We start from the raw sequence: 113,157 nt of genomic DNA on the forward strand, positions 1-113,157 counted from the left end.
AGCCCGCGCTCACCGAGGGCGCCGAGGTGCCGGGTCTGGACGCCTCGACGAAGGCGCTCGTCGCCCGCTACCGGGAGCTGCGCGGCCGCGGCTGACCCACGGCGCGGGGCCGTCAGCCCACCGCGCTCAGGGTGTCCGCCAGGCGGCGGCGGGCCGCGCGGGCCGCGGGCAGGGCGGCGAGGGCGGCGGCGCCCAGGACGGCGCCCGCGCAGAGCAGGAGCAGCAGGCCGGGCGGCGGCGACTGGGCGATGCCCGCGCCGATGCCGCTGGAGTCGCCCTGGGCGTCGATCAGCCGGCGGGCCAGCGGCAGCCCCAGCGCCGTCGCGGCCACCGCCGCCGCCAGCGCCGTACAGGTCGTCGCCGTGACCGTGATCGCGGTGATCTGGCGCGGTGACATGCCGATGGCCCGCAGTGCCAGCACGTCCCGCTCGCCTTCGCGGACGCTGCCGCCGATCGCGGTGAGCAGCTCGACGAGCCCGATGAGGGCGAGCACGGCGATCAGCCCGGTGACGACCGCGCGCAGCGGGGACAGCCCGTCGGCCGGGTTCGTCACCGGGTGCACGTCCAGGTGCCCGCCGCCGGCCGCGGTGAGCGCGGCGGCCACCCGCCGCGGGTCGGCGCCCGGGCGGAGCCGCAGCTCGTAGAAGGCGGGGGACAGTGCCGGATCGTTCTCGCGGAGGGTGTCCAGGGACGTCGTCGCCACCCGGCCGGCGTTCTGCGGTTCGATGCTGCGGCCCACGATGTGCAGGATCTGCGGCTGCTGCGAGCCCACCGTGAGGCGCACCCAGTCGCCGACCCGCACGTGCATCAGGTCGAGCAGGCCCTGCCCGGCCACCGCCTCGTCCGGCCCGCGCGCCGTCCGGCCCTCGGCGAGGGCGCAGGGGTAGGGCCGGGCGTGGGTGCCGACGCCGCGCAGGGCGATCGTCCCGGTCTGGCCGGGGACCAGCGCGGCCAGCTCCACCCCCGGGTAGGCGTCGGCGACCCGAGGGTCAGCCGCCAGCAGGGACCGTACGCCGGAGTCGGTGAGCCCGCCGTCCGAGCGGACCGTGAGCGCGGCGGGCAGGCCCATCCGCGCGGGGCTGCCGTGGAAACGGTCGAGCGTCGTCCACGCGCTGAGCGCCACCACGATCAGCAGCAGCGGCAGCGTCAGCCGGGCCACCCCGGCCAGCGACCGGCCCCGGCCCGCGAACGCCTTGTGGCAGCCCAGCACCAGCGCGGCCGGCAGCCGCAGCCCCAGCGCCCGCCGGGCCACGCCGGTCAGCCGGGCGCCCCGCGCGGCCGACGGGCGCGCCACCGGCACGGGGGAGACCCGGCCGGCCCGCCAGGCGGCGAGCCCCGTCGTCAGGCCGATGAACAGCACCGCGCCCACGGGCACGGCGAGCAGCGCCGCGGTGTGCCCCGGCAGTCCCTGCCACACGCCCACCGCGTCCCCGAGCCGCCCCGGGACCCGGCTGCCCAGCCCCTCGGTCAGCGCGGCCGCGGCCACCGCCCCGAGCGCCGCGTAGGCGAGGTGCTGGAGCAGGAAGATGCGGACCACCTGGCCGGGGGTGAAGCCGATCGCCTTGAGCACCGACAGGTCCCGCAGGTGGCCGCGGATGCGGGTGCCGATCGCCCCGTGCACGGCCAGTGCCGCGGCCACCAGGGCGCCCAGGCCGAACAGCCCGAGCACCTGGCCGAGCAGCCGGTTCTCGCCCTGCGCCGCGGCCCTGCCCTGCTGCCAGGTGGAGACCTCCCCGACCGCGTCCGCGCCCAGCACGGTCACGGCACGCTGCACCGCGTAGTCCGTCTCGGCCGGGTCGCTCAGCCGCACCCCGGTCACCTGGCCGTTCGGGGCGCGCACGGCGGACGGCAGCGCCCAGACGAGCCCCGGCTGGGAGCCCGGACTGTAGCCGGGCTCGGCGCTGTCGGCGATGCCCTCGACGGTGAGGACGCGGGCGGTGCCGGGCAGGGTGAGGGTGTCGCCGGGCTCGGCCAGCAGGGCCCGGGCGAGCCGGCTCTCCAGGACCACGCCGCCGGGCTCCGCCGCGTCCAGCCAGCGCCCCGCGGTGAGCAGCGGTCGGCCGACCGAGGGCAGGTGCGGGGTGGCCCGCAGTTCGACGGCGGCGCGGGTGCCGCGGGAGGCGACGGTGGCGGACTCGGTCGGGTAGGGACCGGCGACGGACTCCACGCCGTCCAGCCGGGCGAGCTTGCGGGCGTCGGCGCCGGGGGCCGTGTGGATCCACACGTGCGCCCCGCGCTCCTGCGTGAAGATCCGCTGCCAGGGGTTGGTGGCGTAGCCGAAGAGGGCGGCGGCCAGCAGCAGCGAGACGACTATGCCCGCGGTGGCGAGCGTGATGAACAGGGCCTCGCCGCGGTGCGCGCGCAGATCGGAGTGGGCCCAGCGCAGGGTGGCTCGCATGCGCTCAGCCTCCCGTCGTCGGACGGTCGTACACCTTGATCAGTCCCTCAGCTTCAGCACGCCCGAGGTCCCGGGCCTCCGGGAGGGGGTGCCGTCCAGTGCGGCGTCGTCGGCTATGCGGCCGTCGAAGAAGCTGATCACCCGGTCCGCGGCGCTCGCCAGCCGGGCGTCGTGCGTGACGAGTACGATGCTCTGCCCGCGGCCGTGGAAGCGGGACAGCAGCCGCATCACCTCGCGGGTGCCCTTGCTGTCCAGGCTGCCGGCGGGCTCGTCCGCGAGCAGCAGCGGCGGATGGTTGACCAGGGCGCGGGCGAGCGCGACCCGCTGCTGTTCGCCGCCGGACAGCTCGCCCGGCATGCTGCGCTCCTTGCCCTCGAGACCCAGCTCGGCCAGCAGCTCCTCGCGCTCGGCGCGGGCCCGCCGCGGCGGGACTCCGGCGAGCAGGGCGGGCAGTTCGACGTTGTCGGCGACCGACAGGTTCGACACCAGGTTGAAGAACTGGAAGACGATGCCGATCGCCTTGCGGCGCTCCACAGCCCACCTGGCCTCGCTGAAGGAGTCCGTGCACCGGCCGTCCAGCCAGATGCTGCCCCCGTCCGGCCGCTGCAGCCCGCCGAGCAGGTGCAGCAGTGTGGACTTCCCGGCGCCGGACGGTCCGGTGACCGCCACGAACTCGCCGCGCGCCACGCTCAGGTCGACCCCGCGGACGGCACGCACGGGGGCGCCCTCGCCGTGGTGGGTCTTCACCAGGCCCTCGGCGCGCAGCACGGGAACAGCGGGGCCGTCGCTCACTCCAGCTCCTCCAGTTCCTCCTGGCACCGCTCCAGCCAGTCGAGGTCGGCCTGCAGGTGCAGCATGGCGCCCTCGATGAGCAGGTGGGCGATGCGGTTGTCCCGGTTCTCGGCCGCGGCCAGTTTCGACAGGTTGCGCATGGTGTTGAGGTACTGCCGGCGCTGCCTGTTGATGAGGGCGATCTGGTCGGTGAGACCGGTCTGCGGGGCGAGGGCGAGCTTCATGAAGAACTCGTCCCGGACCCGCGGCTCGTCCTCGGTCTCCTCGAACCAGGCGTGCAGCGCTTCCCGCCCGGCGTCGGTGAGGTGGTAGACCTTCTTGTTGGGCCGGCTCGACTGCTCGACGTCCTCGCCCTCGATCAGCCCCGACTTCTCGAGGCGGCCGAGGGTGACGTAGATCTGGCCGACGTTCGGCTGAGGGTACGCGGACCCCAGCAGTTGCTCAAGGTCCTGCTTCAGCTCGTAGCCGTGGGCGGGTCCGCGCGCGAGGAGTGCCAGGAGAGGCAGGCGCACTCGTGCTGTCCTCCTCCTGGTCTGCGAATGTGCTGCAGCCCCTAGTATCGCCCATACCTAACAGGTATACATGGCCTCTGATGCCGGCGAAGGCGCCAGTGTGCAAGGAGGAACCTATGCGGTGGATGCGCGCCGCGGGTAGGGGTCTCCTCGTACTCGTCGTGGTCATGACCGGGTACGTCGCCTCGGGTGCCCGGGCGGGCGAGGCGCGCGACGGTGGCCGCGGCCCGCTCACCCTGGCCACCGCCGGTGACCTCACCGGCTATCTCGGTCCGCTGCTGCGGGGCTGGAACCGCACGCACCCGGGCGAGAAGGTGACCCTCGTCGAGCTGCCGGACTCCGCCGACGAGACCCGCGCGCAGATGACCACCGACCTGCGCGGCGGCGACCGGGGCCGGTTCGACGTGCTGAACATCGACGTCAACTGGACCTCGGAGTTCGCAGCGGCCGGCTGGATCCGCCCGCTGCCCCGCGACCGCTTCCCGCTGAGAAGCTTCCTGCCGCCGGTCGTGGACACGGCCACCTACGACGACCGGCTGTACGCCGTCCCGTACGTCACCAACGCCGGGCTGCTGCTGTACCGCAAGGACGTCCTGGCCAAGGAGGGCGTACCGCCCCCGCGCACCTGGGCGGAGCTGGAGCACGACGCGAAGACCATCGCGCCGAAGTACGGCCTGGACGGCTACGCGGGCCAGTTCCTGCCCTACGAGGGCCTCACCGTCAACGCCGCCGAGGCCGTCTACTCGGCCGGCGGCTCCATCCTCGGCGGCGAGGGCACCCGCGTCACGGTCGACTCGGACGCCGCCCGCGAGGGCATCGGCTTCCTCGCCCGCGGCTTCCGCGAGGGCTGGATCCCCAAGGCGGCGCTGACGTACAAGGAGGAGGAGTCCAAGCAGGCGTTCCAGGACGGCCGGCTCCTGTTCCTGCGCAACTGGCCCTACGCCTACGCCCTCGCCTCCGCCAAGGGTTCCAAGGTGGCCGGGAAGGTGGGCGCCGTACCGCTGCCGGGGCCGCACGGGCCGGGCAGGAGCGTCCTCGGCGGCTCGAACCTGGCCGTCAACACCCACGCCCGGCACCCCGACTCCGCCGTGCGGCTCATCGCCTACCTCACGAGCGAGCGCGTCCAGCGCCAGGTGCTCACCCGCGGTGCGCTGCCTCCCGTGCGCGCCGCGCTCTACCAGGACCCCGCTCTGGTGCGGCGGTTCCCCTATCTGCCGACCCTGCGCACGGCCGTCGGGAAGGCCGCTCCGCGCCCCAAGAGCCCGCACTACGACCAGGTCAGCCTGGTGGTGCAGGCGGTCGTGCACGACGCGCTGACCGGTCACGAGACGCCCGCCGCGGCGGTCCGCCGGCTCGCCCGGGAACTCGACGCCGTCGCTCGCCGATAGGTCGCGCTAGTTACTTGTTAAGTAACGCGGACGTCTCAACTCGATTCATTGCGCACCGGTAAGTCCGTATTTGCGTACTCAACTCACCGGTAGCTTCGGTTCTTTTCATTGACACCCTCGTGACACGCCTACCTAACATGCATGCATAACTGCTGCCCTTCACAGAGACAGGCCACAGGGTTGAACAGGCATCATTGGTGGCGTGACGCGGTGATCTACCAGGTCTACGTCCGCAGCTTCCTCGACAGCACCGGCGACGGCGTCGGCGACCTGGCCGGCGTCCGGGCCGGGCTGCCGTACCTCAAGAAGCTCGGCGTCGACGGGATCTGGCTGAGCCCCTTCTACCCCTCGCCCCAGCACGACCACGGGTACGACGTGGCCGACTACTGCGACGTCGACCCGCTCTTCGGCGACCTGGCCGAGTTCGACCTGCTGATGGGGGCCGCCCGGCGGCTCGGCGTCAAGGTGCTCCTGGACATCGTCCCCAACCACTGCTCCAGTGAGCACCCCTGGTTCCGCGAGGCGCTCGAGAGCGCGCCCGGCGGCCCGGCCCGCGCCCGCTTCCACTTCGCCGACGGCCGCGGCGCGGACGGCGCCGAGCCGCCCAACAACTGGCACGCCATGTTCGGCGGCCCGGCCTGGACCCGGGTCACCGAGGCCGACGGCCGCCCCGGCCAGTGGTACCTGCACATGTTCACGCCAGAACAGCCCGACTGGAACTGGCGCAACCCCGAGGTCCCCGCCGAGTTCGACCGCGTCCTGAGGTTCTGGCTCGACCGGGGCGTCGACGGCTTCCGCATCGACGTCGCCGCCGGTCTGTTCAAGCACCCCGAACTGCCCGACTCCGACGACCCGGAGGCCGACGCCCGCACCCGCGACTCGGTCAACCCGCTCGCCTGGAACCAGCCCGAGGTGCACGGCGTGTGGCGCCGCTGGCGCTCCCTGTGCGAGGAGTACACCGGCCGCGACGGCCGCGAACGCCTCCTCGTCGGCGAGGTGTCCGTGCCCACCGCCCGCGAACACGCCCGGTACGTCCGCCCCGACGAACTCCACCAGGCGTTCTTCTTCGACCTGCTCGGCGCGCCCTGGGACCCGGACGCCTTCCGCAAGGTGATCTCCGAGGCCATGCAGGACATCGCCGGCACCGGCTCGACCGTCACCTGGGTCCTCAACAACCACGACCAGGTCCGCACCGTCACCCGCTACGGCGAGCCCACCCCGCAGGGCAGCGGCCTCGGCACCGCCCGCGCCCGCGCCGCCGCCCTGCTGATGCTGGCGCTGCCCGGAGCCGCGTACGTCTACCAGGGCGAGGAGCTGGGCCTGCCCGAGGTCGTCGACCTGCCCGACGACGTGCTCACCGACCCCATCTTCCGCCGCACCGGCAGCCGCGCCCGGATCCGCGACGGCTGCCGGGTGCCGCTGCCCTGGTCCGGGCAGGCCTCACCGTTCGGCTTCACCTCCGGCACGGAGGGGGTGCGGCCCTGGCTGCCGCAGCCCGAGTACTTCGCCGAGTACGCCACCGACCGGGCCCTCGCCGACACCCGCTCCTTCTGGCACCTCTACCGCGACGGCCTCCAGCTGCGCCGCTCCCTGCCCCAGCTGGGCGAGGGCACGCTGCGCTGGCTGGCCACCCCGCCCGGCGTCCTCGGCTTCGTCCGCGGCGACGGCCTGGTCTGCGCCGTCAACTTCGGTACGGCCCCCACCCCGGCGCCGGTCCCCGGCACCCCCCTGCTGTCCAGCGGGCCCTGCCCGGCCGGCGTGCTGCCCGGCTCCACGGCGGCCTGGTGGCTGACCGACCTCTGACACCCACCCGGTGAACTCCTCTTCCCCGAAGGGACATCGACGATGATGCGACGCACCACCCTGCTCACCAGCTGCACCGCCCTCGCCCTGGCGTTCGGCGCGACCGCCTGCGGCGGCGGCCCCGTCTCGGCCGGCGGCGGCAAGGCGCTCAGCGGTCAGACGGTCACCGTGGCCGGCGTCTGGACCGGCAGCGAACAGAAGAACTTCCAGAAGGTCCTGGACGCGTTCACCGCGAAGACCGGCGCCAAGACGCAGTTCATCTCCACCGGCGACAACGTCTCCACGGTCGTCGGCAGCAAGATCGAGGGCGGCAACGCGCCCGACGTCGTCATGGTCCCGCAGGTCGGCGTGCTCCAGCAGTTCGCGCAGAAGGGCTGGCTCAAGCCGCTGTCCGCCGCCACCGGGAAGTCCGTCGACGCGGGCTACGCGCCGGTGTGGAAGAAGTACGGCAGCGTCGGCGGCACCCTCTACGGCCTGTACTTCAAGGCCGCGCACAAGTCGACCGTCTGGTACAGCCCCGACGCGCTCGCCCAGGCCGGGGTCAAGCCCCCGAAGACGTACGACGAGATGCTGAAGGCCGGGCACACCGTCTCCGACTCCGGGCTCGCCGCCTTCTCCGTCGCCGGGCAGGACGGCTGGACCCTCACCGACTGGTTCGAGAACATCTACCTCTCCCAGGCCGGCCCCGCGAAGTACGACGCCCTCGCCGCGCACAAGCTGAAGTGGACCGACGCGAGCGTGGTGAAGGCGCTCGGCACGCTCGGCAAGCTGTTCAAGGACAGGCAGCTGATCGCGGGCGGCCAGAAGGAGGCCCTGAACACCGACTTCCCGGGCTCGGTGGAGAAGGTCTTCGGGCCCAAGCCCGCGGCCGGCATGGTCTACGAGGGCGACTTCGTCGCCGGGGTCGCGCACGACCAGTTCGGCAAGTCCATCGGCAAGGACGCGAACTTCTTCCCCTTCCCGCCGGTCGACGGCGGCAAGGCCCCGGTGGTCAGCGGCGGCGACGCGGCCGTCGTGCTGAAGGACGGCAAGAACACCAAGGCCGGCATGAAGCTCCTGGAGTACCTGGCCACCCCCGAGGCGGCGGCGGTGTGGGCGAAGGCGGGCGGCTTCCTGTCCCCGAACAGGAAGCTCGACCTCTCCTCCTACAGCGACGACGTGACGCGGGCGACGGCCAAGTCCCTCGTCGACGCGGGCGACTCGGTCCGCTTCGACATGTCCGACCAGGCCCCGGCGGCCTTCGGCGGCACCAAGGGCGCCGGCGAGTGGAAGCTCCTGCAGGACTTCCTGCGCGACCCCTCCGACCCCCAGGGCACCGCGGCGAAGCTCGAGGCCGCGGCCGCCAAGGCCTACCAGGACTGAGCGGAGCCATGACCGCCACCACACTCGTACGCAAGGAGGCGGGCGCCCGGGCCGCCGGCGTGGCGCGCGGGCGCCGCGGCCGGCGGCGCACCCGGCTCGTCGCGCTCCTCTTCGTCTTCCCCGCCCTGCTCCTGCTCGGCGCACTCGTCGTCTACCCGGTGCTGTTCTCCGTCGGCCGCAGCTTCTTCGACGCCTCCGGCACCCGGTTCGTCGGCGGTGACAACTACGCCGAGATGTTCCGCGACCCGGCCACCCTGAAGGCCATCCGCAACACCACGATCTGGGTGGTCGTCGCCCCGGCCCTGCTCACCGGCCTCGGCCTGATCCTGGCCGTCCTGGTGGAGAAGGTCCGCTGGGCCACCGCCTTCAAGCTGCTGCTGTTCATGCCGATGGCGGTGTCCTTCCTCGCCGCCGGCATCATCTTCCGGCTCGCCTACGACGAGGACCCGTCCAAGGGTGTCCTCAACGCCGCCGTGGTCTCCGTCCACGACGCCTTCACCGGGACCTCGTCGTACCCGACGGCACGGGCACGCGACGGGCAGGGACTGGAGCGGGGACGCGACGGCTCCTACCTCACCACCCGCACCGTGTCGCCGGGGGAGACGACGGCGCTCGGCCTGGTCGGCGTACTGCCCGGGGACCTGCCCAAGGACGCCTCGCCCGCCTACCCGGCGGCGGGACGGCGGGCCGGCGCCGGTGACCTGCGCGGCGTCGTCTACCTGGACTTCACGCCCGGCGGGGGAGGCAAGCAGGGCAAGGTCGACCCGAAGGAGAGCGGTCTGCCCGGCATGAAGGTCGAGGCCCTGCGCGACGGGCGGCCGGTCGCGAGCACCACCACCGCGTCCGACGGGTCCTTCCGCTTCACCGGGCTCGGCCGGGGCGCGTACACCGTGAAGCTGCCCGCCTCGAACTTCGCGCAGCCCTACCAGGGCGTCTCCTGGCTCGGCCCGGCCCTCGTCACCCCCGCGATCATCGGCGCCTACCTGTGGATCTGGACCGGCTTCGCGATGGTGCTGATCGGCGCGGGGCTCGCCACCCTGCCGCGGGACGCGCTGGAGGCGGCCCGGATGGACGGCGCGAACGAGTGGCAGATCTTCCGGCGGATCACCGTGCCGCTGCTGGCACCCGTGCTGACGGTCGTGTTCGTGACCCTGGTCATCAACGTGATGAAGGTCTTCGACCTCGTCTACATCATCGCGCCCGGCCCGGTGCAGGAGGACGCCACGGTCCTCGCGACCCAGATGTGGCTGGTGTCCTTCGGCGGCGGCAACAACCAGGGCCTCGGCAGCGCGCTCGGCGTGCTCCTGCTGCTGCTGGTGGTCCCCGCGATGGTCTTCAACGTCCGCCGTTTCCGAAGGAGCCAGCGATGAACGCCGTGCGGCGCTCTCTGAGCAACGGTCTCGTGCAGGCCTTCCTGGTGCTGACCGGCCTGGTCTGGCTGACCCCCCTGGCCGGCCTGTTCCTCTCCTCCCTGCGCTCCGCCCAGGACACCGCCAAGGGCGGCTGGTGGACGGCGCTGGCGAGCCCCGGACAGCTGTCCTTCGACAACTACACGGCGCTGCTGAAGAACGCGGGCATGACCCAGGCGTTCTGGAACACCGTGCTGATCTCCGTGCCGGCGACGCTGCTCGTCGTCGTCATCGCGGCCCTCGCCGGATACGCCTTCGCCTGGCTGGACTTCCCGCTCCGCGAGCCGCTGTTCCTGCTGGTGGTGGCCCTGCTGGTGGTGCCGGTGCAGATCGGTCTGCTGCCGGTGGCCAAACTCTTCGGCGCGCTGGGCCTGTTCGGCACGATCCCCGGTGTGGTCCTCTTCCACGTCGCCTACGGCCTGCCCTTCGCGGTGTTCCTGCTGCGGAACTACTTCGCGGAGATGCCGAAGGAGATGCTGGAGGCCGCCCGCATGGACGGCGGCAGCGAGTGGCGCATCTTCACCCGGCTGGTGCTGCCGGTGGGCCGCCCGGCCATCGCCTCGCTCGCCATCTTCCAGTTCCTGTGGGTCTGGAACGACATGCTGGTCGCCCTCCTCTTCGCCAACAGCTCCTCCCAGCCGCTGACCGTGCAACTCCAGTCCCAGATACGCCAGTTCGGCAGCAACATCGACGTCCTGGCTCCGGGCGCCTTCCTCTCCCTGATCGTCCCGGTGGTGGTCTTCTTCGCCTTCCAGCGGCACTTCGTGCAGGGGGTGATGGCGGGGTCGGTCAAGTGACCCCGCCCGAAAGGGACGACGGAGGCGGCCGGTGACCCGGCCGCCTCCGTGTCAGGCGTACGTCCAGCGCCAGGCGTTGGAGCTGTAGGCGCACCTGATCCAGGCACCGCTCGCGGTGGTGGTCACGGCTCCGTGGTCGCCGTTGCGGCAGAACTGGCCCGCCTGGTAGCAGTTCCCCGCGCTGGACACGATGGAGCACGTGCCGCCGCCGCTACTGCCGGCGCTGCCGGTGCGGGTGGTGCCGGACGCGGCGGAGACGCGCCTGGTCACCGTGACCGTGGGTCCCGGCTCGTGGACGGTCCTCGTCTTCGTGACCGTGGGCGCGGGCTCCGGTTCCGCGGTCACGGTGGCCGTCGCGGTGACGGTCGTGGTGACCGTCGGCCGGACCGCGTGCGACGCCGCGGTCTCCTCCTGCCCGGACTGCGAGCAGCCGACCGCGCCGGCCGCGAGCAGGGCCACCACGGCGGCGAACACACGTGCCCGCCGGCGCGGCGGCCGTATGCCGGCCGCCGGTTCCGCGTTCCTCACGTGACGCGCCCTCAGCCGTGGTAGGAGATGTAGCCGTTGCGGTCACCGTCGTCGTACTTGGTGTAGGCGTGGGTGTCCGCGTGGGCGCCGGAGGGCTTGTAGAGGCGGATCGTGTCCTTGTCGTTGTTCCAGAGGAAGTTGCAGTTCTGGCGGTAGACGACGTTGTTCGCGTCCGAGTCGGTGCCGTGGCCGCCGCGCAGCTTCACGTAGTCGCCGGGCTGGAGGTAGTGGTTGGACGCGAAGACGAACTTGTTGGTGCTGGTGGCGTCCCTGACCACGTAGCCCTTGAGGTTGACCGTCGCGGTGCGCGAGTAGTTCTTGATCGTCACGTACTCGCTCTTGCTGTTGCCCGTGGAGCAGTTGTTGGAGTCCGGCCCCGGGGCGTCGTACTGGACGCCCCTGATCTTCAGGGCGGAGGAGTACTCGGTGGCCTGGGCCGGGGCGGTGGCCAGAACGGCGAGCGTTCCGGCCGCGGCGGTGACGGCGAGTGCCGAGCGTATGCGCATGAGGTCCCCCCTCGGTGATGCGAGTGATGCGGCCTGGAGCTTACACAAAAGATGAGCGGTACATGGACGTACCGTGCAGAAAATGTGAAGTCCGGGCTGAGGGGGTGTCACCGACGCGACGGGGGCGGCAAGGGAATCCCTTGCCGCCCCCGTCCGTCAGGGTGGAGCCTGCGTCACGGTGACGCCGGCGGATACAGCGAGCGGGGCAACTGCGAGGCCGCCGCCGCGTCCAGCAGCCACAGCGTGCGCCGCCGGCCGTACGCCCCTGCCGCCGGTGCCTGGACCTCGCCCGCGCCCGACAGGGCCATCGCCGCGGCCCGGGCCTTGTCCTCACCGGCCGCGAGGAGCCAGACCTCGCGGGCCGAGCGGATCGCGGGCAGGGTGAGGGAGATGCGGGTCGGCGGCGGCTTCGGCGCGCCGTGCACGCCCACCACCGTCCGCTCCGTCTCGCGGACCGCGGGCAACTCCGGGAAGAGCGAGGCCACATGGGTGTCGGGGCCGACCCCCAGCATCAGCACGTCGAAGGAGGGCACCGCGCCGTGGTTCTCCGGCCCGGCCGCCTTCGCCAGCTCCGCCGCGTACGCTTCGGCCGCCGCCTCGACGTCCGCACCGTACGGGCCGTCGGAGGCGGGCATGGCGTGCACGCGCTCCGGGTCCAGCGGTACGGAGTCCAGCAGGGCCTCGCGGGCCTGCGTGACGTTGCGCTCCGGGTCGCCCTCGGGCAGGTACCGCTCGTCTCCCCACCACAGGTCGAGGCGGCCCCAGTCGACGGCGTCCCGGGCGGGCGCCTCCGCCAGCGCGGCCAGTAGCCCGTTGCCGTTGCGGCCGCCCGTGAGGACCACGGACGCGGTGCCCCGGGAGGCCTGCGCGTCCACGATCTTCGTGATCAGACGGGCCGCGGCGGCCCGCGCCATCAGCTCCTTGTCGCGGTGCACGACCAGCTGGGGAGTGCTCACTTCGCCGCCGCCTTCTTCGCCGGGGCCCTCTTGGCCGCCGCCTTCTTCGCGGGTGCCTTGGCCGCCTCCCGCTCCGGTTCCGGCTCGGCGGCCTGCGGGTTCAGCCGCTCCACCCCGTAGCGCAGCGCCGACGCGTAGGTGTCGTCCGGGTCGAGCCGGCGCAGCTCCTCCGCGATCAGCTCGGCGGTGTCCCGCCGCTTCAGCGCCACCGCGCGGGCCGGCTGACCCTCGATGGTCAGGGTGGCCAGCGAGCCGTCCGCCCGGTCCAGGACGATCGGGCCGCGGCTGGTCTCCATGCGCACGGCCGTCAGACCCGGCCCCGCGGACAGCGAACGCCGCACCGGCACGTCCAGCCGGTCCGCGAGCCACATCGCCAGCAGCTCGCAGCTCGGGTTGAACTCCTCGCCCTCCACCTCCACGGCCCGTACCGCGCAGTCCACCTGGTCCAGCGCCGCCGCCAGCATCGAGCGCCACGGCGTGATCCGGGTCCAGGACAGGTCGGTGTCCCCGGGCGTGTAGGCCGCGGCGCGGGCGGACAGCTCCCGCACCGGCTGCTCGGCGGCGTAGGTGTCCGTGACCCGGCGCTGGGCCAGCGCGCCGAGGGGGTCCTCGGCCGGGTCGAGCGGCGCGTTCACCGGCCACCACACGACCACCGGGGCGTCCGGCAGCAGCAGCGGCAGCACCACCGAGTCGGCGTGGTCGGACACCTCGCCGTACAGCCGGAGCACGACGGTCTCGCCCGTGCCGGCCTCCACGCCCACCCGCACCTCGGCGTCCATACGGGAGGACGTGCGGTCGCGCGGGGTGCGGGAGACCCGCTTGATGACCACGAGCGTGCGCGAGGGGTGCTCGCGCGAGGCGTCGTTGGCGGCCTTCAGAGCGTCGTAGGCGTTCTCCTCGTCGGTGACGATGACGAGGGTCAGGACCATGCCCACGGCCGGCGTGCCGATGGCCCGGCGGCCCTTCACCAGCGCCTTGTTGATCTCGCCGGCGGTGGTGTCGGTCAGGTCGATCTTCATGGCCTGCGCCAGCTCCGTCCGTCTCGTGCGAGCATCTCGTCCGCCTCGGCGGGGCCCCAGGTGCCCGACTTGTACTGCGCGGGCCTGCCGTGCTTGTCCCAGTACTGCTCGATCGGGTCGAGGATCCGCCAGGACAGCTCGACCTCCTCCGTGCGCGGGAAGAGGTTGGCGTCGCCCAGCATCACGTCCAGGATGAGGCGCTCGTACGCCTCCGGGCTGGACTCCGTGAACGACTCGCCGTAGGCGAAGTCCATGGACACGTCCCGGATCTCCATCGACGTGCCCGGCACCTTGGAGCCGAACCGGACCGTGATGCCCTCGTCGGGCTGGACCCGGATGACGACCGCGTTGGAGCCCAGCTCCTCCGTCGCCGTGTGGTCGAAGGGGGAGTGCGGGGCCCGCTGGAAGACGACCGCGATCTCGGTGACCCGGCGCCCCAGCCGCTTGCCGGTGCGCAGGTAGAACGGGACGCCCGCCCAGCGGCGGTTGTCGATCTCCAGTTTCACGGCCGCGTAGGTGTCGGTCTTCGACTTGGCGTCGATGCCCTCTTCCTCGAGGTAGCCGATGACCTTCTCGCCGCCCTGCCAGCCGGCCGCGTACTGCCCGCGGACCGTGCTGCGGCCCAGGTCCTTCGGCAGCCGTACGGCACCGAGCACCTTGGTCTTCTCCGCGGCCAGCGCGTCGGCGTCGAAGGAGGCGGGCTCCTCCATCGCGGTCAGCGCGAGCAGCTGCAGCAGGTGGTTCTGGATGACGTCCCGGGCGGCGCCGATGCCGTCGTAGTAGCCGGCGCGGCCGCCGATGCCGATGTCCTCGGCCATGGTGATCTGCACGTGGTCCACGAAGGACCGGTTCCAGATCGGCTCGAACATCGTGTTGGCGAACCGCAGCGCCAGGATGTTCTGGACGGTCTCCTTGCCGAGGTAGTGGTCGATCCGGAAGACCTGCTCCGGCTCGAACACCTCGTGCACGACCTTGTTCAGCTCCTCGGCCGACTTCAGGTCGTGGCCGAACGGCTTCTCGATGACCGCGCGCCGCCAGGAGCCGCCGGTCTGGTCGGCCAGCCCGTGCTTCTTGAGCTGCTGGATGACCACCGGGAAGGAGCGGGGCGGCACCGACAGGTAGAAGGCGAAGTTGCCGCCCGTGCCCTGGGCCTTGTCCAGCTCCTCGATGGTGCCGCGCAGCCGCTCGAAGGCGTCGTCGTCGTCGAAGGTGCCCTGGACGAAGCGCATCCCCTGGATGAGCTGCTGCCAGACCTCCTCGCGGAACGGCGTACGGGCGTGCGCCTTGACGGCGTCGTGGACCTCCTGGGCGAAGTCCTCGTTCTCCCACTCGCGGCGGGCGAAGCCCACCAGTGAGAAGCCCGGCGGGAGCAGACCCCGGTTGGCGAGGTCGTACACCGCGGGCATCAGCTTCTTGCGGGACAGGTCGCCCGTGACGCCGAAGATCACCAGGCCCGACGGCCCCGCGATGCGCGGGAGCCGTCGGTCGGCGGGATCACGAAGCGGGTTCGCTCCGGAACCGGAAAGGGGGGACAACTCAGCCCTCCGCGGGGGCGAGGCGCTCGAGCTCCGCCTGGGTCGACTTCAGCAGGTCGTTCCAGGACGCCTCGAACTTCTCGACGCCCTCCTCCTCGAGCACCCGTACGACGTCGTCGTACGAGATCCCGATCTTCTCCAGCGCGTCCAGGTCGGCGCGGGCCTGCTCGTAGGTGCCCCGGACGGCGTCGCCGCGGATCTCGCCGTGGTCGTCGGTCGCCTCGAGGGTGGCCTCCGGCATGGTGTTCACCGTGTTCGGCGCCACCAGCTCCTCGACGTACATGGTGTCCTTGTACGCCGGGTCCTTCACCCCGGTGGAGGCCCACAGCGGACGCTGCTTGTTGGCGCCCGCGTTCTCCAGCACGCTCCAGCGGTCGGAGGAGAAGACCTCCTCGTACGCCTGGTAGGCGAGGCGCGCGTTGGCCACGCCCGCCTTGCCGCGCAGCGCCTTGGCCTCGTCGGTGCCCATCTCGTCGATGCGCCGGTCGATCTCGGTGTCCACGCGGGACACGAAGAAGGACGCCACGGAGTGGATCGCGGAGAGGTCCAGACCCCGCTCCTTCGCCTTCTCCAGACCGGAGAGGTAGGCGTCCATGACCGCGCGGTAGCGCTCCAGGGAGAAGATCAGGGTCACGTTGACGCTGATGCCGAGGCCGATGACCTCGGTGATCGCCGGGATGCCCGCCATCGTGGCCGGGATCTTGATCAGTGTGTTGGGGCGGTCGACCAGCCAGGCCAGCTGCCGGGCCTCGGCGACCGTCGCCTTCTCGTCGTGCGCCAGGCGCGGGTCCACCTCGATGGACACCCGGCCGTCCTGGCCGTCGGTGGCGTCGTAGACCGGGCGCAGGATGTCGGCGGCGTCGCGGACGTCCGCCGTGGTGATCATGCGGATGGCCTCTTCGACGGTGACCTTGCGGGCGGCCAGGTCGGACAGCTGCTGGTCGTAGCCGTCGCCCTGCGAGATCGCCTTCTGGAAGATCGTCGGGTTGGTGGTGACGCCCACGACGTGCTGCTGGTCGATCAGCTCGGCGAGGTTGCCGGACGTGATCCGCTTGCGCGACAGGTCGTCCAGCCAGATCGCGACGCCCTCCTCGGAGAGGCGCTTGAGTGCGTCCGTCATGGAATTACATCTCCTACGTGTCGTGTATGAGCGTCAGCGCTGGGCGTCGGCGAGGGATTCCCGGGCCTTCGCGACCACGTTCTCGGCGGTGAAGCCGAACTCCCGGAAGAGCACCTTCGCGTCCGCGGAGGCGCCGAAGTGCTCCAGGGAGACGATGCGGCCGGCGTCCCCGACGTACTTGTGCCAGGTCAGGCCGATGCCCGCCTCCACGGCGACACGGGCCTTCACGGACGGAGGCAGCACGGAGTCCCGGTACCCCTGGTCCTGCTGCTCGAACCACTCGACCGACGGCATGGAGACGACCCGCGTCGGCACACCCTCGGCCTGCAGCCGCTCGCGCGCCTCGACGGCCACGTGCACCTCGGAACCGGTGGCGATCAGGATCACCTGCGCCTCGCCGCCGTCGGCCTCGGACATCACGTAGCCGCCGCGCGCGGCGTCCTCGTTCGGCTCGTAGACCGGCACGCCCTGGCGGGTGAGCGCGAGGCCGTGCGGCTGGCCCTTGCCGAACTCCTTGGTCCAGCGCCGGAGGATCTCGCGCCAGGCGATCGCGGTCTCGTTCGCGTCCGCCGGGCGGACGATGTTCAGGCCGGGGATGGCGCGCAGCGAGGCGAGGTGCTCGACGGGCTGGTGGGTGGGGCCGTCCTCGCCGAGGCCGATGGAGTCGTGCGTCCACACGTACGTCACCGGCAGGTGCATCAGGGCCGACAGGCGCACGGCGTTGCGCATGTAGTCGGAGAAGACGAGGAAGGTGCCGCCGTAGATCCGGGTGTTGCCGTGCAGGGCGATGCCGTTCATCTCGGCGCCCATGGAGTGCTCGCGGATGCCGAAGTGGACGGTGCGGCCGTACGGGTCGGCCTCCGGCAGCGGGTTGCCCGCGGGGAGGAAGGAGCTGTCCTTGTCGATGGTCGTGTTGTTCGACCCGGCGAGGTCGGCGGAACCGCCCCACAGCTCCGGGATGACCGCGCCGAGCGCCTGCAGCACCTTGCCGGAGGCGGCGCGCGTCGCGACGGCCTTGCCCGTCTCGAAGACCGGGAGCTTCTCCTCCCAGCCGGTGGGCAGCTCGCCCCGGCTGATCCGGTCGAAGTCGGCGGCACGCTCGGCCTCGCGGTCGCGCCAGAGCTGGAAGGACTTCTCCCACTCGGCCTTCGCCGCGGCACCCCGCTCCAGCGCCTTGCGGGTGTGGGCGATGACCTCGTCGGCGACCTCGAAGGTCTTCTCCGGGTCGAAGCCGAGGACCCGCTTGGTGGCCGCCACCTCCTCGTCGCCCAGGGCCGAGCCGTGGGCGGCCTCGGTGTTCTGCGCGTTCGGGGCGGGCCAGGCGATGATCGAGCGCATCGCGATGAAGGACGGCCGGTCGGTGACCTTCTTCGCGGCCTCGATGGCGTTGTAGATGGCGTGCGGGTCGAGGTCGCCGTCCGGCTTCGGGGCGACGCGCTGCACGTGCCAGCCGTAGGCCTCGTACCGCTTGACGGTGTCCTCGGAGACGGCCGTCTCGGTGTCGCCCTCGATCGAGATGTGGTTGTCGTCCCACAGCAGGACCAGGTTGCCGAGCTTCTGGTGGCCGGCCATCGAGGACGCCTCGGCGGAGATGCCCTCCTGGAGGCAGCCGTCACCGGCGATGCAGTAGACGAAGTGGTCGAAGGGCGACTCGCCGGCTGCGGCCTCCGGGTCGAACAGGCCGCGCTCGTAGCGGGCGGCCATCGCCATGCCGACGGCGTTGGCGACACCCTGGCCCAGCGGGCCGGTGGTCGTCTCGACACCCTTGGTGTGCCCGTACTCCGGGTGGCCGGGGGTCTTCGAACCCCAGGTGCGGAACGACTTCAGGTCGTCCAGCTCCAGCCCGAAGCCGGCCAGGTAGAGCTGCGTGTAGAGGGTCAGGGACGAGTGGCCGGCGGACAGCACGAAGCGGTCGCGGCCGGTCCACTCCGGGTCGGCCGGGTCGTGCCGCATCACCTTCTGGAAGAGGGTGTAGGCGGCCGGGGCCAGGCTCATCGCCGTACCGGGATGGCCGTTGCCGACCTTCTGTACGGCGTCGGCGGCCAGGACGCGGGCGGTGTCCACGGCCCGCTGGTCCAGCTCGGTCCAGTCAAGGTCTGTGGTGGTCGGCTTGGTGCTCACCCTGAGTCAGGGCTCCTCTCCACATGTCGGTCGCCGGTCGTCGGGGCACGTGCCCATTCCGGCCGGCCGGTGCACTTCTGCCACCGGCCGCTGTCGAGCCTACCCCCGTATTACGTGCGTTTTTTCGCGTCATTCCAGACTGCCGGGCCTCTTTCGGATCCGCCTCCCGATTGGCCGACAGCGCATTTGGCACATGAATACGGACTCGCTCATCTGACTGCTCAATCGAGTGGTGGCACACCTCTAATGGGCCCTCCGCCAACACGAACCCCCTACCCCGGCGAAGGCCGGGTATGGGCAACGTCTAAAGTGGCGTGGTACGCGCGAGCCCTTGCCGGCACCTCACACGGGAGGGCTCGCTGGGATGTCTCTGTCAGGGGTGTGCGTGACGGCCGTCGAATCCCGTCCAGCGGGTGTGCTCGGTGCGAGCCAGAGCCCGGTTCACCGGCCGTTCGGGGCCCGTGTCAAGGCGTTCGTGGCGCTGACCAAGCCGCGGATCATCGAGCTGCTGCTCATCACCACCGTTCCGGTGATGTTCCTCGCGCAGCGGGGTGTGCCCGACCTGACGCTGGTCCTGCTCACCTGCGTCGGCGGCTACCTCTCCGCGGGCGGCGCCAACGCGCTGAACATGTACATCGACCGGGACATCGACGCCCTGATGGACCGCACCTCGCAGCGGCCGCTGGTCACGGGCATGGTCAGCCCGCGCGAGTGCCTGGCCTTCGGCATCGCTCTCGCCGTCGTCTCGACGCTGCTGTTCGGGTTCGCCGTCAACTGGCTGAGCGCCTGGCTGTCCCTCGGCGCGCTCCTCTTCTACGTCGTCGTCTACACGATGCTGCTCAAGCGGCGCACCGCGCAGAACATCGTGTGGGGCGGCATCGCGGGCTGCATGCCCGTGCTGATCGGCTGGTCGGCCGTGACGGACTCGTTGTCCTGGGCGCCGCTGATCCTCTTCCTGGTGATCTTCTTCTGGACGCCGCCGCACTACTGGCCGCTGTCCATGAAGGTCAAGGACGACTACGCGCGCGTGGGCGTGCCCATGCTTCCGGTGATCGCGTCGAACAAGGTCGTCGCCCGGCAGATCGTGATCTACAGCTGGGTGATGGTCCTGGTCTCCCTGCTGCTCACCCCGCTCGGCTACACGGGCTGGTTCTACACGGCCGTCGCGCTGGCCGCGGGCGGCTGGTGGCTGTGGGAGGCGCACGCGCTGCAGAACCGGGCCAAGGCGGAGGCGACCGGCGGGAAGCTGAAGGAGATGCGGCTGTTCCACTGGTCGATCACCTACGTCTCGCTGCTGTTCGTCGCGATCGCCGTGGACCCCTTCCTGCGCTGAGCGCGGCCGCCGCCACCCGCCGGGCGTATGTCACAGCGGCCCGCACTCGCCCATCGATCTACCGGTGAGTAGCATCCTGGTCATGGCAGACACGCAGCAGGTTGACGCAAAGGCCGAGCGCACGGTGGCCAAGCTCGCCCGGCAGATCGGCGCCTTCGCCAAGGCGCACGGCGGAGCCGAGGGCCAGGTGGCCTACATCGGCGAGCGCGGTGCCCGCATCGTCCTCGTCGGCGAGGACGGCGGCTGGGGCGACCTGGTGGCCCCCAGCACGACGATCGCCGCGCAGGCCGCCGAGAAGGCCGGCATCACCGTCCACGAGGCCTTCGACGGCGAGCTCGCGGGCAAGGTGCGCACGGGCCCGTACGAGTGGAGCCGCATGGCGGGGATCCAGGTCGGCGGCCCGCGCAACTCCTGAGCAACACCTGACACCGGGTTCACCCGTTAGGACCGTGGGGGCCGTGCGCGGGCACGGTCCCGTCGGTCCCGTCAGGGGGAGTCCGGATGATCGACACGCCGTCCCTCGTGGACCAGTACTGCCACGGCGTACTGCGCACGGAACTGGGCCTCGGCACGTTCGAGGCCCAGCTGGCCCGCACCGAGGGGCCGCCCGCCCCGGGCACCACCCTCTTCGACACCCAGACGGGCTTCGCCGTACGCCGCTGGTGCCCGCCGCTCCTCGGCCTGGAGCCGCACTGCCCGCCCGCCCGCTACCTGGCCCGGCGCCGGGAACTGGGCGCCCTGGAGGCCGGCCGCAGGCTGCTGCGCGGCACCGGCATCACCACCTACCTGGTCGACACGGGCCTGCCCGGCGACCTCACCGGGCCCACCGAGATGGCCTGCGACGGGGCCGCCGAGGCACGTGAGATCGTCCGCCTCGAACTCCTCGCCGAGCAGGTCGCCGACACCTCCGGCACGGTGCGGTCCTTCCTGGCCAACCTCGCCGAATCCGTGCACGCGGCGGCCGCCCACGCGGTCGCCTTCACCTCCGTCGCGGGGCTCCGGCACGGCCTGGCCCTGACCCCCGAGCCCCCGGGGCCGGGCGAGGTGCGGGGCGCGGCGGGCCGCTGGCTGGCCGGACGCCGGGCCGGCGGGGAACTGGCCGACCCGGTCCTGCTGCGGCACGTGCTGTGGATCGCGGTCGCCTCAGGGCTGCCGCTCCAGCTGCACGCGGGGCTCGGCGAGGCGGGCTGCCGCATCGACCGCACGGACCCGGTGCTGCTCACCGGCTTCGTCCGGGCCACCGCCGGGCTCGGCACCGACCTGATCCTGCTGCACGGCTACCCGTACCACCGCCACGCGGCCCACCTGGCCGGTGTCTTCCCGCACGTCTACGCCGACTCGGGCGCCGCCCTGGTGCGCACCGGCGCCCGGGCGGCCACGGTCCTCGCCGAGATCCTGGAGCTGGCGCCCTTCGGCAAGATCCTCTTCTCCAGCGGCGCCCACGGTCTGCCCGAACTCCACGTGGTCGGCGCCCGCCTGTTCCGCGAGGCCCTCGGCCACGTCCTGGGCGCCTGGGTCGCCGAGGGCGCCTGGTCGCCGGGCGACGCCCAGCGGGTGGCCCGCATGGTGGCGGCGGGCAACGCGGCCCGGGTGTACGGGCTGGCCTGAGGGGTGTACGCGGCACCGCCCGGTGGCCCAGACTGCGGCCGTGCCGACCGACGCCCTGCTCGACCGCTTCCTGCGCGGCCTCGCGCCCTTGCGTCCCCGCGCCGTCTGGGCGCACGGCTCGCTGGCCGGAGGGGACTACCAGGAGGGCCGCAGCGACCTCGACCTCGTCGCCGTGCTGCCGGGTCCGGTGGGCCCGCGGCAGGCCTGGCGGGTGGCCGTCCTGCACCAGGGGCTGCGTGCCGCGCCGCTGGCCGGGGGACTGCACTGCACGTACCTCGCCCCGGCCACCCTGGACGATCCGGCCCGCTCCCACCTCACGTGGGCGCACGGAGCGCTGATGCGCCGCCCGGTCACCCCCGTCACCCGGCGCGAGCTGCACGACTTCGGGCGGGTGCTGCACGGCGAGCCGCCGGACGGGCTGCTCCCGCCCGTCCCCGAGCGGCGGCTGCGTGCCTTCGTCGTACGGGACCAGCGGGACTTCTGGCGCCCCGCCGTGGACGAGGGGCGGCTGTGGCGGCGCGACATCTGGGTGGACCTGGGCCTGCTGACCTTCGCCCGGGCCACCGTGACCCTGCGGGACGGGCGGCTGACGTCGAAGCGGGAGGCGCTGGCCGAGCTGCCGGGGCTCGGCGCCCCGCCCGAGGTCGTCGCCGACATCGCGCGCAGGCGCTACGACGAGCACCCCGCCCCGCCCACCGGCGACTGGCTCGCCCGCCGCGCCGAGCTGACCCGCGGCTACCTGGGCCCCGCGATCGACGCCCTGGTCGCCGCGTACGGGTGAGTCAGGCGCGCGTGCTCAGCGGCACCTCGGCCGCCGGGCCGGGCAGGGCCGGGCCGGCCGCCGGGCGCTCGCGCAGGGAGAGCAGGACGCGCAGGACGCCGACCCAGACGAGGCAGGAGCCGAGCATGTGCAGGCCGACGAGGGCCTCGGGCAGGTGGGTGAAGTACTGGACGTAGCCGATGACGCCCTGGCCCAGCAGGATCAGGAAGAGGTCCCGGGTGCGGTCCATCGGGCCCTTGGGGGCCTCCACGGCCTTGAGGACGAACCACAGCGCGAAGGTGAGGGTCACCACGATCCACGCCAGGACCGCGTGCAGCTTGCTGACCGTCTCCCAGTCGATCGGGATGCGGTCGACCTCCTTGGAGTCGCCCGCGTGCGGCCCCGCCCCGGTGACCACCGTGCCGACCGCGATCAGCAGCACGGACGCGGCCACCAGGAACCACACGAGCTGCCGTACCGCCTGGCCGACCAGCGGCCGCGGTGCCCCGTCCCCTTCGCGGGTGCGCTGCCACATCGCCGTGGCGACGGCGATCAGCGCCGAGGACAGCAGGAAGTGCGCGGCCACCGTGTACGGGTTCAGGCCCACCAGGACGACGATGCCGCCGAGCACCGCGTTGCCCATGACCACCCAGAACTGCGCCCAGCCCAGCCGGGTCAGGCTGCGCCGCCAGGGCTTCTCGGCCCGGGCGGCGACGATCGCCCAGCCGACGGCAGCGCACAGCACGTACGTCAGCATGCGGTTGCCGAACTCGATCACCCCGTGGAAGCCCATGGCCCGGGTCGTGGTGAGCGAGTCGTCGGTGCAGGTCGGCCAGGTGGGGCAGCCAAGGCCCGAGCCGGTCAGGCGGACGGCACCGCCGGTGACCACGATCACGACCGACATGACGAGCGCGGCGAGGGCCGCCCGCCGGACCGTCCGGGGGTCCGGGGTCCAGCGTGCGGCGATGAGGGCGAGCGGGTTGCGCAGGGCCGCTACGGCGTCGGCGCGGGTCAGCTTTGGCACGCCCCCCATCGTAGGCCGCCGCTTGTGCACACGTTCACGAGGGTCCACGTGGGTGCCGTCACTCCCAGCGGAAGAACTTCCCGGCCGCGGCCAGCGCGACGACCGCCCACGCGGCGAGGATCCCCAGGTCGCCCCAGGGCACCCCGGCGCCGTGCTGGAGCACGTCCCGCAGGCCGTTCGAGAGGGCCGAGATGGGCAGCAGCCCTAGCACGTGCTGTCCGGCCGGGCCGAACTTCTCCAGCGGGACGACGACCCCGCCGCCGACGAGCAGCAGCAGGAAGACCAGGTTGGCGGCGGCCAGCGTGGCCTCCGCCTTCAGGGTGCCCGCCATCAGCAGCCCCAGCCCGGAGAACGCGGCCGTGCCGAGGACCAGCAGCAGCAGGACGGCACCGGGGTTGCCGTGCGGGGACCAGCCCAGGGCGAAGGCGATCACGGTCAGGAGGATCACCTGGAGGACCTCGGTGACCAGCACGGACGCCGTCTTCGCGGTCATCAGCGCCCAGCGCGGCAGCGGGGAGGCGGCGAGCCGCTTCAGCACGCCGTAGCGGCGCTCGAAGCCGGTCGCGATCGCCTGGCCGGTGAACGCCGTCGACATCACGGCCAGCGCCAGGATGCCGGGGGTGAGGAAGTCGACGGCCTCGCCCTTGCCGGTGTCCACGATGTCGACCGAGCTGAAGAGCACCAGCAGCAGGGTCGGGATGACGACCGTCAGCAGCAGCTGCTCGCCGTTGCGCAGCAGCATCTTCGTCTCCAGGGCCGCCTGCGCCGCGATCATGCGGGGGAGGGGTGCGGCGCCGGGCTGGGGCGTGTAGGTACCCGCGGTGGTCACGAGCGCAACTCCTTGCCTGTGAGCTCCAGGAAGACGTCCTCGAGCGTGTGCCGCTCGACCGAGATCCGGTCCGGCATGACCCCGTGCTGAGCGCACCACGAGGTCACCGTGGCGAGCAGCTGGGGGTCGACCTTGCCGGCGACGCGGTAGCCGCCCGGGGTCAGCTCGGCCGCCGTGCAGTCGGCCGGCAGCGCCTTGAGCAGGGAGCCCACGTCGAGGCCGGGGCGGCCGGTGAAGCGCAGGGTGTTCTCGGCGCCGCCCTTGCACAGCTCCTCCGGGGAGCCCTGGGCGATGACCTTGCCGCCGTCGATGATCGCCACGTCGTCGGCGAGCTGCTCGGCCTCCTCCATGTAGTGGGTGGTGAGGATCACCGAGACGCCGTCGGCGCGCAGGTCCCGCACCAGGTCCCAGGTGGCCCGGCGGGCCTGCGGGTCCAGGCCGGCGGTCGGCTCGTCGAGGAAGACCAGCTCGGGCCGGCCCACCACGGCCATGGCGAGCGCGAGCCGCTGCTGCTGGCCGCCGGACAGCCGCCGGTAGCTCGTCCGGCCGCAGCCGCCCAGCCCGAGCCGCTCGACGAGCGCGTCGACGTCCAGCGGGTGCGCGTGCAGCTTCGCGACGTGGCGCAGCATCTCGTCGGCCCGGGCGCCGGAGTAGACGCCGCCGGACTGGAGCATCACCCCGATCCGGGGGCGCAGCTCGGCGGACTGCCGGACCGGGTCGAGGCCCAGGACGCGCACCGTGCCGGAATCCGGCTTCCGGTACCCCTCGCAGGTCTCGACCGTGGTCGTCTTCCCCGCACCGTTCGGGCCGAGGACGGCGGTCACGCCCGCCCCGGCCACCAGGTCGAGGCCGTTCACCGCGGTCTTGGCGCCGTACCGCTTCACCAGGGCCTGGACCTGGACGACGGGCTCACTTCGCATGGCTCCAGAGTCTAGGGAGACCGCCTGCCGGCCGGACGCCCGGGTGGTGTCAAGCCCTCGACGGGATGACCGGCCGGAGATCGTTTCCGCTGGTCGGATTAGGTTCACCTAAGTGACACAGGGCACCGCACGGTGATCCGGACGCCGCTTGCCCGGGTGTGTGGAATTACGCAACAATGGCGTTGTGAAAAACGTCGGAGAGGCTCGGGAGACCCCCACGGGGACCCCGCAGGAAGAGCTCGCGACCGGGGAGCGCTCGACGCGCAACCGGGTCGCGCGGTCGATCCTGGACCACGGCCCCTCGACGGTCGCCGAACTCGCGGGCCGGCTGGGACTCACCCAGGCGGCCGTCCGGCGTCACCTGGACGCGCTCGTCGCGGACGACGTCGTGGAGGCGCGCGAGCAGCGGGTGTACGGCACGCGCACGCGCGGGCGCCCCGCCAAGGTCTTCGCGCTCACCGACTGCGGCCGGGACGCCTTCGACCAGTCCTACGACAAGCTCGCGGCCGACGCGCTGCGCTGGATCGCCGAGCGGGAGGGCGGCCAGGAGGCGGTCGGCGCCTTCGCCCGCGCCCGGCTCGCCGCGCAGGCGAGCGCGTACCGCAAGGCGATCGAGGCCGTGACACCCGACAAACGCGCCGAAGCGCTGGCCAAGGCCCTGAGCGCGGACGGGTACGCTGCTACGGCGCGCAGCGCACCGGTCGGCGAGCAGCTCTGCCAGCACCACTGCCCGGTCGCCCACGTCGCGGAGCAGTTCCCGCAGCTGTGCGAGGCGGAGACGGAGATCTTCGCCGAGCTTCTGGGTACCCACGTCCAGCGGCTGGCGACCATCGCGCACGGCGACGGCGTGTGCACGACGTTCATTCCCAAGACATCCACTGACGCACCTGCAAGCACGGCCGGGAGGAACCCCGCATGACGCTCCCCACGGAGACTGCCCACCCCGAACTCGAGGGCCTGGGCAAGTACGAATACGGCTGGGCCGACTCCGACGTGGCCGGCGCCTCTGCGAAGCGCGGTCTGAACGAGGACGTGGTCCGGGACATCTCGGCGAAGAAGAGCGAGCCGGAGTGGATGACCAAGCTCCGCCTCAAGGGCCTGCGCCTGTTCGAGAAGAAGCCCATGCCGAACTGGGGCTCGGACCTGTCGGGCATCGACTTCGACAACATCAAGTACTTCGTGCGCTCCACGGAGAAGCAGGCGGAGTCCTGGGAGGACCTGCCCGAGGACATCAAGAACACGTACGACAAGCTCGGCATCCCGGAGGCGGAGAAGCAGCGCCTCGTGGCCGGTGTCGCGGCCCAGTACGAGTCGGAGGTCGTCTACCACCAGATCCGCGAGGACCTGGAGGAGCAGGGCGTCATCTTCCTCGACACCGACACCGCGCTGAAGGAGCACCCGGAGCTCTTCAAGGAGTACTTCGGCACCGTCATCCCGGTCGGTGACAACAAGTTCGCGTCGCTGAACAGCGCCGTGTGGTCGGGCGGCTCCTTCATCTACGTGCCGCCGGGCGTGCACGTCGAGATCCCGCTCCAGGCCTACTTCCGTATCAACACGGAGAACATGGGCCAGTTCGAGCGGACCCTGATCATCGTCGACGAGGGCGCCTACGTGCACTACGTCGAGGGCTGCACCGCGCCGATCTACAAGAGCGACTCGCTCCACTCCGCGGTCGTCGAGATCATCGTCAAGAAGAACGCCCGCTGCCGCTACACGACCATCCAGAACTGGTCGAACAACGTCTACAACCTGGTCACCAAGCGCGCCGTGGCCTACGAGGGCGCGACCATGGAGTGGATCGACGGCAACATCGGCTCCAAGGTGACGATGAAGTACCCGGCCGTCTACCTGATGGGCGAGCACGCCAAGGGCGAGACCCTGTCCATCGCCTTCGCGGGCGAGGGCCAGCACCAGGACGCCGGCTCCAAGATGGTCCACATGGCGCCGAACACCTCCTCCAACATCGTCTCCAAGTCCGTGGCGCGCGGCGGCGGCCGCACCTCCTACCGCGGTCTGGTCGAGATCGGCGAGGGCGCCGCCGGATCGAAGTCCAACGTGCTCTGCGACGCGCTGCTGGTCGACACCATCTCCCGCTCCGACACGTACCCCTACGTGGACGTCCGCGAGGACGACGTGTCCATGGGCCACGAGGCGACGGTCTCCAAGGTCTCCGAGGACCAGCTCTTCTACCTGATGAGCCGCGGCCTGAGCGAGTTCGAGGCGATGGCGATGATCGTGCGCGGCTTCGTCGAGCCGATCGCCAAGGAGCTGCCCATGGAGTACGCCCTCGAGCTCAACCGGCTGATCGAGCTGCAGATGGAAGGCGCGGTCGGCTGAGGCCGCCCCGGACAGCAGCCAGCAATTTCTGACGTAGGAAGAGAGCAGACCGACAGCCATGGCTGAGGCTCAGAACTCCCCCACCCTCAACTCCGTTCGGGCGGGGGGACCCCCACCCGCAGGCTCCACCACCGCGGGCCAGATCGCGGTGGCCGCCGAGTCGACCGTCGCCACCCGCATGAGCGCGCCCCCGTCCTTCGACGTGGCGGACTTCCCCGTCCCCCACGGCCGCGAGGAGGAGTGGCGGTTCACGCCGCTGGAGCGGCTGCGCGGGCTGCACGACGGCACCGCGGTCGCCACCGGCGACGGCGTGAAGGTGGACGTCCAGGCCCCCGAGGGCGTGACCGTCGAGACCGTCGGCCGCGACGACGCCCGGATCGGCAGGGCCGGCACTCCGGTGGACCGTGTCGCCGCGCAGGCCTACTCGGCGTTCGAGAAGGCCGGCGTGGTCACCGTCCCCAAGGAGACGGTCCTCACCGAGCCGATCCGCATCGCCGTGCACGGCGAGGGCGGGGTCGCCTACGGCCACCAGGTCGTCGAGCTGGGAGCCTTCGCCGAGGCCGTCGTCGTCATCGACCACACCGGTGACGCCGTGCTCGCCGCCAACGTCGACTACGTCCTGGGCGACGGCGCCAAGCTGACCGTCGTGTCCGTCCAGGACTGGGACGACAAGGCCGTCCACGTCGGCCAGCACAACGCGCTGATCGGCCGGGACGCCACCTTCAAGTCCTTCGTGGTCACCTTCGGCGGCGACCTCGTGCGCCTGCACCCGCGCGTCGCGTACGCCGGCACCGGCGGCGAGGCCGAGCTGTTCGGCCTGTACTTCACCGACGCCGGCCAGCACCAGGAGCACCGCCTCCTCGTCGACCACAACACCCCGCACTGCAAGTCCAACGTCGCCTACAAGGGCGCGCTCCAGGGCGAGGCCGCGCACGCGGTCTGGATCGGCGACGTGCTCATCGAGGCCAAGGCCGAGGGCACGGACACCTACGAGATGAACCGCAACCTGGTCCTCACGGACGGCGCGCGCGTCGACTCGGTGCCGAACCTGGAGATCGAGACCGGCGAGATCGTCGGCGCCGGCCACGCCTCCGCCACCGGCCGCTTCGACGACGAGCAGCTCTTCTACCTGATGGCCCGCGGCATCCCGGAGCACGAGGCCCGCCGCCTGGTGGTCCGCGGCTTCTTCGCCGAGCTGGTCCAGCAGATCGGTGTCGCCGACATCCAGGAGCGCCTGCTCGCCAAGATCGACCAGGAGCTGGAGGCGGCGGTCGCATGAGCGACGCATTCGTCCGTGTCTGTTCGCTGAGCGAGCTGGAGGAGGACACCCCGAAGCGGGTGGAACTCGACGGCACGCCGATGTCGCTCGTCAGGACGGAGGGAGAGGTGTTCGCCATCCACGACATCTGCTCCCACGCGAACGTCTCGCTGGCCGAGGGCGAGGTCGACGACTGCCACATCGAGTGCTGGCTGCACGGCTCGCGCTTCGACCTCCGCTCCGGCAAGCCCGACAGCCTTCCCGCGACGCGCCCCGTTCCCGTTTACCCCGTAAAGATCGAAGGGGACGACGTGCTCGTCTCCCTCACCCAGGAGTCCTGAGGCACCCATGGCAACGCTTGAAATCCGAGACCTGCACGTCACCGTCGAGGCCGACAACGCCACGAAGGAGATCCTCAAGGGCGTCGACCTGACCGTGAAGCAGGGCGAGACGCACGCCATCATGGGCCCCAACGGCTCCGGCAAGTCGACCCTCGCCTACTCCCTCGCGGGTCACCCGAAGTACACGATCACCAGCGGCACCGTCACTCTCGACGGCGAGGACGTCCTGGAGATGTCCGTCGACGAGCGCGCCCGCGCGGGCCTGTTCCTGGCGATGCAGTACCCGGTCGAGGTCCCCGGCGTCTCGGTCTCCAACTTCCTGCGCACCTCCGCCACCGCCATCCGCGGCGAGGCCCCCAAGCTGCGCACCTGGGTGAAGGAGGTCAAGGAGACCATGGAGCGCCTCCACATGGACCCGTCCTTCGCCGAGCGCAACGTCAACGAGGGCTTCTCCGGCGGTGAGAAGAAGCGCCACGAGATCCTCCAGCTCGAGCTGCTCAAGCCGAAGGTCGCGATCCTCGACGAGACCGACTCCGGCCTGGACGTCGACGCGCTCCGCATCGTCTCCGAGGGCGTCAACCGCGTCCGCGAGACCGGCGAGACCGGCACCCTGCTGATCACGCACTACACGCGCATCCTGCGCTACATCAAGCCCGACCACGTCCACGTGTTCGCCGGCGGCCGCATCGTCGAGTCCGGCGGCCCCGAGCTCGCGGACAAGCTGGAGAACGAGGGCTACGAGGCATACGTGAAGGGTGGCGCATCCGCGTGACACAGCTGCCGGGCCTCCTCGACACCGAGGCGCTCCGCAAGGACTTCCCCATCCTGGACCGCGTGGTCCACGACGGCAGGAAGCTCGTGTACCTGGACAACGCGGCGACGTCGCAGACCCCGCGCCAGGTGCTCGACGTGATCTCCGAGTACTACGAACAGCACAACGCCAACGTCCACCGCGGCGTGCACGTGCTCGCCGAGGAGGCCACGGCGCTGTACGAGGGCGCGCGTGACAAGGTCGCGGAGTTCATCAACGCGCCCAGCCGCGACGAGGTGATCTTCACCAAGAACGCCTCCGAGTCCCTCAACCTCGTGGCCAACATGCTCGGCTGGGCCGACGAGCCCTACCGGGTGGACCACGAGACCGAGATCGTCATCACGGAGATGGAGCACCACTCCAACATCGTGCCGTGGCAGCTGCTCGCGCAGCGCACGGGCGCGAAGCTGAAGTGGTTCGGCCTGACCGACGACGGCCGGCTCGACCTGTCGAACATCGACGAGGTCATCACGGAGAAGACGAAGATCGTCTCCTTCGTGCTGGTGTCCAACATCCTGGGCACCCTCAACCCGGTCGAGGCGATCGTGCGCCGCGCCCAGGAGGTGGGCGCGCTGGTCTGCGTCGACGCCTCCCAGGCCGCCCCCCACATGCCGCTGGACGTGCAGGCCCTGCAGGCCGACTTCGTGGCCTTCACCGGCCACAAGATGTGCGGCCCGACCGGCATCGGCGTCCTGTGGGGCCGCCAGGAGCTGCTGGAGGACCTGCCTCCGTTCCTCGGCGGCGGCGAGATGATCGAGACCGTGTCGATGCACTCCTCGACGTACGCCCCGGCGCCCCACAAGTTCGAGGCGGGCACCCCGCCGATCTCGCAGGCGATCGGTCTGGGCGCGGCCATCGACTACCTGAACGCGATCGGCATGGACAAGATCCTCGCCCACGAGCACGCCCTCACCGAGTACGCGGTGAAGCGGCTGGCGGAGGTCCCCGACCTCAGGATCATCGGCCCCACCACGGCCGAGGACCGGGGCGCGGCGATCTCGTTCACGCTCGGCGACATCCACCCGCACGACGTGGGCCAGGTGCTCGACGAGCAGGGCATCGCCGTCCGCGTCGGCCACCACTGCGCGCGCCCCGTCTGCCTGCGGTACGGAATTCCCGCGACCACGCGAGCGTCGTTCTATCTGTACTCCACGCCGGCCGAGATCGACGCACTGGTCGAGGGGCTGGAGCACGTACGGAACTTCTTCGGATGAGGGGCTGAGGCGTGAAGCTGGACTCCATGTACCAGGAAGTCATCCTGGACCACTACAAGAACCCGCACGGGCGGGGCTTGCGGGACGGCGACGCCGAGGTGCACCACGTCAACCCGACGTGCGGCGACGAGATCACCCTCCGCGTGAAGTACGACGGCACGACGATCGAGGACGTCAGCTACGAGGGCCAGGGCTGCTCCATCAGCCAGGCCAGCGCCTCGGTCCTCAACGAGCTGCTGGTCGGCAAGGACCTGGCCGACGCGCAGAAGATCCAGGAGACCTTCCTGGAGCTGATGCAGTCCAAGGGCCGGATCGAGCCGGACGACGCGATGGAGGAGGTGCTGGAGGACGCGGTCGCGTTCGCCGGCGTCTCCAAGTACCCCGCGCGGGTCAAGTGCGCCCTCCTGAGCTGGATGGCGTGGAAGGACGCGACGGCCCAGGCGCTGGGTGGCGCCGAAGCCGAAAGGAAGACGGCATGACCGACACCGTTGAGATGAAGCCGGCCTCCGAGGAGGAGCTCCGCGAGGCCCTCATGGACGTCGTCGACCCCGAGCTGGGCATCGACGTCGTCAACCTCGGCCTGATCTACGGCATCCACGTCGACGACGCCAACATCGCGACCGTCGACATGACCCTGACCTCGGCGGCCTGCCCGCTGACGGACGTCATCGAGGACCAGGCCAAGTCCGCCACCGACGGCCTGGTCAGCGAGCTGCGCATCAACTGGGTCTGGATGCCGCCGTGGGGTCCCGACAAGATCACCGACGACGGGCGCGAGCAGCTGAGGGCGCTCGGCTTCAACGTCTGACTCCCGCTTCCGACATCTTCGTCGCAGAGCCCGCGAAGGGGCCACGGCCGCGTGCCGTGGCCCCTTCGGCGTCCTAGGGGCCCGCGGGCCGTTCAGCCGAGCCCGTCCACCAGCCGGAACGCCGAGTCGGCCCGGTACAGGTCCGTGTTCTGGTACGGGTCGAGCTTCAGCTGGAAGTTCTGGTGCCGCAGGAAGCGGCCGGGGTAGTTGACGGACTCCAGCATGACGGCGCCGGAGAAGGCGGACGCACGGGGGCAGAAGGTGGCGTCCTGCTCGAACAGGCGGGAGCCGTCGTCGCGTTCGGCGCGCAGCAGGAAGTCCCGGTGGCGCAGGTAGCCGCCGTCGGCCGTGGCGAAGGAGTAACAGCTCGCGTCGCCCAGGCCCTCGACGAGCGTGAAGGTGGCGGCGCGGCGGTCCGGGGAGGAGCCGACCGGGTCGAGCCGCACGAAGTCGCCGGCGATGTGCCAGTAGCGGTCCGGGTAGTTCACGGAGCGGACGGACCGCGTGCCGGCGGCGGGCCCGGCGGGGGAGTGGGTCGAACTGCCTTGCCCGCCGGGGGCCTTGGTGGCGTCGGACCGGGGCGAGGGGGATCGGTGGGCGGCCGGGGAGGACGGGGCCTGGGACGTCGCCGAGGGGACGGCCTTTTGGCCCTCCGGGGAGGCGGAGGTACCGGCCGAGGGGGAGTTGAAGGAGAGCAGGCCCGGCCCGCTGTCCGTGGCGGCTCCACCGGCGGCCGGGGGCGCCTCTTCCCGCGAGGTCCTGCCGTTCACGGCCATCGCCGTCACACAGGCGGCGACCGTGGCCAGGGCCAGCGCGCCGGCCAGCCAGAGTCTTCGGGTGCCGGGGGCCCGGGAGGCGTCCGGGGCCCAGCCGTTCTCCCACGGCTGCTGCGGCGAGTGGGGGGTGTTGTCGGGCATGCGCGGTTCTCCACCGCCACCGCTGCGGCAGCCGGGGCGTGAGGGTCAGTGGGGGATCAGTGGGGAAGGTGTGAAGCAATGGTGGTGCCGAGGGCTGCACCCTAGTGGAGCCGGCGGGCCGCCGGGAGGCGTTTCAGTGAGCGGTTTCCATGGCGTCGCGATCTTCTCCCGCCGCCGGCCCGGACACACTCGGACAGTGCGGGACGCAGCAGACGCCGACCGGCAGATGAGACGCGCGTCTGCCGGTTCGCCCCCTCGGGCGTCCGCACGTTAGGTTGCCCCCATGACCGACTCCACTGCTACCCGCACCACCGGCGCCGTCGCCGCCGGCCTCGCCACGATCGCCTCCGACGGCACCGTTCTCGACACCTGGTTCCCCGCCCCCGAGCTGGTCGCCGAGCCGGGCCCGGCCGGCACCGAGCGGCTGACCGGCGAGCAGGCCGCCCAGCTGCTCGGCGGCGGCGCGACCGCGGCGGCCGGCCCGGACGCCCGCCGGGGTGTCGAGGTGGTCGCGGTCCGCACGGTCATCGCCTCGCTGGACGAGAAGCCGCTCGACGCGCACGACGTCTACCTGCGCCTGCACCTGCTCTCGCACCGTCTGGTCAGGCCGCACGGCCAGAGCCTGGACGGCATCTTCGGGCATCTCGCCAACGTCGCCTGGACCTCGCTCGGCCCGGTGGCCGTGGACGACATCGAGAAGGTGCGGCTGAACGCCCGCGCCGAGGGCCTGCACCTCCAGGTCACCTCGATCGACAAGTTCCCGCGCATGACCGACTACGTCGCCCCGAAGGGCGTGCGCATCGCCGACGCCGACCGGGTGCGCCTCGGCGCCCACCTCGCCGAGGGCACCACGGTGATGCACGAGGGCTTCGTCAACTTCAACGCCGGCACGCTCGGCACCTCCATGGTCGAGGGCCGCATCTCCGCCGGTGTCGTGGTCGGCGACGGCTCGGACATCGGCGGCGGCGCCTCCACCATGGGCACGCTGTCCGGCGGCGGCAACGTGATCATCTCGATCGGCGAGCGCTGCCTGATCGGCGCCGAGGCGGGCGTCGGCATCGCGCTCGGCGACGAGTGCGTGGTCGAGGCCGGCCTCTACGTCACCGCGGGCACCCGCGTGACCATGCCCGACGGCCAGATCGTCAAGGCCCGCGAGCTGAACGGCGCCTCCAACATCCTCTTCCGCCGCAACTCGGTCACCGGCGCCGTCGAGGCCCGCCCGAACAACGCGGTCTGGGGCGGCCTGAACGACATCCTGCACAGCCACAACTGACGCACCGCCTCCGCGAGCGCCCCTCACCCTTTGTGCGGGGCGCTCCGTCATGCGGCCGGACCGGCCGCGAACTCCCGCAGCACCGCGAAGTCGGCCTCCCGCAGCCCGCGCCGCGGGTCGGCGTGGTGGAGCAGCGCCGGGCCGGGATGGCGCTCGCCCACGTACACCGTGTCCGCCGGGCCCTGCTCGTCGTCCACCCACGCGAACGGCCGGCCGGCGGCGTGGGCCACGATCACCTCCGTCTTCCGGTGCACCCCGTCCGGCCGCTCGGCGAACAGGGCGGTGCCGAAGTCCACGTACGGCAGCTCGGGCAGGCCGACGACCGGGCCGATCCAGCGGTTGGCGTCCGCCGTCCAGGTCGTCGCCCGGCACAGGTCGTGGCCGAGGCCGAGCAGCGCCGGGCCGTGGACCGGATTCAGCCAGACCCGCAGCGGACGGCGGGAGTGCGCGGGAACCCGGATCGTCGTCCACCCCTCCGGCCGCCGCTCCGGCTTCGCCGCGTACGGGTCGAGGGGACCGTCGACGTCCAGGAACAGCAGCGGGCGGCTCACGAGGCCACCGTACGGCAGGGGTCGTGGCTCCCTCCCCGGGATCACGGCGACGAGTTCCACCGGCGGCTGGTCCTCGCCGCCATCGGCAGCAGGAAGGCCCAGCCGCTCAGCGGTTCCCGCACCCCCGGGAACGACACCCGGGGGCCGCTGGGAGCCGCTGTTCACGACCCGCTGACCAGCTCCTCGTACAGCGCCCGCAGCCCGCCGGCCGTCTCCCGGCCGGCGGGCAGCAGCGGCGGGCGCACCGGGCCCGCGGGCAGGCCCAGCTCGGACAGGAGCGCCTTCGCGGTGACCGTGCCGGGCAGCCCCGCGCCCGTCATCGCCTCGATCAACGCGGTGGCGCGCAGCTGGAGTCGGCTCGCGTGGGCCGTGTCGCCCGCGTCGAACGCGTCGAGGACGGCCGCGAACGTGCCCGGCACGGCGTTCGCCACCGTGCTCACGCACCCCGCCGCGCCCACCGCGTACAGCGCGAGGACGTGCTCGTCGCAGCCCGCGTAGTACGCCAACTCCGTGCGCGCCAGCACCTTCTGGGTGCCGAGGAAGTCGTAGGAGCAGTCCTTGACCGCCACGATCCGCGGGTGTTCGGCGAGCCGGAGCATGGTGTCCGGCTCGATCCGGGTGCCGGTGCGGCCCGGGATGTCGTAGAGCATCAGCGGCAGGCCGCTCGCGTCGGCGACCTGGCGGAAGTGCGCCTCCACCGCCTCCTGCGGCGGCCTGCTGTAGTACGGCGTCACCACCAGCACCCCGTCCGCGCCGGCCTTCCCGGCCGCGAGCGCCTGCTCGATCGTGTGGCGGGTGTCGGCGGTGCCGACGCCCGCCACCAGGGGGACGCGGTCGCCCACCGCCTCCCGCACCGCCGAGACCAGCCGCGCCTTCTCCGCGTCGGTGGTGGTCGGCGACTCGCCCGTGGTGCCGTTCAGCACCAGCCCGTCGCAGCCCCCGGCCACCAGCCGCTCGGCCAGCCGCCGGGCGCCCTCCAGGTCGAGCGTGCCCGCGTCGGTGAACGGGGTGATCATCGCGCAGAGGGTGCGGCCGAACGGCCCGGGTCGGTTCGTCATGGCAGTAGTCTCGCCACGACGACGGTGAAGCTCTACTTAATTCTTCTACCCAATATGCATAAGCATCGCTGAGAAGTGCCGGGCCGGCCGACGGTCCTGTGTCCAACTCGGCCCTTCATGGGTCACTATGGGCACGGACGGTCAAGTTCACGTCGGTCATGGGAGGCACCATGAAGCTCGGCAAGGCACTGGCCACCGGAGTGGCCGAGGAACGGCCGCTCGTCCACGAGGAGGAGTCGCGGCTCCCCGAGGAGATCATCCGTACGGAGCCGGCCGAACCGGCCCGTGAAGAGGTCCCCGCGGCCCGATGAGGCTGCGGCTCCCGGCGGAACGGCCGACGGAGCCGCCGACCGGATACAAGATCGCCCACCCGGTGCTGTCCCCGGACGGCACCCGGGCCGGGTTCACCGGTGTGTCCCTGGGCGGCGCGCTGCCGTACGGCGTGCTCGACGACGCCTCCTGCGTCTACGGCCGCCGGCACCGCCCGCCCGCCCGGCTGTGCGACTGCGGCTTCCACTGCGTGCACGGCCGCCGGGCCGCCGAGGACCTGCTGTGCACGGCCGAGCACCGGTCCGCCGTCCTGCTCGAGGTCCGCGTGCTGGGCGCCTACATCCGCTTCGAACGCGGCTTCCGCTACGCCCGGCAGCGCGTGCGCACGATGACCGCCGGCCCCTGCGCCTGCGGCGCCACGGCCGCCGCGCTGGCCGACGCCGGCTGGGGCCGGCCCGGCTGGCGGGCCCTCGCGCCCGCCTGCGCGGGCTGCGTGGGGGCGCGTACGTCCGTCTCGCTCGCGGGGTTCGCCCGGCTGGCCGGGGAGGGACTGCGGGTCGTCGGGACGGGCGGCGTCAGGCCTGCGCCCTGCGGCGACTTGGCGCCCGGCGGTGAGGCGGGCGTGCCCGAACTCGTCGCGGAGGCAGCCCTGTTGCAGGCCCGCCTCGACTGGTTCCAGACCCAACTCGCCCGCCTGGGCGAGCGCGGCGCCGGGGGAGCGGAGCAGGGCTAAGGATGTCGGGCCTGGGTACCCGGACATTCCCGCACAGAGAGGAGGCGGAGCACCGTGACCGTGACCCCCCAGGCACGGCCCGCCGTCGACGGTCACCCCACCACGGGGGAGCTCGTCGGCCGGGCCACCGAACAGCTTTCCCGGCTCCTGCGGCAGGAGGTCGCCCTCGCCAAGGTGGAGCTGGCCGAGAAGGGACGCCGTGCCGGACGGGGCGGCGGCCTCCTCGGCGCCGCGGGCGCCCTCGGGTACGTCGGCCTGATCGTCCTGGCCGGCGCCGCCACCGCGGCCCTCTCCCTCGTGCTGCCCGTGTGGGCGGCGGCGCTCGTCGTCGCCGCGGTGTTCTTCGCCGTGGCCGCCGTGCTCGCCGCGATCGGACGCGGTCAGCTGCGCCGCGCCACGCCGCCCGCACCCGAGCAGGCGCTCGGCAGCGTCCGGGCGGATGTCGACGAGATCAGGGAAAGGGCACATCGATGACGCACAGGAACCCCCACGGCTCGGGCGCCAAGGGGCCCGACGAACTGCGGCACCAGATCGAGCAGACCAGGCACCAGCTGGGCGACACCGTCGCCCAGCTCGTCGAGAAGACCGACATCAAGGGCCGGGCCCGGGCCCGGGTCGCCGACCTGCGGGACAAGGCCGGCGCCATGACCGTGCAGCTGCGCTCCAGCGCGGCGCAGGCCGGGCACGGCGCCCAGGGCAGGGCGGCCGGCGCGCGGCACGCCCTGCAGGGCCGGGCGGCCCAGGCGGGACACGCCGTCCAGGGCGCGGCGGCCCGTGCCGGGCACGCGGTCGAGGGCCGGGCTGCCCAGGCCGGGCACACCGTGCAGGGGGCGGGGCAGGCCGTCGAGCGGCACACGCCGCAGCCCGTACGCTCCGCCGCGCAGGCCGTGGGCCGGCTCCCGCGCCCGGTGCTGATCGCGACCGCCGCCGGGGCGGTGCTCGTCACGGTGGGCCTGCTGCGCCGCCGGCACCACTGACCCCCGGCCGGGCCCGCCCGGCCGCTCGGGACTGGCTGGACGGTGTTCAGCCAGTCCCGACGCATCCGACGAGGTTCACGGGCGGAAGCGCAGCACCTGCGGGTCGTGGTCGCTGATCTGGTCCCTGAACTCCGAGTTGATGTGCACGCTGTCGTACTCGAAGTCGCAGCCGCGCCGGATCGCCGGGCTGATCAGGATCTGGTCCAGGACCTGCTGGTTGCCCTGGTAGTCGTAGGTGTACCGCTCACCGCGGGGCAGCGACTTGATCGCCGACCACAGCTCGCCGTCGCCCTCGAGGATCTTCGCGGTCCCGGAGAACTCGAAGTCGTTCATGTCGCCGAGCGCGATCACGTCCGCGTTCTTCTGGACGGCGAGGATGTCCTTGACGAACGCGTTCACCGCGGTCGCCTGCGCGTGGCGCTGGATCTCCGAACTGCGCGCCGGCGGCTGGTACTGCGAGGTCAGGCCCTGGTCGCCGCCCTTGGACGCCAGGTGGTTGCCGATCACGAAGACGGTCCTGCCGCGGAAGACGAACTCGCCGGCCAGCGGCTTGCGGCTGTGCTCCCAGGCCGCGTTCGCCGGGTCGATCCGGCCCGGGGAGAGGGTCAGTTCGGCCTTGCCGTGCTCCTTGACGACACCGACCGCGGTGGTGGAGTCGCCGCCCGCGCGGTCCACGAAGGACACCCGCTCCGGGTTGAACAGGAACACCTGGCGGATGTTGCCGCCCGGCTCGCCGCCGTCCTGGTCGTTGACCGGGTCGATCGAGCGCCAGTCGTACTTCGGGCCGCCCGCCGCGACGATCGCGTCGATCAGCTTGTTCACGGTCACGCTCGCGTCGACCGTGCCGTCGTCCTTGGCGCCGTTGTCGTCCTGGATCTCCTCCAGGGAGACGATGTCCGGCGACTGCAGGTTGTTCACGATCGCGGCGGCGTGCGCGTCGAACGTGCCGTCCGACGGGTCGAGGTTCTCGACGTTGTAGGTCGCCACCGCCAGCTCGCGGCCCGACTGCTTCCGGGTCGTCTCGCGCTCCAGGCCGCCGTCCTCCAGCGTGCCGAGCTTGCTCGCGACCAGGGTGTAGCCGCCGAACTGGTTGTAGTCCAGCGGGCCGGTGGTGGTGCCCTCCAGCGTGTCGCCGACGTTCGCCTTCGGGAAGTCGGCGGTCGAGCCCAGCGACTCGATCTGCAGCCGGCCGGTGTTCTGGGAGTCGTAGGAGCCGTAGACCGTGCCCCCGCGGCGATTGCGGTGCTCCCACGGCTTCACCGTGACCCACAGCTCGCTGTACGGGTTGGTGGCGGTGACCACCCGGGTGTCGGCGACCTGGACGTTCATGCCCTCCAGGGACTCGTAGTAGTCCAGGGCGTACGCCGACGGCTCCAGCGGCAGGCCGTTGATCGAGCCGTTCGCGGCGGTGTCGCCGTCCGGGGTGTACGCGTCCGGCACCGAGTCCGCGTCGACGACGACCGGCGCCGGGACGGCGTTGCCGGTCGAGACGGTGGTGACCACCGGCTTGGTGATCTCCGTCACCGACTGGTTGCCGGAGGAGGTGCCGCCCGGGACGTACTCCGAGACCGTGCCGCTCACCGTGACCGCGTCGCCGACCGCGACCTTCGGCGTGGAGCCGGTGAAGACGAACACGCCCTCGCTGGTCGCGGGGTTGTCGTCCGGGTCCGGGTCCTGCAGCCAGAACCCCTTGGAGGAGCCGTAGGTCCGCGTGGCCGTGACGATGCCGGGCACGTCCGCGACCTTCTGGCCCGCGAACGGCGATATCCGGGTGGTGCCCTGGATGTCGTGGACGCGCACCGAGTCGGCGTGCGCGGGGGAGGTGAGGACGACGGCCGACGCGGCGGAACAGACGGCGGCGACGGTGAGCGCGGCGAGACGCGCGGAAGACCTGCTCGGCAAGGAAATCCCTCCGGGGACGAACGTGAGCGCCGGGACGAGGGTGGAACGGGAGCGTGCCGGGCCGGTGGCCCTGCGTGACACGCATAGAGCCGAGTGAACAGTTGTCCCCCCAACTTCTACGCGCGTCAATCTCGTGCCTGGCGGCGGGAGTTGTCAAGGTTTCGGCCATGTACGGATCCCGGCCGGGAGATGAACCGGGCGGCATGGGTGGAAATCCGTCTAGGCTGAGCGGCTGAGCCCTTTCACGCTCCGAGGAGAACCAGCCGATGTCAGACAGCTCCCCCCTGCCGCCCGTACGGCTGCACCCCGAACCGGAGCTGGCGCGCGCCGCACTGTCCACGCCGGTGCTCTCCCGGGCCGCCCTGCTCGCACGCTGGGCCGGGCCCGGGACCCGTGTCGACGCCGGGGGCGGCCTCGTCGAGGAGCAGCTGCCGGCCGCCGCCGAACTGCTCGGCCTGAGCGGGGACGACGCCGCCGCCGACGCCAGTGCGGCCTGGCGCGTCGCCCTGGACGCCGGACTGGTGGAGATCGTGGACGAGGACGCCGGGACCGTGGCGTCCGGCGAGGACCTCGCGCTGCTCACCGGTGGCTCCCCGCACGACGTGCTCACCGTGTGGCTCTCCGCCCTGGAGACCGTCGTCGCCGACGCGACCGTGCCCGACCTCGACGGCCTGGCCGAGGCCCTGGAGCAGGGCGGCGAGGTCGATTTCTCGTCACTCGACTGGGACCCGCAGGCCGAGGCCGATTTCCTCGACGGCGTCCTCGGCAACCTCTACCTGCTGACCGTCAGTGAGGACGGCCCCGCCGGCGGCCCCGTCCCGCTGCCCGCCCTGGCCGCCTCCGTGCTCGTCCCGGGCGACATGGCCGAGCCCACCAACGACGTCCTGCAGCAGGTCTCCGACGCGATGATGCGCCTGGACGACCAGTTCCGGATGCTGGAGCCGATCGGGCTCGTGGAGTACGAGCCGGTCGACGAGGCGCTGATGGCCGACGCGGACGAGGAGCCGGCGGCGCCGGTGGACGACACCGACGTCTCCCGCTACGGCATGGTCCGGCTGACCCCGCTCGGCGCCTACGGGCTGCGGGCGCGGCTGCTGGAGGCCGGCTTCCAGGCGCCCGCCGTCGGCGAACTCGCGGACAAGGGCGCGGACGTGCTCCTCGACGCCACCGCGCGCTTCGGGCAGGCCGCCGCCCGCGCCGAGACCGAGCAGTGGCTCGTCCGGCGCGAACCCCTGTCGGCGGCACGGGAGTTGCTGGCCGCGGCCCGCGGCGCGGACGCCGGGGCGCCGCTGCGCAGGCTGCGCTGCCAGCAGGCCCTGTCCCTGGTCGGCCCCGAGGCGGAGCCCGCCCTGCGGGAGGTGCTGGACGACCCCGAGCTGGGCGGCCTCGCCCGTGTGTGGCTGAGCGAGCGGGGCGCCCTGGAGGTGCCCGCGCCGTCACCCGACCTGGTCTTCTGGCTGACCATCGACACGGTGGCCGCCCAGCTGGCCGCCGAGGGCAACTCGGACGAGCTCCAGTCGCTGGTGGAGGGCCTGGCCGAACAGCACAGCGGCTTCTTCGCGGCCGCCTGGCGGGTGGAGCACCCGGCGACGGCGGACGTGCTCGAGGCGATGGGACGCCTGCACCCGGACAAGAAGGTGGCCAAGGAGGCCCGCAAGGCCGCGTTCAAGGCACGGTCGCAGCAGGCGGGTTGAGCCCGCGGCGGTGAGCCGCCCGGAGGGCGAGCCCGAGTCCGTCAGTGCCGGCCGAAGCGCCCGTCCCGGCGCCGTCCGCCCGAGCGGCACGGCGCGGCGCTTTGGCCGGGCATGGGGTGGCGCATACGGATTCATGGAACAGGGGCCCGTGCGGTAGCCCGGAGTTCAACTTCTGTTCAGCGGTGGGCGGGAGCGTGAGCGGCGATCGAGGTCCGCCACCCTCCACGGCACGCCCACCGTCACAGGAGATTCCATGTCGCTCACCCGCAGGGACTTCGCCAGGACATCCGCGATCACCGGGGCCGGGGTCGCACTGGCGGGCAGCGTCGGCGCCCTCGCCAGTGCTCCGGGTGCCCTCGCCGCCACGGAGACCGACGGCACGGACACCGCGTCGGCCCACGGGCACCACGGCGTCGGCTACGGCCCCCTGCTCCCCGACCCCGACGGCATCCTCGCCCTTCCGGCCGGTTTCACCTACCGGGTCATCACCCACAGCGGCCGGACCACGCTGGAGTCGGGCGAGCCCACCCCGTCGAACCACGACGGCACCGCCGCCTTCCCCGGCCCCCGCGGCGCCACGCTCCTGGTCAACAACCACGAGCTGAAGGGCCCGCGCACCGACTGGGCGTACCCCGTACCGCTCACCGAGGGGCTCGTCTACGACCCCGCCGCCTCCGGTGGCTGCACGGTGGTCGAGGTGCGCCGCGACCACGTCGCCGAGTGGGTCGGCATCGCCGGCACGTCCACCAACTGCGCGGGCGGCAGCACCCCGTGGGGCACCTGGCTGACCTGCGAGGAGACCGAGGACAAGGCCGGCCAGCACGGCATGACCAAGGACCACGGCTACGTCTTCGAGGTCGACCCCGCAGACCGCCGCGCCAACCGCGACCCCCGGCCCGTCAAGGCCCTCGGCCGCTACACACACGAGGCCGTCGTCGTCGACCCCCGGCGCGGCCACCTCTACCTCACCGAGGACGCCTCCGGCCCCAACGGCCTCCTCTACCGCTGGACCCCGCCGGCCGGCTTCCGCCACGGCCGCGGCCGGCTGCGCACCCTCGCCGACGACGCGGGCGTCCTCCAGGCCTTCCGCTGCTTCGACTCCGGCGGCCGGTTCGTCGACGACCTCTCCCGTGCCACCAGGACCGGCACGGTGTACGGCGTGGACTGGGTGGACGTCCCCGACCGCGACGCCAGGACCTCCTCCGTCCGCAAGCAGTTCACCGACGGCCAGGTCACCCGCGCCCGCAAGCTGGAGGGCATGTGGTGGGGCGACGGCGGCGCCTACGTCGTCTCCTCCTACGCCCGTGCCGAGAGCCCGGTGCAGCACGACGGCCAGGTCTGGTTCTACGACCCGGCGCGCCGCACCCTGACCCTCAAGGTCCTGCTCGGCGTCAACCCGGACCCGTCCGCCGACGGCGCCTTCGACGGCCCGGACAACATCACCGTCTCCCCGTACGGCGGCCTGGTCGTCGCCGAGGACGGCGAGGGCGTCCAGCACCTGTTCGGCGCCACCGACGGCGGCCGCACCTACCCGATCGCCCGCAACGAACTGAACATCGGCACCGCCGAGGCCCCCGAGTACAGCGAGTTCACCGGCGTCACCTTCTCGCCCGACGGGAAGACCCTGTTCGCCAACATCCAGGAGCCGGGCGTCATGCTCGCCATTACCGGGCCCTGGAAGCGCCAGAAGCGGTGATTTAATTCGCTCGCCCGTCCCGCGGACCGCCTCCTAGAGTGATGCACGTCCAGGTGCGAAGGCAGGACCTACTTCCACTCATAATGGGGCGGCCGCGGGTTCGAGTCCCGCCACCGGCACCACGCGCCGGTGTAGCTCAGGGGTCAGAGCACCACACGTCGGTTCCGCCGGCCTCGATCTCTGGACACCACAACTTCATCGCACCTCCCGGTGCGCGGGCCGCGGCTACTTCTTTCCTCAAGAATCCCCTGCCGCAGCCGACTTGATCTCGGGAGGCGCAGCAGAAGGTGGGTGCCCGGTGCGCAGGCAGCGGATACTTCAGGGACGTGGTTCCTGGGAACAGGAATGCGGGTTCGAATCCCGTCACCGGCTCTGGGCCGGTGTGGCGGAAAGGGAAGACGCGCCAGGTTGTAGTCCCGTCGCCGACCCCTGATCTCGGGCACCTTCCCCTTGCCGCGCCTCTCTCCGAAAAAGCGACGAATTCGGGGGAATTCACCATGGCGCGATTCAACACGCGTACCGTGAAGGCGCGGCCCGTGTCGGCGGTGACGTCGACCGGCCGCATCCTGCGCACCTACGAGGGCGGCCGGGGCCAGGAGCGCGACGCGCGCTCCGAGCTCTTCCTGCTCGCGGTGTCCAACCTCGTCTCGCAGCAGACCTTCTACGAGAGCGGCGGCGAGCGCGACGACCGGTTCGCCGGGCTCGTCCGCGGCCTCGCCGTCACCGACCCGTCCTGGACGGCCGGACTGCTCGGCTGGCTGCGCGGCGAGGGCAACATGCGGACCGCCTCGCTCGTGGGCGCCGCCGAGTACGTGCACGCCCGGCTGGCCGCCGGCGCGACCGACGGCCCGTCGAACCGGCAGGTCGTGGCCTCCGTGCTGCGGCGGCCCGACGAGCCCGGCGAGCTGCTCGCCTACTGGACCGCGACCTACGGCCGCGCCGTCCCCAAGCCGGTCAAGCGGGGGATCGCCGACGCCGTACGGCGGCTCTACCACGCCAAGTCGCTGCTCAAGTACGACACCGCGTCCAAGGGGTACCGCTTCGGCGACGTCCTCAACCTGGTGCACGCGGCCCCGGACCCGGACAAGCCGTGGCAGGGCGAGCTGTTCCGGTACGCGCTGGACCGGCGGCACAACCCGGACACCGCGCTGCCGCCCGCGTCGAGCCCGCTGCTCGCCGCGCACCGCGAGCTGATGGCGCTGCCCGTCGCCGAGCGGCGGGGGGTCGTCACCTCGCCCGGCGGTGCCGAGCGGCTCGCGGCGGCCGGCCTCACCTGGGAGGCGCTGGCCGGCTGGCTCCAGGGGCCGATGGACAAGGCGGCCTGGGAGGCGGTCATCCCGTCCATGGGGGCGATGGCGCTCGTCCGCAACCTGCGGAACTTCGACGAGGCGGGGGTCTGCGACGAGGTCGCCGCGCAGGTCGCGGCCCGGATCAGCGATCCGGCGGAGGTGGCGCGGTCGCGGCAGTTCCCCTTCCGGTACCTCGCCGCCTACCAGCACGCGCCGTCGCTGCGCTGGTCCTACCCGCTGGAGCGGGCGCTCGGCCACTCGCTGGCCAACGTGCCCGCGCTGCCGGGCCGGACGCTGGTGCTCGTCGACCGCTCGGGCTCGATGTTCTACTCCCGCCTGTCCGACCGCTCGGAGCTCACCCGGGCCGACGCGGCGGCGATCTTCGGTACGGCGCTCGCGCTGCGGGCGGCGGACGCGGACCTCGTCGAGTTCGGTACGACGAGCAAGCGGCTGTCCTTCGAGCGGGGCGAGTCGGTGCTGAAGATCCTCGGCCGCTTCGGCGACCTGGGCGGCACCGACACCACCTCGGCGATCCGCGCGCACTACCGGGGGCAGGACCGGGTGCTGATCGTCACCGACGAGCAGTACACGCACCACCGGCACGGCGACCCGACCCGGCAGGTCCCGGCGCACGTCCCGGTCTACACCTGGAACCTGGCCGGCTACCGGGCGGGCCACGGCCCGTCCGGCACGGCGGACCGGCACACCTTCGGCGGCCTGTCGGACGCGGCCTTCCGGATGGTGCCGCTCCTGGAGGCGGCCCGGGACGCCCGCTGGCCGTGGGAGGCCTGAACCACGGCCGGTCCCGATCGTGGCCCGCACCGCAAACGGGGGATGCGGGCCACACCTCTTCCCCCGCGCGGCACTGACATCTAACATTTCAGTCTATGGAGGCCCTGCGACCCGTCCCCCGCACCCTGCTGCGCGACCGTGCCTACGCGGCGATCCGCGACGCCATCGTGGCCGGCGAGATCGAGCCGGGCGCGGTGGTGCGCGACGCCGACCTCGCCGAGCGGCTCGGGCTGTCCCGGGCGCCGGTGCGCGAGGCGTTCGCCCGGCTCGTGGACGAGGGGCTGCTGGAGAGCAAGCCGCAGAGCTACACCCGGGTCACCCCGCTCCTCGCCGCCGACGTGCGCGACGCGGCGGCCGTGGTCGGCGCGATGCACGAACTGGTCACCCGGATCGCCGTGCCCCGGCTGCGGGAGGCGGACCTGGCGGCGATGCGCGCGGCCAACGAGCGGTTCGCCGCGGCCGTGCGCGCCGGTGACGTGGACGAGGCCCTCCGCGCCGACGACGACCTGCACGACGTGCTGGTGGCGGCGGCCGGGAACCGGGCGGCCGCCGCCACCGCGGCCCGCTACACCCCGCTCATCCGCCGTCTGGAGCGGCAGCGCTTCGGCGAGGGCGGATCCTGCCGCTCGGCAGGACTGCACGAACGGCTGATCGAGGCCTGCGCCGGCGGTGACGTGGCCGGCGCGGTCGCCGTCACCGCGGAGATCTGGCGCACGCTCACGGCCCTGGCCGACCCCGACTGACCGACCCTGGAGGCCCCGTGTCCCTGCCCGAGTCCCTGTCGTCCCACGCCCGCTACCCCCTCCTGTTCGGACCTTCCCCGGTCCACCCCCTGGAGCGGCTGACCGCCCACCTCGGGGGTGCCTCGCTGTGGGCGAAGCGGGAGGACTGCAACTCCCCGATCGCCTACGGCGGGAACAAGACCCGCAAGCTGGAGTACCTGGTCGCCGACGCCCTCGCCCAGGGCTGCGACACGCTCGTGTCGATCGGCGGCGTGCAGTCCAACCACACCCGCCAGGTCGCCGCCGTCGCCGCCCGCGCCGGACTGAAGTGCGTGCTGGTGCAGGAGAGCTGGGTGGAGTGGCCGGACTCCGTCTACGACAAGGTGGGCAACATCCTGATCAGCCGGCTCGCCGGGGCCGAGGTGCGGCTCGTGCGGGCCGGGTTCGGGATCGGGTTCAAGGAGAGCTGGGAGCAGGCGCTGCGGGACGTCGAGACGGCGGGCGGGAAGCCGTACGCCATCCCGGCCGGCGCCTCCGACCACCCCCTCGGCGGCCTCGGGTTCGCCCGCTGGGCGCACGAAGTCGCCGAGCAGGAAAGGGAACTGGGCGTCTTCTTCGACACCGTCGTCGTCTGCTCGGTGACCGGGTCCACTCAGGCCGGCATGGCCGCCGGCTTCCGCGCGCTGGAGGAGGCCGGCGGCCGGCCCCGCCGCGTCCTCGGCGTCGACGCCTCCGCCGAGCCCACCCGGACCCGCGAGCAGATCGCCCGCATCGCCCGGGCGACGGCCCGGCTCATCGGAGTGCGGGGGGAGGTGGACGTCGAACTGGACGAGCGCTACCACGCCGGGACGTACGGCATCCCCGACGAGGCCACCCTGGAGGCGATGCGGCTGGCCGCCCGCACCGAGGGCATGGTCACCGACCCGGTGTACGAGGGGAAGTCGATGGCCGCTCTCGTCGACCTCGTCCGCCGCGGCGAGATCGGCAAGGACTCCACCGTCCTCTACGCCCACCTCGGCGGCCAGCCCGCGCTGAACGCGTACAGCGCGCTGTTCTAGGCCCGCCGCCCAGGCGGTCTGCGGCCGCCCCTGAGCACGGTGGCCGCCACCAGCAACGCGGCCACCGCGATCAGCGCGCCCGCCCCGAACGCGCGGGACGCCCCGTGGGTGAGGATCTCGTCCGGTGTCCCGGTGGCGTGCCGGGTCGCCGTGCCGTAGACCGTGACCAGGGCGGACAGTCCCACCGTGCCGCCCAGCCACTGCAGCGTCTGCAGCAGGCCGGAGGCGGCGCCCGCCTCGCGCGGTTCGACGGCGGCCAGGATCACCGCGTTCAGCGGCATGAAACTCAGTCCCATCCCCAGGCCCACGAGCAGCAGCGGGCCGAGCAGCCCGGTGGCGTAGCCGTCACCGGGCCGCAGCCACCACAGCAGGCCGGTCCCCGTGGCGGCCAGCGCGATGCCGGTCAGCAGCACCGGCTTGGTCCCGAACCGGGCCAGCAGGCGCGGCACCAGCCGTACGGTCGTGAACATCACCAGGGTCAGCGGCAGGAAGGCGAGGCCGGCGCGCAACGGGCTGTAGCGCAGCACCTGCTGGCAGAACAGGGTGAGGAAGTAGAAGGCGCCGAACATGCCCGCGGGCAGCAGCAGGATGGCCGCGTAACCGCCCGCGCGGTCGCGGTCGGCGAACAGGCGCAGCGGCATCACCGGCTGGTCCGCCCGGGACTCGGCCAGCAGGAAGGCGGTCAGCAGCACGGCCGCCGCGGTGAAGGCCAGCAGGGCCCGGGTGTCGCTCCAGCCCGCCTGGGAGACCCGGATGAACGCGTACACCAGCGACCCCGTGCCGGCCGTCCCGGTGAGCGCGCCCGGCAGGTCGAAGCGGCCCGCGTGGCGCGGGGTCTCGGCGACGAAGCGGGGCAGGGCGAGGACGAGGGCGACGCCGATGGGCACGTTGACGAGCAGCGCCCAGCGCCAGGACGCCCAGGTGGTGAGCGCGCCGCCGAGGAGCAGGCCGACGGAACCGCCGATGCCCGCCGTCGAGGAGTAGACGCTCAGCGCGCGGTGGCGGCGCGGGCCCGCGGGGAACCCGGCGGTGATCAGGGCGAGGGTGCTCGGGGCGATCAGCGCGGCGCCCACGCCCTGGAGCGCGCGGGCGGCCAGCAGCAGGCCGCCGCCGGTGGCGCTCCCGCCGAGCAGGGAGGACAGGGCGAACAGCAGGACGCCCGCGGTCAGGGTGCGGCGGCGGCCGAGGACGTCGCCGACCCGTCCCCCGAGCAGCAGCAGGCCGCCGAAGGCGAGGGTGTAGGCGTTGAGGACCCAGGACAGGCCGGTGCGGCTGAAGCCGAGACCGCGCTGGATGTCCGGCAGCGCGACGTTGACGACGGTGGAGTCGACGCCGACCATCAGGTAGGCGGTGACGACGACGAGGAGGGTGGTGCCGAGCCGCGCGGCCGGTGCGGGCGGAGACGGCTGCGTGGTGGCGGACGGCGCGGGCGGGGTGGACATGAGGGTCTCCCGGTCTGGGCGTCCCCGGGCACGCGCGTTCACGGGCAGGGCGAACTGCCGGCGAAGCACGACGAACGGAAAAGCGGGGACTGTCTCCGTTTAGTGCTCGATAAGATACGGAGACAGTCCCCGGTTCGCAAGGAGTTACTGGATGGCCCAGAGCAGGCCCATGCGCGCGGACGCCCGGCGCAACTACGACCGGTTGCTGGCGGCGGCGACGGAAGCCTTCGCCGAGCAGGGGGAGAACGCGTCGCTCGACGACATCGCCAAGCGGGCGGGCGTCGGCTCCGGCACGCTCTACCGGCACTTCCCGACGCGGCTGGCGCTGCTGGAGGCGGCTTACGTGGACCGCATCGAGGCGCTCGGGGCGCGGGCCGACGAACTGGCGGAGGAACTGCCGCCGGGCGAGGCACTGACGGAGTGGCTGTACGAGCTGGGCGTCGCCACGATCCGGATGCGGGGGATGAAGGCCCTGCTGGGCTCGGCGGTCGCGGACGGCAGCTCGGCCGCCCTGACGGCGTGCGGTACGGCGATGAAGGGCGCGGCGGCCCGGCTGGTGGAGGCGGCCCAGGCGGAGGGCACGCTCCGGGCCGACCTCGAACCGGTGGAGCTGCTGAGGCTCGGGCACGGCGTGACGACGGCGTCGGAGCTGGCGAACGGGCAGGGCCGGGAGCTGCGCCGGTATCTGACGCTGCTGACGGAGGGGCTCCGGCCGGCCGGGTGAGGTCCCGCTCGCGAGGACGGCCGCCGGCCCCTCGGGGCCGGCGGCCGTCCTGCGCAGGACGGGTGCGGCTACAGGGCCCTGGCCCCCGGTTCCACCATGTTCCGTACCGTGCGGGCCTTCACGAACTCGCCCAGGGCCGTCATCTCCCACTCCCCGGAGAACTGGCGGATCAGCTTGGCCATCATCACACCCGTCTGCGGCTCGGCGTTGGTGAGGTCGAAGCGGACCAGCTCCTCACCCGTGGCCGCGTCCAGCAGCCGGCAGTAGGCCTTGGCGACCTCGGTGAACTTCTGGCCGGAGAAGGAGTTGACCGTGAAGACCAGGCCGGTGACCTCCTGGGGGAGCCGGCCGAGGTCGACGGTGATCGCCTCGTCGTCGCCCGCGCCCTCCCCGGTGAGGTTGTCACCGGAGTGCTGGACCGCGCCCTTGAGGATCTTCAGCCTGCCGAAGTAGCAGCTGTCGAGGTGGTTGCGCTGCGGCCCGTAGGCGATCACCGAGGCGTCCAGGTCGATGTCCCTGCCGCGGTACGCGGGCTCCCAGCCGAGGCCCATCCGCACCTGGGACAGCAGCGGGCGGCCGCCCTTGACCAGGGACACCGTCTGGTTCTTCTGGAGACTGACCCGGCCCTTGTCCAGGTTGATCTTCCCGGCGCCGGGCGCCGGCGCCGGCGGGGCGGCCGGGGCCGGCGGCACCGCCTGCTGCGGCTGGGCGGGCGGTGCGGCCGGAGCGGGCGGTGCGACGGGGGGAGCAGGCGGAGCGGCGGCCGGGGCGGCCGCGGCGGCGGCCGGTTCCTCCACCGTCACCCCGAAGTCCGTCGCGATGCCGGCCAGCCCGTCGGCGTACCCCTGGCCGACGGCGCGGGCCTTCCAGGCGCCGTTCCTGCGGTAGATCTCCACGACCACCAGAGCCGTCTCGGTGCCGAGCCGCGGCGGCGTGAACGTGGCCAGCACGGCCCCGCCGTCCGCGTCACGCACGGTGGCCGTCGGCTCGATGCCCTGGAAGGTCTGGCCGGCCGCGTCCGGGCTGGCGGTGACCACGATCTTCTCGATCTCCGGCGGCACCGCGGCGGTGTCGACGGTGACCGCGTCGGGCGCGGCGCCGCCGCCGGACGTGTAGCTCACGCCCGGCCCGCTGGGCTGGTTGTAGAAGATGAAGTCGGCGTCGGAGCGCACCTTGCCGTCGGCGGCGAGCAGCAGGCCCGACACGTCGAGCCGCACCGGTGCGGCGACGTCCACCGTCACTCGGGCGACCGACAGAGGGATGTTCGAGCCAGGGGTCATAGCTGTCATGCCGGGTGAACGAACGACATCACTTTGCCGTTCCCTTACCGACGCGGTGCCCCCCGATCGGCTCACGGCACCACGACGATCTTCCGTCCCACGCCCGCCGCGAACTGCTCCAGCGCCTCCGGGTAGCGCTCCAGCGGGATCCGGTCGCTGATGAACACCTCCGGGTCCAGCACCCCGCCCGCGAACAGTTCCGCCGCGCGCTCGAAGCTGTGCAGCACGGCCATCGAGCCCGTGATGGTGATCTCCTGGTTGTAGATCCGGTACGGGTCGATCGTCACCCGGGTCGCGTAGTCCGCCACCCCGAACTGCAGGAACGTCCCCGCCTTGGCCACCCGGTCCAGGCCGTCCTGGATCGCCGCCGCGTTGCCCGTGGCGTCCACGACCACGTCCCAGCCCTGGGGGCGGTCCAGTTCGTCCGCGTGGGCCGCCGAGGCGGAGACCCCCAGACGGCGGGCCGTCTCCAGCCGGCCGGGGTTGAGGTCCACGACGTCCACGCTCGCCGCGCCGGTCCGCTTGGCCAGCTCCAGCATCATCAGGCCCATGGTTCCCGAGCCGTAGATCAGGACGTGCGCGCCGAGCCGGGACTGCAGGACGTCGTAGCCGCGGACGGCGCAGGAGAGGGGTTCCACCAGGGCCGCGTCCTGGGTGCGGACGTGCTCGGGCAGCTTCACGCAGTTGGCCACCGGTGCGAGGGCGTACTGCGCCGCGCCGCCCGCGGTCGTCACGCCGATCGCGGCCCACCGCTCGCAGAGGTTGTTGTGGCCGGTACGGCAGTAGCGGCACTCGTAGCAGTGCAGGGACGGGTCGACGGCCACCCGGTCGCCGACCGCGACCTCCGTGACCTGGGTGCCGACCCCGACGACCTGCCCCGCGAACTCGTGGCCCGGCACGATCGGCAGCTTCGGCGCGAACTCGCCCTGGAGGATGTGCAGGTCGGTGCCGCACAGGCCGCACGCGGCGACCTCGACGACGACCTCGCGGGGGCCGGGGGTCGGGTCCGGGACCTCGGTGACGACGGCACGGCCCACGGACTCGATGACGGCGGCCTTCATTTCACGGCTCCAAGCGACAGGCCCTGGACCAGCTTGTCCTGGGCGGCGAACCCCGCGGCGAGCACGGGCAGGGACACGACGAGCGACGCGGCGCACACCTTGGCCAGGAACAGGCCCTGGCTGGTGATGAAGCCGGTCAGGAAGACGGGGGCGGTCTCGGCGACCACGCCCGTCAGGACCCGGGCGAACAGCAGCTCGTTCCAGCTGAAGATGAAGCAGATCAGCGCCGTCGCCGCGATGCCCGGCAGGGCGATCGGCGCCACCACGCGCGCCAGGATGGTCGGCAGCCGGGCGCCGTCGATCTGCGCCGCCTCGATCACCGCGACCGGGACCTCCGCCAGGAAGGACTGCATCATCCACACGGCGATCGGCAGGTTCATCGAGGTGTAGAGGATGACCAGCAGCCAGATGTTGTCGAGCATCCCGGCGTTCTTGGCGAACAGGTAGACGGGCAGCAGGCCCGCTACCACCGGCAGCATCTTCGTGGACAGGAAGAAGAACAGCACGTCCGTCCACTTCCGCACGCGGCGGATGGAGAGCGCGTACGCCGCCGGGAAGGCCAGCAGGAGCACGAAGAGGGTCGAGGCCACCGACGCCGTGACCGAGTTGATCAGCGCCGGCCAGGGGCTGGCGCCGCCGCTCACGCCGAAGAAGTCGCGGTAGCCGTCCAGGGTCAGGGCGGCGGTGAAGGACGGGGGGTTGGCGGCGGCGTCCGCCTCCGAGTGGAACGAGGTCAGGGCCATCCAGGCGATGGGCAGGAAGAACAGCAGCCCGACCAGCCAGGCGACCAGGCCGAGGCCCGCTCCACCGCGGCCGCGGACCCGTACGGCGACGGTGCTCATGCGCGTGACACCTCCTCACGGAACAGGGACGACACCACGCGCAGCGCGAAGGTCGCGATGACGATCGAGCCGATGACCACCAGGACGCCCGCGGCCGAGGCGAGACCGTTCTCGTGCGCCTGGTAGAAGCTCTGGTAGACGGTGTACGGCAGGTTGGCGGTGCCCAGGCCGCCGGACGTGATCGTGAAGACCGCGTCGAAGTTCTGGACGATGTAGATCGAGCCCAGCAGGGCGCCGAGTTCGAGGTAGCGGCGCAGATGCGGAAGCGTCAGGTGGCGGAAGACCTGCCAGTCGCTCGCGCCGTCCACCCGCGCGGCCTCGATCTGCTCGTGGTCGCGGCTCTGCAGCCCCGCCAGGAGGATCAGCATCATGAACGGTGTCCACTGCCACACCAGTGAGGCCTCGACGGCGAGCAGCGGAGTGTGGGAGATCCAGTCCGGCTGAGGACCGCCCACATAGTGCAACAGCCCGTTGAAGAGACCGTATTCAGGGTTGTACAGCACGTGTTTCCACAGCAGGGCGGCGGCCACCGGCACCACCAGGAACGGGGCGATCATCAGCGTGCGCACCACGCCGCGGCCCCGGAAACTCCGGTTGAGCAGCAGCGCGACGGCCAGGCCGAGGACCAGGCTGACCAGGACGACCGTGACCGTCAGCAGGATCGTCGTCCACACCGAGTGGCGCAGGTCCGGGTCCGTGACGACCTGCCGGTAGTTGTCGACGCCGGTGAAGTGACGGTCCTTCGGATACAGGGCGTTCCAGTCGAAGAACGAGATCACCAGGGTGGCCACGAACGGCAGCTGGGTCACCACGATCATGAAGACCAGCGCGGGCAGCAGAGGCGCCCGGGTGGCCCACGCGCGCATACGGTTCGACGGCCGGGCCGCCGGCCTCGCGGTGGCGGCGGCGACCCGGGCGGAGGTGGTGACGGTCATGATCCCTCGTACTTCTTGCCGACGGCTTCGGCGAGCCGCTGGGACTTCTTCAGCGCGCTGTCCACGGACTGCCGGCCGGCGACGGCGGAGCTGAGCTCCTGGGAGACCTTGGTGCCCAGGTCGGTGAACTCGGGGATGTCGACGAACTGGATGCCGGGCGCGGGCCGGGGCTGCACACCCGGGTCGTTCGGCTTGGCACCGGCGATGGCGCTGCGGGTGACGTCCGCGAAGGCGGCCGCCTCCTTGCGGTACTCCGGGATGTCGTACGTCGACGAACGCTTGCCGGCCGGCACGTTGGCCCAGCCCGCCTTGTCGCCCACGAGCTTCTCGTAGTCCTTGCCGGACGCCCACGAGATGAACTTCCAGGCGTCGCCGGCGTTCTTGGACGCCTTCTGGATGCCCCACGCCCAGGTGTAGAGCCAGCCGGAGCTGTCCGTCTTCTCGACCGGGGCCGGCACGTAGCCCATCTTGCCCTTCACGGGGGAGCCGGAGGCCTCCAGCGAACCGGCGCCGGACGTGGCGTCGTACCACATGGCCGTCTTGCCCTGCGTCATGTTGTTCAGGCACTCCGCGAAGCCGGACTGCGGGGCGCCCGCCTCGCCGTGCTTGCGGACCAGGTCGACGTAGAACTGCGCGGCCTTCTTGAAGGCGGGCGCGTCCAGCTGCGCCTTCCAGTCCTTGTCGAACCAGGTGCCGCCGAAGGTGTTGGCGACCGTGGTCAGCGGAGCCAGCATCTCGCCCCAGCCGGGCAGCCCCCGAAGACATATGCCCTTCATGCCCGGCTCGGCGCCGTCCACCTTGGCGGCCAGGTTCGCGACCTGCTGCCAGGTGGGCTTGGCCGGCATGGTCAGGCCCTTCTTCCGGAAGACGTCCTTGCGGTACATCAGGAAGGAGGACTCGCCGTAGAAGGGCTCGCCGTAGAGCTTGCCGTCCGCCGCCGTGAGGGCCTGCCGCATCGGCTTGAGGATGTCCTGCTGGTCGAAGGCGGTGTCCTGCTTGACGTACGAGTCCATCGAGTGCAGCCAGCCGTTCTTGGCGTAGATCGGGATCTCGTAGTTGCTGAGGGTGGCGACGTCGTACTGTCCCGCCTGGTTGGCGAAGTCCTGGCTGATCTTGTCGCGGACGTCGTTCTCCGGCAGGACGGTGAAGTTGACCTTGATGCCGGTGTCCTTGGTGAAGTGGTCCGCGGTGAGCTTCTGCAACTCCACCATCTGCGGGTTGTTCACCATCAGGACGTTGATGGAGTGGCCGCCGGAGGAGCCGGACCCGCCGGCCCCCGAGCAGGCGGCGAGTGAGGCGATCAGTGTGGCCGTGGCGGTCACTGCGAGCAGTCTGCGGGGCGCGGGTCGGCTGTGGGGTGGCATGCGGCTCTCCTGATGTTCCGTGACAAAGGGGACAGTTGTAAGGCGGATGTGCTCAACGGGCGGGCCGGTTCGGTCACCGGCCGCCCGTCCGGGGCGGCCGGGGGCGGCCCGCGGTCAGACCCGGACGACCTGCGGGCCCAGCAGGGAGTAGCGGTGGGCCTCGGCGGCCGGGAGCAGGGTGCTCGTGACGATCGCCTCCAGCGCGCCGACCTCGGCGAACCGGCAGAAGCTGACCGCCCCGAACTTGGTGTGGACGCCCACGAACACGGTGCGCCGGGCGGCCCTGACCGCCTGCGCCTTGACCTCGCTCACCGCCGGGTCCGGCGTGGTCAGGCCGTGCTCCCGGGAGATGCCGTTGGCGCCGATGTAGGCGAGGTCGAGGACGAAGCCCGAGAGCATCTTCGTCGTCCAGTGGTCGACGGTGGCCAGCGTGCCGGGGCGGACCCGGCCGCCGAGCAGCAGCACCGAGATGTTGCCGGACTCCGCGAGGGTGCCCGCGACCGGCAGGGAGGCGGTGACCACGGTCAGCGGCCGGTCCGCCGGCAGGGCCTCGGCGATGAGCTGCGGGGTGAAGCCCTCGTCGACGAAGACCGTCTCGGCGTCCCCGAGCAGCCCGGCCGCCGCCGCGGCGATCCTGCGCTTCTCGGGCACGTGGCTGGTGGCACGGAAGGCGAGGGTCGTCTCGAAGCCGGCGCTCTCCACCGGGTAGGCGCCGCCGTGGGTGCGGCGGACCAGGCCGTGGTCCTCCAGCGCGCGCAGGTCGCGCCGGATGGTCTCCTTGGCCACGCCCAGTTCGGCGGCGAGCGCGGTGACGTCGACGGCGCCGCTGGCGCGTGCGGTCCGCACGATCTCCCGCTGGCGTTCCTCCGCCGTCCTGGTGCTCATCCGGTCACCCACTTCCCTGCGCAGCTGGTGGAGCTGGTGGAGCTGCCCGTTCGGGCCTTGGGGGAAGTTCTACAACGGGTGGGCGGCGCCGACCAGGCCTGTTGCGGGCCCGATGATGCCCGGGTGTGCCCGGATGCCGCCGGCGGTGCCCGCGGCGGACCTGCGGGGGCGGAGCGGGGCGGGTGGGATCGGGCACGGCCGGTGCCCGAACACGCGGGCGGGCGGGCCCGTTCGGTGCCCGCCCGCGCGCGTGGACGATGGTTTCCGGCCCGCCGGGGCCGGTGGAGGGGTCAGTACGGCCAGATCGGCGGGTCGTTCACGAAGTGGCCGCCGAGGTGGCTGTGGGCCGGGTCGGCCGGGTCCGGTTCGCCGTGCTCGGCGATCAGCTTCCCGGCGTACGGCTCGGAGTCGTCCCGCGGCTCGTAGCCGAGCTCCCGCGCGGAGGTCAGGTCCCACCACAGGCGGGTGTTGGCGGAGGAGCCGTAGACCACCGTGTGGCCGACCCCCTCGGCGGTCAGCGCCGCGTGGAAGAGCCGGGCGCCGTCGGCCGGGCTCATCCACACCGACAGCATGCGCACGCTGGTCGGCTCCGGGAAGCAGGAGCCGATGCGTACCGAGACGGTCTCCAGGCCGTGCTTGTCCCAGTAGAGCTGGGCGAGGTCCTCGCCGAAGGACTTCGACAGGCCGTAGAAGGTGTCGGGGCGGCGCGGGGTGTCGACGGGGATCAGCGGCTCGCCCGGGCGCGGGGCGGGGGTGAAGCCGACGGCGTGGTTGGAGGAGGCGAAGACGACGCGGGGCACGCCCTCGAGGCGGGCGGCCTCGTACAGGTTGTAGGTGCCCTCGATGTTCGACCTCAGGATCTTCTCGAAGGGCGCTTCCAGGGAGATGCCCGCGAGGTGGAGGACGGCGTCCACGCCGCGCACCGCCTCGCGCAGCGCCCCGGTGTCGGTGAGGTCGGCGGTGACGGCGTCGGGCGCGTCCTCGACGGGGCGCACGTCGAACAGGCGCAGCGTGTAGCCGTACTCCGGCAGCAGGGACCGCATCAGGGTGCCGAGCCCGCCGGCGGCGCCGGTGAGCAGAATCGTGCGGGGAGCGGGCATCCTCGGTCTCCTTGGCATTCAGTGGCCGCCTGCATGGACAGGGTTCACATGCATGGACACGCTAGGGAGCGGTCGCCGACCTCGTCAAGTGTGCCGTGGCGTGCGGAAATCCGCTGCCGTGTTGCTCGTTCGCCCGCTTGACCGCCCTCGGCGGGCCCCGTAGCGTGAGGCCGTTCAGAGATATAGACACCGATCAGGCACATGCATCGATGGCAGGGATGGACATGGATGGACAGGGAACGCCCGTGACGCCACCGCCTCTCGCCGACCGGCTCCGCGACCCGCGCGGGCCGCTGTTCTTCCCCGTCACGGCCTACGGTCCCGACGGCTCCGTCGACCTCGACGTCCACCGCACCCATGTCCGCCGGGGCGTCGCGGCCGGGGCCGCCGCCGTGTTCGCCGCGTGCGGCACCGGCGAGTTCCACGCGCTGCTGCCCGAGGAGTTCCAGGCCGCGGTGGAGGCGACCGTCGAGGCGGCCGGGGGCCGCGTCCCGGTCGTCGCGGGCGCCGGCTACGGCACCGCCCTCGCCGTCCGCTACGCGCGGCTGGCCGAGGAGGCGGGCGCCGACGGGCTCCTCGCCATGCCGCCGTACCTCGTGCGCGCCGGGCAGGAGGGCCTGCTGCGGCACTACCGGGAGGTCGCCGCCGCCACCGCCCTGCCGGTGATCGTCTACCAGCGCGACAACGTCGTCCTCACCCCGCGCACCGTGGTCGAACTCGCCCGCACCGAGGGCGTCATCGGCCTCAAGGACGGCCTCGGCGACCTGGACCTGATGCAGCGGATCATCAGCGCCGTGCGCACCGAGGCGCCCGGCGACTTCCTGTACTTCAACGGCCTGCCCACCGCCGAGCAGACCCAGCTCGCCTACCGGGCCCTCGGCATCACCCTGTACTCCTCGGCGGTGTTCTGCTTCGCCCCCGAGATCGCCCTCGCCTTCCACCGGGCCCTGGAGACGGGCGACCAGGACACCGTGCGCCGCCTCCTCGACGGCTTCTACCGCCCGTTCGTCGAACTGCGCGCCCAGGGCAGCGGCTACGCCGTCTCCCTCGTCAAGGCGGGCGTGCGGCTGCGCGGCCTGGACGTCGGCGAGGTCCGGCCCCCGCTGCACGAGCCGGCCGAGGACCACGTCAAACAGCTCGCCCATCTCATCGAGCGCGGCTGCGCGCTGCTGGAGGAGGACGCGTGAAGGCGTCGGCGTTCGTCTACCCCTGGGACGTCACCGGGGACCCGGAGGCACCCGCGCGGATCGCCGCCCTCGGCGTGGAGCAGGTGACCCTCGCGTCCGCCTACCACTCCACCCGCGCCCTCACCCCCCGCCACCCCCGCCACCGGATCGTCACCGCCGAGTACGCGGCCGTCCTGTACCCCGCCGGGGACCGCTGGGCGGGCCGCGGCCTGCGCCCCTTCCCCGCCGGCCGCTGGGCCCCCGGGAACGCGTACGGCGAGGCCGCCGAGGCGCTCGCGGCGGCCGGCCTGGAGGTGCACACCTGGGTCGTCCTCGCGCACAACTCCCGGATGGGCGCCGAGCACCCGGACACCTCGGTCGTCAACGCCTACGGCGACCGCTACCCGTGGGCCCCCTGCATCGCGCAGCCCGCCACGCGCGCGTACCTGGTGGACCTGGCCGCCGAGGCCGCCGTACGGCCCGGCGCGCGGGGCGCCGAACTGGAGTCCCTCGGCTGGTACGGCCTGCAGCACCTGCACGCCCACGACAAGACCGCCGGGGTCGGCCTCGGCGAGGCCGGCCAGTACCTGATGTCGCTGTGCTTCTGCCCCTCCTGCCGCACCGGCTACGGAGACCACGGCCTCCACGCCGACGCGCTGGCCGCCGCCGTACGGGCCGCCCTGGAGCCGCTGTGGCGGGGCACCGCGGACGACGGCGGATGGCCGGCGGTCGAGAAGCTCCTCGGCGAGGACACCGCGGCCGCAACGCGCGCGTGGCGCGACACCACCGCCCGCACCCTCCAGGAGGAGGCCGTGGCCGCCGTGCGCGCCGCCGCGCCCGGCGGTTTCCAGGTGCTGCTGCACGCGGACCCGGTGCCGTACCACTGCGGCGCCAACGCCGGCGTCGACCCCGCCCACATCCTCTCCGTCGCGGACGGCGTCGTGGTCCCCTGCGCCGGCGGCACGTCCCTGCTGGCGCCCTTCGCCGAGCACGCGCGCGTGGGGACGGTGCTGGCCGCCAACTTCACCGTGGTCTCCGGCATGGGCGGCAGCCCCGGCACCCTCGCGGCCGACGCGGCACGCGCGCGTGCGGAGGGGGCGACGCAGCTGCGGCTGTACCACGCGGGACTGGCGTCGGACGGGGACCTCGCGGCGGTGCGGGAGGCGCTGGCCGCCCGCTGAGCCCTCCGGGGGCTCAGCGTGGCGGGTGCGGGCGGCGGCGATCCGCCGGAACCACTCGACGCGCGGTGGGGCGGACGCGCGGTGGGGCACCGCCCGGTCGAGCGAAGCCGAGAGCAGGGGAGGCCGCCGGCGCGGGCGCCGCCTGCCTCGGTGGCGGCGGCCCGGGCGGCCGGGAGTTCGCGTTCATCGCCTGGTCACCTGCGTCGCCTACCGCGGCCTGGGCTCCCGGACCTTCGGCTCCCGGACCTTCCCCGGCACCGCCCGGCCGCTGCCCGGTGATCGCGGGGCGGTGCCTCACGGGCGGCCGTTCGCCGTGGCGGTGGCGGACCGGCCGGGACGGCGTCGGCGCGTGCGGGCGAACCCGCCGCGCGGCGATGAGTCTCCGCGAGCCGGCCGGTCATCACTCCGTACGGGTGCCGCACTCCCGAAGGAGCGAGACATGACAACGGTCGACCTGGGCCCGCAGGCCCGCATCGTGGCACGGCTCGCCGAGGCGGTCGCCGACGAGCGGCTGCCGGGCCCCACACCGTGTCCCGGCTACACGGTGCGCAACCTGCTGGGCCACGTGCTGATGCTGTCCGTCGCCTTCCGCGACGCCGCCCGCAAGGACCTCGGACCGACGACCGGCGGCAGCCCGGGCACGGTCGTCCCGGACCTCGGGCCCGGCTGGCGCGCGGAGCTGCCCAAGGCGCTGGACGAACTCGCCGACGCCTGGCGCGACCCGGCCGCCTGGACCGGCACCACGCGCGCGGGCGGCGTGGTCCTGCCCGGCGAGGTCGCGGGCGCGGTCGCCGCCGACGAACTGGTGATCCACGGCTGGGACCTGGCCCGCGCGACCGGGCAGCCCTACGATCCCGACCCTGCCGCCCTGGACGCGGCCCACGGCCTCCTGCTCGCCGCCGCCGAGGACCCGGAGCGCGGCGGCGGCCTCTTCGGCCCGGCCGTCCCGGTCCCGGCCGGGGCCCCGCTGCTGGACCGGACGGTGGGCCTGAGCGGCCGCGACCCCGGGTGGCGGCCGGCCGGCGAGTAGCCCGGCCGGTCCGGCACGAGTACGCGGACCGGTGGGCCGTCCCCCGGCGCACCGGTTCACTGCTGCCATGACCGCACCGCACCCCGCGCCGCGGCCGGGAGCCGCCGACCGTGATCCCGGCGCCCGCGTGGCACCGGCGATCGCGACGGCCCCGATGAGCGGGCTCGGCCCGGCCGCCGTCCTGTTCGGCGGCCGTCCGCCATGGCGACGGACGGCTGCGGCCCCGACGACTGCCCGGCCGCGCTGAACACGTCCCTGGCCCGGATCTTCGAGCTGATCCACTACGGCGGCCCGCTCTCCGCCGCGGCCCTCCTCGCGCCCCGGCCGCTGCCCGCGAAGCGCCGCCGGTCGGTGCCGCGCGCCTGGACGGCCGGCCTCGCGCTGCCGCCACCCGCGACGGTGCTCCACCTCGTGTGGACCTTGCCCGTCCCGTGAGGGAAGCGCCCGGCACGGACAAGACCGGGTTCCGGTTGTCCGGGTCACCCCGAAAAGGGGCACCCGGCGTCGTACGCTCCCTCCTATGCCGCTCACGCTCACGGTCCTCGGCACCGCCTCCCCGCACCCCGGACCGGACCGCCCCTGCTCCGGATACCTGCTGTCCGGCGGAGGCGCCGAGGTGTGGGTGGACGCGGGCCCCGGGACGTTCGCGCAGTTGCAGCGGTACACGGATCCGGCGCGGCTCACCGCCATCTGGATCTCGCACCTGCACGCCGACCACAGCGCCGACCTGCTCGCCGCCGCGTACGCCTTCGCGTTCGGCGGCATGACCCCGGCCGCCCCCGTCCCCGTCTACGCCCCGCAGGACTGCGCCCGGCGGCTGGCCGGCTTCTTCGGCCGCCCGGACACCGGCTTCCTCAAGCACGTCTTCGACTTCCGCGACCTGTACGACGGCCATGACGTGCGGCACTGGAACCTGCGGCTGACCTCCCGCGCCGTCGCCCACGACGCCGAGACGTACGGGCTGCGCGCCGAGTGCCAGGGGAGCGTGCTGGCGTACTCCGGCGACAGCGGCCCCTGCCCGGCGCTCACCGAGCTCGCGGCCCGCGCCGACCTGTTCCTGTGCGAGGCGGACATCGACACGCATCGCGAAGGCGAACACTTCCCGCAGGTGCACTGCACCCCCGAGGACGCGGGCCGCACCGCCCGCGAGGCGCGGGTGCGGGAGCTGATGATCACCCACGTCGGGCCCACCCTGACCCGTGAGGCGGCGACCGAGCGGGCCGCCGAGGCCGCAGGCCGGCCGACGTACACCGCCGTCGAGGGCGACATCCGCGCCGTCTGAGCCGCTCGGGACCGCACGGCGCGAGTTCCTCTGTCAGAAGCATTGACGAAACACGGGCCCCCTCCTACCTTCAACGCGTCGTACTTCGTACGTCATATATGAGACGCGATATGTGAGATCCGAGAGGGCCGCATGACCTCTGTGCCCACCCCGATCCCGTCCCGCACGCAGTACGTGCTGGACGCGATCAAACACCGCATCCTGACGGGGCAACTGACGCCCGGACAGGCCCTGGTCGAGACGGAACTGGCCGCGCAGTTCGGGGTGTCCAAGACCCCGGTGCGCGAGGCGCTGAAGACCCTCGCCGGGACCGGTCTCGTCGTGATGAGCCAGTACAAGGGCGTCACGGTGCGCATGGTGGACGCGGACATGGCGCGCGAGGTCTACGACGTGCGGCTGCTGCTGGAGCCCGAGGCCCTGCGGCGCGCCGTGCGGCGCGGCGCCTCCCTCGACGCCGCCCGCGACGCGCTGACCCGCGCCGACGACGCCACCGACACCGCCGAACGCTCCCTCGCCAACCGCGAGTTCCACCGCGCCCTCTACCTGCCCTGCGGCAACCCGCTGCTCGGCCGGATGCTGGACGAGGTGCGCGACCAGGCCGCCCTCGTCTCGGCCGTCGCCTGGGCGACCGACCCCTCCTGGGACCGGGAGGCCGCCGAGCACCGGGAGATCCTGCGCCTCGCCCTGGACGGCGACGCCGACGGCGCGGCCGGCGCCCTGCACGCCCACATCGCGTCGTTCGTACGGCGGGCGTTCCCCGCGGACGCCGACGGCACCGGCGACACCGCGGGCACCCAGCCCCGCCCGGAGGAAGGCCAGGAATGAGCAGCGTGACGTTCGAGACCCAACGGGCGGCCCTGGCCGACGTGGTGGCCATCCCGGTGACCCCCTTCGCCGAGGACGGCTCCGTCGAGCAGGACACCCACCGGGCCCTGCTGCGTCGCCTGCTCGACGGCGGAGTCAGGACCCTCACCCCGAACGGCAACACCGGCGAGTTCTACGCCCTCACCCCCGAGGAGCGCCGCCTCGTCACCGAACTGACCGTGGCGGAGGCCGGCGAGCGGGCCGTGATCCTCGTCGGCGTCGGGCACGACCTGCCCACCGCGATCGCCTCCGCCCGGCACGCCCGCGGGCTCGGGGCCCAGATGGTCATGGTCCACCAGCCCGTCCACCCGTACGTCTCGGCCGGCGGCTGGGTCGACTACCACCGGGCCATCGCCGCGGCCGTGCCCGAACTCGGCGTGGTGCCGTACATCCGCAACGCCCAGCTGCCCGGCGCCCGCCTCGCCGAACTCGCCGACCACTGCCCGAACGTCATCGGCGTCAAGTACGCCGTCCCGGACGCGGCCCGCTTCGCCGCCTTCGCCCGGGACGCGGGCCTCGACCGGTTCGTGTGGGTCGCCGGCCTCGCCGAGCCGTACGCCCCCTCCTACTTCTCGGCCGGCGCCACCGGTTTCACCTCCGGACTGGTGAACGTCGCCCCGGCCGTCTCGCTGAACATGATCGAGGCGCTGCGCGCCGGCGACTACCCGGCCGCCATGAAGGTCTGGGAGCAGATCCGCCGCTTCGAGGAACTGCGCGCCGCGCACGGCTCCGCCAACAACGTCACCGTCGTCAAGGAGGCCCTCGCCGGCCTCGGCCTGTGCCGCCGGGACGTCCGCCCGCCGAGCAGGCCGCTGCCCGAGGAGCAGCGCGCCGAGGTCGCCGCCATCGCCGCCGGGTGGTCGATATGAGCACACCGAACCCGCCGCGCCGGAACCCCGAGGACCTCAGGAGCCACCAGTGGTACGGCACCGACGGGCTGCGCTCCTTCAGCCACCGGGCCCGCACCCGGCAGCTCGGCTACCTCCCCGAGGAGCACCTCGGCAAGCCGGTCATCGCGATCCTGAACACCTGGTCCGACATCAACCCCTGCCACGTCCACCTCCGCGACCGCGCCCAGGCGGTCAAGCGCGGGGTGTGGCAGGCGGGCGGTTTCCCGCTGGAGTTCCCGGTCTCCACCCTCAGCGAGACCTTCCAGAAGCCGACCCCCATGCTCTACCGCAACATGCTCGCGATGGAGACCGAGGAGCTGCTGCGCTCCTACCCCGTCGACGGCGCGGTGCTCATGGGCGGCTGCGACAAGTCCACCCCGGCCCTCCTGATGGGCGCGGCCTCCGTCGACCTGCCCGCCGTCTTCGTGCCGGCCGGCCCCATGCTGCCGGGCCACTGGCGCGGTGAGGTGCTCGGCTCCGGCACCGACATGTGGAAGTACTGGGACGACAAGCGCGCCGGCCTCATCGGCGACTGCGAGATGCAGGAACTGGAGAGTGGCCTGGCCCGCTCGCCCGGCCACTGCATGACCATGGGGACGGCGTCCACGCTGACCGCCGCCGCCGAGGCACTGGGCGTGACGGTCCCGGGCGCCTCCAGCATCCCGGCCGTCGACTCCGGGCACGACCGGATGGCCGCCAAGGCGGGCCTGAGCATCGTCGACCTGGTCCACCGGGACCTGAGGCTGAGCCGGATCCTCACCCGGGAGGCCTTCGAGGACGCGGTCACCACCGTGCTCGGCCTCGGCGGCTCCACCAACGCCGTGATCCACCTGATCGCCATGGCGGGCCGGGCCGGAGTGCGGCTCACCCTCGACGACTTCGACCGCATCGCCCGCACGGTCCCCGTCCTCGCCGATGTCCGCCCCGGCGGGCAGAAGTACCTGATGGAGGACTTCCACTTCGCCGGCGGCCTGCCCGGCTTCCTCTCCCGCATCCCGGACCTGCTCCACCTCGACCGGCCGACCGTCTCCCACGCCACCCTGCGCGAGCAGATCGACGGCGCCCAGGTGCACGACGACGACGTCATCCGGCCCCGCGGCAACCCGGTCGCCCGCGAGGGCGGCGTCGCCGTCCTGCGCGGCAACCTCTGCCCCGACGGCGCCGTCATCAAGCACATCGCCGCCGAGCCCCACCTGCTCAAGCACACCGGACCCGCGGTGGTCTTCGACGACTACCGGACCATGCAGCGCACCATCAACGACCCGGCGCTGGGCATCACCGCCGACAGCGTCCTCGTCCTGCGCAACGCCGGTCCCAAGGGCGGCCCCGGCATGCCCGAGTACGGCATGCTCCCGATCCCCGACCACCTGCTCAGGCAGGGCGTGCGGGACATGGTGCGGATCTCCGACGCCCGCATGAGCGGCACGAGTTACGGCGCCTGCGTGCTGCACGTGGCACCGGAGTCGTACGTCGGCGGGCCGCTCGCCCTGGTGCGCACCGGGGACCTCGTCACGCTGGACGTCGAGGCACGCACGCTCCACCTCCACGCGGACGACGCGGAGCTGGCGCGCAGGCGGGCCGCCTGGACACCGCCGCCCGCCCGCTACGAGCGCGGCTACGGCGCCCTCTACAACGAGCAGATCACGCAGGCCGACACCGGCTGCGACTTCGAGTTCCTGGCCCGCCCGGGCCACGTGCCGGACCCGTACGCCGGCTGACCCCGCCTCCTTTCCGGCACACCAGACCCATGTGTAGGTAGCAAGCGCTTCCTACACCCGCTGTACCCGTCCCACTGCGAAACGGAGAACAGTCATGGCCCAAGCCGCAGCCGTGGCGAAACCGCCCGCGCCACCCCGGCGGCGCCGTGCCTCCGCGACCCCGCGCAGGCTGCCGTACCTGCTGATCGCGCCGGCGGCCCTGCTGATGCTGGGCTTCATCGCCTACCCCGTGCTCAGCGTCTTCTACTACAGCCTGCAGGACTACAACCCCACCAAGCCGTGGCGGAACGGCTTCGCGGGCCTCGGCAACTTCACCCAGGCCTTCGCGCACGACCCGCAGTTCTGGGACACGCTGACCTTCAGCGCCAAGTGGGTCGTGGTCGAGGTCGGGCTGCAGCTGCTGTTCGGGCTCGTGCTGGCGCTCATCGTCAACCAGACCTTCGTCGGGCGGGGCCTGGGACGGGCCCTGGTGTTCTCCCCGTGGGCGGTCTCCGGGGTGCTGACCTCCGCGATCTGGGTCCTGCTCTACAACTCCCAGACCGGCATGACCCGTTACCTCGCCGACGCCGGCATCGGCTCCTACGGCACCAGCTGGCTCTCGGACACCTCCACGGTGTTCCCGGCGGCGGTGGTCGCCGACCTGTGGCGGGGCGTCCCCTTCTTCGCGATCCTCATCCTCGCCGACCTGCAGTCCGTCTCCCGGGACCTGTACGAGGCGGCCGAGGTCGACGGCGCGAGCAGGCTCAAGCAGTTCTGGCACATCACCCTGCCCCACCTGAAGGACGCGATCGTCCTGTCCACGCTGCTGCGCGCGGTGTGGGAGTTCAACAACGTCGACCTGCTCTACACCCTGACCGGCGGCGGCCCCGCGGGCGAGACCACGACCCTCCCGCTGTACATCGCCAACACCAGCGTCGACGCCCACAACTTCGGCTACGCCTCCGCCCTGACCACGGTGGCGTTCGTGATCCTGCTCTTCTGCTCGATCGTCTACCTGCGGCTGAGCAAGTTCGGAGGCGACACCAAGTGATCACCGAGATCGCTCCCGCGCCCGAGCGCACGGTGCCCGCGCCCGCCCGGCCGCGCCGCGGGCGCCGCGCCTGGGACGAGGTCCCGCGCTGGCAGATCTACCTCCCGCTGTCGGTCTACCTGCTGTTCACCCTGGTCCCGTTCTACTGGATCCTGCTCTTCGCCCTGCGCCCGGCCGGCTCCACCTCCCTGGTCCCCTGGCCGATGACCTTCGACCACTTCCGGAAGGTGTGGACCGAGCGCAGCTTCGGCACCTACTTCGCCAACAGCGTCTACGTCGGTCTCGCCACCCTCGTGCTGACCACCCTGGTCGCGCTGGCCGGCGGCTACGCCCTCGCCCGCTTCGACTTCCGCCTCAAGCGCGGCTTCATGCTGGCCCTGCTGTGCTCCCAGTTCGTGCCGGGCGCGCTGCTGCTGGTCCCGCTGTTCCAGATCTTCGCCAAGCTGTCGATGATCAACTCACTGGGCAGCGTCGTCCTCGCCGAGACGGTGTTCCAGCTTCCGCTGTCGATGATCCTGATCAGCGGCTTCATCCGGAACGTGCCGTACTCCCTGGAGGAGGCCGCCTGGGTGGACGGCTGCAACCGGCTGACCGCCTTCCGGATCGTCGTCCTGCCGCTGCTGCGGCCCGGGCTGATCGCCGTCGGCTCCTTCGCCTTCGTGCACGCCTGGAACCACTTCCTGTTCGCCCTGATGTTCCTCTCCGACCAGAGCAAGCAGACCATCCCGGTCGGCCTCAACACCCTGATGAGCGCGGACAGCGTCGACCTGGGCGCCCTCGCGGCGGGCGGCATCGTCGCCGCCGTACCCGTGGTGATCGTGTTCGCCTTCATCCAGAAGTGGCTGATCACCGGCTTCAGCGCGGGGGCGGTGAAGGGATGACGACGACACCGCTGCCCGTCGTCCTGGCGGGCGCGCGCGGCCACGGCCACTGGCACCTGGACAACATCCGCCGGCTCCAGCGCGCCGGGCTCCTCCGGCTGGCCGGGATCTGCGAACTGACCCCGCTGACGGCCGAGGAGATCCCGGACGGGCTCGGCGCCCCCGAGCAGTCCGCCGACCTCGGGGCGCTCCTCGACGCCACCGGCGCGCGGATCGCCGTGATCTGCACGCCGATCCCCACCCACACCGACCTGGCCCTCACCGCCGCCCGGCGGGGCGTCCACGTGCTGCTGGAGAAGCCGCCCGCCCCGTCGTACGCCGAGTTCCGGCGCATGGCCGACGGGGTCGCCCGGGCCGGGGTGGTCTGCCAGATCGGGTTCCAGTCGCTGGGCTCGCACGCCGTGCCCGCGATCCGGCGGCTCGTCGCCGAGGGCGCGATCGGCGAGCTCGTCGGGGTCGGCGGCGCCGGGGCCTGGGCCCGGGACGAGGCCTACTACCGGCGGGCGCCCTGGGCGGGCAAGCGGCGGCTGAACGGCGCCGACGTGGTCGACGGGGTGCTCACCAACCCCCTCGCGCACGCCGTCGCCACGGGTCTCGCCCTGCTCGGCGCGACCCGCGCCGAGCACGTCACCGGCATCGAGACCGAACTGCTGCGCGCCAACGACATCGAGTCCGACGACACCTCCTGCGTCCGCGTGAGCACCGTGCACGGCCCGGTCACGGTCGCCGCCACCCTGTGCGCCGAGGAGCCGGGGGAGCCGTACGTGCTGCTGCACGGCGGCAGCGGGCGGATCACCTTCTGGTACAAGCAGGACCGGGTGCTGCTCCAGCGCGCCGGGCACGGCCCGCAGGAGACCGAGTACGGCCGTACCGACCTGCTGGAGAACCTCGTTCAGCACCTCACCGCCGGTGCGCCGCTGCTGGTCGCCCCGGACGAGACCGGCGCCTTCATGCGGGTCGTCGAGGCCGTCCGGACCGCCCCCGACCCGGCCCCGCTGCCCGAGAGCGCCTGGCGCCTGCTGCCCGACGGGCCCCGCCGGGTGGTGACCGGCGTCGACGGCATGGTCGCGGCCAGCGCCGACACCCTCGCCCTCTACTCCGAGCTGGGCGCCTCCTGGGCGCTGCCGAAAGAGGTGAGCACCTGATGACGTCCCCCGACAGCCTGGTCCTCAAGGTCGCCGGCAGACCGGTCGGCCGGTACGTCACCCGGCCCGAACTGCCCGCCCGGCTCTCCCCGCGCCCCTACCTGCACCCCGTCACCACCCTGGCCGGCACGCCGGTCACCGAACTGGGCCCCGCCGACCACGCACACCACCTCGGCGTCGGTGTCGCCGTCCCCGACGTCGAGGGGCACAACTTCTGGGGCGGACGCACCTTCGTCCGCGACAAGGGACCGACCGAGCTGGACAACCACGGCGCCCAGCGGCACACCGCCTTCCAGCTGCGCGACCCCGACGGCTTCGTGGAGGAGCTGCGCTGGGTCGCCGCCGGGGCCGAGCTGCTGCGCGAGCGCCGCACCGTCGCCGCCACCGAACTGACCGACGGCGCCTGGGCGCTGGACTTCACCTTCTCCCTCACCAACGTCACCCCGGGCCCGCTGTCCTTCGGCAGCCCCGCCACCAACGGGCGGCCCGGCGCGGCCTACGGCGGCTTCTTCTGGCGGGCCCGCAGGGAGACGGCGGCGCCGGACGTCTTCACCGCCGACCGCGAGGGCGAGCACGCCGTCCACGGCAGCCGCGCCGGCTGGCTCGCGCTGGCCGGCGCGGACTGGACGCTGGTGTTCGCCGGAGCCACGGAGGACACCCGCCGCGACCCGTGGTTCGTCCGGGCCGCCGAGTACCCGGGGGTGGGCTCGTCGCTGGCCTCCGGACAGCGGCTGCGGGTGGCGCCCGGCGGGACCGTCGTACGGCGGATCGTCACCGTCGTCGCCGACGGCCGCCCCGGCCGGGACGCCGTCGCCGCGCTGGTGCGCAAGGCGGTGAGCCGGTGACCGCCCCCGCCACCTACCGCAACCCGGTGCTGAACGCCGACTGGTCCGACCCCGACGTCGTCCGCGTCGGCGACGACTTCTGCCTCACCGCCTCCAGCTTCGGCCGCGCCCCCGGCCTGCCGCTGCTGCACTCGCGCGACCTGGTGAACTGGACCCTCGTCGGCCACGCCCTCGAACGCCTCGAACCCGAGGCCGAGTTCGCCCGGCCCCGGCACGACCGCGGGGTCTGGGCGCCGTCGATCCGGCACCACGACGACCGCTTCTGGATCTTCTGGGGCGACCCCGACCAGGGTGTCTTCCAGGTCAACGCCCCGGCGATCCGGGGCCCGTGGACCCGCCCGCACCTGGTGAAGGCGGGCAAGGGGCTGATCGACCCCTGCCCCCTGTGGGACGACGAGACGGGCGACGCCTACCTGGTGCACGCCTGGGCCAGGTCCCGCTCCGGCGTCAGCAACCGGCTCACCGGCCACCGGATGCACCCCGACGGCGGCTCGCTGCTCGACGAGGGCAAGGTGATCGTCGACGGCGACCGCATCCCCGGCTGGTTCACACTGGAGGGGCCCAAGCTCCACCGGCACGACGGCTGGTTCTGGATCCTCGCGCCCGCCGGGGGAGTGGAGACCGGCTGGCAGGGGGCCTTCCGCTCGCGCGGCTTCTTCGGGCCGTACGAGCAGCGGATCGTCCTGGAGCAGAAGGACACCGACGTCAACGGGCCCCATCAGGGCGGCTGGGTGCGCACGGCGGCCGGCGAGGACTGGTTCCTGCACTTCCAGCAGCGCGGCGCCTACGGCAGGGTCGTCCACCTGCAGCCGATGCGCTGGGACGCCGGCTGGCCGGTGCTCGGCGACGACGGCGCCCCCGTCGCCGTGCACCGGCGGCCCGCCCTGCCCCCGCAGCCGGCCGCGGCACCCGCCACCGACGACGACTTCCCCGGCGGACGGTACGGCCGCCAGTGGCAGTGGACGGCCAACCCCGGCGACGGCTGGGCCACCCAGCACTCCGCGGACGGACTGCGGCTGACCTGCGTCCGCTCGGCCGACGCCCACGACCTGCGCCGGCTGCCGCACGTGCTGACCCAGCGGCTGCCCGGCAGCCCGTGCGCGGCCGAGGCGGAGGTGCGCCTCGACGGCACCGAGCCGGGTGCCCGGGCGGGCCTCGCGGTGCTCGGGGACGCGTACGCGTGGATCGGGCTCGAGCGGGCGGCCGACGGGACGGTCCGGCTCGTGCACCGGTTCGCCGAACCCGGAGCGGAGCGCGAACGGGACGCCGGCACCGTGTGCCGCGCGCCCGGCGGCCGGGCCCGGCTGCGGATCGAGGTGGCGGCCGGAGCGCGGTGCCGCTTCGGGTTCGACGTCGGGGACGGCCCGCGCTTCTCCTCCGGGCCGGTCTTCACGGCCACCCCCTGGCGCTGGGTCGGCGCCCTGCTCGGCCTGTTCGCCGCCGCGCCCGAGGGACCGGGCGGTGCGGGAACGGCGACGTTCACGAGGTTCCGGATCGACGACCTGTAGTTCCTTCCCACCGGTCCGGTTCCACCCCTCCTGTCCAGTTTCTAGAAGAGAAGAGCCGACTCGATGAAGAGCAGCATCCGCAGCAACAGACGTGCCGCCACGGCCGTCGCCCTGGGCTCCGTCCTCGCGCTGGCCGCCACCGGCTGCGGCGACGACGGCAGCGGCGGCGCGGGAGACAAGGGGGGCGAGGGCTCCGGCAAGGGCACGATCACCTTCTGGGACAACAACGGCGGTGTCCGCACCGACATCTGGAAGCAGGTCATCGCCGACTTCGAGAAGAAGAACCCCGGCATCAAGGTCAAGTACGTCGGCATCCCGGCGGCCGGCGCCCAGTCCAAGTACGACACCGCCATCCAGGGCGGCGGCCTGCCCGATGTCGGCGGCGTGGGCACCGCGATGCTCGCCGAGGTCGCGGTCCAGGGCGCGCTGGAGCCGCTGGACGGCCGGCTGCGGAAGAGCTCGCTGAACGGCAAGCTGAGCCAGAACCTGCTCGACGTCAGCAAGGCGGCGGGCGGCGGGGACACGCTGTACCAGGTGCCGACCTCCGCCAACAACGGCACGCTGTGGTACCGGACCGACCTGTTCAAGAAGGCCGGCCTGGACGCGCCGACCACCTGGTCGAAGTTCTACGAGGCCGCCGACAAGCTCACGGACAAGGGCCGGAACCGGTTCGGCTTCACCATCCGGGGCGGCGAGGGCGCCATCGCGCCGGCCCTCGACGCGGTGTACGGCCAGACCGGGATCACGTCCTTCTGGAACGGCGACAGGACCACGGTCAACGACCCCAAGAACGTGGCCGCCCTCGAGAAGTACGTCGCGCTGTACAAGAAGGACACCCCGTCCGCCGACGTGAACAACGACTTCACGAAGATGGTCGCCCAGTGGGACAGCGGCACGATCGGCATGCTGAGCCACAACCTGGGCTCGTACCAGGACCACCTGAAGGCGCTGGGCAAGGACAGGTTCCGGGGCATCCCGAACCCCACGCTGGACGACGGCACCCGGGTGCAGGTGTCCAACCCGGTCGACGGGCTGAGCCTGTTCAAGTCGAGCAAGAACAAGGCGGCCGCCTGGAAGTTCATCGAGTTCGCCGTCTCCGCCGCGGAGAACTCCAAGTTCAACGAGTCGGCGGGGCAGGTCCCGGCGAACACCGACGCGGCCAAGGACGCGTGGATCCAGCAGGCCGAGCCGACGAAGCTGGCGGCCGAGGCGCTGAACGGGGCCGACACGAAGATCGTGCAGTTGCCCTACTACCTGCCCGACTGGAACACGATCTCCAAGGCGGACAACGAGCCGAACTTCCAGAAGCTGCTGCTCGGGAAGATGAGCGCGAAGGAGTTCCTGGACACGCTGGCGGACCAGCTGAACAAGGCTCAGGCGGACTGGCAGAAGAACCACTGAGCGCGGGTGGTTCGGTTTCGCGGGGGCTGCGGGCCGGTGGGGGCCGGTCGCGCCCCCGCGGCGGAGCCGCATGCCGATGCGGCCCCGCGCCCCTGAGGAACTTCCCCTTCGTCGAAAGGCACAGGTGTGTCCGTCACCCGTCGGCAGGCCGGCCTCGCGGCCCTCGCCGCCGTTCCGCTGACCCTCGCCGCCACCGGTACCGCACAGGCCACGCGGCGGTCCCGCACCCTCCACATCGCCGGCGACTCCACCGCCGCCCAGAAGTACGCCGACGCCGCCCCCGAGACCGGGTGGGGCATGGCGCTCCCCTTCTTCCTGGCCAAGGACGTGACGGTCGCCGACCACGCGATGAACGGCCGCAGTTCCAAGAGCTTCGTCGAGGAGGGACGGCTCGACGCGATCCTGGCCGTCATCCGCCCCGGCGACATCCTGCTCGTCCAGTTCGCGCACAACGACGAGAAGGCCACCGACCCCGCCCGCTACACCGAGCCCTGGACGTCGTACCAGGACTACCTGCGGCGGTACGTCGACGGCGCCCGTGCGCACGGCGCCCGGCCCGTGCTCGCCACCCCCGTCGAGCGCCGCAGGTTCGACGCCGACGGGAACGCCGTGCCGACCCACGGCGACTACCCGGCGGCGATGCGCGCGCTCGCGCAGAAGACGGGCGTCGCGCTGCTGGACGTCGAGGCGCTGTCGCTCGCGCTGTGGCAGCGGCTCGGGGTGGAGGAGACGAAGACCTACTTCAACTGGACCGCGACCGAGCAGGACAACACGCACTTCAACCCGCCCGGCGCCGTCGCCGTGGCCCGGCTCGTGGCGCGGGAGCTGCTGCGCACCCGGGTGGCGGCCCGCGGCGACGTGATCCGGCTGCACGACGAGATCCCGACGTCCTGGATCACCTGGCCGCCCGCGCCGCAGCCGTCCGTTTCGTGAAAAAGGAGACCCGCATGCGCACCAAATGTCATGGACGTGTCATAGGAACGCTGGTGGGCTGCACGGCTCTCGTGCTCACCGTCACCGGGACCGCCTCGGCACAGCCCGCCCACCGCGCCGGCCTCGGCCGGCAGACGCTGCCCGCCGACGACGGCTGGGCCGCCTACGGCACGGGGACGACCGGCGGCGCCGGGGCCGACGCCGCGCACGTCTACACCGTCACCACCTGGGAGCAGTTCAAGGCCGCCCTCGCCGACGGCGGCAGCGCCCCGAAGATCGTCCGGGTGAAGGGCACCATCGACGCCGACGGACCGAGCTGCGACACCTTCGCCGTGCCCGGCTACGACTTCGCCACCTACCTGAAGACCTACGACCCGGCGGTGTGGGGCCGCACCAGGAACCTCGACGGCGAGCCCGCGGACAGCCCCGAGGGCCTGCGCCGCGCCTCCGCCGCCCACCAGGACGCCTACGTCAAGGCGGCCGTGCCCGCCAACACGACGATCGTGGGCATCGGCAAGGACGCCGGCTTCAAGGGCGCCAGCCTGCAGATCACCGGCGTCGACAACGTCATCGTCCGCAACCTGGCCTTCGAGAGCCCCCTCGACTGCTTCCCGCAGTGGGACCCGACCGACACCGCCGACGGCAACTGGAACTCCGAGTACGACAGCGCGGTGGTCTACGGCTCCACCCACGTCTGGATGGACCACAACACGTTCACCGACGGGGACCACCCCGACTCCACCCTGCCGCACTACTACGGGCGGATCTTCGAACAGCACGACGGCGAGCTGGACATCGTCAAGGGCGCCGACTACGTGACCGCTTCCTGGAACGTCTTCGAGGACCACGACAAGACGATCCTCATCGGCAACAGCGACAGCGCCGCCACCGCCGCCGTGGACCGCGGCCACCTGAAGGTCACCTTCCACCACAACCTGTTCTCGAACCTCGTCGAGCGGGCGCCCCGCGTCCGGTTCGGCCAGGTGGACTCCTACAACAACCACTTCGTCGCGGGCGACGACTACGGATACAGCTACGGCGTCGGCATGGAGTCGGCGATCGTCGCCGAGCACAACGCCTTCACCCTGCCCGACGGCGTCAGGACCGGCTCGATCCTGAAGAAGTGGAAGGAGGCGCCGCTCACCGCCGACGACAACTACGTCAACGGCAGGCCGACGGACCTGATCGCCGTCCACAACGCCGAGGTGCCCGGCGAGACCCTGCGGTCCGGGGCCGGCTGGACGCCGGTCCTGCGCACCCGGGTCGACCCCGCGCGGGCCGTGCCGGGGCTCGTCGACCACTGCGCGGGCGCCGGCCGGCTGCGCTGACGCAAGCCCGGGGGCCGGGAGCGACCCCGGCCCCCTCCTCCGGCCCGAGCCGCAGGGGCCGCCCGAGCCGCCGTCCCCGCCCGGGCCGCCCGGTCCGCACCCGCCGCACCGCGAAGGAGCCCCGCATGCCCTCACCCCGCACGCCCCTTTCCAGACGGCGGCTGCTCGCCGCCGGAGCCGGAGCCGCCGCCGCGCTCGGCCTCGCCGCGGTCCCCGCCCGGGCCGCCGGCCCGTCCCGCCCGTTCGGCCGGTACGGTTCCCCGGCCCGCCGCCTGACCCCGCAGACCCTGTACGTCGACCCGTACGGGCGCGGCGACTTCACCTCCGTGCAGGCCGCGGTGACCGCCGCCACCGGCAGCGGCCGCACCCTCGTCCTCGCGCCCGGCACCTACCGGGAGACGGTCGCCGTCGACCCCAGCCGCACGGAGATGACCTGGATCGGCGCCTCGGAGGACCCCCGGGACGCCGCGATCGTGTACGACAACGCGGCCGGCACCCCCAAGCCCGGCGGCGGGACCTACGGCACCACCGGCTCCGCCACCACCACCGTGCAGGCCGACGGCTTCACCGCCCGCTGGATCACCTTCGCCAACGACTGGCTGCGCGCCGACCACCCCGGCGTCAGCGGCACCCAGGCCGTCGCCGTCAAGGTGCAGGGCGACCGCAGCGCCTTCCTGCACTGCCGCTTCCTCGGCCACCAGGACACCCTGTACGCCGACTCCATGGCGCTCGGCACCTTCGCCCGCCAGTACTACGCCCACTGCTACGCCGAGGGCGACGTCGACTTCGTCTTCGGGCGGGCCACGGCGGTGTACGAGCACTGCCACTTCCGCACCCTGAACCGTACGGACCTCGCGGCCGCCCCGTACGGCTTCGTCTTCGCGCCCTCCACCGCCGTCGCCGACCCGCGCGGCTACCTGGTCGTCCGCAGCCGCGTCACCAGCGAGGCGCCGGACGCGTTCTACAAGCTGGCCCGGCCCTGGGTGCCCGGTTCCGACCCCACCGCGCGCCCGATGCTCACCGTCCGCGGCACCTGGCTCGGCTCCGGCATCGACGCGGTCGCGCCGTACACCGACATGTCGGCCACGTATCCCTGGCAGGACCAGCGGTTCGCCGAGTACCGCAACACGGGCCCCGGCGCGACCGTCACCGTCCCGCCGAACCGGCCCCAGCTGACCGACGCGCAGGCCGCCTCGGCGACCCGGGAGGCGTACCTCGGGGACTGGGCTCCGTGGGGGGAGTGCTGACCGTGCTCCGCTCGGCGACCGGCGTCCCCGCATGCTGTGCCGAACACGGGCGCGGGGGACGCCCGTTCCGCTCGATGGCTTGATATCGATCAGGCAACGGGCCTCGCGCTCCCGGGGGTGACGCGCGTAGAAACCTGTCATGCATAAAACACTTCGGATCGCGGCAGTCGCCGCCGCGGCTACCGTCGCCGCCGGCGCGCTGTACGGCGCGGGCGCGGCCACCGCCGGGCAGTCGACGGCGAACTCCACCCACGAGCCCTACAACATCGGGCTGCTGGTGAAGGACATCGACACCTACTACGGCACCACGGCGGATGCCGACGGCGTGTACCAGGCGTCCCCGGACAGCCCGTACGCCAAGGACCTGGCGCGGATCGACGCCGACGCCCGGGCGTACATCGACAAGGCGGCCCGCAAGGCCCGCCACCACGGCGAGAAGCCGGCCGTCATGTTCGACATCGACGACACCCTGCTGCTCAGCCTCGACTACGAGAAGCGCTACAACTACACGTACAACCCCACCACGTGGAACGACTACGTGCTCAAGGCCGACCGCCCGGAGGTGTTCGGCAGCCCCGAGCTGGTCCGGTACGCCGAGTCCAAGGGCGTCGAGGTCTTCTACAACTCCGGCCTCTCCGAGGCGCAGCGCTCCGCCGCCGTGGAGAACCTGAAGAAGATCGGCGCCGACGTCAACCTCGACACCGGCCACATGTTCCTGAAGGACAAGGCCAACCCGCCGGCCTACCTGGCCGGCTGCGCCACCCCGGGCACCTGGACCTGCACGACCGTGCAGTACAAGTCCGGCACCCGCAAGCACGTCGAGGACGACCTCGGGTACGAGATCGTCGCCAACTTCGGCGACCAGTACTCGGACCTGGACGGCGGCTACGCCGACCGCACCTACAAGCTGCCGAACCCGACGTACTTCGTGTCCTGAGCGGCCGCTTGCTCCCGGCCCCCGCCACCGGCCACCGCGCCGGCGGCGGGGGCCGGCGCGTCGCCGCTACGAGCCGCCGCCGTCGTGCCGTGCGAAGCCGCCGGTGACCGTGTACGGGTGGCCGTCCGCCGCGGCCGTGATCGTGTAGCCGTCGTCCCCCGCGTCGCGGCCGCCGCGCGCGTGGTTGTACTGCCCGGCGAACTCCCAGGTGCCCGCGGGGACCCGGCGGCCGTCCTTGAGCGTCCAGGTGTAGACGAGGAAGCCGTCCCGCTCCCGTACCGCCTGGGTGAAGTCCTGCTCGGGCGGCGAGCGCCAGGCACCGGCGGAGGATACTCCCTCGGTCAGCCGCACCTCCAACCGGACCGTCAGCGCGGTCAGTTCGCGGGAGGTCTTCAGGGTCACGTTGCTCTGCGCCCAGAAGTCGTTGCTGTGCGGGTCGACCGAGCCGTCCGACCACAGCGGGCCGTCCTGCTCGCCGCCGGCCGCGGGCGGCCGCGCGGGGGCCGCCGGGGTCCGGGACGCCGGGGCCGCGGGCGTGCGGGACGGGCGCGGGCTGCCCGGGCCGGGCGCGGGGGGCGCGGAGTGCGCCGGCGGGCGTGCGGTGGCGTCGGGGGAGGGGGCGGGCGTCGGCGAGACCGCGACCGTCCGCCGCGCGGGCGGGTCGTCCTTCACCGCGGACGCCACCGCGTACCCGCCGACCGCCAGGACCCCGGCCACCGCCGCCGTCGCCGTGGCCACCCGCGCCCAGCCGGCCACCCGGGGCCGGGCGGCCCGGTGGTCGGGGTGCGCCGGCCCGGCCATGCCGCGCTCCACGCGGGCCAGGATGCGCGCGCGGTCGGGTGCGTGGGCCCCGGCGGCCTCGTGCAGCCGGGCGCGCAGCTCGTCGTGCACGTCCTGCTGCCTCATCGGTTCGTTCCTCCGCTCTCGCCGCCGCGCGCCATCGCCACCTGCACCCGCCGGGCGGCGCCCTGACCGCCGAGCAGGCGCTGCAGTTCGGCCATGCCCTTGGACGTCTGGCTCTTCACCGTACCCACCGAGACGCCCAGGGCCAGCGCGGTGTCCTTCTCCGACAGGTCGAACGCGTGCCGGAGCACCACGCACGCCCGTTTGCGGAACGGCAGCCTGCGCAGCGCCTCCTGCACGTCCACCACGCCCGCGACGTCCGGGTTCTCGGTCCGCTCCTCGCGGTGCGGCCAGAACAGCGCGATCCGGCGCCGTTCGCGCACCGCGCTGCGGATCCTGGTGCGGGCCAGGTTGGCGACCACCCCGCGCGCGTACGCCACCGGATGGTCGGCCGCGCGCACCCGGTCCCAGCGGTGCCACAGCGCGAGCAGCGCGTCCGCGGCCAGGTCGTCGGCCGCGTCCGCCTCACCGGTCAGCAGGTGGGCGAGGCGGGAGAGTTCGGCGTAGTGCCGTTCGAAGAAGGCGTGGAACTCCACCGAGGCGGCGTCGTCGACGACTGTGCCCACGGGGTGACCTCTCTCGATCCGGCGCCGGCTGTGCGGGTGTCAGGTGTGTGGGTGTCATGGAGATGACACGAGTGACACGCGGACATCGTACGGGGGTTCGGGCGGCGTACGGTGCGCCGGACGTGCGGCGAAGGTGAATCCGTAACACGGGGAAAACCTGAGACGCCTTCATGGAGGGAACAATCCAGCCAGCATCCGCACACCGCTCAGCAGCCGACGAGGAGTACGACCATGTCCGAGACCCAGAAGGTGGACCAGCGGCCGGGCGCCGCTCCACCGGCCGGGAACAGCGTCGACCGGTACTTCAGAATCTCCGAACGGGGATCCACCTTCGGCCGGGAGATACGCGGCGGCTTCGCCACGTTCTTCACCATGGCCTACATCCTTGTCCTGAATCCGATCATCCTGGGCAGCGCCAAGGACAAGTTCGGCCACTCCCTCGACACCGGGCAACTCGTCACGGCGACCGCGCTGGTGGCCTGCGTGATGACGATCATCATGGGCGTCGGCGGCAACCTGCCCCTGGCCATCGCCGCCGGCCTCGGCCTCAACGCCGTCGTCGCCTTCCAGCTCGCTCCCCTGATGAGCTGGGCGGACGCGATGGGCCTGGTGGTCCTCGAGGGCCTGGTCATCTGCCTGCTGGTGCTCACCGGGCTCCGCGAGGCGATCATGAACGCGATCCCGCAGCAGCTGAAGCAGGCCATCGGCGTCGGCATCGGCCTGTTCATCGCCTTCATCGGCTTCGTGGACGCCGGGTTCGTCAGCCGCATCCCCGACGCCGCGCACACCACCGTGCCCGTGCAGCTCGGTGCCGTCGGGCGGCTGACCGGCTGGCCCGTCCTGGTCTTCTGCGTCGGCGTGCTGCTGACCATCGCGCTGCTCGCCCGCAAGGTGAAGGGCGCGATCCTCATCAGCATCGTCACCATGACCGTCGTCGCGATCGTCATCGACGCCGTCGCCGACGTCACGTCCTGGGGCCTGACCACGCCGAAGCTCCCCGACAAGGTCGTCGCCGCCCCGGACTTCGGGCTGGTCGGCCACTTCAGCCTGTTCGGCGGCTTCGCCAAGGCCGGCGTGCTCACCGCCGTCCTGCTGGTCTTCACCCTCATCCTGTCCGACTTCTTCGACGCCATGGGCACCATCGTCGGCATCAGCGCCGAGGCCGGGCTGCTGGACGAGAAGGGCCAGGTGCCCGGCATCGGCCGCGTGCTGTTCATCGACGGTGCCGCGGCCGTCGCGGGCGGTGTCGGCTCCGCCTCCTCCAACACCGCCTACATCGAGTCCGCGGCGGGCGTCGGCGAGGGCGCCCGCACCGGCTTCGCCAACCTGGTCACCGGCGGCCTCTTCGGCCTCGCCCTCTTCCTCACGCCGCTGCTCACCATCGTCCCGCTCCAGGCGGCGGCGCCCGCGCTGATCGCGGTCGGCTTCCTGATGATGACCCACGTCAAGCACATCGACTGGGACCGGTACGAGATCGCCATCCCGGCGTTCCTCACCATCGCAGCGATGCCGTTCACCTACTCCATCACCGACGGCATCGGCGCGGGCTTCGTGTCCTACGTCCTCATCAAGACGGTGCTGGGCAAGGCCCGCGAGGTCAACTGGCTGCTGTGGGGCGTCTCGGCGCTGTTCCTGCTGTACTTCGCGATCGACCCGGTGGAGCAGGTGCTGGGGGTCAAGTAGGCCCGAGGGGGCGGCCGACGGACCGGAACCGCCCCCTCCCGCCCGGTCACTTCAGCGCGGCCCGCATCATCGCCCGGGCCACCGGCGCGGCCAGCCCGTTGCCGCTGACCTCGGAGCGGGCCGCGTCCGACTGCTCGACCATCACGGCGACGGCGACCTCCTTGCCGCTGCTGTCCGACTTGCCGTACGACGTGAACCACGCGTACGGCGTCTTGCTGTTGTTCTCGCCGTGCTGGGCGGTACCGGTCTTGCCGCCGACGGTCACCCCGTCGATCAGGGCGTTGGTGCCGGTGCCGTCCCGCACCACCGTCTCCATGGCGGACCGCAGCTGCCCGGCGGTGGCGGAACTGATGACCTGCTTCGACCCGGCGTCGGAGTCGTAGTCCTGCAGCACCTCGCCGCCGCTGTCGGTGACCCGGGACACCATGTGCGGCGAGACCAGCTTGCCGCCGTTGGCGATGGCGGCCGACACCATGGCCATCTGCAGGGGCGTCGCGGTGACGTCGAACTGGCCGATGCCGGACAGCGCGGTCTGCGCCTTGTCCATGCCGGAGGGGTACACGCTCGCGTAGGCCCGCACCGGCACGTCCAGCTTGTCGTCGTTGAAGCCGAACTTCTCGGCCATGGCCCGGACCTTGTCCTGGCCGAGGTCGACGGCCATCTTGCCGAAGACGTTGTTGCAGGAGTACTGCAGGGCCACCCGGATCGAGGCGTTCTCGCAGGGAGCGGAGGCGCTCTCGTTGCGCAGTGGCTTCGTCGAGCCCGGCAGCGTGTACGGGTCGGGGCTGTCGGTGTGCTGGTCCGCGTCGCGGTACAGCCCGTCCTCCAGCGCGGCCGCCGCCACGACCAGTTTGAACGTCGAGCCGGGCGGCAGCGGCTGGCGCAGGGCCCGGTTGGTGAGCGGCTTGTCCTGGTCGGCGTTCAGCTTCTGCCAGGCCGACCCGGCGGTGTTGGCGTCGGTGAGCGACGAGGGGTCGTACGACGGTGTCGAGACCACCGCGAGGATCCTCCCGGTCTTCGGGTCGACGGCGACGGCCCCGCCCTTCTTGCCGCCCAGCGCCCGGTACGCCGCCTTCTGCACCGCCGGGTCGATCGTCGTCAGCACGTTCCCCGGATCGGCGCGCCGCCCGGTGACGGTGTCCATCACGTTCTTCAGCCGGTTGTCGGTGCCGTCGAGCAGATCCTGGTAGATGCCCTCCAGCTGGGTGGGCGCGTAGGCCTGCGAGGCATAGCCCGTCACGGCCGCGTACAGCTCGCCCTGCGTGTAGGTCCGCTTGTACGCGAGGTCGCTCCCCTTCGTCCGGGCCGAGCCGGTGATCGCGCTCCCGGCCACGATGATGTTGCCGAGCGGCCGCGAGTACGTGGCGATCGCGTTCCGCCGGTTGTCGTTGTCGTCCGCGAGGGCCTTGCCGTCGTAGTACTGCACCCAGGTCGCCCTGACCAGCAGGGCGAGTACGAGCAGCAGCGCGAAGACGGACGCCCGCCTGATCGTCTTGTTCATGCCGCTGGTGAAGACGAGCGGCACGAGGGCATCCGTTCCCGTACGCCGGTTTTCTCATCGAGGGTTCAGGAAGCGGCCCGCACGCCGTCGGCTCACTCCTCGAGGACGAGGATCACCTCGTCGATCTCCTCGCCCCGCCCGGCGGCGTACCCGCGCGCCCGGGCGCTCTCCAGGAACCCGCACTTGTGCAGCACCCGCAGCGATCCGGTGTTGTCGGCCGCCGCCCGGGCGTACAGCGGGCGCTCGGGCACCTCGGCCAGCAGGGCCCGCAGCGCGGCCGTCGCCACGCCCCGCCCCCAGTAGATGCGGTCGATCCAGTAGGTCACCTCGCGCTCGCCGGCCACCCCGTAGACCGCCGCGCTGCCCGCCACCTGCCCGTCGGCCAGGACCGTGCGCAGCACGTCGGAGGAGGCGCGCAGACGCTTCCAGTGGACCGCGAAGGCCGCGCTGTCGTAGGGGTCCTCCGGTCCGAAGGCGGCCATCCGCACCGCCTCCGGATCCGTCATCTGCCGGAAGAAGACCGGTAGATCGCTGTCCTCCACGGCACGCAGCGCGATGTCCATGGCGCAGAGCCTACGCGGTTCCCGCCGCGGCGGACCCCGCTCAGAGCCTGCGGGTCGCCAGCGTCAGCCGGTCCCGGGCGTCGAACAGCGCGTCCTTGATCAGCTGTTCGTGGGCCGGGGTCAGCCGGGCCACCGGGACCGAGCAGCTGATGGCGTCGCGGGCGGGGGTGCGGTAGGGGATCGCCACGCCGAAGCAGCGCAGGCCCAGCGTGTTCTCCTCGCGGTCGACGGCGAAGCCCTGTTCGCGGATCTGGTGCAGCTCCTCGATCAGCTTCTCGCGGTCGGTGATGGTGTGCTCGGTGAGCGCAGGCAACGTCTCCGGCAGGAGCTTGCGGACCTGCTCGTCGGTGTGGGTGGCGAGCAGCGCCTTGCCCAGCGAGGTCGAGTGCGCGGGCAGCCGGCGGCCGACCCGGGTGAAGGGGCGCAGGTAGTGCTGCGACTGCCGGGTGGCCAGGTAGACGACGTTCGTGCCGTCCAGGCGGGCCAGGTGGATGGTCTCCGTGGTGTCGTCGGAGAGGCGGTCCAGGGTCGGCCGGGCGGACGCGACCACCTCGTCGCCGTCGATGTAGGACGTGCCCACCAGCAGCGCCCGCACCCCGATGCCGTACCGCGTCCCCGTCGCGTCGGTCTCCACCCAGCCCAGCTCCACGAGGGTGCGCAGCAGCATGTAGAGGCTCGACTTGGGGTACCCCACGGCCTCCTGCACGGCCGCGAGCGAGTGCATACCGGGCTTCCCGGCGAAGTACTCGAGCAATTCAACGGTCCGCACCGCGGACTTGACCTGCGCGCCGCCTGTCTCGCCTGCCGACATCGCCCTTGACCCCTTCGTTCGCCGGGAAATAGTCTCCGAGCAGCACATTCATCATCAGAGACAGTGTTCAGTATATCGAACGCGGCTGATGGTTGACCCAGGTAATGCGGTTTTTGACGGGAGGAACCCGCGGTGGCAGCAGCACCAGTCTGGAGTGTCGACCCGCGCACCGGGAAGCAGCGCGAACAGGTCGCGGTGGAGGCCACGGCCGAGGAGGTGGACGCCGCCGTCCGCGCGGCCCACGCCGCCCGCGGCTCGCTGGCCGACCGCGCCGTCCGCTCCGCGTTCCTGCGCTCGGCCGCCGCCGGGCTGGAAGCGGCCAGGGACGAGCTGATCGAGGTCGCCGACGCCGAGACGGCGCTCGGCTCCGTCCGGCTGACCGGCGAACTCGCCCGGACGGCGTACCAGCTGCGCGCGTTCGCCGGCATCGTCGACGAGGGGGCCTTCCTCGACGTCATCATCAACCACCCCGACGACACCGCCACCCCGCCCGTCCCGGACCTGCGCCGCTACAAGGTGCCGCTGGGCGTCGTCGCCGTCTACTCCGCCTCCAACTTCCCCTTCGCCTTCTCCGTCGCCGGCGGCGACACCGCGAGCGCGCTGGCCGCGGGCTGCCCTGTGGTCGTCAAGGCCCACCCCGACCACCCGGCCCTGTCCGAGCTGGTCGCCGGGGTGCTGCGCCGGGCCGCCGCCGGGCACGGCATCCCCGAGGGCGTCGTCGGTCTCGTGCACGGCTTCACGGCGGGCGTCGAGCTGATCAAGCACCCGCTGGTCGCCGCCGCTGGCTTCACCGGGTCCGTGCGGGGCGGGCGGGCCCTGTTCGACGCGGCCGCCGCGCGCCCGGTGCCGATCCCGTTCCACGGCGAACTGGGCTCGCTGAACCCGGTCGTGGTCACCGAGGCGGCCGCCGCCGAGCGGGCCGAGGCCATCGGCTCCGGGCTCGCCGGGTCGATGACCCTGGGCACCGGGCAGTTCTGCGTCAAGCCGGGCCTGGTCCTGGTGCCGGCGGGCGCGGCCGGCGACGGCCTGGTCAAGGCCCTCACGGACGCCGTCGGCGACACCGGCGCGGGCGTGCTGCTCGACCACCGGATGCGGGACGACTTCGTCGCCGGAGTCGCCGAGCGCGCGGAGCTGGACGGCGTCGAGGCCCCGGTGACCCCGGGCGCGGGCGGCGAGCACACCGTCAGCGCGGGCTTCCTGACGGTCCCGGCGGCCCGGCTGGCCGAGGAGGGGGCGTACGACCTGCTCCTGGAGGAGTGCTTCGGCCCGGTCACCGTGGTGGTGCGCTACGCGGACGACGGCGAGGCCAGCGCGGTCCTGTCGCGCCTGCCGGGCAACCTCACCGCCACCGTGCACCTGTCCGCCGAGGAGGCCGCCGGCGAGGGCCGGGGCGCGGAGATCCTGGCGGAACTGACCCCGCTCGCGGGCCGCGTCCTGGTGAACGGCTGGCCCACGGGTGTCGCGGTCGCCCCGGCCCAGCACCACGGCGGCCCCTACCCCGCGACCACGTCCACCTCCACCTCCGTGGGCGGCACGGCCATCGAGCGGTGGCTGCGCCCGGTCGCCTACCAGAACGCGCCCGAGGCGCTGCTGCCCGCGGAGCTCCGCGACGACAACCCCCTCGGGCTGCCCCGGCGGTTCAACGGCGTGCTGGAGCGGTAGCGTCGGCCGATGGACATGGAGCTTCCCGAACTGCCCTTCCCCCTGCGGACCTACGGGCCCGACGGCGACTGGTCCTACGACGACGGCGTGCTCACCGGGTGGGCCGGACCCCGGCAGGACCGGTTCGTGCCGCCCACCGGGGAGGCGCTGGACACCGCCTCCGACGCGCCCCGCCTGCTCGGGGCGCCCGAGGGCGACTTCCGGCTGAGCGCCCGGGTGACGGTGGGCTTCAACGGGGCCTTCGACGCCGGGGTCCTCTACGTCCACGTCGGCGACCGGGCCTGGGCCAAGCTCTGCCTGGAGTACTCCCCGGACGTGCCCACCGTCTGCACGGTGGTCACCCGGGGACACTCCGACGACGCCAACTCCTTCACCGTGGACGGCAGCTCGGTCTGGCTGCGGGTCAGCCGCACCGGCCGGGCCTTCGCCTTCCACGCCTCCCGCGACGGCGAGCACTGGACCTTCGTCCGGCTGTTCACCCTGGGCGGCGAGAAGGAGACGGGCGCCGCCCTGGTCGGCTTCATGACCCAGGCCCCCCTGGGCGAGGGCTGCGTCGTCACCTACGACCACCTGGACTTCCGGCCCGGCTGGCCGGACGACCTGCGTGACGGCGGCTGAGGGCGGGCGCCGGCCCCGGCCCGGAACCGGGTCCGGCGGACGCCGCGTCCTGTCTCGCATGATCAGCGATCGTGTGCACGACGCCCTGGTGATCCGCACCGCCCTGCCCGCCGAGGCCGAGACCGTCGCCGCCCTGCACCTGCGGGCACGCTCGACCTACTACCCGGACGGCGTACCCGATGCCGGCACCGACTGGGCCGAGGCCTGGCGCGGCTCCCTCCGGCGCCCCGGGGCGCGGGTGCTCTGCGCCGTCGAGCGGGGCCGGATCGTCGCCGTCGCGTCCTTCCGCACCCCGGACGGCGCACCCGCGGACACGGTGAAGCTCTTCCAGTTCCACGTCGACCCCGGCCGCTGGCGCTCCGGCATCGGCACGGCCCTGCACGCGGCCTGCGTGGAGGAGTGGCGGGCCGACGGCAGACGGCGGGCGGTGCTGGAGGTGCACGCGGGCAACCGGCGCGCCCAGGCCTTCTACGCCCGCCGGGGCTGGCTCCCCGACCCGGAGAACCCGCCCGCCGAGGGCGACCACCACCTGTACCTGCGGTACGCCGTGGAGCCCCGGGAATGAAGCGCTCTGCTTGAACGTTCATGTACCGGGCGGAGAGGGTCTCCGTGCCGTACGAGCTGGAGTGAGCCGAGAGCATGCGCGTCGAAATCTGGAGCGACATCGCCTGTCCGTGGTGCTACGTGGGAAAGGCCCGCTTCGAGAAGGCGCTCGCGGCCTTCCCGCACCGCGAGCAGGTCGAGGTGGTGCACCGCTCCTTCGAACTGGACCCCGGCCGCGCCAAGGGCGACGTCCAGCCGGTGATCACCATGCTCACCCGGAAGTACGGCATGAGCGAGGCACAGGCCCGGGCCGGCGAGGACAACCTGGGCGCCCAGGCCGCCGCCGAGGGCCTGGACTACCGCACCCGGGGCCGCGACCACGGCAGCACCTTCGACATGCACCGCCTGCTGCACCTCGCCAAGGAGCAGGGCCGGCAGGACCAGCTCATCCAGACCCTGTACCGGGCCAACTTCGCCGAGGAGCGCTCCGTCTTCACCGAGGGCGACGAACGCCTGGTGGAGCTGGCCACCGAGGCCGGGCTGGACGCCGAGGCCGCCCGCAAGGTGCTCGCCGACCCGGACGCCTACGCCGACGAGGTCCGCGCCGACGAGCGCGAGGCCGCCGAGCTCGGCGCCACCGGGGTGCCCTTCTTCGTCCTCGACCGGAAGTACGGCGTCTCCGGCGCCCAGCCCGCCGAGGTCTTCACCCGGGCGCTGACCCAGGCCTGGGGCGAGCGGCCCCCGCTGCGGCCGGTCGGCCAGGGTGACGCCGAGGCCTGCGGCCCGGACGGGTGCGCGGTGCCCCAGCAGGACTGAAACCGCAGGTCGGCGCGGACGTATAAGGATCGCTACGCGGACCTGCGCAAGAAATCGCGATGGACTGCGACTTCCGCGGGCCGCAGAGTGGACCCATGGAGACCACGGAGACGTTCGAGAGCCTCGTCCGCGCCGAGTTCACCCCCAAGAGCATCTACCTGAACACCGCCAGCAACGGCCTGCTGCCCACCCGTACCGTCACCGCCCTGCACGAGGCGGCGCTGCTGCGGGCCGAGGGCCGGCCGCTGCTCGCGCTCCACGAGGACGTGGAGGCCTGCCGGGCCGCCTACGCCCGGCTCGCCGGCGTCCCGGCCACGCGCGTGGCGGCCGGCGCCTCGGTCGCCGCCCACACCGGAGTGATCGCGGCCTCCCTGCCCCCGGGCGCCGAAGTCCTCACCGCCGAGGGCGACTTCACCTCCGTACTGAACCCCTTCCACGTCCGCGGTGACCTCAAGGTCCGCGCGGTCCCGGTGGAGCGGATCGCCGAGTCCGTCCGCCCCGGCACCGCGCTCGTCGCGGTCAGCGCCGCCCAGTCCGCCGACGGACGCGTCGCCGACCTGGCCGCCGTGCGCGAGGCCGCCCGCACGCACGGGGCCCGCACCTACGTCGACCACTCCCAGGCCGCCGGCTGGCTGCCGGTGGACGCGGCCGCCCACGACTTCACCGCCTGCGTCTCCTACAAGTTCCTGCTCGGCCCGCACGGGGCGGCCTTCCTCACGGTCCCCGAGGACTTCGGCGGGCTCACCCCGGGGCTCGCGGGCTGGGTCGCGGGGGAGCGGCCCTGGGACAGCTGCTACGGCCCGGTCGCCGAACTCGCCCACTCGGCACGGCGGTTCGACCTCACCCCCGCCCTGTTCACCTACGCCGGGCTGCGCCGCTCCCTCGAACTCCTCGAGGAGATCGGGGTGCCCGCCCTGCACGAGCACGCCGTCGCCCTCGCCGACCGGTTCCGCGCCGGGCTCGTGGACCTCGGCCGCGAGCCGCTGCCCGCCCCGGGCTCGGCGATCGTCTCCGTGCCGGGGCTCGGCGCCCGCCAGGAGGAGCTCAGCCGGGCCGGCATCGAGGTCTCCGACCGCGCGGGCAACCTGCGCGCGGCCTTCCACCTGTACAACACGGCAGCCGACGTGGACCGCCTGCTCGACGCGCTGTCGGACTGACCCCGGACACGGCGCCGGGCCGGGGCCTCCCGTCCCACACGAGGAGGCCCCGGCCCGGTGGTCGGAGGGGTGTCACGTCGAGGCGGTCACCGCACGGGGGTGACGTCCCTGGCCCCGATGCCGCGTACTCCGGGGGACGACCCCCGGACCCCCGGCCGGCCCGGCTCACCGCACGGGAGTGAAATCCCTCGCTCCGATGAACGCGGGCCGCCGCACCGGCGCCGCGAACGGCTCCACCGCCGTGTTCTCCACGCTGTTGAACACGATGAAGACGTTGCTGCGCGGGAACGGCGTGATGTTGTCGCCGGAGCCGTGCATGCAGTTGCAGTCGAACCAGGTCGCCGAGCCCGCCCTGCCGGTGAACAGCCGGATGCCGTGCTCGCCCGCCAGCGCGGTGAGCGCCTCGTCGGACGGCGTGCCCGCGTCCTGCATCTGCAGCGACTTCTTGTAGTTGTCCTCGGGCGTCGCGCCGGCGCAGCCCAGGAACGTCCGGTGGGAGCCCGGCATGATCATCAGACCGCCGTTGGTGTCGTGGTTCTCGGTCAGCGCGATCGAGACGGACACCGTGCGCATGTTCGGCAGGCCGTCCTCGGCGTGCCAGGTCTCGAAGTCCGAGTGCCAGTAGAAGCCGCTCGCGCCGAAACCGGGCTTGACGTTGATCCGGGACTGGTGGACGTACACGTCCGAGCCCAGGATCTGCCGGGCGCGGCCGACCACGCGCTCGTCGCGCACCAGCCGCGCGAACACCTCGCTGATCCGGTGCACCTCGAAGACGGACCGGATCTCCTTCGACCTCGGCTCCACGACGGAGCGCTCGTCGGCGCGGATCGCCGGGTCGGAGACGAGCCGGTCCAGCTCACGCCGGTAGACCTCGACCTCGTCCGGGGTGATGAGCTGGTCGACGGTGAGGAAGCCGTCGCGCTCGTACGTCTGCAGGTCGGTGGTGGAGACCGGCCCCGGGGTGTCCGGGGAGCCCCAGACGACCGGGTCCTGGCGCGGGACGGTCACCTCGCTGGTGCCGCGGGTCGGGTAGAGGTCCTTCACGGGGGCGGTGGTCATGGTCCTCACACCTCCTCGGGCTCGGTGAGCAGCGGGTAGACGCCGTTCTCGTCGTGGTCCTCCCGCCCGGTCACCGGCGGGTTGAACACGCAGATGCAGTGGAAGTCCTCCTTGACGCGCAGCGTGTGCCGCTCGTGCCCGTTCAGGAGGTACATGGTGCCGGGCGTGACGGTGTAGGTCTGCCCGGTCTCGCGGTCCGTCAGTTCGGCCTCGCCCTTGGTGCAGACGACGGCCTCGATGTGGTTGGCGTACCACATGTGCGTCTCGGTCCCGGCGTACAGGATGGTCTCGTGCACGGAGAAGCCGACCCGCTCCTTGGCGAGGACGATCCGCTTGCTCTCCCAGGTGCCGGACTTCGACTTGACGTGCCGGTCGGTGCCTTCGAGTTCCTTGAACGATCGGACGATCACGTGGTGCTCTCTCCCGGTTGGTCGGAGGGTCGGTCGGGCGGTTTCCCGTTCGGGCGCTTCGCCGGTCAGGCGGTTTCCCGGACGGCGCGGGCGAGGACGCTCAGCCCCTCGTCCAGTTCCTCGGGGGTGACGGTGAGGGCGGGCAGCAGCTTGACGACCTCGCCCTCCGGGCCGGACGTCTCGATGAGCAGCCCGAGTTCGAACGCCCGGCGGGCGATCCGCGAGGCCCGGTCCTTGGCGTGGAACTCCAGGCCCCACACCAGTCCGCGCCCGCGGTACTCCTTGACGTCGGCGAGGTTCTCCTCGGTGATGGCGATCAGCCCCTGCTCGACCTGCTCCCCGCGGGCACGGGTCTGCTTCTCCATGGCGGAGCCGTCGGTCCAGTACGTCTCCAGCGCCGCGGTGGCGGTGACGAACGCGGGGTTGTTGCCGCGGAAGGTGCCGTTGTGCTCGCCCGGCTCCCACAGGTCCAGCTCGGGCTTGAACAGGCACAGCGACATCGGCAGGCCGTAGCCGCTGATCGACTTGGAGACGGTGACGATGTCGGGCGTGATCCCGGCCTCCTCGAAGGAGAAGAAGGCACCGGTGCGGCCGCAGCCCATCTGGATGTCGTCGACGATCAGCAGCATGTCCTGCCGCTCGCACAGCTCCTTGAGCGCGCGCAGCCACTCGGGCCGGGCCACGTTGATGCCACCCTCGCCCTGCACCGTCTCCACGATCACGGCGGCCGGCTTGTTGAGCCCGGAGCCCTGGTCCTCCAGCAGCCGCTCGAACCACAGGAAGTCCGGGACCCGGCCGTCGAAGTAGTTGTCGAACGGCATCGGCGTGCCGTGCACCAGCGGGATGCCCGCGCCGGCCCGCTTGAAGGCGTTGCCGGTGACGGCGAGGGAGCCGAGGGACATGCCGTGGAAGGCGTTCGTGAACGACACGATCGCCTCCCGCCCCTTCACCTTCCGGGCGAGCTTCAGCGCCGACTCCACGGCGTTGGTGCCGGTCGGGCCCGGGAACATGACCTTGTACGGCAGGTCGCGCGGGCGCAGCACCAGGTCCTGGAAGGTCTGCAGGAAGGACCGCTTGGCCGTGGTCGACATGTCCAGGCCGTGGGTGATCCCGTCCCGCGACAGGTAGTCGATCAGCGCCCGTTTGAGGACCGGGTTGTTGTGGCCGTAGTTGAGCGATCCGGCCCCGGCGAAGAAGTCGAGGTACGCGTGGCCGTCCTCGTCGTACAGACGGCTGCCCTGCGCACGGTCGAACACGGTGGGCCACCCGCGGCAGTAGCTGCGCACCTCGGACTCGACGGTCTCGAAGACGCTGAGGTCGGGCTGGGTGATGGTCACGGTGAAGGGCTCCTCAGTGCGCGGTGGCGGGGGTCAGCGGGCCGATGCGGTACAGGACTTCGGGGTCGTGCGGGCCGTCCGGGAACAGTCCGGCGGGGAACAGCACCTCGCGGGTCAGCCGCGCGCCGTGCCGCTCGGCGAACGAGCTGAACAGGCGCTCGGAGGCGGTGTTGCCGGGTGTGATGGTGGTCTCCACGTCGGTGATCGCGCGCTCGGCGGCGAGCCGTGCGGTCAGCCCGTCCAGGAGCGCGGCGGCGATGCCGTACCCCCGGTGGGCGGTGTCGACGGCCACCTGCCAGACGAGCAGGGTGCCGGGGCGGTCGGGTCGCACGTAGCCGGTGACGAAACCGACGGGCTCGCCGTCCGCGCCGCGCGCCACCGCCGAGGTGGCGGCGAAATCCCGGCACCACAGCAGATAACTGTACGAGGAGTTCAGGTCGAGGGTTTTCGAGTCTTTCGCGAGACGCCAGAGCGCGGCTCCGTCCGTCACCGCCGGTCGGTCGATGAGCAGGTCTGCGGGTGCGGCAGTCATGCGGCACGAATTTAGCGAGGCAAATTGAAGAATGCACGAGCGAGGTGCCGTGAAGAGACTCCGGAACATCCGATATGTCGGATTTACCCCCGGGAAAACCGGGACATATCTCTACCTGTGTGGAGTGTGTCACAGCCCGGAAACCCGCCTGCAAACTCTCTTGTTTAGCCCTGTGGGAACCGGGCAGAAGAAGACGGGAAGCTATCGTTCAATGAATTCGATGAAATTGTGAAGCTGATTTGAATTCCGGGACCGCCCATGAAAACGGCCCGCACATTCCGTGCGGGCCGCTGTTCGTCGTGCGGTGCTTCTCAGCGCCAGGCCTCCGCCACCGCGTCGCGGGCGGCCGCGGGGTCCACCGTCAGGCCCCGCTCCTCCAGGGCCCGCCCCAGTGCCGCCAGGCACGCCCGCACCGCCTCCGGCGTGGCGTCGGGTCCGTAGTGGTTGACCCGGATCATCTCCCGGGCCAGGGCGCCCCCGCCCGCGGCCAGCGGCAGCGCCGGGTCGTCCGCCAGGGCCCGGGCCACCAGTTCCGAGGCCGCGACGCCCGACGGCACCCGGAGGGTCGTGGCGACCGGCGCAGCGTCCCCCGCCTCGTGCACGTACGGCTCCAGACCCCCGCCGAGCGCCACCGCACCGGCCCGCGTGGCCAGCGCGGCCCCGCGGTGCCGGGCCGTCACCGTCTCCAGGCCCGCCGACTCCACCCGCTCCAGGCACGCCTCCAGGGCCAGCATCTCCAGCTGGGCCGGAGCGTGCGGCAGCGCCTTGCGGCCGGCGTCGAGCCAGCGCTCCTTCCAGTCCAGCAGGGACAGGTAGGAGCGGCGCGGGGCGCCGGGGTTGGCCGCCATGCGGGCCCAGGCCCGCTCGCTCACCGAGATCGCCGAGACGCCCGCCGGGCCGCCCAGCGCCTTCTGCGCGCCGATCACGCACAGGTCCACGCCCCACGCGTCCGGCAGCACCGGCTCCGCGCCGACGGAGGCGACCGCGTCCAGGTAGAACAGCGCGCCCCGCTCGCGCACCACCTCGCCGATCGCGGCGACCGGGTTGGTGTTGCCGGTCGCCGCCTCCGCGTGGACGAGCGACACGAAGTCGATCTCCGGGTGCTCGTCGAAGGCGTCCCGGATCTGCCCGGCGGTCACCGCCGTGTGGAAGGGGACGGCCAGGTCGTGCACCGTCGCGCCGGAGTCCCGCAGCCAGTGGCCGAACGTCTGGCCGTACGGGCCCGTGATCACGTTCAGCGCCACCGTGCCCGGACCGGCCGCCGCACGGATCGCGCCCTCCAGCGGCAGCAGCGCCTCGCCCTGGGTGACCAGGACGTCCTGCCGGGTGTCCAGCAGCCGGGCCACCCGGTCCTCGATCGCGGCGAACCGCTCGGCACTCAGCGGGGGCAGGTCCAGGAAGGGGTGCGTCACGGCGGTGCTCTCTTCGCTCTCGGAGATCGACGGTATCGACGGTGTCGACGGGGAGGTCAACTCCCTCGATCCTAGGTCGGGCTCCCACGCGACCATCGGTTTGGTTTGAGGGACCCCAACATCTCCTTATAATCGGAAGTCACAGTTCCCCCACAGGAGACATTCCTCATGAAAACCCCCCTCGGGCGCCGGACCCGCATCCTGGCCGCCACCACCGCGACCGCCGCTCTCGTGCTCGTCGCGGCCGGCTGCTCCTCCAGCGACTCGGGGAGCGGCGGGAAGACCACCGTCAAGGGCGTCCACCTGGTCAAGGGCGGTCAGCTGACCACCTGCACCCACCTGCCGTACCCGCCGTTCCAGTCGGAGATCGACGGCAAGGTGCAGGGCTTCGACGTCTCCCTCGTCGACCTCGTCGCCAAGAACCTCGGCGTCAAGCAGCAGATCCTCGACACGCCGTTCGAGAACTTCAAGACCGGCGCGTTCCTCAACTCCGGCCAGTGCGACCTGGCCGCGGCCGGCATGACCATCACCGCCGAGCGCAAGAAGAACGTCGACTTCTCCGACCCCTACTTCGAGGCCACCCAGGCGGTGCTCGTCGCGAAGAGCAGCGGCATCACCTCCCTCCCCGACGTCAAGGCCAAGGGCAAGAAGCTGGGGGCCCAGGCGCAGACCACCGGCGAGGACTACGCCAAGAGCAAGGGCTTCGACCCGGTCTCCTTCCACTCCTCCGACGCGGTCCTCAACGGCCTGCGCACCGGCCAGGTCCAGGCGGTCGTCATCGACTACCCGGTGGTCCAGGGCTGGCTGAAGGACAAGGCCAACGCGGACGCCTTCAAGGTCGTCGGCAACCTCAAGACCGGCGAGCAGTACGGCTTCACGGTCAAGAAGGGCAACAGGCCCCTGCTCGACGCCGTCAACAAGGCCCTGAAGGACGCCAAGGCCGACGGCACCTACAAGAAGATCTACGAGCAGTGGATCGGCCCGTACGACGCCTCCGCCGCCTCCCCGTCCGCCTCCTGAACCCATGACCGACACGGACACCCGCGTCCAGCCCCGCAAGACCGGGCTGACCCGCAGGCAGAAGCGCCGGCTCTCGCGCGGAGCGCAGTACGCCGTCTTCGCCGCCGCGGTGATCGCCTTCGCGGTCACCGCGGACTGGGGGCGGCTGCAGAACCAGTTCGCGCAGGTCGACATCGCGCGGCAGCTGTTCCCGGACCTCATCACGGTGGCCCTGAAGAACACCGTGCTGTACACCCTGTCCGGCTTCGTGGTGGGCCTCGCCCTCGGCCTGGTCATCGCCCTGATGCGGCTGTCGTCCGTGGGGCCCTACCGCTGGCTCGCCGGCGTCTACATCGAGATCTTCCGCGGCCTGCCCGCCCTGCTGATCTTCATCTTCGTCGGCGTCGGCCTGCCGCTGGCCTTCCCCGGCATCCAGTACCCGGGCGGCACCTACGGCAAGGTCGCCGTCGCCCTCGGCCTGGTCTCCGCCGCGTACATGGCCGAGACGATCCGCGCGGGCATCCAGGCCGTGCCCAAGGGGCAGACGGAGGCCGCCCGCTCACTCGGGTTCTCGCCCGCCCGGGCCATGGTCTCCATCGTCCTGCCGCAGGCCTTCCGGATCATCCTGCCGCCGCTGACCAACGAACTCGTCCTGCTCTTCAAGGACTCCTCGCTGGTGCTGTTCCTCGGCGTCACCCTGGAGGAGCGCGAACTGTCCAAGTTCGGCAACGACCTGGCCAGCACGACCGCCAACTCCACGCCGATCCTGGTCGCCGGCCTGTGCTACCTGCTCATCACGATCCCGCTCAGCCTCGTCGTGCGCCGCATGGAGGCCCGGGCCCAGAGGGAGATCCGGTGACCCGCCCCGAGATCCGCGTCGAGGACCTGCACAAGTCCTTCGGCGGCAACCACGTCCTGCGCGGCATCGACCTGGAGATCGCCCAGGGCGAGGTCGTCTGCGTCATCGGCCCCTCCGGCTCCGGCAAGTCGACCCTGCTGCGCTGCGTCAACCTCCTCGAGGAGCCGACCGGGGGCCGGGTCTTCGTCGGGGACACCGAACTCACCGACCCGGACGTCGACATCGACGCCGTGCGCCGCCGTATCGGCATGGTGTTCCAGCAGTTCAACCTCTTCCCGCACCTGAGCGTCACCGAGAACCTCACCCTCCCGCAGCGCCGGGTGCTGCGCCGGGACAGGGCGACGGCGGCGCGCGTCGCCGCCGAGAACCTCGCCCGGGTCGGCCTGTCCGAGAAGGCGGATGCCTTCCCCTCCTCCCTCTCCGGCGGCCAGCAGCAGCGCGTGGCCATCGCGCGCGCCCTCGCCATGGGCCCGGAGGTGATGCTCTTCGACGAGCCGACCTCCGCGCTCGACCCGGAACTCGTCGGTGACGTCCTCGCGGTGATGCGCCGGCTCGCCGAGGACGGCATGACGATGATGGTCGTGACCCACGAGATGACCTTCGCCCGCGAGGTCGCCGACCGGGTCGTCTTCATGGACGGCGGCGTGATCGTCGAGGAGGGCAGCCCGGACCGGGTCATCGGCGACCCGCGGCACGAGCGCACCCGCCACTTCCTGTCCCGCCTGCTCGACCCGGCGATGGCCGAGGTGGAGGAGGAGACCCCGGACCAGGTGGGGAAGGCGGAGGCGTAGCTCACTACGCTGCACTGCATGAGCGATGACGCGGTGCTGCACGTGAAGGGGCGGGTCCTGGCCGGGCCCGAGGACGTCCGCGACGAGCTGTGGGTGGTCGGGGGCCGGATCTCCTACGACCGCCCGGCGGGCGCCGGGGACGTCACCACCGTCGAGGGCTGGGCGCTGCCCGGCCTGGTCGACGCGCACTGCCACGTCGGGCTGGGCGCCGAGGGCCCGGTCGACGCGGAGACCGCCGAGAAGCAGGCGCTGACCGACCGCGAGGCGGGCACCCTGCTCATCCGGGACGCCGGCTCGCCCTCCGACACCCGCTGGGTCGACGACCGGGACGACCTCCCGAAGATCATCCGCGCCGGCCGGCACATCGCCCGCACCCGCCGCTACATCCGCAACTTCGCGCACGAGATCGAACCGGACGACCTGGTCGCGTACGTCGCGCGGGAGGCCCGGCGCGGCGACGGCTGGGTCAAGCTGGTCGGCGACTGGATCGACCGCGACCTCGGCGACCTCGCCGCCTGCTGGCCCCGCGACGCGGTCGAGGCGGCCATCGCCGAGGCCCACCGCCTCGGCGCCCGCGTCACCGCCCACTGCTTCGCCGAGAGCTCGCTGCGCGACCTGGTCGAGGCGGGCATCGACTGCGTCGAACACGCCACCGGCCTCACCGACGACCTGATCCCGCTGTTCGCCGAGCGCGGCGTCGCGATCGTCCCCACCCTGGTCAACATCGCCACCTTCCCGCGGCTGGCCGCCGGCGGCGAGCGGCGCTACCCGCGCTGGTCGGCCCACATGCGCAGGCTGCACGAGCGCCGCTACGACACCGTGCGCGGCGCCTACGACGCCGGCATCCCGGTGTACGTCGGCACGGACGCGGGCGGCTCGCTGGCGCACGGGCTGGTCGCGGCCGAGGTCGCGGAACTGGTCACCGCGGGCATCCCGCCGGTCGAGGCGCTGTCGGCCACCGCGTGGGGCGCGCGGGCGTGGCTCGGCCGCCCCGGCCTGGAGGAGGGCGCACCGGCCGACCTCGTGGTCTACGCGTCCGACCCGCGCGCGGACGTCCGCACCCTGGCGGCGCCGCGCCGGGTGGTGCTGAACGGCCGGATCGTGGAGTAGCGGGCCGCCGGCCGGCCGGCGGGAACGCCTGTACCCGTCCACTCGAACCGGCGTGCGGAAAGTCCACGAAGGGGTGAAGTAACGCAGGATCGCTGACCGTTCACCCACAGTGCGTAATGGTTGACGGGTCCCGAGCATGTCCCGTCTGGGGGTCCCACGCCTTGAACAGCACCAGCTTCCGCCTGCCCGCACGCCGTCTGGCCGCCGTCGCGACGGTCACCGCCCTGTCCGCGGCGCCCCTCGCGCTGGGCGCGGGCGCCGCGCACGCCACCGCGCGGCCCGGTCACGCCTCCGCCGTCGTGCTCCGCACCGGCCTCGACGTGTCCCTGCTCAACAAGTCGGTGAACGTCCCGCTCGCCGTGTCCCTCAACGAGGTCCAGGCGCCGCGCAGCGCCGACCGGACGGCCCTCGCGGCGCGCCTGGACGGCGTCGACGGGGGCAGGCCGTTCACGGTCCTCGGCGCGCAGGTCGCCACGGCGAAGGCCACGGTGACCGGCCGGCGCGCGCAGGGCTCGGTCCGCCTCGCGCACGCCAGGCTGCATGTCCCCGGCCTGCCCCTGCTGTCCGTCGTCGAGGTCGGCGCGGTCACCGCGCAGGCCACCTGCGAGGCGGGCCGGGCACCGTCCGCCTCCGCGAACGTCCTGGGCGCGGTCACCGTCCTCGGCAGGCGCACCACCCTCACCGCGGGCGGCCCGACCGACGTCAAGGTCCCCGGTATCGGCGAGGTCCGCCTCGACCTCTCCCAGCGCCGCACCACCTCGAGCACCGCGGCCGCCACCGCCCTCGAACTGAAGGTCTCCGTCAACCCGCTGAGACTCAACGTGGCCGAGGTGCACGGCACGGTCACCCTGGCGAAGGCGACCTGCGAGACGCCCGTACCGGCGCGCCACCCGGCACCGCACCCGGCCCCGAGCCACGACCCGGCCGCCGGCACCAAACCCCAGGGGGCCCGTGCGGACCTCGCGGAGACGGGAGGCAGCCCGGCGACGCCGTACCTCGCGGGCGGCGCGCTGGCGCTGCTGCTGGTGGGCGGGGGAGCGGTGACGGTGGCACGGCGCCGCAGGGGCTGATCACCGGGAGGTGGGCGGGCGTCACGGCAGCGCGTCCGACAGCGCGCGCAGGAACCCGTCCACCGTCCCCCGGTCCCGCACGGCGACCCGGACCCACTCCTCCCCGAGCCCGGGGAACGTGTCCCCGCGCCGTACCGCGTACCCCCGCTCGCGCAGCCGGTGCCGTACGACGGCGGCCGCGTCCATGCGGACCAGCACGAACGGCCCCTCCGCGGGCGACACCACCCGCACACCGCGGGACGCGAACGCGGACAGCCCGGCCACCAGATGGGCCCGGTCCGCCGCGATCCGGTGGGCGGCGTGCGCCGCCTCCGCCAGCGCCCGCGGTCCCACGCACGCCCGCGCCGCCACCAGCGCCGGCGTCGACACCGGCCACAGCGGCTGGACCCGCGCCAGCTCGGCGACGACGTCCGGGGGAGCGAGCACGTAACCGATCCGCAGCCCGGCCAGCCCCCAGGTCTTGGTCAGGCTGCGCAGCACCACCAGCCCGGGCACGTCGGTCCGCCCCGCCAGCGCCTCCCGCTCGCCGGGCACCGCGTCCATGAACGCCTCGTCGACCACCAGCACCCGCCCGGGCCGGGCGAGCCGGACGACCGCCTCCGCCGGGTGCAGCACGGAGGTGGGGTTGGTCGGATTGCCGATCACCACCAGGTCGGCGTCCCCGGGAACGGCGGACGGATCCAGCCGGAACCCCTCCGCCTCCCGCAGCAGCACCCGGTCCACGCTGTGCCCCGCGTCCCGCAGCGCCGCCTCCGGCTCCGTGAACTGCGGGTGCACGACGACCGGCCGCCGCACCTTCAGCGCCCGCGCCAGCAGCACGAACGCCTCCGCCGCGCCCGCCGTCAGCAGCACCCGCTCCACCGGCACCCCGTGCCGCGCCGCCACCGCCGCCCGCGCGGCCCGCCCGTCCGGGTAGGCCGCGAGCGACGACAGGGACGCGGCCATCTCCTCCCGCAGCCAGGCGGGAGGCGTGTCCGCACGGACGTTGACGGCGAGGTCGACCAGCGCCGCGCCGTCGTCGCGCACTTCGGCGTCCCCGTGATGGCGCAGGTCCGGCCCCGTCCCCTCAGTGCGCATGACTGTGCGAGTGCCCCCCGTGAGGGTGCCCGTGGTGGTGCCCGTCGTCGTCCGGGTGGAAGTGCGGCTGCTGCGGCAGCCCCACCTTGTCCTCGAAGCCGGGCAGCGCGATCCGGTACACGCACGAGTCGCAGTTCATGCGCAGATCGCCCTCGACGGCCTCCGCGTACCGCTCCATGACCAGGTCCAGCAGCTCCGGCTCGGGCCCGATGACGTCGGCCGACCGCACGTCCGCCTCGGGGTGCGCGGCCGCCCACGCCCCCGTCTGCTCCCGCACCCGGTCCGGCAGGATCCCGGTGAACAGGAAGTAGGGCAGCACGACGATCCGCCGCGCCCCCAGCCGCGCGCACCGGTCGAGCCCGGCCGGCACGTCCGGCGCCGCCAGCGACACGAAGGCCGTCTCCACGCCGGCGTACCCGCGCCCCTCCCACAGCAGCCTGGCCGCCTTGTACACCTCGGCGTTGGCGTCCGGGTCCGTCGACCCGCGCCCGACCAGCAGCACGGTCACGTCCGAGCGGTCCGTGCCGCCCAGCACCTCGTCCAGCCGCCGCTCCAGCACGTTCAGCAGCGCCGGGTGCGGGCCCAGCGGACGGCCGTACGTGTACGAGACGCCGGGGTGCCGCTCCTGCTCGCGGGCCAGCGCGGCCGGGATGTCGCCCTTGGCGTGCCCGGCGGACACCAGCATCAGCGGGACGGCCGCGAACCGGCGCACCCCGCGCTCCACCAGCTCGGTGACCGCCTCGCCCAGCGGCGGCGGGGACAGCTCGATGAAGCCGCCCGCGACGGGCAGTTCGGGGTGGCGGCGGCCCAGCTCCCGTACGAAGGCGCGGAACGCCTCGGCTCCGGCCTCGTCCCGGGTGCCGTGGCCGGCGACGAGCAGGGCGGGCGGCGGCGGGGTGGTCACAGGTTCTCCTCGGGCGATGCGAGCGGATCAGGGGAAGTGGGGTGGTACAGCAGGGCGTTGAGCGCGGCCGCGGCGACCGCCGAGCCGCCCTTCTCGGACACGTTGCTCACGGCGGGCAGCCCGCTCGCGCGCAGCGCGGCCTTGGACTCGGCCGCGCCGACGAAGCCGACGGGCAGGCCGATGACGAGCGCGGGGGAGGCGTCCAGGGTCAGCAGCTCCTCCAGGGCGGTCGGCGCGCAGCCGATCACCCACAGGGCGCCGGGCCCGACCTCCTCGTACGCGAGCCGGACCGCGTGCGCCGAACGGGTCAGGCCCGGACCGGACCCGGCGTCCTTCAGCCGGCAGACGGTCTCGCGCCCGGTGATGCCGGCCGCGACCATCTCTACGTCCACGACGACCGGCGCCCCGGCGTGCAGCGCCGCGTGCCCCTTCACCAGGTCGTCCTCGGCCGTGACCAGGTCGGTCGCGTACTCCAGGTCGGCGGCGGAGTGGATGACCCGCTCCACCACCGCCCGGGTCAGCGGCGGGAAGCGGGAGGTGTCCAGCCGGGCGCGCAGCCGCCGGAAGGACTCCTGCTCGATGGGGTGCACCACGCGGTTCACCGGGCGCCCTCCTGCCAGCGGTAGCCGCGCGGGGTCACCATGCGCCCCGCGACCGTCCGGGTCGCGGTGTTGCCCACGGTGACGACCGTCATCATGTCGACCGTCGCCGGGTCGAGTCCGGCGAGCGTCGTGACCCCGCTCGACCCGTCCGGCCGGGACGCGTTGCGGACGACCCCGACCGGCGTCTCCGGGTCCCGGTGCTCCGCGAGGATCGCCAGCGCCTTGGGCAGCTGCCAGTCCCGGCCGCGCGAACGGGGGTTGTAGAACGTGACCACCAGATCGGCCTCGGCCGCCGCCCGCACCCGCCGCTCGATGACCTCCCACGGCGTGTGCAGGTCGGACAGGCTCAGGGAGACATGGTCGTGGCCGAGCGGCGCGCCCAGGATCGCGGCGGCGGCCAGCGCGGCCGTCACCCCGGGCACCCCGACCACGTCGATGTCGTCGGAGGCCTCGGCGAGCGCCGGGGAGGCCATCGCGTACACGCCCGCGTCACCGCTGCCGATCAGCGCCACCGCGTGCCCCGCGCGGGCCTCCGCGACGGCCGTACGGGCCCGCTCCTCCTCCGCGCCGAGCCCCGACTCCAGCACCCGGGTGCCGGGGCGCAGCAGGTCGCGGATCTGGTCGACGTACTGGTCGAGCCCGACCAGCACCGAGGCCCGCCGCAGCTCGGCCGCCGCGCGCGGGGTGAGCAGGTCCCGGGCGCCGGGCCCGAGCCCGACCACCGCGAGCCGCCCGCGCCCCGGACGCCGTACGACCGCGCAGGTCGCCATCGCGGGCCGCCCGTCGCCGCGCACCGACTTCCGCTTGGACACGAGGAGTTCACCGCCGCGCGCCAGGGCGGCCGCCTCGGCGACGGACGGGGTCCCCACGGCCGCGAGCGGCGCGTCCGACGGGTGGGGCACCGCCACGGCCGCGAGTTCCGCGGCCGGGTACGTCACCACGGGCACGCCCAGCCGGGCGGCGGCGCCGGTGATGCCCGGCTCCTCCGACTTGGCGTCCACGGTGGCCAGTTCGGCCACCGACGCCACCGCCAGCCCGGCGTCCGCGAGCGCCTCCTCGACCAGCCCGAGCACCTCGTCCACCGGAGCCCCCCGGGAGGCGCCGACCCCGACCACCAGGGACGGCGGCCTGAGCAGCACCTCCCGCTCACCCGGCGCGATCGCCAGGTCGGTGAGCCGCACGGTGTACGCGCCCCGCGCCGAGGTGGGCAGCGCGGGCAGCGGCCAGGGCAGCTCGGTCTCCAGGGCGACCGGTTCGCCGTCGAGCAGCGCCCGGGAGACCGCCGCCACCGCTCCCTCGCAGGGGAACCCGAGCGTGTCCAGACCCGGCAGCCCGACGGCGTCCGTCGCGGTGGTCACCACCGGCTCGGCCCCCAGCAACGCGCCCACCTCGCGGGCGAGTTCGTTGGCGCCGCCGCCGTGCCCGCCGACCAGGGACACCGCGAACCGGCCGCCCTCGTCCACGCACACCACACCCGGGTCGGCCGCCTTGTCGCCGAGCAGCGGCGCGAGCAGCCGTACCGTCGCGCCCGTCGCCAGGAAGCACACCAGCTGGCCGCACTCCGCGAACGCCGCCCGCACCGCCTGCCCGACCGGACCGTCGTACACCCGCGTACGGTCCGGCCAGGCCGCGGCCAGCCGGTCCCGCGCCACCGCCCCCGCCGCGGTGGCGGAAATGAGGCCGATCACTGCACAACTCCTTCGTTCGACACCGGGGTTCTGACGCCCCACAGCAGAAAGACCGGATTGGCGGCCGCCAGCCGGGTCACGTCCCCCGGCAGCGGCGCCAGCCGTGCGGACTGCAGCAGCACCCCGTCGCAGCGGAGCCCCGCACGGGTCAGCGCCTCGCGAGCCGCCGGCACCCGGTCCAGCGCGGCCAGGGCCACGACGACGGCCCGCCGCGCCCGCCGCGCGCACGCGCCCACGACGGCGGGCAGCTCGCGCCCCCCGCCGCCGACGAACACGGCGTCGGGATCGTCGGCCAGCCCGCTCAGCGCGTCCGGCGCCGAGCCGTGCACCACGTCCACGTCCACCCCGTGAGCGGCCGCGTTCGCCCGGATCCGGTCCACCCCGTCGGCGCTCTTCTCCACGGCGACGACGGCCGCGCCCAGCCGCGCGCACTCCACGGCCACCGAACCGGAGCCCGCCCCGACGTCCCACACCAGGTCGCCCAGGCGCGGGCCCAGCCGGGCGAGGGCCAGCGCCCGCACCTCGAACTTGGTGATCATGGAGTCCCGGTGCGCGAACGCGCTCTCCTCCAGGGCCCACCCGGCGGGCCGGTCCGGCACCCCCGCGACCGTCCGCGCGGCACCGAGCGCACGCCGCTCGTCCAGGCACAGCACCACGCTCACCGCCGCGCCCCAGTCCCGGGCCGCCGCCTCCTCCGGCGACACCCGCTCCACGCGCTCGCGCTCCGGATCGCCGAGCGCGCTCGCCACCACCAGCACCCGGCCGGCGCCGCCGAGCCGCGCCCCCAGCTCCGCGGGCCCGGAGCCCGGGCCGGTCAGCACGGCCACCTTCGGCTGCGCCCGGCACACCTGCACGGCCGTCCGCAGGTCCCGCCCGTGCGCGCTCACCACGACCGCGTCGTCCCACGGCAGCCCGATCCGCGCGAACGCGGCGGCCACCGAGGACACCCCCGGGCGCACGTCCAGCAGCCCGGCCCCGAACCGCTCGGCCAGCGCCCGCACGATCCCGAAGAACCCGGGATCCCCGGAGGCCAGCACGACCACCGGCAGCTCCTTGCCCGCGTACTCCCCGATCGTGTCCAGGGCGGGCGCCAGCGGCCCCAGCACGATCCGCTCCGCGCCCTCCGGCAGCCGTACGGCGTCCAGGTGGCGGCGCCCGCCGACGACCAGGGCGGCCCCGGCGAGCACGTCCGTGGGGACCGGCGCCCCCGTGCCCGTGCCGACGACCGTGATCAACGCTTCGCCCGCTGCTCGCGCAGCGCCCGCCGCGCCTCCGGGTCGGCCTTGCGGTAGCCGTGGAAGTGACCCGGGTGGTACAGGTGCGAGCGGGTGCCGTGGGCGTCCAGGGCGGGACCGACCAGGAACAGCGTGTGCTTCCAGAGCCGGTGCTCCTTGACCGTCTCCTCCAGCGTGCCGACCGTGCACCGGACGATCAGCTCCTCCGGCCAGGTCGCCTGGTACGCGACGACCACCGGGGTGTCCGTCGGGTAGCCGCCCTCCAGCAGCTCGCGCACCAGCTGCCCGCTGCGCGCGGCGGACAGGAAGATCGCCATCGTCGTCCCGTGCCGGGCGAACTCGCGGACCTCCTCCCCGGGCGGCATCGGCGTCTTGCCGCCGCCGAGGCGGGTGAGGACCACGGACTGGGCGACCTCCGGAACGGTCAGCTCACGCTGCGCGAGCGCGGCCACGGCGGAGAAGGACGACACCCCCGGCACCACCTCGGTCGCGATGCCCAGCTCGGCGCACCGGTCCAGCTGCTCCTGCGTGCCGCCCCACAGCGCCGGGTCGCCGGAGTGGATCCGCGCCACCCGCAAGCTCTCCGCGCGGGCCCGCCGGTAGACCGCGACCACGTCCTCCAGCGACATGGCCGCCGAGTCCAGGACCTCCGCGTCCTCGCGTGCGTGCTCCAGCACCTCCGCCTGGACCAGGCTCGCCGCCCAGATCACCACGTCGGCCTCCGCGATCGCGCGCGCGGCCCGGAACGTCAGCAGGTCGGCGGCGCCGGGGCCGGCACCGACGATCGTCACCTTGCCGGTGGGGGCATCGGCCATGGGAAGGGGTCCTCTCGTACAGAGATCGCGCGTCGGGGTCGGTCGCAGGCCGCGCACGCGGCCGGAGAGCCGACCGGGGAACGCGGGTCGGAAGCGGATGAAATGTCAGGGTCTGGGGGAGTGCGGACAGCCGTGGATGTGCGCGAAGGCACCTCCATCGGATAGCAAGGGGCTATGGCGGTCTTCGTCGCGCTCGGCGCGTTCCTGATGACGCTGGCCGGCGGCTGGACGGCACAGCGCGTGACCGACCGTCGCCATCTCGTCCTGGGACTGGCCGGCGGGCTGATGCTGGGCGTGGTCGGCCTCGACCTGCTGCCCGAGGCACTGCGGGCGGCGGACCGCGAGATCTTCGGCGTGCCCGCGGCCCTGCTGCTGTTCGTGGCGGGCTTCCTGCTGGCCCACCTGGTGGAGCGCACCCTGGCCGCCCGCCAGGCCGCGCACGGCGCGGGCGACCACCACAACCACCGGGCGCCCGAGGTGGGGCTGACGGCGGCCGCCGCGATGGTCGGCCACAGCGCCATGGACGGCGTGGCGATCGGCGCCGCGTTCCAGGTGGGCACCGGCATGGCCACGGCCGTCGCACTCGCCGTGATCGCGCACGACTTCGCCGACGGCTTCAACACCTTCACCCTCACCAGCCTGTACGGCAACGACCGGCGCCGGGCGATAGGCATGCTCGTCGCCGACGCCTGCGCCCCGGTCGTCGGCGCCCTGTCGACCGCCTTCTTCCACATCCCGGAGCCCGTGCTCGGCGGCTACCTCGGCCTGTTCGGCGGCGTCCTGCTCTACCTCGCCGCCGCCGAGATACTTCCCGAGGCCCACCACGAGCACCCCGCCCGGTCCACCCTGCTGTGCACGGTGGCCGGCGCGGCCTTCGTCTGGCTGGTGGTCGGCCTCTCCGGCGGCTGACCGCCGCACCCCGCTCACAGCTTCCCGCCCCGGCCGCCGTCGCGCCGCGGGGGCGCGATGAGCGTCGACAGGTACGGCAGCGGCGCCCCGTCCAGCTCGGCGGCCGGCCGCACCGACTCCTCCGGCAGCCCGAGCGCCGAACCCCACACGGCGCCCCCGGTCCGGCCGGTCTCCCGCAGCGCCTCGGCCACCTCGGCGGCCTGCCGCCCGAACTTGTACGCCACGACCGTCCCCGGCCCGGCCAGCGCCTCCCTGAGCACGGCGGAACCCGCCGTCACCGGCACCAGCGTCAGCGGCTCCGTCCCCTCCGTGAGCACGGCGCCCGAGCGCGCGGCCAGGTCCTGCATGGCGGTGATCCCGGGCACCGTCTCCACGACCACGCCCGGCACCAGCTCCGCGACGGTGTGCGCGAGATACGTGAACGTCGAGTACACGTTCGGATCGCCGATGGTGGCGAAGGCGACGGACCCGTGCCGCTCCAGGAGCGCGGCGACCTCGCTCCCGGCCGCGTCCCAGGCGGCCTCCCGGCGCGCCCGGTCGGTCCGCTCGTTCAGCGCGAACACCACCCGGACGATCTTCTCGCCGGCCACGTAGTGCAGCACGGTCGCCTCGGCCCGCCCCCGCTCCCCGGTGTCCATCACGGGGACGACCACGACCTCGGCCGCGCGCAGCGCGTTGACCCCCTTGACGGTCACCAGCTCCGGATCCCCGGGACCGACTCCGACCCCGACCAGCCTGCTGCTCATGACGTCCGGCACCTCTCCACGAACCGACGGGCCACGCCGGGCTCGGACGCCCAGTGCGTGTGCAGATAACTCGCGTGCACGCCCCGCTGCACGAATCCCTCGACCCGCCGCACCGGGGTGCGCAGCCCCCAGGCGGGAGCGGCGCCGGCGCCCGGCTCGACGGCCGTGCGGTGGAACTCGTGGCCGCGCATCCGGGTGCCGGCGGCGGCCAGCACACTGTCCCCGACGGCCACGGCGTCCCGGTAGCCCAGGGTCAGCCGTTCCGTCATGCGCGCGGTGGCGTCCAGCACGCCGCACATGGGCCGCCCGTCCAGCTCCCGGCACAGGTACAGCAGCCCCGCGCACTCGGCGGCCACGGGGGCGCCGCTCAGCGCGAGCTCGGCGATGTCCTTGCGCAGCGACTCGTTCGCGGACAGGTCGCTCGCGTACACCTCCGGGAACCCGCCGCCGACGACCAGCCCCGCGGTGCCGTCGGGCAGCCGCTCGTCCCGCAGCGGATCGAAGGTGGCGACCTCGGCTCCGGCGGCGGCGAGCAGCTCGGCGTGCTCGGCGTAGGCGAAGGTGAACGCGGGACCGCCGGCCACGGCGACCACGGGCGCCGGCTTCCCGCCCGGCCCGGCCGGGTGCCGGCCGGGCAGGTCGGGGGTCCAGGGGGCGGAGCCCCCCGGTACGGGACCGGCGGCGCGCGCGAGTGCTTCCAGCGCGTCCAGGTCACAGCCCCGCTCGACCTGCGCGGCCATCGCCCCGACGGAGTCGACCGCGTCGGCGTGCCGCTCGGCGACCGGCACCAGCCCCAGGTGCCGCGACGGCGTGTCCACCGCGGCGACCCGCCGCAGCACCCCGAGGACCGGCACCCCGGCCGCGTCCAGCGCCTCCCGGAGCAGCTCCTCGTGACGGTCGGAGCCGACCTTGTTCAGGACGACGCCCCCGACCCGCACCCCCGGGTCCCAGGACGCGAACCCGTGCACCAGCGCCGCCACCGACCGCGACTGCGACGACGCGTCCACCACGAGCACCACCGGCGCCCCCAGCAGCTTGGCCACCTGGGCGGTGGACGCCAGCTCGCCCTCCCCGGCCGCCCCGTCGTACAGGCCCATCACCCCCTCGACCACGGCCAGGTCGCAGCCCCGCGCCCCGTGCAGGAACAGCGGAGCGATCAGCTCCGGCCCGCACAGGTACGCGTCCAGGTTGCGCCCGACCCGCCCGGTCGCGAGCGCGTGGTACCCGGGGTCGATGTAGTCCGGCCCGACCTTGTGCGGGGACACGGCGAGCCCCCGCGCGGCGAACGCGGCCATCAGCCCCGTGGCGACGGTGGTCTTGCCACTGCCCGAGGAGGGCGCGGCGACGACCAGCCGGGGAACGGACGTCACCACTCGATGCCCCTCTGGCCCTTCTGGCCCGCGTCCATGGGGTGCTTCACCTTGGACATGTCGGTCACGAGGTCGGCGAAGTCCACCAGCTCGCCGGGGGCGTTGCGCCCGGTGATCACGACGTGCTGGGTCCCGGGCCGGTCCCGCAGCACCTCGATCACCTCGGCGGTGTCCACCCACCCCCAGTGCATCGGGTACGCGAACTCGTCCAGCACGTACAGCCGGTACGTCTGCGCCGCCAGGTCCCGCTTGACCTGCTCCCAGCCCTCGCGGGCCTTCTCCTCGTTGTCCATCTGGGCGTCCCGCTGGACCCAGGACCAGCCCTCGCCCATCTTGTGCCAGTCGACCGTGCCGCCCTCGCCGGAGGCGCCCAGCACACGCAGCGCGTTCTCCTCGCCGACCTTCCACTTGGCCGACTTCACGAACTGGAACACCCCGATCGGCCACCCCTGGTTCCAGGCCCGCAGCGCCAGCCCGAACGCGGCCGTGGACTTGCCCTTGCCGACGCCCGTGTGCACGACGACCAGCGGACGGTTCCGGCGCTGACGGGTCGTCAGCCCGTCGTCCGGTACGACGCTCGGCTGTCCCTGCGGCATTACGCGGCCCTCCTGTCGCCCTGAACGTCCCGCACCAGCCCGGCGATCGAGTCGGCCCGCAGCTCCTGAAGCGTCACGGCCGTACCCCCCAGCTCACCCGCCAGCCGCCCCGCGAGGCCCAGCCGCACCGGCCCCGCCTCGCAGTCCACGACCACCGACGCGACCCCGTCGGCCGCGAACAGCCGCGCCGCACGCCCCGCCAGCGCCACCGGCTCGGTCCCACCCGTCGCCCGGCCACCACCCCGGCCGGAGGCTCCCCCAGAGCCGGAAGCCTGGGGGGACCCCCATCGCGCCGCCCCTCCACCGGTCGCCCGCCCGTCGGTCACCACCACGACCAGCGCCCGCCGCGCCGGGTCCCGCAGCCGCTCCAGGCGCAGCACCTCGTGCGCCCTGAGCAGCCCGGCCGCGAGCGGCGTACGGCCACCGGTCGGCAGCGACTCCAGCCGGACGGCCGCCGCGTCCACCGACGAGGTCGGCGGCAGCGCGACCTCGGCCGAGGCGCCCCGGAAGGTCACCAGACCCACCTTGTCCCGCCGCTGGTAGGCGTCCAGCAGCAGCGACAGCACGGCACCCTTCACGGCGCCCATCCGCTGCCGCGCCGCCATCGAACCCGAGGCGTCCACCACGAACAGCACGAGGTTGCCCTCGCGGCCCTCCCGGGTCGCCTGCCGCAGATCGTCCCGGCGGACCACCAGTCCCGGCCCGGACCGGCCCCGCGCCCGCTGGTGCGGTGCGGCGGCCAGCACGGTCGCCGCGAGGTGCAGCCTGGTCAGCGCGCCCCGGGGCCGGCGGGCCCCGGTCGTGCGCCCGTGCTCGGTACGCGCCCGCGAGCGCCGGCCGGCGGCGCCCTCACCGACACCGGGCACGCTCAGCGCCTTGGGACGGAACGGCTGGGCGGCACGCGCGGCTGCCTGCTCCTGCGAACCGGACCCCTGCGGCTGCCCGCCCTCACCGGCCTCGGGTCGCGCGGCCGAGCCGCCGTCGCCCTCGGGACCGCCGCCGGGCGCGGGCCCGCCACCGCCGCCAGGACCGTCGGGACCGGGATCGTCGTCTCCGCCGTCCCCGTCCTGCCCCTCACCGTCGCCGTCGCCTTCGCCGGAGAACTGCTCCAGCGTCTCGTCCAGCCTGTCCTCGTCCAGGCCCGGCGCGTCGAAGGGGTTGCGGCGCCTGCGGTGCGGCAGCGCCAGCAGGGCGGCCTGCCGCACGTCCTCGGCGAGCACGTCCGTGCGCCCCGCCCACGCGGCCAGCGCGGTCGCCGTACGCGCCATCACGATGTCGGCCCGCATGCCGTCCACCTCGAACGCGGCACAGGTCGCCGCGATCTGCCGCAGCGCCCCGTCACCCAGTCGCACCTGCGGCAGCAACTGCCGCGCCGCGACGATCCGCTGCCGTACGGCGGCCTCCTCGCCGGCCCAGCGCGCGGCGAAGCCGGCCGGGTCGTCGTCGTAGGCCAGCCTGCGCCGCACCACCTCGACCCGCTGGTCCGGCTCCCGCGAGGCGGCGACCTCCACGGTCAGCCCGAAGCGGTCCAGCAACTGCGGCCGCAGCTCGCCCTCCTCGGGGTTCATGGTGCCGACGAGCAGGAACTTCGAGGCGTGCCGCACGGAGACGCCCTCGCGCTCGACGTAGGAGGCGCCCATCGCCGCCGCGTCCAGCAGCAGGTCCACCAGGTGGTCGTGGAGGAGGTTGACCTCGTCGACGTACAGGATGCCCCGGTGCGCGTCGGCCAGCAGGCCCGGCTCGAAGGCCTTCACGCCCTCGGCGAGCGCCCGCTCGATGTCCAGGGCGCCGACCAGCCGGTCCTCGGAGGCGCCGACGGGCAGCTCGACCATCCGCGCCGGGCGCGTCTCGAACGCCCCGGGCTCGTGCGGCCCGTCCGGGCAGGCGGGGTCGGGGGAGCCGGGATCGCAGGAGAAGCGGCAGCCGGAGACGACGTCCAGCTCGGGCATGAGCGCCGACAGGGCGCGCACCGCCGTGGACTTGGCGGTGCCCTTCTCGCCGCGCACCAGCACACCGCCGACCGCCGGGGATACGGCGTTCAGCAGCAGCGCGAGCCGCAGGTCGTCCTGGCCGACCACGGCCGTGAAAGGAAAGGGGGTGGTCACTGGTCGTCGCCCTCCAAGTCGCCTTCCAGCTCCAGATAGGTGGCGCGCAGCCGCTCCAGCGTGTCCGCGTCCGGCTCGGCCCACAGCCCGCGGTCCGCCGCCTCCAGCAGGCGCTCGGTGATGCCGCGCAGCGCCCACGGGTTGGACGTGCGCATGAAGTCCCGGTTCTCCGGGTCGAAGACGTACTCCGCGCTGAGCTTCTCGTACATCCAGTCGTCGACCACGCCCGCCGTGGCGTCGTAGCCGAACAGGTAGTCCACGGTCGCCGCCATCTCGAAGGCGCCCTTGTACCCGTGCCGCCTCATGGCCGCCATCCAGCGCGGGTTCACCACCCGCGCGCGGAAGACCCGGTGGGTCTCCTCGCCCAGCGTCCGTGTCCGCACCTGGTCCGGGACGGCGGAATCCCCCACGTAGGCCTCGGGGTTGGCGCCGGTCAGGTGCCGGACCATGGCGACCATGCCGCCGTGGTACTGGAAGTAGTCGTCGGCGTCGACCAGGTCGTGCTCGCGCGTGTCGACGTTCTTCGCCGCCACCGCGATCCGCCGGAACGCCGTCTCCATGTCCCCGCGCGCCGCCCGCCCGTCCAGGCCCCGCCCGTAGGCGTAGCCGCCCCAGACGGCGTACACCTCGGCCAGGTCCGCGTCACTGCGCCAGTTGCGGGCGTCGATCAGCGGCAGCAGGCCCGCTCCGTACGCGCCCGGCTTCGAGCCGAAGATCCGGGCCGTGGCCCGCCGCCGGTCGCCGTGCCCGGCCGCGTCCTCCTCCACGTGCGCCCGCACGTAGTTGGACCCGGCCGGTTCGTCCAGCTCCGCCACCGCCCGCACCGCGTCGTCGATCAGCCCCACGACGTGCGGGAACGCGTCCCGGAAGAAACCGGAGATGCGCACCGTGACGTCGATGCGCGGCCGGCCCAGTTCGGGCAGGGGGATCACCTCGAAGCCGGTCACCCGGCGCGAGGCGTCGTCCCAGACCGGGCGGCAGCCCAGCAGGGCCAGGATCTCGGCGATGTCGTCGCCCTGGGTGCGCATCGCGGACGTGCCCCACACCGTGAGGCCGACGGACCGCGGGTACTCCCCGGTGTCCTGCAGGTAGCGGGCCACGAGCGAGTCGGCGAGCGACTGGCCGACCTCCCAGCTCAGCCGGGACGGAATGGCCTTGGGGTCCACGGAGTAGAAGTTGCGGCCCGTCGGCAGCACGTTCACCAGGCCGCGCGTCGGCGAGCCCGACGGGCCCGCCGGGACGTAACCGCCGTCCAGCGCCCGCAGGATGTGACCGATCTCGTCCGTGGTCCGGGCGAGCCGCGGCACGACCTCGTCGCACGCGAACTCCAGCACGGCGGCCGCGGCCGGGAGCTCGGTGCCGAGGACGTCCCGGAGGACGGCGGGGACGGCCGTGCGGTCCCACGCCCGGGCCTCCAGGCCCTCGGCGGCCCGCCGGCACAGCCGCTCCAGCAGGTCGATCGCGTCGGCGGCGGTCCGGGCCGGGCCGTCGACCAGGCCGGTCAGCTCCGCCGGCACCTTCACCGGGGCGCCCGGCTCGGCCAGCAACTCCTTCTCCACCAGCCCGAAATGCTCCGCGAGGCAGGCCCGCAGACCCGGCAGGGCGTTCGCCTGCCCGCCCCACACCTGGGACGCCCGCAGCACCGCCAGCACCAGGTTCACGCGCGGCTCGCCGACCGGACCGCCGCCGAGGACGTGCAGGCCGTCGCGGATCTGCACGTCCTTGATCTCGCACAGGTAGCCGTCGATGTGCATGACGAACTCGTCGAACGCGTCGTCGTCCGGCTGCTCCGCCACGTGCAGGTCGTGGTGCAGCTCGGCGGCCTTGACCAGCGTCCAGATCTGCGCGCGCACCGCCGGTGCCTTCGCCGGGTCCAGGTCGGAGACGAGCGCGTACTCGTCCAGCAGCTGCTCCAGCTTGGCCAGGTCGCCGTAGGTGTCGGCGCGGGCCATCGGCGGCACGAGGTGGTCGACCACCGTGGCGTGCCCGCGCCGCTTGGCCTGCGTGCCCTCGCCGGGGTCGTTGACGATGAACGGGTAGACCAGCGGCAGGTCGCCGAGCACGGCGTCCGGGGCGCAGCCGCGCGACAGCCCCAGCCCCTTGCCGGGCAGCCACTCCATCGTGCCGTGCTTGCCCATGTGCACGATCGCGTCCGCGCGGAAGGTGTTCTCCAGCCACCGGTAGGCCGCCATGTAGTGGTGCGACGGCGGCATGTCGGGGTCGTGGTAGATCGAGATCGGGTTCTCCCCGAAGCCGCGCGGCGGCTGGATCATGACGACGACGTTGCCGAACCGCAGGGACGCCAGCACGATGTCGTCACCGTCGACGTACAGCGAGCCCGGCGGCTCGCCCCACGCCTCCAGCATGGCGCCCCTGAGGTCCGGATCGAGCCGGTCGAACCAGGCCCGGTAGTCGGCCAGCGGCACTCGCGCGGGCGCCGCGGCCAGCTGCTCCTCCGTGAGCCACTCGACGTCGTGGCCGCCCGCCGCGATGAGACGGTGGATCAGCTCGTCGCCGCCCTCCGGGTAGCCCTCGGCCGCGTACCCGGCGTCCCGCAGCGCGTCCAGCACCCGTACCGCCGAGGCGGGCGTGTCCAGGCCCACCGCGTTGCCGACCCGGGAGTGCTTGGTCGGGTAGGCGGTGAAGACCAGCGCGATCCTCTTCTCCGCGTTCGGCCGGTACCCCAGCCGCGCGTGCCGTACGGCGATCCCGGCGACCCGGGCGGCCCGCTCGGGGTCGGCGGCGTACACCGGGACGTCGTCCGGGCCCTGCTCCTTGAAGGAGAACGGCACCGTGACCAGCCGGCCGTCGAACTCGGGGATCGCGACCTGCATCGCCGCGTCCATGGGGGAGAGGGCGGCGTCCGACTCCGCCCAGGCGGCCCGCGAGGAGGTGAGGCAGAGCCCCTGCAGCACGGGCACGTCCAGGTCGGCGAGCGCCCCGATGTCCCAGGACTCGTCCTCGCCGCCGGCCGAGGCGTGCGAGGCGTGCGTGCCGCCGGCCGCGAGCACGGTGGCGACCAGCGCGTCGGCCCGCCCCAGCAGCTCGTACAGGCCCGGGTCCGCGCCGCGCAGCGAACCGCAGTACACCGGCAGGGCGTTGGCGCCCAGTGCCTCCACGGCGTCGCAGAGGGTGTCCACGAAGGCGGTGTTGCCGCTCAGCTCGTGCGCCCGGTAGAACAGCACGCCCACGGTCGGCCGGCCGTCCCGGAGTTCGTAGGCGCCGTGGACGCCGTACTCCGGCATCTTCCGCGGCGCCTCGAACCCCTCGCCGGTCAGCAGGACGGTGTCCGACAGGAACCGGGACAGCTCCAGCAGGTTCTCCGGGCCGCCCTCGACCAGGTACTTCAGCGCCTCGGCCACGACACCGGCCGGCACGGTCGACTCGGCCATCAGCTCGGCGTCCGGCACGGCCTCGCCGCCCAGCAGCACGGCCGGGATCCCGGACGCCTTCAGCGCGGCCAGCCCGTCCTCCCAGGCGCGCTTGCCGCCCAGCAGGCGTACGACGGCGAGGTCCGCGCCGTCGAGCAGCCGCGGCAGGTCCTGCCGGACGTCCACCCGGGACGGGTTGCCGATGCGGTAGCCGGCGCCGCAGGACCGGGCCGCCAGCAGGTCCGTGTCGGCGGTCGACAACAACAACACTGTGCTCATGCGGGCGCTCCCGGTGGGATGAAGGGCAGTCCTTGCGGCGCGCCGGACTCGATGAGCCGCCACAGCGCGTCCGTGTCCGCGTGCTGTTCGATCAGGTCGCCGAGCCGGTCGAGCTGCTCCTCGCGCAGCGCGGCGAAGGAGGTGTCCGGTGCCGGGACGAAGCGGCGGCCCGCGGCGGCGGCCACCTCGCGCAGGAAGGCCCGGCGGAAGCCGTCCGACTCCAGCGAGCCGTGCCAGTGGGTGCCCCAGACGCCCCCGACCCGGCAGCCGTCGAGGCTGTGTCCCCCGTCATCGGAGATGAACGCGTCCCCGCCGTCGACCGTGGCCACCCCGTGGTGGATCTCGTAGCCCTCGACGCGCTCGCCGAGGGCCTGCCCGGTGGGCCGGGTGAGGGTCTTCTCGCGGGCGAACCGCACCCGCACGGGCAGCAGACCGAGCCCTTCGACCTCGCCGGCGCGCGACTCGACCTCGTCCTCGATGCGCTCCCCGAGGATCTGGAAGCCGCCGCAGACACCGAGGACCGGGCGTCCTTCGGCGGCCCGCCGCACGAGGGCGTCCGCGAGCCCGCGCTCCCGCAGCCACCGCAGCGCCCGCACGGTGCCGCGCGTGCCCGGGATCACCACCAGGTCCGCGTCGGCCAGTTCCGCCGGGCGGTCCACGAACCGCACCACGACGCCCGGCTCGGCGGCCAGCGCGTCCACGTCGGTGAAGTTGGACATCAGCGGGACCGCGCACACGGCGACCCGCAGCACGTCCTCCCCGACCGGCTCGGCGACCGCGGACTCCCGCACGGTGCCGCGCAGCGACACGCGCAGGCCGTCCTCCTCGTCGATGCCGAGCCCGTGCCGGAACGGCAGCACGCCGTAGGTGCGCCGCCCGGTGAGCCCGTGGAGCATGTCCAGGCCGGGCCGGAGCAGGGAGACGTCCCCCCGGAACTTGTTCACCAGATAACCGGCGACGAGTTCCTGGTCCTCCCGGGACAGCAGCGCCACCGTGCCGAAGAAGGAGGCGAAGACACCGCCCCGGTCGATGTCGCCGACGACGAGCACGGGCAGCCGCGCCTTGCGCGCGAGTCCCATGTTGACGATGTCGGTCCGCCGCAGGTTGATCTCCGCGGGCGAACCGGCCCCCTCGCAGATCACCGCGTCGTACGTGCTCCGCAACTCGGCCAGGCAGTCCAGCACGGTGCCGAGCAGCCGGTGCTGCCTGCCCCCGTGGTAGCCGCGCGCGCTCATCTCGCCCACCGGCCTGCCCAGCAGCACCACCTGACTGCTCTGCTCGCCGCCCGGCTTGAGCAGCACGGGGTTCATCAGCGCGGTCGGCTCGGTCCGGCAGGCCTGGGCCTGCATCGCCTGGGCCCGGCCGATCTCGGCGCCCTCGCGGGTGACGAAGGAGTTGAGGGACATGTTCTGCGCCTTGAACGGCGCCACCTTCACGCCCTGGCGCACCAGCCACCGGCAGATCCCGGCCGTCACGACGCTCTTGCCGGCGTCCGAGGTGGTGCCGGCGACGAGGAGACCCCCGTTCACTTCCCACGTCCCTTCACGAGTCGGCGCGCGGCGACCGTGACGCCGAGCGCGAGCAGGCCGACGCGGCGGGAGAGCCGTACGGCCCGGTC

Annotated in this window: 106 protein-coding genes (1 of these 106 only partly in view); 58 read left to right on the plus strand and 48 right to left on the minus strand. The window is 73.0% G+C overall.

Annotated features, from left to right (window positions below; all coding sequences use genetic code 11):
- Positions 1-112: 112 nt before the first annotated feature.
- From AQJ66_RS30450 to AQJ66_RS30460, 3 genes are read right to left on the minus strand one after another with little or no spacing between them, the layout of a single operon-like run.
- Positions 113-2,398, minus strand: coding sequence for an ABC transporter permease (locus tag AQJ66_RS30450; protein ID WP_061928377.1), 2,286 nt, complete (start codon positions 2,396-2,398; stop codon positions 113-115).
- A 39-nt stretch (positions 2,399-2,437) separates the two neighbouring features.
- A complete protein-coding gene (locus AQJ66_RS30455; RefSeq protein WP_425264318.1) occupies positions 2,438-3,229 on the minus strand; it encodes an ABC transporter ATP-binding protein in 792 nt (263 codons plus the stop codon).
- On the minus strand, positions 3,187-3,702 hold the full coding sequence (locus AQJ66_RS30460; RefSeq protein ID WP_061928381.1) for a PadR family transcriptional regulator: 516 nt from the start codon (positions 3,700-3,702) through the stop codon (positions 3,187-3,189). The genes AQJ66_RS30455 and AQJ66_RS30460 overlap by 43 nt, the downstream gene beginning before the upstream one ends.
- Before the next feature lie 116 nt (positions 3,703-3,818).
- On the opposite strand from AQJ66_RS30460, the gene AQJ66_RS30465 reads away from it, so the two are divergent.
- The 5 genes from AQJ66_RS30465 to AQJ66_RS30485 all read left to right on the plus strand — a co-directional run bounded on the left by AQJ66_RS30465 (position 3,819) and on the right by AQJ66_RS30485 (position 10,461).
- Positions 3,819-5,090, plus strand: coding sequence for an ABC transporter substrate-binding protein (locus AQJ66_RS30465; RefSeq protein WP_061928383.1), 1,272 nt, complete (start codon positions 3,819-3,821; stop codon positions 5,088-5,090).
- Positions 5,091-5,231: 141 nt separating this feature from the next.
- Positions 5,232-6,893 (plus strand): glycoside hydrolase family 13 protein, encoded by a 1,662-nt coding sequence (locus tag AQJ66_RS30470; protein ID WP_208611488.1) that lies wholly within the window; start codon positions 5,232-5,234, stop codon positions 6,891-6,893.
- Between the two features lie 42 nt (positions 6,894-6,935).
- Positions 6,936-8,255, plus strand: a complete 1,320-nt coding sequence (locus tag AQJ66_RS30475; protein ID WP_061928387.1) for an ABC transporter substrate-binding protein — start codon at positions 6,936-6,938, stop codon at positions 8,253-8,255.
- An 8-nt stretch (positions 8,256-8,263) separates the two neighbouring features.
- Positions 8,264-9,625 carry an ABC transporter permease gene (locus AQJ66_RS30480; RefSeq protein WP_061928389.1) on the plus strand — a complete coding sequence of 454 codons (1,362 nt, stop codon included), beginning with the start codon at positions 8,264-8,266 and terminating at the stop codon, positions 9,623-9,625.
- The gene (locus AQJ66_RS30485; RefSeq protein WP_061928391.1) at positions 9,622-10,461 is read left to right on the plus strand and encodes a carbohydrate ABC transporter permease; all 840 of its coding nucleotides are present in this window, start codon (positions 9,622-9,624) and stop codon (positions 10,459-10,461) included. Before AQJ66_RS30480 ends, AQJ66_RS30485 begins: the two co-directional genes overlap by 4 nt.
- 51 nt (positions 10,462-10,512) lie before the next feature.
- Here the strand turns inward: AQJ66_RS30485 and AQJ66_RS30490 are convergent, their stop codons facing one another.
- From AQJ66_RS30490 to tkt, 7 genes are all read right to left on the minus strand, one after another.
- Positions 10,513-10,989 (minus strand): hypothetical protein, encoded by a 477-nt coding sequence (locus AQJ66_RS30490; protein ID WP_425264317.1) that lies wholly within the window; start codon positions 10,987-10,989, stop codon positions 10,513-10,515.
- An 11-nt stretch (positions 10,990-11,000) separates the two neighbouring features.
- Positions 11,001-11,495, minus strand: a complete 495-nt coding sequence (locus AQJ66_RS30495) for a lamin tail domain-containing protein (protein WP_061928395.1) — start codon at positions 11,493-11,495, stop codon at positions 11,001-11,003.
- A 173-nt stretch (positions 11,496-11,668) separates the two neighbouring features.
- Entirely contained in the window at positions 11,669-12,451 is a 783-nt protein-coding gene (gene pgl, locus AQJ66_RS30500; protein ID WP_061928397.1) for a 6-phosphogluconolactonase, read from the minus strand.
- Positions 12,448-13,470, minus strand: coding sequence for a glucose-6-phosphate dehydrogenase assembly protein OpcA (gene opcA / locus AQJ66_RS30505; protein ID WP_061928399.1), 1,023 nt, complete (start codon positions 13,468-13,470; stop codon positions 12,448-12,450). The genes pgl and opcA overlap by 4 nt, the downstream gene beginning before the upstream one ends.
- Entirely contained in the window at positions 13,467-15,005 is a 1,539-nt protein-coding gene (zwf, locus tag AQJ66_RS30510) for a glucose-6-phosphate dehydrogenase (RefSeq protein ID WP_061928401.1), read from the minus strand. Before zwf ends, opcA begins: the two co-directional genes overlap by 4 nt.
- 1 nt (position 15,006) lies before the next feature.
- Positions 15,007-16,125 carry a transaldolase gene (tal, locus tag AQJ66_RS30515; RefSeq protein ID WP_061928403.1) on the minus strand — a complete coding sequence of 373 codons (1,119 nt, stop codon included), beginning with the start codon at positions 16,123-16,125 and terminating at the stop codon, positions 15,007-15,009.
- Positions 16,126-16,158: 33 nt separating this feature from the next.
- Positions 16,159-18,246, minus strand: a complete 2,088-nt coding sequence (gene tkt / locus AQJ66_RS30520) for a transketolase (protein WP_061928405.1) — start codon at positions 18,244-18,246, stop codon at positions 16,159-16,161.
- 379 nt (positions 18,247-18,625) lie between these two features.
- Here tkt and AQJ66_RS30525 point away from each other — a divergent pair, with 379 nt between their 5' ends.
- From AQJ66_RS30525 to AQJ66_RS30540, 4 genes are all read left to right on the plus strand, one after another.
- A complete protein-coding gene (locus tag AQJ66_RS30525) occupies positions 18,626-19,579 on the plus strand; it encodes a heme o synthase (protein WP_061928407.1) in 954 nt (317 codons plus the stop codon).
- An 82-nt stretch (positions 19,580-19,661) separates the two neighbouring features.
- The gene (locus AQJ66_RS30530) at positions 19,662-19,994 is read left to right on the plus strand and encodes a hypothetical protein (protein WP_061928409.1); all 333 of its coding nucleotides are present in this window, start codon (positions 19,662-19,664) and stop codon (positions 19,992-19,994) included.
- A gap of 86 nt (positions 19,995-20,080) precedes the next feature.
- Positions 20,081-21,187 (plus strand): amidohydrolase family protein, encoded by a 1,107-nt coding sequence (locus AQJ66_RS30535; RefSeq protein ID WP_061928411.1) that lies wholly within the window; start codon positions 20,081-20,083, stop codon positions 21,185-21,187.
- A gap of 40 nt (positions 21,188-21,227) precedes the next feature.
- Complete coding sequence (locus tag AQJ66_RS30540) at positions 21,228-21,968, plus strand: nucleotidyltransferase domain-containing protein (protein ID WP_061928659.1); 741 nt, start codon at positions 21,228-21,230, stop codon at positions 21,966-21,968.
- Position 21,969: 1 nt separating this feature from the next.
- Here AQJ66_RS30540 and AQJ66_RS30545 read toward each other — a convergent pair whose 3' ends face one another.
- From AQJ66_RS30545 to AQJ66_RS30555, 3 genes are read right to left on the minus strand one after another with little or no spacing between them, the layout of a single operon-like run.
- Positions 21,970-22,980 (minus strand): COX15/CtaA family protein, encoded by a 1,011-nt coding sequence (locus AQJ66_RS30545; RefSeq protein ID WP_061928413.1) that lies wholly within the window; start codon positions 22,978-22,980, stop codon positions 21,970-21,972.
- 49 nt (positions 22,981-23,029) lie between these two features.
- A complete protein-coding gene (locus AQJ66_RS30550; RefSeq protein ID WP_061928661.1) occupies positions 23,030-23,746 on the minus strand; it encodes an ABC transporter permease in 717 nt (238 codons plus the stop codon).
- Between the two features lie 50 nt (positions 23,747-23,796).
- Positions 23,797-24,720 (minus strand): ABC transporter ATP-binding protein, encoded by a 924-nt coding sequence (locus AQJ66_RS30555; protein ID WP_061928415.1) that lies wholly within the window; start codon positions 24,718-24,720, stop codon positions 23,797-23,799.
- Positions 24,721-24,904: 184 nt separating this feature from the next.
- Between AQJ66_RS30555 and AQJ66_RS30560 the strand changes: the two genes are divergently transcribed.
- The 8 genes from AQJ66_RS30560 to AQJ66_RS30595 are packed head-to-tail and all read left to right on the plus strand — an operon-like array spanning position 24,905 to position 31,489.
- Positions 24,905-25,639: a helix-turn-helix transcriptional regulator gene (locus AQJ66_RS30560; RefSeq protein ID WP_061928417.1), complete on the plus strand. Its 735-nt coding sequence runs from the start codon at positions 24,905-24,907 to the stop codon at positions 25,637-25,639.
- Positions 25,636-27,057: a Fe-S cluster assembly protein SufB gene (gene sufB / locus AQJ66_RS30565; RefSeq protein WP_061928419.1), complete on the plus strand. Its 1,422-nt coding sequence runs from the start codon at positions 25,636-25,638 to the stop codon at positions 27,055-27,057. Before AQJ66_RS30560 ends, sufB begins: the two co-directional genes overlap by 4 nt.
- Before the next feature lie 58 nt (positions 27,058-27,115).
- Positions 27,116-28,336, plus strand: coding sequence for a Fe-S cluster assembly protein SufD (sufD, locus tag AQJ66_RS30570; RefSeq protein ID WP_061928421.1), 1,221 nt, complete (start codon positions 27,116-27,118; stop codon positions 28,334-28,336).
- Positions 28,333-28,656 carry a non-heme iron oxygenase ferredoxin subunit gene (locus tag AQJ66_RS30575; RefSeq protein WP_061928423.1) on the plus strand — a complete coding sequence of 108 codons (324 nt, stop codon included), beginning with the start codon at positions 28,333-28,335 and terminating at the stop codon, positions 28,654-28,656. The genes sufD and AQJ66_RS30575 overlap by 4 nt, the downstream gene beginning before the upstream one ends.
- Positions 28,657-28,663: 7 nt before the next feature.
- Positions 28,664-29,428 (plus strand): Fe-S cluster assembly ATPase SufC, encoded by a 765-nt coding sequence (gene sufC / locus AQJ66_RS30580; RefSeq protein WP_061928425.1) that lies wholly within the window; start codon positions 28,664-28,666, stop codon positions 29,426-29,428.
- Complete coding sequence (locus AQJ66_RS30585) at positions 29,425-30,681, plus strand: cysteine desulfurase (protein ID WP_061928426.1); 1,257 nt, start codon at positions 29,425-29,427, stop codon at positions 30,679-30,681. Before sufC ends, AQJ66_RS30585 begins: the two co-directional genes overlap by 4 nt.
- An 11-nt stretch (positions 30,682-30,692) precedes the next feature.
- Entirely contained in the window at positions 30,693-31,160 is a 468-nt protein-coding gene (gene sufU, locus AQJ66_RS30590) for a Fe-S cluster assembly sulfur transfer protein SufU (RefSeq protein ID WP_061928427.1), read from the plus strand.
- Positions 31,157-31,489, plus strand: a complete 333-nt coding sequence (locus tag AQJ66_RS30595) for a metal-sulfur cluster assembly factor (protein ID WP_061928429.1) — start codon at positions 31,157-31,159, stop codon at positions 31,487-31,489. Before sufU ends, AQJ66_RS30595 begins: the two co-directional genes overlap by 4 nt.
- A gap of 92 nt (positions 31,490-31,581) precedes the next feature.
- On the opposite strand, the gene AQJ66_RS30600 is transcribed toward AQJ66_RS30595, so the two are convergent.
- Positions 31,582-32,406 carry an AbfB domain-containing protein gene (locus tag AQJ66_RS30600; protein ID WP_061928431.1) on the minus strand — a complete coding sequence of 275 codons (825 nt, stop codon included), beginning with the start codon at positions 32,404-32,406 and terminating at the stop codon, positions 31,582-31,584.
- 283 nt (positions 32,407-32,689) lie between these two features.
- Here AQJ66_RS30600 and dapD point away from each other — a divergent pair, with 283 nt between their 5' ends.
- Positions 32,690-33,679, plus strand: a complete 990-nt coding sequence (dapD, locus tag AQJ66_RS30605; protein WP_061928433.1) for a 2,3,4,5-tetrahydropyridine-2,6-dicarboxylate N-succinyltransferase — start codon at positions 32,690-32,692, stop codon at positions 33,677-33,679.
- 47 nt (positions 33,680-33,726) lie between these two features.
- Here dapD and AQJ66_RS30610 read toward each other — a convergent pair whose 3' ends face one another.
- A complete protein-coding gene (locus AQJ66_RS30610; RefSeq protein ID WP_079060532.1) occupies positions 33,727-34,230 on the minus strand; it encodes a hypothetical protein in 504 nt (167 codons plus the stop codon).
- A gap of 161 nt (positions 34,231-34,391) precedes the next feature.
- The gene (gene dapA / locus AQJ66_RS30615; RefSeq protein WP_079060527.1) at positions 34,392-35,288 is read right to left on the minus strand and encodes a 4-hydroxy-tetrahydrodipicolinate synthase; all 897 of its coding nucleotides are present in this window, start codon (positions 35,286-35,288) and stop codon (positions 34,392-34,394) included.
- 170 nt (positions 35,289-35,458) lie between these two features.
- Between dapA and AQJ66_RS39555 the strand changes: the two genes are divergently transcribed.
- The 4 genes from AQJ66_RS39555 to AQJ66_RS30630 are packed head-to-tail and all read left to right on the plus strand — an operon-like array spanning position 35,459 to position 37,268.
- Positions 35,459-35,599, plus strand: coding sequence for a hypothetical protein (locus AQJ66_RS39555; protein WP_167359199.1), 141 nt, complete (start codon positions 35,459-35,461; stop codon positions 35,597-35,599).
- The gene (locus AQJ66_RS30620; RefSeq protein ID WP_061928435.1) at positions 35,596-36,291 is read left to right on the plus strand and encodes a hypothetical protein; all 696 of its coding nucleotides are present in this window, start codon (positions 35,596-35,598) and stop codon (positions 36,289-36,291) included. The genes AQJ66_RS39555 and AQJ66_RS30620 overlap by 4 nt, the downstream gene beginning before the upstream one ends.
- A 54-nt stretch (positions 36,292-36,345) precedes the next feature.
- Positions 36,346-36,765: a phage holin family protein gene (locus AQJ66_RS30625; protein WP_061928436.1), complete on the plus strand. Its 420-nt coding sequence runs from the start codon at positions 36,346-36,348 to the stop codon at positions 36,763-36,765.
- Positions 36,762-37,268 carry a DUF3618 domain-containing protein gene (locus tag AQJ66_RS30630; RefSeq protein ID WP_061928438.1) on the plus strand — a complete coding sequence of 169 codons (507 nt, stop codon included), beginning with the start codon at positions 36,762-36,764 and terminating at the stop codon, positions 37,266-37,268. Before AQJ66_RS30625 ends, AQJ66_RS30630 begins: the two co-directional genes overlap by 4 nt.
- A gap of 75 nt (positions 37,269-37,343) precedes the next feature.
- Here AQJ66_RS30630 and AQJ66_RS30635 read toward each other — a convergent pair whose 3' ends face one another.
- Positions 37,344-39,170, minus strand: a complete 1,827-nt coding sequence (locus AQJ66_RS30635) for an endonuclease/exonuclease/phosphatase family protein (RefSeq protein WP_061928439.1) — start codon at positions 39,168-39,170, stop codon at positions 37,344-37,346.
- A gap of 266 nt (positions 39,171-39,436) precedes the next feature.
- Here AQJ66_RS30635 and AQJ66_RS30640 point away from each other — a divergent pair, with 266 nt between their 5' ends.
- From AQJ66_RS30640 to AQJ66_RS30660, 5 genes are all read left to right on the plus strand, one after another.
- A complete protein-coding gene (locus AQJ66_RS30640; RefSeq protein ID WP_061928441.1) occupies positions 39,437-40,864 on the plus strand; it encodes a hypothetical protein in 1,428 nt (475 codons plus the stop codon).
- 253 nt (positions 40,865-41,117) lie between these two features.
- Positions 41,118-42,560, plus strand: a complete 1,443-nt coding sequence (locus AQJ66_RS30645; RefSeq protein ID WP_061928443.1) for an alkaline phosphatase PhoX — start codon at positions 41,118-41,120, stop codon at positions 42,558-42,560.
- Positions 42,561-43,057: 497 nt separating this feature from the next.
- Entirely contained in the window at positions 43,058-44,641 is a 1,584-nt protein-coding gene (locus AQJ66_RS30650; protein ID WP_061928445.1) for a TROVE domain-containing protein, read from the plus strand.
- A gap of 95 nt (positions 44,642-44,736) precedes the next feature.
- Entirely contained in the window at positions 44,737-45,384 is a 648-nt protein-coding gene (locus tag AQJ66_RS30655; RefSeq protein WP_061928447.1) for a GntR family transcriptional regulator, read from the plus strand.
- 23 nt (positions 45,385-45,407) lie between these two features.
- Entirely contained in the window at positions 45,408-46,421 is a 1,014-nt protein-coding gene (locus AQJ66_RS30660) for a 1-aminocyclopropane-1-carboxylate deaminase (RefSeq protein WP_061928668.1), read from the plus strand.
- Here the strand turns inward: AQJ66_RS30660 and AQJ66_RS30665 are convergent.
- Complete coding sequence (locus AQJ66_RS30665; protein WP_061928448.1) at positions 46,418-47,863, minus strand: MFS transporter; 1,446 nt, start codon at positions 47,861-47,863, stop codon at positions 46,418-46,420. The two genes, AQJ66_RS30660 and AQJ66_RS30665, sit on opposite strands and share 4 nt — an antisense overlap.
- Before the next feature lie 151 nt (positions 47,864-48,014).
- Here AQJ66_RS30665 and AQJ66_RS30670 point away from each other — a divergent pair, with 151 nt between their 5' ends.
- Entirely contained in the window at positions 48,015-48,587 is a 573-nt protein-coding gene (locus AQJ66_RS30670; protein ID WP_061928450.1) for a TetR/AcrR family transcriptional regulator, read from the plus strand.
- Between the two features lie 68 nt (positions 48,588-48,655).
- Here AQJ66_RS30670 and AQJ66_RS30675 read toward each other — a convergent pair whose 3' ends face one another.
- The 7 genes from AQJ66_RS30675 to AQJ66_RS30705 form a co-directional block, all read right to left on the minus strand.
- The gene (locus tag AQJ66_RS30675) at positions 48,656-49,867 is read right to left on the minus strand and encodes a TerD family protein (RefSeq protein WP_061928452.1); all 1,212 of its coding nucleotides are present in this window, start codon (positions 49,865-49,867) and stop codon (positions 48,656-48,658) included.
- A 71-nt stretch (positions 49,868-49,938) separates the two neighbouring features.
- Positions 49,939-50,928: a zinc-dependent alcohol dehydrogenase family protein gene (locus AQJ66_RS30680; protein WP_061928454.1), complete on the minus strand. Its 990-nt coding sequence runs from the start codon at positions 50,926-50,928 to the stop codon at positions 49,939-49,941.
- Positions 50,925-51,770, minus strand: coding sequence for a carbohydrate ABC transporter permease (locus tag AQJ66_RS30685; protein ID WP_061928456.1), 846 nt, complete (start codon positions 51,768-51,770; stop codon positions 50,925-50,927). Before AQJ66_RS30685 ends, AQJ66_RS30680 begins: the two co-directional genes overlap by 4 nt.
- Entirely contained in the window at positions 51,767-52,705 is a 939-nt protein-coding gene (locus tag AQJ66_RS30690; RefSeq protein ID WP_061928458.1) for a carbohydrate ABC transporter permease, read from the minus strand. Before AQJ66_RS30690 ends, AQJ66_RS30685 begins: the two co-directional genes overlap by 4 nt.
- Positions 52,702-54,069, minus strand: coding sequence for an ABC transporter substrate-binding protein (locus tag AQJ66_RS30695; protein ID WP_061928459.1), 1,368 nt, complete (start codon positions 54,067-54,069; stop codon positions 52,702-52,704). Before AQJ66_RS30695 ends, AQJ66_RS30690 begins: the two co-directional genes overlap by 4 nt.
- A gap of 114 nt (positions 54,070-54,183) precedes the next feature.
- Entirely contained in the window at positions 54,184-54,954 is a 771-nt protein-coding gene (locus AQJ66_RS30700) for a DeoR/GlpR family DNA-binding transcription regulator (RefSeq protein WP_061928461.1), read from the minus strand.
- Between the two features lie 290 nt (positions 54,955-55,244).
- On the minus strand, positions 55,245-56,054 hold the full coding sequence (locus AQJ66_RS30705) for an NAD-dependent epimerase/dehydratase family protein (protein ID WP_061928463.1): 810 nt from the start codon (positions 56,052-56,054) through the stop codon (positions 55,245-55,247).
- Between the two features lie 245 nt (positions 56,055-56,299).
- On the opposite strand from AQJ66_RS30705, the gene AQJ66_RS30710 reads away from it, so the two are divergent.
- The 18 genes from AQJ66_RS30710 (at position 56,300) to AQJ66_RS30795 (ending at position 75,440) form a co-directional block, all read left to right on the plus strand.
- Positions 56,300-57,241: a 5-dehydro-4-deoxyglucarate dehydratase gene (locus AQJ66_RS30710; RefSeq protein WP_061928464.1), complete on the plus strand. Its 942-nt coding sequence runs from the start codon at positions 56,300-56,302 to the stop codon at positions 57,239-57,241.
- Positions 57,238-58,401, plus strand: coding sequence for a hypothetical protein (locus AQJ66_RS30715; RefSeq protein WP_061928466.1), 1,164 nt, complete (start codon positions 57,238-57,240; stop codon positions 58,399-58,401). Before AQJ66_RS30710 ends, AQJ66_RS30715 begins: the two co-directional genes overlap by 4 nt.
- A gap of 439 nt (positions 58,402-58,840) precedes the next feature.
- A complete protein-coding gene (locus AQJ66_RS30720; protein ID WP_061928467.1) occupies positions 58,841-59,431 on the plus strand; it encodes a TIGR03086 family metal-binding protein in 591 nt (196 codons plus the stop codon).
- Between the two features lie 201 nt (positions 59,432-59,632).
- On the plus strand, positions 59,633-59,866 hold the full coding sequence (locus AQJ66_RS40410) for a hypothetical protein (protein WP_061928469.1): 234 nt from the start codon (positions 59,633-59,635) through the stop codon (positions 59,864-59,866).
- An 85-nt stretch (positions 59,867-59,951) separates the two neighbouring features.
- Positions 59,952-60,713: an MBL fold metallo-hydrolase gene (locus AQJ66_RS30730; protein WP_061928471.1), complete on the plus strand. Its 762-nt coding sequence runs from the start codon at positions 59,952-59,954 to the stop codon at positions 60,711-60,713.
- A 132-nt stretch (positions 60,714-60,845) separates the two neighbouring features.
- The gene (locus tag AQJ66_RS30735; protein ID WP_061928473.1) at positions 60,846-61,538 is read left to right on the plus strand and encodes a GntR family transcriptional regulator; all 693 of its coding nucleotides are present in this window, start codon (positions 60,846-60,848) and stop codon (positions 61,536-61,538) included.
- Entirely contained in the window at positions 61,535-62,446 is a 912-nt protein-coding gene (locus AQJ66_RS30740) for a dihydrodipicolinate synthase family protein (protein ID WP_061928475.1), read from the plus strand. Before AQJ66_RS30735 ends, AQJ66_RS30740 begins: the two co-directional genes overlap by 4 nt.
- Positions 62,443-64,185, plus strand: coding sequence for an L-arabinonate dehydratase (araD, locus tag AQJ66_RS30745; protein ID WP_061928477.1), 1,743 nt, complete (start codon positions 62,443-62,445; stop codon positions 64,183-64,185). The genes AQJ66_RS30740 and araD overlap by 4 nt, the downstream gene beginning before the upstream one ends.
- Positions 64,186-64,279: 94 nt before the next feature.
- Positions 64,280-65,215: a carbohydrate ABC transporter permease gene (locus tag AQJ66_RS30750; protein WP_061928479.1), complete on the plus strand. Its 936-nt coding sequence runs from the start codon at positions 64,280-64,282 to the stop codon at positions 65,213-65,215.
- Positions 65,212-66,096 carry a carbohydrate ABC transporter permease gene (locus AQJ66_RS30755; RefSeq protein WP_061928481.1) on the plus strand — a complete coding sequence of 295 codons (885 nt, stop codon included), beginning with the start codon at positions 65,212-65,214 and terminating at the stop codon, positions 66,094-66,096. The genes AQJ66_RS30750 and AQJ66_RS30755 overlap by 4 nt, the downstream gene beginning before the upstream one ends.
- On the plus strand, positions 66,093-67,241 hold the full coding sequence (locus tag AQJ66_RS30760) for a Gfo/Idh/MocA family protein (protein WP_061928483.1): 1,149 nt from the start codon (positions 66,093-66,095) through the stop codon (positions 67,239-67,241). The genes AQJ66_RS30755 and AQJ66_RS30760 overlap by 4 nt, the downstream gene beginning before the upstream one ends.
- The gene (locus tag AQJ66_RS30765) at positions 67,241-68,086 is read left to right on the plus strand and encodes a DUF6807 domain-containing protein (protein WP_061928485.1); all 846 of its coding nucleotides are present in this window, start codon (positions 67,241-67,243) and stop codon (positions 68,084-68,086) included. The genes AQJ66_RS30760 and AQJ66_RS30765 overlap by 1 nt, the downstream gene beginning before the upstream one ends.
- The gene (locus tag AQJ66_RS30770; protein WP_061928487.1) at positions 68,083-69,594 is read left to right on the plus strand and encodes a glycoside hydrolase family 43 protein; all 1,512 of its coding nucleotides are present in this window, start codon (positions 68,083-68,085) and stop codon (positions 69,592-69,594) included. Before AQJ66_RS30765 ends, AQJ66_RS30770 begins: the two co-directional genes overlap by 4 nt.
- A 63-nt stretch (positions 69,595-69,657) precedes the next feature.
- Positions 69,658-70,995 carry an ABC transporter substrate-binding protein gene (locus tag AQJ66_RS30775; protein ID WP_061928489.1) on the plus strand — a complete coding sequence of 446 codons (1,338 nt, stop codon included), beginning with the start codon at positions 69,658-69,660 and terminating at the stop codon, positions 70,993-70,995.
- Positions 70,996-71,121: 126 nt separating this feature from the next.
- Positions 71,122-71,928 (plus strand): rhamnogalacturonan acetylesterase, encoded by an 807-nt coding sequence (locus tag AQJ66_RS30780; protein ID WP_061928491.1) that lies wholly within the window; start codon positions 71,122-71,124, stop codon positions 71,926-71,928.
- A 14-nt stretch (positions 71,929-71,942) separates the two neighbouring features.
- The gene (locus AQJ66_RS30785) at positions 71,943-73,256 is read left to right on the plus strand and encodes a pectate lyase family protein (RefSeq protein WP_061928493.1); all 1,314 of its coding nucleotides are present in this window, start codon (positions 71,943-71,945) and stop codon (positions 73,254-73,256) included.
- 125 nt (positions 73,257-73,381) lie between these two features.
- The gene (locus AQJ66_RS30790; protein WP_061928495.1) at positions 73,382-74,503 is read left to right on the plus strand and encodes a pectinesterase family protein; all 1,122 of its coding nucleotides are present in this window, start codon (positions 73,382-73,384) and stop codon (positions 74,501-74,503) included.
- 139 nt (positions 74,504-74,642) lie between these two features.
- Positions 74,643-75,440 (plus strand): HAD family acid phosphatase, encoded by a 798-nt coding sequence (locus AQJ66_RS30795; protein WP_061928496.1) that lies wholly within the window; start codon positions 74,643-74,645, stop codon positions 75,438-75,440.
- Between the two features lie 66 nt (positions 75,441-75,506).
- Here the strand turns inward: AQJ66_RS30795 and AQJ66_RS30800 are convergent, their stop codons facing one another.
- Together AQJ66_RS30800 and AQJ66_RS30805 are read right to left on the minus strand one after the other, a co-directional pair.
- Positions 75,507-76,346: a hypothetical protein gene (locus AQJ66_RS30800; protein ID WP_061928497.1), complete on the minus strand. Its 840-nt coding sequence runs from the start codon at positions 76,344-76,346 to the stop codon at positions 75,507-75,509.
- Positions 76,343-76,909, minus strand: coding sequence for a SigE family RNA polymerase sigma factor (locus tag AQJ66_RS30805; RefSeq protein ID WP_061928499.1), 567 nt, complete (start codon positions 76,907-76,909; stop codon positions 76,343-76,345). Before AQJ66_RS30805 ends, AQJ66_RS30800 begins: the two co-directional genes overlap by 4 nt.
- Positions 76,910-77,140: 231 nt before the next feature.
- On the opposite strand from AQJ66_RS30805, the gene AQJ66_RS30810 reads away from it, so the two are divergent.
- Complete coding sequence (locus AQJ66_RS30810) at positions 77,141-78,592, plus strand: NCS2 family permease (RefSeq protein ID WP_061928501.1); 1,452 nt, start codon at positions 77,141-77,143, stop codon at positions 78,590-78,592.
- A 46-nt stretch (positions 78,593-78,638) separates the two neighbouring features.
- On the opposite strand, the gene AQJ66_RS30815 is transcribed toward AQJ66_RS30810, so the two are convergent.
- From AQJ66_RS30815 to AQJ66_RS30825, 3 genes are all read right to left on the minus strand, one after another.
- Positions 78,639-80,093 (minus strand): peptidoglycan D,D-transpeptidase FtsI family protein, encoded by a 1,455-nt coding sequence (locus tag AQJ66_RS30815; RefSeq protein ID WP_061928670.1) that lies wholly within the window; start codon positions 80,091-80,093, stop codon positions 78,639-78,641.
- A 92-nt stretch (positions 80,094-80,185) separates the two neighbouring features.
- Positions 80,186-80,656, minus strand: coding sequence for a GNAT family N-acetyltransferase (locus tag AQJ66_RS30820; protein ID WP_061928503.1), 471 nt, complete (start codon positions 80,654-80,656; stop codon positions 80,186-80,188).
- Between the two features lie 40 nt (positions 80,657-80,696).
- A complete protein-coding gene (locus AQJ66_RS30825) occupies positions 80,697-81,467 on the minus strand; it encodes an IclR family transcriptional regulator (RefSeq protein ID WP_061928505.1) in 771 nt (256 codons plus the stop codon).
- A gap of 132 nt (positions 81,468-81,599) precedes the next feature.
- Here AQJ66_RS30825 and AQJ66_RS30830 point away from each other — a divergent pair, with 132 nt between their 5' ends.
- The 5 genes from AQJ66_RS30830 (at position 81,600) to AQJ66_RS30850 (ending at position 86,263) form a co-directional block, all read left to right on the plus strand.
- Complete coding sequence (locus tag AQJ66_RS30830) at positions 81,600-83,129, plus strand: aldehyde dehydrogenase (NADP(+)) (RefSeq protein ID WP_079060528.1); 1,530 nt, start codon at positions 81,600-81,602, stop codon at positions 83,127-83,129.
- Positions 83,130-83,138: 9 nt separating this feature from the next.
- Positions 83,139-83,747 (plus strand): DUF1349 domain-containing protein, encoded by a 609-nt coding sequence (locus AQJ66_RS30835; protein WP_061928509.1) that lies wholly within the window; start codon positions 83,139-83,141, stop codon positions 83,745-83,747.
- Between the two features lie 58 nt (positions 83,748-83,805).
- Complete coding sequence (locus AQJ66_RS30840; protein WP_208611489.1) at positions 83,806-84,312, plus strand: GNAT family N-acetyltransferase; 507 nt, start codon at positions 83,806-83,808, stop codon at positions 84,310-84,312.
- Between the two features lie 74 nt (positions 84,313-84,386).
- On the plus strand, positions 84,387-85,106 hold the full coding sequence (locus tag AQJ66_RS30845; protein ID WP_061928511.1) for a DsbA family oxidoreductase: 720 nt from the start codon (positions 84,387-84,389) through the stop codon (positions 85,104-85,106).
- Positions 85,107-85,201: 95 nt separating this feature from the next.
- Positions 85,202-86,263: an aminotransferase class V-fold PLP-dependent enzyme gene (locus AQJ66_RS30850; RefSeq protein ID WP_061928513.1), complete on the plus strand. Its 1,062-nt coding sequence runs from the start codon at positions 85,202-85,204 to the stop codon at positions 86,261-86,263.
- Positions 86,264-86,428: 165 nt separating this feature from the next.
- Here the strand turns inward: AQJ66_RS30850 and thpD are convergent, their stop codons facing one another.
- The 5 genes from thpD to AQJ66_RS30875 all read right to left on the minus strand — a co-directional run bounded on the left by thpD (position 86,429) and on the right by AQJ66_RS30875 (position 91,013).
- A complete protein-coding gene (gene thpD, locus AQJ66_RS30855) occupies positions 86,429-87,322 on the minus strand; it encodes an ectoine hydroxylase (RefSeq protein WP_061928515.1) in 894 nt (297 codons plus the stop codon).
- 5 nt (positions 87,323-87,327) lie between these two features.
- Positions 87,328-87,732 carry an ectoine synthase gene (locus tag AQJ66_RS30860; RefSeq protein ID WP_061928517.1) on the minus strand — a complete coding sequence of 135 codons (405 nt, stop codon included), beginning with the start codon at positions 87,730-87,732 and terminating at the stop codon, positions 87,328-87,330.
- A 65-nt stretch (positions 87,733-87,797) separates the two neighbouring features.
- The gene (gene ectB / locus AQJ66_RS30865) at positions 87,798-89,069 is read right to left on the minus strand and encodes a diaminobutyrate--2-oxoglutarate transaminase (RefSeq protein ID WP_061928519.1); all 1,272 of its coding nucleotides are present in this window, start codon (positions 89,067-89,069) and stop codon (positions 87,798-87,800) included.
- 13 nt (positions 89,070-89,082) lie between these two features.
- Positions 89,083-89,601, minus strand: a complete 519-nt coding sequence (gene ectA, locus AQJ66_RS30870; protein ID WP_061928521.1) for a diaminobutyrate acetyltransferase — start codon at positions 89,599-89,601, stop codon at positions 89,083-89,085.
- 311 nt (positions 89,602-89,912) lie between these two features.
- Positions 89,913-91,013 (minus strand): pyridoxal-phosphate-dependent aminotransferase family protein, encoded by a 1,101-nt coding sequence (locus AQJ66_RS30875; RefSeq protein ID WP_061928523.1) that lies wholly within the window; start codon positions 91,011-91,013, stop codon positions 89,913-89,915.
- 168 nt (positions 91,014-91,181) lie between these two features.
- On the opposite strand from AQJ66_RS30875, the gene AQJ66_RS30880 reads away from it, so the two are divergent.
- The 5 genes from AQJ66_RS30880 to AQJ66_RS30900 all read left to right on the plus strand — a co-directional run bounded on the left by AQJ66_RS30880 (position 91,182) and on the right by AQJ66_RS30900 (position 95,842).
- Positions 91,182-92,033 (plus strand): transporter substrate-binding domain-containing protein, encoded by an 852-nt coding sequence (locus AQJ66_RS30880; protein WP_061928525.1) that lies wholly within the window; start codon positions 91,182-91,184, stop codon positions 92,031-92,033.
- Between the two features lie 4 nt (positions 92,034-92,037).
- On the plus strand, positions 92,038-92,871 hold the full coding sequence (locus tag AQJ66_RS30885) for an amino acid ABC transporter permease (RefSeq protein WP_061928527.1): 834 nt from the start codon (positions 92,038-92,040) through the stop codon (positions 92,869-92,871).
- Positions 92,868-93,662, plus strand: a complete 795-nt coding sequence (locus AQJ66_RS30890; RefSeq protein ID WP_061928530.1) for an amino acid ABC transporter ATP-binding protein — start codon at positions 92,868-92,870, stop codon at positions 93,660-93,662. The genes AQJ66_RS30885 and AQJ66_RS30890 overlap by 4 nt, the downstream gene beginning before the upstream one ends.
- An 18-nt stretch (positions 93,663-93,680) precedes the next feature.
- Complete coding sequence (locus AQJ66_RS30895; protein ID WP_061928532.1) at positions 93,681-94,772, plus strand: amidohydrolase family protein; 1,092 nt, start codon at positions 93,681-93,683, stop codon at positions 94,770-94,772.
- Between the two features lie 161 nt (positions 94,773-94,933).
- Positions 94,934-95,842 (plus strand): SCO1860 family LAETG-anchored protein, encoded by a 909-nt coding sequence (locus tag AQJ66_RS30900; protein ID WP_061928534.1) that lies wholly within the window; start codon positions 94,934-94,936, stop codon positions 95,840-95,842.
- Between the two features lie 21 nt (positions 95,843-95,863).
- On the opposite strand, the gene cobC is transcribed toward AQJ66_RS30900, so the two are convergent.
- From cobC to cobM, 6 genes are read right to left on the minus strand one after another with little or no spacing between them, the layout of a single operon-like run.
- Complete coding sequence (gene cobC / locus AQJ66_RS30905; RefSeq protein ID WP_079060529.1) at positions 95,864-96,919, minus strand: Rv2231c family histidinol phosphate aminotransferase CobC; 1,056 nt, start codon at positions 96,917-96,919, stop codon at positions 95,864-95,866.
- On the minus strand, positions 96,909-97,823 hold the full coding sequence (locus AQJ66_RS30910) for a sirohydrochlorin chelatase (RefSeq protein ID WP_061928537.1): 915 nt from the start codon (positions 97,821-97,823) through the stop codon (positions 96,909-96,911). The genes cobC and AQJ66_RS30910 overlap by 11 nt, the downstream gene beginning before the upstream one ends.
- Positions 97,820-98,425 (minus strand): precorrin-8X methylmutase, encoded by a 606-nt coding sequence (locus tag AQJ66_RS30915; protein ID WP_061928539.1) that lies wholly within the window; start codon positions 98,423-98,425, stop codon positions 97,820-97,822. Before AQJ66_RS30915 ends, AQJ66_RS30910 begins: the two co-directional genes overlap by 4 nt.
- A complete protein-coding gene (gene cobJ, locus AQJ66_RS30920; protein WP_061928541.1) occupies positions 98,422-100,113 on the minus strand; it encodes a precorrin-3B C(17)-methyltransferase in 1,692 nt (563 codons plus the stop codon). Before cobJ ends, AQJ66_RS30915 begins: the two co-directional genes overlap by 4 nt.
- Positions 100,110-101,348 carry a bifunctional cobalt-precorrin-7 (C(5))-methyltransferase/cobalt-precorrin-6B (C(15))-methyltransferase gene (locus AQJ66_RS30925; RefSeq protein ID WP_061928543.1) on the minus strand — a complete coding sequence of 413 codons (1,239 nt, stop codon included), beginning with the start codon at positions 101,346-101,348 and terminating at the stop codon, positions 100,110-100,112. Before AQJ66_RS30925 ends, cobJ begins: the two co-directional genes overlap by 4 nt.
- A complete protein-coding gene (cobM, locus tag AQJ66_RS30930; protein WP_061928552.1) occupies positions 101,345-102,163 on the minus strand; it encodes a precorrin-4 C(11)-methyltransferase in 819 nt (272 codons plus the stop codon). The genes AQJ66_RS30925 and cobM overlap by 4 nt, the downstream gene beginning before the upstream one ends.
- A gap of 174 nt (positions 102,164-102,337) precedes the next feature.
- Between cobM and AQJ66_RS30935 the strand changes: the two genes are divergently transcribed.
- The gene (locus tag AQJ66_RS30935) at positions 102,338-103,072 is read left to right on the plus strand and encodes a ZIP family metal transporter (RefSeq protein WP_061928554.1); all 735 of its coding nucleotides are present in this window, start codon (positions 102,338-102,340) and stop codon (positions 103,070-103,072) included.
- A 14-nt stretch (positions 103,073-103,086) separates the two neighbouring features.
- On the opposite strand, the gene cobI is transcribed toward AQJ66_RS30935, so the two are convergent.
- The 7 genes in view from cobI to AQJ66_RS30970 are tightly spaced (each overlapping or abutting the next) and all read right to left on the minus strand, a layout consistent with a single transcriptional unit that may run on beyond the window.
- The gene (cobI, locus tag AQJ66_RS30940) at positions 103,087-103,818 is read right to left on the minus strand and encodes a precorrin-2 C(20)-methyltransferase (RefSeq protein WP_107119099.1); all 732 of its coding nucleotides are present in this window, start codon (positions 103,816-103,818) and stop codon (positions 103,087-103,089) included.
- Positions 103,815-105,191: a cobyrinic acid a,c-diamide synthase CobB gene (locus tag AQJ66_RS30945; RefSeq protein ID WP_061928558.1), complete on the minus strand. Its 1,377-nt coding sequence runs from the start codon at positions 105,189-105,191 to the stop codon at positions 103,815-103,817. The genes cobI and AQJ66_RS30945 overlap by 4 nt, the downstream gene beginning before the upstream one ends.
- Entirely contained in the window at positions 105,185-105,784 is a 600-nt protein-coding gene (gene cobO, locus AQJ66_RS30950) for a cob(I)yrinic acid a,c-diamide adenosyltransferase (RefSeq protein ID WP_061928560.1), read from the minus strand. The genes AQJ66_RS30945 and cobO overlap by 7 nt, the downstream gene beginning before the upstream one ends.
- Complete coding sequence (locus AQJ66_RS30955; RefSeq protein WP_061928562.1) at positions 105,784-107,889, minus strand: putative cobaltochelatase; 2,106 nt, start codon at positions 107,887-107,889, stop codon at positions 105,784-105,786. Before AQJ66_RS30955 ends, cobO begins: the two co-directional genes overlap by 1 nt.
- Positions 107,886-111,539, minus strand: coding sequence for a cobaltochelatase subunit CobN (gene cobN, locus AQJ66_RS30960; RefSeq protein WP_079060530.1), 3,654 nt, complete (start codon positions 111,537-111,539; stop codon positions 107,886-107,888). The genes AQJ66_RS30955 and cobN overlap by 4 nt, the downstream gene beginning before the upstream one ends.
- Complete coding sequence (locus tag AQJ66_RS30965) at positions 111,536-113,068, minus strand: cobyric acid synthase (RefSeq protein ID WP_061928566.1); 1,533 nt, start codon at positions 113,066-113,068, stop codon at positions 111,536-111,538. Before AQJ66_RS30965 ends, cobN begins: the two co-directional genes overlap by 4 nt.
- On the minus strand, positions 113,065-113,157 hold the 3' portion of the coding sequence (locus AQJ66_RS30970; RefSeq protein WP_061928568.1) for a cobalamin biosynthesis protein. Its footprint extends 852 nt past the window's final position; the window shows 93 of its 945 coding nt (coding positions 853-945); the start codon falls outside the window, past its right edge; its stop codon occupies positions 113,065-113,067. Before AQJ66_RS30970 ends, AQJ66_RS30965 begins: the two co-directional genes overlap by 4 nt.

This window comes from Streptomyces bungoensis, from assembly GCF_001514215.1.
In the GTDB taxonomy this organism is placed as follows: domain Bacteria; phylum Actinomycetota; class Actinomycetes; order Streptomycetales; family Streptomycetaceae; genus Streptomyces; species Streptomyces bungoensis.

Coding starts and splice junctions, on each gene's coding strand:
- AQJ66_RS30935 (WP_061928554.1), top strand. CDS start 102,338: ATGGCGGTCTTCGTCGCGCTCGGCGCGTTCCTGATGACGCTGGCCGGC.
- AQJ66_RS30630 (WP_061928438.1), top strand. CDS start 36,762: ATGACGCACAGGAACCCCCACGGCTCGGGCGCCAAGGGGCCCGACGAA.
- AQJ66_RS30705 (WP_061928463.1), bottom strand. CDS start 56,054: ATGCCCGCTCCCCGCACGATTCTGCTCACCGGCGCCGCCGGCGGGCTC.
- AQJ66_RS30840 (WP_208611489.1), top strand. CDS start 83,806: ATGATCAGCGATCGTGTGCACGACGCCCTGGTGATCCGCACCGCCCTG.
- AQJ66_RS30550 (WP_061928661.1), bottom strand. CDS start 23,746: ATGATCGCGGCGCAGGCGGCCCTGGAGACGAAGATGCTGCTGCGCAAC.
- AQJ66_RS30680 (WP_061928454.1), bottom strand. CDS start 50,928: ATGAAGGCCGCCGTCATCGAGTCCGTGGGCCGTGCCGTCGTCACCGAG.
- AQJ66_RS30695 (WP_061928459.1), bottom strand. CDS start 54,069: ATGCCACCCCACAGCCGACCCGCGCCCCGCAGACTGCTCGCAGTGACC.
- AQJ66_RS30795 (WP_061928496.1), top strand. CDS start 74,643: ATGCATAAAACACTTCGGATCGCGGCAGTCGCCGCCGCGGCTACCGTC.
- dapA (WP_079060527.1), bottom strand. CDS start 35,288: ATGACGAACCGACCCGGGCCGTTCGGCCGCACCCTCTGCGCGATGATC.
- opcA (WP_061928399.1), bottom strand. CDS start 13,470: ATGAAGATCGACCTGACCGACACCACCGCCGGCGAGATCAACAAGGCG.
- tal (WP_061928403.1), bottom strand. CDS start 16,125: ATGACGGACGCACTCAAGCGCCTCTCCGAGGAGGGCGTCGCGATCTGG.
- AQJ66_RS30645 (WP_061928443.1), top strand. CDS start 41,118: ATGTCGCTCACCCGCAGGGACTTCGCCAGGACATCCGCGATCACCGGG.
- AQJ66_RS30450 (WP_061928377.1), bottom strand. CDS start 2,398: ATGCGAGCCACCCTGCGCTGGGCCCACTCCGATCTGCGCGCGCACCGC.
- AQJ66_RS30690 (WP_061928458.1), bottom strand. CDS start 52,705: ATGACCGTCACCACCTCCGCCCGGGTCGCCGCCGCCACCGCGAGGCCG.
- AQJ66_RS30785 (WP_061928493.1), top strand. CDS start 71,943: ATGCGCACCAAATGTCATGGACGTGTCATAGGAACGCTGGTGGGCTGC.
- AQJ66_RS30735 (WP_061928473.1), top strand. CDS start 60,846: ATGACCTCTGTGCCCACCCCGATCCCGTCCCGCACGCAGTACGTGCTG.
- araD (WP_061928477.1), top strand. CDS start 62,443: ATGAGCACACCGAACCCGCCGCGCCGGAACCCCGAGGACCTCAGGAGC.
- AQJ66_RS30655 (WP_061928447.1), top strand. CDS start 44,737: ATGGAGGCCCTGCGACCCGTCCCCCGCACCCTGCTGCGCGACCGTGCC.
- AQJ66_RS30600 (WP_061928431.1), bottom strand. CDS start 32,406: ATGCCCGACAACACCCCCCACTCGCCGCAGCAGCCGTGGGAGAACGGC.
- cobN (WP_079060530.1), bottom strand. CDS start 111,539: ATGAGCACAGTGTTGTTGTTGTCGACCGCCGACACGGACCTGCTGGCG.
- AQJ66_RS30665 (WP_061928448.1), bottom strand. CDS start 47,863: ATGTCCACCCCGCCCGCGCCGTCCGCCACCACGCAGCCGTCTCCGCCC.
- AQJ66_RS30835 (WP_061928509.1), top strand. CDS start 83,139: ATGGACATGGAGCTTCCCGAACTGCCCTTCCCCCTGCGGACCTACGGG.
- AQJ66_RS30790 (WP_061928495.1), top strand. CDS start 73,382: ATGCCCTCACCCCGCACGCCCCTTTCCAGACGGCGGCTGCTCGCCGCC.
- AQJ66_RS30675 (WP_061928452.1), bottom strand. CDS start 49,867: ATGACCCCTGGCTCGAACATCCCTCTGTCGGTCGCCCGAGTGACGGTG.
- ectA (WP_061928521.1), bottom strand. CDS start 89,601: ATGACTGCCGCACCCGCAGACCTGCTCATCGACCGACCGGCGGTGACG.
- AQJ66_RS30720 (WP_061928467.1), top strand. CDS start 58,841: ATGACAACGGTCGACCTGGGCCCGCAGGCCCGCATCGTGGCACGGCTC.
- sufC (WP_061928425.1), top strand. CDS start 28,664: ATGGCAACGCTTGAAATCCGAGACCTGCACGTCACCGTCGAGGCCGAC.
- AQJ66_RS30845 (WP_061928511.1), top strand. CDS start 84,387: ATGCGCGTCGAAATCTGGAGCGACATCGCCTGTCCGTGGTGCTACGTG.
- AQJ66_RS30555 (WP_061928415.1), bottom strand. CDS start 24,720: ATGCGAAGTGAGCCCGTCGTCCAGGTCCAGGCCCTGGTGAAGCGGTAC.
- AQJ66_RS30800 (WP_061928497.1), bottom strand. CDS start 76,346: ATGAGGCAGCAGGACGTGCACGACGAGCTGCGCGCCCGGCTGCACGAG.
- AQJ66_RS30530 (WP_061928409.1), top strand. CDS start 19,662: ATGGCAGACACGCAGCAGGTTGACGCAAAGGCCGAGCGCACGGTGGCC.
- sufD (WP_061928421.1), top strand. CDS start 27,116: ATGGCTGAGGCTCAGAACTCCCCCACCCTCAACTCCGTTCGGGCGGGG.
- AQJ66_RS30760 (WP_061928483.1), top strand. CDS start 66,093: ATGACGACGACACCGCTGCCCGTCGTCCTGGCGGGCGCGCGCGGCCAC.
- AQJ66_RS30485 (WP_061928391.1), top strand. CDS start 9,622: ATGAACGCCGTGCGGCGCTCTCTGAGCAACGGTCTCGTGCAGGCCTTC.
- AQJ66_RS30650 (WP_061928445.1), top strand. CDS start 43,058: ATGGCGCGATTCAACACGCGTACCGTGAAGGCGCGGCCCGTGTCGGCG.
- AQJ66_RS30820 (WP_061928503.1), bottom strand. CDS start 80,656: ATGGACATCGCGCTGCGTGCCGTGGAGGACAGCGATCTACCGGTCTTC.
- dapD (WP_061928433.1), top strand. CDS start 32,690: ATGACCGACTCCACTGCTACCCGCACCACCGGCGCCGTCGCCGCCGGC.
- AQJ66_RS40410 (WP_061928469.1), top strand. CDS start 59,633: ATGGCGACGGACGGCTGCGGCCCCGACGACTGCCCGGCCGCGCTGAAC.
- sufB (WP_061928419.1), top strand. CDS start 25,636: ATGACGCTCCCCACGGAGACTGCCCACCCCGAACTCGAGGGCCTGGGC.
- AQJ66_RS30470 (WP_208611488.1), top strand. CDS start 5,232: ATGCATAACTGCTGCCCTTCACAGAGACAGGCCACAGGGTTGAACAGG.
- AQJ66_RS30475 (WP_061928387.1), top strand. CDS start 6,936: ATGATGCGACGCACCACCCTGCTCACCAGCTGCACCGCCCTCGCCCTG.
- AQJ66_RS39555 (WP_167359199.1), top strand. CDS start 35,459: ATGAAGCTCGGCAAGGCACTGGCCACCGGAGTGGCCGAGGAACGGCCG.
- AQJ66_RS30850 (WP_061928513.1), top strand. CDS start 85,202: ATGGAGACCACGGAGACGTTCGAGAGCCTCGTCCGCGCCGAGTTCACC.
- cobI (WP_107119099.1), bottom strand. CDS start 103,818: ATGAGCAGCAGGCTGGTCGGGGTCGGAGTCGGTCCCGGGGATCCGGAG.
- cobC (WP_079060529.1), bottom strand. CDS start 96,919: ATGCGCACTGAGGGGACGGGGCCGGACCTGCGCCATCACGGGGACGCC.
- cobM (WP_061928552.1), bottom strand. CDS start 102,163: ATGGCCGATGCCCCCACCGGCAAGGTGACGATCGTCGGTGCCGGCCCC.
- AQJ66_RS30895 (WP_061928532.1), top strand. CDS start 93,681: ATGAGCGATGACGCGGTGCTGCACGTGAAGGGGCGGGTCCTGGCCGGG.
- AQJ66_RS30465 (WP_061928383.1), top strand. CDS start 3,819: ATGCGGTGGATGCGCGCCGCGGGTAGGGGTCTCCTCGTACTCGTCGTG.
- AQJ66_RS30775 (WP_061928489.1), top strand. CDS start 69,658: ATGAAGAGCAGCATCCGCAGCAACAGACGTGCCGCCACGGCCGTCGCC.
- AQJ66_RS30595 (WP_061928429.1), top strand. CDS start 31,157: ATGACCGACACCGTTGAGATGAAGCCGGCCTCCGAGGAGGAGCTCCGC.
- AQJ66_RS30730 (WP_061928471.1), top strand. CDS start 59,952: ATGCCGCTCACGCTCACGGTCCTCGGCACCGCCTCCCCGCACCCCGGA.
- AQJ66_RS30640 (WP_061928441.1), top strand. CDS start 39,437: ATGTCAGACAGCTCCCCCCTGCCGCCCGTACGGCTGCACCCCGAACCG.
- AQJ66_RS30670 (WP_061928450.1), top strand. CDS start 48,015: ATGGCCCAGAGCAGGCCCATGCGCGCGGACGCCCGGCGCAACTACGAC.
- AQJ66_RS30685 (WP_061928456.1), bottom strand. CDS start 51,770: ATGAGCACCGTCGCCGTACGGGTCCGCGGCCGCGGTGGAGCGGGCCTC.
- AQJ66_RS30810 (WP_061928501.1), top strand. CDS start 77,141: ATGTCCGAGACCCAGAAGGTGGACCAGCGGCCGGGCGCCGCTCCACCG.
- AQJ66_RS30575 (WP_061928423.1), top strand. CDS start 28,333: ATGAGCGACGCATTCGTCCGTGTCTGTTCGCTGAGCGAGCTGGAGGAG.
- AQJ66_RS30880 (WP_061928525.1), top strand. CDS start 91,182: ATGAAAACCCCCCTCGGGCGCCGGACCCGCATCCTGGCCGCCACCACC.
- AQJ66_RS30620 (WP_061928435.1), top strand. CDS start 35,596: ATGAGGCTGCGGCTCCCGGCGGAACGGCCGACGGAGCCGCCGACCGGA.
- AQJ66_RS30700 (WP_061928461.1), bottom strand. CDS start 54,954: ATGAGCACCAGGACGGCGGAGGAACGCCAGCGGGAGATCGTGCGGACC.
- AQJ66_RS30765 (WP_061928485.1), top strand. CDS start 67,241: ATGACGTCCCCCGACAGCCTGGTCCTCAAGGTCGCCGGCAGACCGGTC.
- AQJ66_RS30495 (WP_061928395.1), bottom strand. CDS start 11,495: ATGCGCATACGCTCGGCACTCGCCGTCACCGCCGCGGCCGGAACGCTC.
- thpD (WP_061928515.1), bottom strand. CDS start 87,322: ATGACCACCGCCCCCGTGAAGGACCTCTACCCGACCCGCGGCACCAGC.
- AQJ66_RS30535 (WP_061928411.1), top strand. CDS start 20,081: ATGATCGACACGCCGTCCCTCGTGGACCAGTACTGCCACGGCGTACTG.
- AQJ66_RS30545 (WP_061928413.1), bottom strand. CDS start 22,980: ATGGGGGGCGTGCCAAAGCTGACCCGCGCCGACGCCGTAGCGGCCCTG.
- AQJ66_RS30825 (WP_061928505.1), bottom strand. CDS start 81,467: ATGTCGGCAGGCGAGACAGGCGGCGCGCAGGTCAAGTCCGCGGTGCGG.
- AQJ66_RS30885 (WP_061928527.1), top strand. CDS start 92,038: ATGACCGACACGGACACCCGCGTCCAGCCCCGCAAGACCGGGCTGACC.
- AQJ66_RS30480 (WP_061928389.1), top strand. CDS start 8,264: ATGACCGCCACCACACTCGTACGCAAGGAGGCGGGCGCCCGGGCCGCC.
- AQJ66_RS30750 (WP_061928479.1), top strand. CDS start 64,280: ATGGCCCAAGCCGCAGCCGTGGCGAAACCGCCCGCGCCACCCCGGCGG.
- AQJ66_RS30740 (WP_061928475.1), top strand. CDS start 61,535: ATGAGCAGCGTGACGTTCGAGACCCAACGGGCGGCCCTGGCCGACGTG.
- AQJ66_RS30815 (WP_061928670.1), bottom strand. CDS start 80,093: ATGAACAAGACGATCAGGCGGGCGTCCGTCTTCGCGCTGCTGCTCGTA.
- cobO (WP_061928560.1), bottom strand. CDS start 105,784: ATGCCGCAGGGACAGCCGAGCGTCGTACCGGACGACGGGCTGACGACC.